At 67.6% G+C, this 113315-nt stretch carries 103 protein-coding genes (2 of these 103 only partly in view); 55 read left to right on the top strand and 48 right to left on the bottom strand.

The window, feature by feature from the left end:
• The 11 genes from EJP67_RS07640 to EJP67_RS07590 form a co-directional block, all read left to right on the top strand.
• Positions 1 to 210, top strand: the end of a protein-coding gene (locus EJP67_RS07640) for a basic amino acid ABC transporter substrate-binding protein (RefSeq protein ID WP_126021097.1). 555 nt of this gene lie to the left of the window's left edge; only the last 210 of its 765 coding nucleotides appear in the window; the start codon falls outside the window, past its left edge; the stop codon is at positions 208 to 210.
• A gap of 80 nt (positions 211 to 290) precedes the next feature.
• Positions 291 to 1061, top strand: a complete 771-nt coding sequence (locus tag EJP67_RS07635) for an amino acid ABC transporter permease (RefSeq protein WP_126021096.1) — start codon at positions 291 to 293, stop codon at positions 1059 to 1061.
• Between the two features lie 29 nt (positions 1062 to 1090).
• Entirely contained in the window at positions 1091 to 2716 is a 1626-nt protein-coding gene (locus EJP67_RS07630) for an MFS transporter (RefSeq protein WP_126021095.1), read from the top strand.
• A 178-nt stretch (positions 2717 to 2894) separates the two neighbouring features.
• Positions 2895 to 3716, top strand: coding sequence for a creatininase family protein (locus EJP67_RS07625; protein WP_126021094.1), 822 nt, complete (start codon positions 2895 to 2897; stop codon positions 3714 to 3716).
• Positions 3713 to 4528, top strand: a complete 816-nt coding sequence (locus EJP67_RS07620) for an ABC transporter ATP-binding protein (RefSeq protein ID WP_126021093.1) — start codon at positions 3713 to 3715, stop codon at positions 4526 to 4528. The genes EJP67_RS07625 and EJP67_RS07620 overlap by 4 nt, the downstream gene beginning before the upstream one ends.
• Positions 4506 to 5396 carry an ABC transporter permease gene (locus EJP67_RS07615; protein ID WP_184639415.1) on the top strand — a complete coding sequence of 297 codons (891 nt, stop codon included), beginning with the start codon at positions 4506 to 4508 and terminating at the stop codon, positions 5394 to 5396. The genes EJP67_RS07620 and EJP67_RS07615 overlap by 23 nt, the downstream gene beginning before the upstream one ends.
• Positions 5386 to 6771, top strand: coding sequence for an FAD-binding oxidoreductase (locus EJP67_RS07610; protein WP_126021092.1), 1386 nt, complete (start codon positions 5386 to 5388; stop codon positions 6769 to 6771). Before EJP67_RS07615 ends, EJP67_RS07610 begins: the two co-directional genes overlap by 11 nt.
• 59 nt (positions 6772 to 6830) lie before the next feature.
• A complete protein-coding gene (locus tag EJP67_RS07605) occupies positions 6831 to 7859 on the top strand; it encodes an ABC transporter substrate-binding protein (protein WP_126021091.1) in 1029 nt (342 codons plus the stop codon).
• A 156-nt stretch (positions 7860 to 8015) separates the two neighbouring features.
• Positions 8016 to 8606: an NAD(P)H-dependent oxidoreductase gene (locus tag EJP67_RS07600; protein WP_126021090.1), complete on the top strand. Its 591-nt coding sequence runs from the start codon at positions 8016 to 8018 to the stop codon at positions 8604 to 8606.
• A 31-nt stretch (positions 8607 to 8637) separates the two neighbouring features.
• The gene (locus EJP67_RS07595) at positions 8638 to 9606 is read left to right on the top strand and encodes a PDR/VanB family oxidoreductase (RefSeq protein ID WP_126021089.1); all 969 of its coding nucleotides are present in this window, start codon (positions 8638 to 8640) and stop codon (positions 9604 to 9606) included.
• Positions 9603 to 10268, top strand: a complete 666-nt coding sequence (locus EJP67_RS07590; RefSeq protein WP_126021088.1) for a TetR family transcriptional regulator C-terminal domain-containing protein — start codon at positions 9603 to 9605, stop codon at positions 10266 to 10268. The genes EJP67_RS07595 and EJP67_RS07590 overlap by 4 nt, the downstream gene beginning before the upstream one ends.
• On the opposite strand, the gene EJP67_RS07585 is transcribed toward EJP67_RS07590, so the two are convergent.
• The 10 genes from EJP67_RS07585 to mdeB all read right to left on the bottom strand — a co-directional run bounded on the left by EJP67_RS07585 (position 10261) and on the right by mdeB (position 21821).
• Positions 10261 to 10746: a RidA family protein gene (locus tag EJP67_RS07585; RefSeq protein WP_126021087.1), complete on the bottom strand. Its 486-nt coding sequence runs from the start codon at positions 10744 to 10746 to the stop codon at positions 10261 to 10263. The two genes, EJP67_RS07590 and EJP67_RS07585, sit on opposite strands and share 8 nt — an antisense overlap.
• Positions 10743 to 11939 (bottom strand): amidohydrolase family protein, encoded by a 1197-nt coding sequence (locus EJP67_RS07580; RefSeq protein ID WP_126021086.1) that lies wholly within the window; start codon positions 11937 to 11939, stop codon positions 10743 to 10745. The genes EJP67_RS07585 and EJP67_RS07580 overlap by 4 nt, the downstream gene beginning before the upstream one ends.
• Complete coding sequence (gene otnI / locus EJP67_RS07575) at positions 11936 to 12757, bottom strand: 2-oxo-tetronate isomerase (protein ID WP_126021085.1); 822 nt, start codon at positions 12755 to 12757, stop codon at positions 11936 to 11938. The genes EJP67_RS07580 and otnI overlap by 4 nt, the downstream gene beginning before the upstream one ends.
• A gap of 12 nt (positions 12758 to 12769) precedes the next feature.
• Positions 12770 to 13438 (bottom strand): class II aldolase/adducin family protein, encoded by a 669-nt coding sequence (locus tag EJP67_RS07570; RefSeq protein WP_126021084.1) that lies wholly within the window; start codon positions 13436 to 13438, stop codon positions 12770 to 12772.
• Between the two features lie 8 nt (positions 13439 to 13446).
• A complete protein-coding gene (gene otnK, locus EJP67_RS07565; RefSeq protein WP_126021083.1) occupies positions 13447 to 14718 on the bottom strand; it encodes a 3-oxo-tetronate kinase in 1272 nt (423 codons plus the stop codon).
• Between the two features lie 5 nt (positions 14719 to 14723).
• Complete coding sequence (denD, locus tag EJP67_RS07560) at positions 14724 to 15740, bottom strand: D-erythronate dehydrogenase (RefSeq protein WP_126021082.1); 1017 nt, start codon at positions 15738 to 15740, stop codon at positions 14724 to 14726.
• 20 nt (positions 15741 to 15760) lie between these two features.
• Positions 15761 to 16705, bottom strand: coding sequence for an L-threonate dehydrogenase (gene ltnD / locus EJP67_RS07555; RefSeq protein WP_126021081.1), 945 nt, complete (start codon positions 16703 to 16705; stop codon positions 15761 to 15763).
• A gap of 159 nt (positions 16706 to 16864) precedes the next feature.
• On the bottom strand, positions 16865 to 18190 hold the full coding sequence (locus EJP67_RS07550) for an MFS transporter (protein ID WP_126021080.1): 1326 nt from the start codon (positions 18188 to 18190) through the stop codon (positions 16865 to 16867).
• A 130-nt stretch (positions 18191 to 18320) separates the two neighbouring features.
• Complete coding sequence (locus EJP67_RS07545) at positions 18321 to 19097, bottom strand: FadR/GntR family transcriptional regulator (RefSeq protein WP_126021079.1); 777 nt, start codon at positions 19095 to 19097, stop codon at positions 18321 to 18323.
• A 66-nt stretch (positions 19098 to 19163) separates the two neighbouring features.
• Positions 19164 to 21821 carry an alpha-ketoglutarate dehydrogenase gene (mdeB, locus tag EJP67_RS07540; RefSeq protein WP_126021078.1) on the bottom strand — a complete coding sequence of 886 codons (2658 nt, stop codon included), beginning with the start codon at positions 21819 to 21821 and terminating at the stop codon, positions 19164 to 19166.
• Positions 21822 to 21926: 105 nt separating this feature from the next.
• On the opposite strand from mdeB, the gene EJP67_RS07535 reads away from it, so the two are divergent.
• On the top strand, positions 21927 to 22394 hold the full coding sequence (locus EJP67_RS07535; RefSeq protein ID WP_126021077.1) for an Lrp/AsnC family transcriptional regulator: 468 nt from the start codon (positions 21927 to 21929) through the stop codon (positions 22392 to 22394).
• A gap of 120 nt (positions 22395 to 22514) precedes the next feature.
• On the opposite strand, the gene EJP67_RS07530 is transcribed toward EJP67_RS07535, so the two are convergent.
• Together EJP67_RS07530 and mltA are read right to left on the bottom strand one after the other, a co-directional pair.
• Positions 22515 to 24779, bottom strand: coding sequence for a PhoX family protein (locus EJP67_RS07530; RefSeq protein WP_126021076.1), 2265 nt, complete (start codon positions 24777 to 24779; stop codon positions 22515 to 22517).
• A 158-nt stretch (positions 24780 to 24937) separates the two neighbouring features.
• Complete coding sequence (mltA, locus tag EJP67_RS07525; protein ID WP_126021075.1) at positions 24938 to 26086, bottom strand: murein transglycosylase A; 1149 nt, start codon at positions 26084 to 26086, stop codon at positions 24938 to 24940.
• On the opposite strand from mltA, the gene EJP67_RS33560 reads away from it, so the two are divergent.
• The 3 genes from EJP67_RS33560 (at position 26085) to EJP67_RS07515 (ending at position 27756) form a co-directional block, all read left to right on the top strand.
• Positions 26085 to 26249 carry a hypothetical protein gene (locus tag EJP67_RS33560; protein ID WP_165909574.1) on the top strand — a complete coding sequence of 55 codons (165 nt, stop codon included), beginning with the start codon at positions 26085 to 26087 and terminating at the stop codon, positions 26247 to 26249. The two genes, mltA and EJP67_RS33560, sit on opposite strands and share 2 nt — an antisense overlap.
• A 195-nt stretch (positions 26250 to 26444) precedes the next feature.
• A complete protein-coding gene (locus EJP67_RS07520; RefSeq protein ID WP_126021074.1) occupies positions 26445 to 27104 on the top strand; it encodes a YiaD family glycine zipper/OmpA-like lipoprotein in 660 nt (219 codons plus the stop codon).
• 88 nt (positions 27105 to 27192) lie between these two features.
• Positions 27193 to 27756, top strand: a complete 564-nt coding sequence (locus tag EJP67_RS07515) for an OmpA family protein (RefSeq protein WP_126021073.1) — start codon at positions 27193 to 27195, stop codon at positions 27754 to 27756.
• Between the two features lie 106 nt (positions 27757 to 27862).
• Here the strand turns inward: EJP67_RS07515 and EJP67_RS07505 are convergent, their stop codons facing one another.
• The 4 genes from EJP67_RS07505 to EJP67_RS07490 form a co-directional block, all read right to left on the bottom strand.
• A complete protein-coding gene (locus EJP67_RS07505; protein WP_126021072.1) occupies positions 27863 to 28489 on the bottom strand; it encodes a response regulator transcription factor in 627 nt (208 codons plus the stop codon).
• A 43-nt stretch (positions 28490 to 28532) separates the two neighbouring features.
• Positions 28533 to 30578, bottom strand: coding sequence for a PAS domain S-box protein (locus EJP67_RS07500; RefSeq protein ID WP_126021071.1), 2046 nt, complete (start codon positions 30576 to 30578; stop codon positions 28533 to 28535).
• 135 nt (positions 30579 to 30713) lie between these two features.
• Positions 30714 to 31529 (bottom strand): carbon-nitrogen hydrolase family protein, encoded by an 816-nt coding sequence (locus EJP67_RS07495; RefSeq protein WP_126021070.1) that lies wholly within the window; start codon positions 31527 to 31529, stop codon positions 30714 to 30716.
• Entirely contained in the window at positions 31526 to 35725 is a 4200-nt protein-coding gene (locus EJP67_RS07490; RefSeq protein WP_126021069.1) for a YhdP family protein, read from the bottom strand. The genes EJP67_RS07495 and EJP67_RS07490 overlap by 4 nt, the downstream gene beginning before the upstream one ends.
• 25 nt (positions 35726 to 35750) lie before the next feature.
• Here EJP67_RS07490 and glnE point away from each other — a divergent pair, with 25 nt between their 5' ends.
• Positions 35751 to 38564 carry a bifunctional [glutamate--ammonia ligase]-adenylyl-L-tyrosine phosphorylase/[glutamate--ammonia-ligase] adenylyltransferase gene (glnE, locus tag EJP67_RS07485; RefSeq protein WP_126021068.1) on the top strand — a complete coding sequence of 938 codons (2814 nt, stop codon included), beginning with the start codon at positions 35751 to 35753 and terminating at the stop codon, positions 38562 to 38564.
• Positions 38557 to 39732 carry a septal ring lytic transglycosylase RlpA family protein gene (locus EJP67_RS07480; RefSeq protein WP_126021067.1) on the top strand — a complete coding sequence of 392 codons (1176 nt, stop codon included), beginning with the start codon at positions 38557 to 38559 and terminating at the stop codon, positions 39730 to 39732. The genes glnE and EJP67_RS07480 overlap by 8 nt, the downstream gene beginning before the upstream one ends.
• Before the next feature lie 3 nt (positions 39733 to 39735).
• Here the strand turns inward: EJP67_RS07480 and EJP67_RS07475 are convergent, their stop codons facing one another.
• From EJP67_RS07475 to EJP67_RS07465, 3 genes are all read right to left on the bottom strand, one after another.
• Positions 39736 to 40197, bottom strand: coding sequence for a carboxymuconolactone decarboxylase family protein (locus EJP67_RS07475; protein ID WP_126021066.1), 462 nt, complete (start codon positions 40195 to 40197; stop codon positions 39736 to 39738).
• A 90-nt stretch (positions 40198 to 40287) separates the two neighbouring features.
• The gene (locus EJP67_RS07470; RefSeq protein WP_126021065.1) at positions 40288 to 41178 is read right to left on the bottom strand and encodes an RNA polymerase sigma-70 factor; all 891 of its coding nucleotides are present in this window, start codon (positions 41176 to 41178) and stop codon (positions 40288 to 40290) included.
• A gap of 93 nt (positions 41179 to 41271) precedes the next feature.
• Positions 41272 to 42129, bottom strand: coding sequence for a ferritin family protein (locus tag EJP67_RS07465; protein WP_093195975.1), 858 nt, complete (start codon positions 42127 to 42129; stop codon positions 41272 to 41274).
• A gap of 129 nt (positions 42130 to 42258) precedes the next feature.
• On the opposite strand from EJP67_RS07465, the gene EJP67_RS07460 reads away from it, so the two are divergent.
• The gene (locus tag EJP67_RS07460) at positions 42259 to 42873 is read left to right on the top strand and encodes a glutathione peroxidase (protein WP_126021064.1); all 615 of its coding nucleotides are present in this window, start codon (positions 42259 to 42261) and stop codon (positions 42871 to 42873) included.
• Between the two features lie 519 nt (positions 42874 to 43392).
• On the opposite strand, the gene EJP67_RS07455 is transcribed toward EJP67_RS07460, so the two are convergent.
• Positions 43393 to 44004 (bottom strand): glutathione S-transferase N-terminal domain-containing protein, encoded by a 612-nt coding sequence (locus EJP67_RS07455; protein WP_126021063.1) that lies wholly within the window; start codon positions 44002 to 44004, stop codon positions 43393 to 43395.
• Positions 44005 to 44134: 130 nt separating this feature from the next.
• Here EJP67_RS07455 and purB point away from each other — a divergent pair, with 130 nt between their 5' ends.
• The 4 genes from purB (at position 44135) to EJP67_RS07435 (ending at position 49644) form a co-directional block, all read left to right on the top strand.
• On the top strand, positions 44135 to 45514 hold the full coding sequence (gene purB, locus EJP67_RS07450) for an adenylosuccinate lyase (protein WP_126021062.1): 1380 nt from the start codon (positions 44135 to 44137) through the stop codon (positions 45512 to 45514).
• A gap of 131 nt (positions 45515 to 45645) precedes the next feature.
• On the top strand, positions 45646 to 46794 hold the full coding sequence (locus EJP67_RS07445) for a PepSY-associated TM helix domain-containing protein (RefSeq protein ID WP_126021061.1): 1149 nt from the start codon (positions 45646 to 45648) through the stop codon (positions 46792 to 46794).
• 97 nt (positions 46795 to 46891) lie between these two features.
• The gene (locus EJP67_RS07440; RefSeq protein ID WP_126021276.1) at positions 46892 to 49033 is read left to right on the top strand and encodes a TonB-dependent receptor family protein; all 2142 of its coding nucleotides are present in this window, start codon (positions 46892 to 46894) and stop codon (positions 49031 to 49033) included.
• Between the two features lie 50 nt (positions 49034 to 49083).
• A complete protein-coding gene (locus tag EJP67_RS07435; protein WP_126021060.1) occupies positions 49084 to 49644 on the top strand; it encodes a YaeQ family protein in 561 nt (186 codons plus the stop codon).
• 12 nt (positions 49645 to 49656) lie between these two features.
• Here the strand turns inward: EJP67_RS07435 and EJP67_RS07430 are convergent, their stop codons facing one another.
• On the bottom strand, positions 49657 to 49962 hold the full coding sequence (locus EJP67_RS07430; RefSeq protein ID WP_126021059.1) for a putative signal transducing protein: 306 nt from the start codon (positions 49960 to 49962) through the stop codon (positions 49657 to 49659).
• Positions 49963 to 49964: 2 nt separating this feature from the next.
• Entirely contained in the window at positions 49965 to 50447 is a 483-nt protein-coding gene (locus EJP67_RS07425) for a DUF3717 domain-containing protein (RefSeq protein WP_126021058.1), read from the bottom strand.
• A 499-nt stretch (positions 50448 to 50946) separates the two neighbouring features.
• Between EJP67_RS07425 and EJP67_RS07420 the strand changes: the two genes are divergently transcribed.
• The 3 genes from EJP67_RS07420 (at position 50947) to EJP67_RS07410 (ending at position 52697) form a co-directional block, all read left to right on the top strand.
• Complete coding sequence (locus EJP67_RS07420; protein WP_126021057.1) at positions 50947 to 51696, top strand: TerC family protein; 750 nt, start codon at positions 50947 to 50949, stop codon at positions 51694 to 51696.
• A gap of 85 nt (positions 51697 to 51781) precedes the next feature.
• Entirely contained in the window at positions 51782 to 52246 is a 465-nt protein-coding gene (locus tag EJP67_RS07415) for a hypothetical protein (RefSeq protein WP_126021056.1), read from the top strand.
• Between the two features lie 97 nt (positions 52247 to 52343).
• The gene (locus EJP67_RS07410) at positions 52344 to 52697 is read left to right on the top strand and encodes a phage holin family protein (protein WP_126021055.1); all 354 of its coding nucleotides are present in this window, start codon (positions 52344 to 52346) and stop codon (positions 52695 to 52697) included.
• A gap of 19 nt (positions 52698 to 52716) precedes the next feature.
• On the opposite strand, the gene EJP67_RS07405 is transcribed toward EJP67_RS07410, so the two are convergent.
• Positions 52717 to 54282: a M48 family metalloprotease gene (locus EJP67_RS07405; protein WP_126021054.1), complete on the bottom strand. Its 1566-nt coding sequence runs from the start codon at positions 54280 to 54282 to the stop codon at positions 52717 to 52719.
• A 54-nt stretch (positions 54283 to 54336) separates the two neighbouring features.
• On the opposite strand from EJP67_RS07405, the gene moaC reads away from it, so the two are divergent.
• From moaC to EJP67_RS07370, 7 genes are all read left to right on the top strand, one after another.
• Positions 54337 to 54828 (top strand): cyclic pyranopterin monophosphate synthase MoaC, encoded by a 492-nt coding sequence (gene moaC / locus EJP67_RS07400; protein WP_126021053.1) that lies wholly within the window; start codon positions 54337 to 54339, stop codon positions 54826 to 54828.
• Between the two features lie 459 nt (positions 54829 to 55287).
• Positions 55288 to 55884, top strand: a complete 597-nt coding sequence (gene pilV / locus EJP67_RS07395) for a type IV pilus modification protein PilV (RefSeq protein WP_126021052.1) — start codon at positions 55288 to 55290, stop codon at positions 55882 to 55884.
• Entirely contained in the window at positions 55881 to 56909 is a 1029-nt protein-coding gene (locus tag EJP67_RS07390) for a PilW family protein (RefSeq protein ID WP_240650552.1), read from the top strand. The genes pilV (EJP67_RS07395) and EJP67_RS07390 overlap by 4 nt, the downstream gene beginning before the upstream one ends.
• A complete protein-coding gene (locus EJP67_RS07385; protein ID WP_126021051.1) occupies positions 56910 to 57524 on the top strand; it encodes a pilus assembly PilX family protein in 615 nt (204 codons plus the stop codon).
• A 15-nt stretch (positions 57525 to 57539) separates the two neighbouring features.
• On the top strand, positions 57540 to 61913 hold the full coding sequence (locus EJP67_RS07380; RefSeq protein ID WP_240650551.1) for a pilus assembly protein: 4374 nt from the start codon (positions 57540 to 57542) through the stop codon (positions 61911 to 61913).
• A 2-nt stretch (positions 61914 to 61915) separates the two neighbouring features.
• Positions 61916 to 62395: a type IV pilin protein gene (locus tag EJP67_RS07375; protein WP_126021050.1), complete on the top strand. Its 480-nt coding sequence runs from the start codon at positions 61916 to 61918 to the stop codon at positions 62393 to 62395.
• On the top strand, positions 62392 to 62970 hold the full coding sequence (locus EJP67_RS07370) for a GspH/FimT family pseudopilin (RefSeq protein ID WP_240650549.1): 579 nt from the start codon (positions 62392 to 62394) through the stop codon (positions 62968 to 62970). Before EJP67_RS07375 ends, EJP67_RS07370 begins: the two co-directional genes overlap by 4 nt.
• 59 nt (positions 62971 to 63029) lie before the next feature.
• On the opposite strand, the gene EJP67_RS07365 is transcribed toward EJP67_RS07370, so the two are convergent.
• The gene (locus EJP67_RS07365) at positions 63030 to 64733 is read right to left on the bottom strand and encodes a PglL family O-oligosaccharyltransferase (protein WP_240650548.1); all 1704 of its coding nucleotides are present in this window, start codon (positions 64731 to 64733) and stop codon (positions 63030 to 63032) included.
• Between the two features lie 159 nt (positions 64734 to 64892).
• On the opposite strand from EJP67_RS07365, the gene EJP67_RS07360 reads away from it, so the two are divergent.
• The 6 genes from EJP67_RS07360 to EJP67_RS07335 are packed head-to-tail and all read left to right on the top strand — an operon-like array spanning position 64893 to position 72387.
• On the top strand, positions 64893 to 65393 hold the full coding sequence (locus EJP67_RS07360; RefSeq protein WP_126021049.1) for a type IV pilin protein: 501 nt from the start codon (positions 64893 to 64895) through the stop codon (positions 65391 to 65393).
• The gene (locus EJP67_RS07355) at positions 65378 to 66031 is read left to right on the top strand and encodes a pilus assembly FimT family protein (protein ID WP_126021048.1); all 654 of its coding nucleotides are present in this window, start codon (positions 65378 to 65380) and stop codon (positions 66029 to 66031) included. Before EJP67_RS07360 ends, EJP67_RS07355 begins: the two co-directional genes overlap by 16 nt.
• A complete protein-coding gene (gene pilV / locus EJP67_RS07350) occupies positions 66028 to 66438 on the top strand; it encodes a type IV pilus modification protein PilV (RefSeq protein ID WP_126021047.1) in 411 nt (136 codons plus the stop codon). Before EJP67_RS07355 ends, pilV (EJP67_RS07350) begins: the two co-directional genes overlap by 4 nt.
• Entirely contained in the window at positions 66435 to 67616 is a 1182-nt protein-coding gene (locus tag EJP67_RS07345) for a PilW family protein (protein WP_126021046.1), read from the top strand. The genes pilV (EJP67_RS07350) and EJP67_RS07345 overlap by 4 nt, the downstream gene beginning before the upstream one ends.
• Positions 67613 to 68209, top strand: a complete 597-nt coding sequence (locus EJP67_RS07340) for a pilus assembly PilX family protein (RefSeq protein WP_126021045.1) — start codon at positions 67613 to 67615, stop codon at positions 68207 to 68209. The genes EJP67_RS07345 and EJP67_RS07340 overlap by 4 nt, the downstream gene beginning before the upstream one ends.
• 17 nt (positions 68210 to 68226) lie before the next feature.
• The gene (locus EJP67_RS07335) at positions 68227 to 72387 is read left to right on the top strand and encodes a PilC/PilY family type IV pilus protein (protein ID WP_126021044.1); all 4161 of its coding nucleotides are present in this window, start codon (positions 68227 to 68229) and stop codon (positions 72385 to 72387) included.
• 509 nt (positions 72388 to 72896) lie between these two features.
• On the opposite strand, the gene EJP67_RS07330 is transcribed toward EJP67_RS07335, so the two are convergent.
• From EJP67_RS07330 to sucC, 10 genes are all read right to left on the bottom strand, one after another.
• The gene (locus tag EJP67_RS07330) at positions 72897 to 73394 is read right to left on the bottom strand and encodes a pilin (RefSeq protein ID WP_126021043.1); all 498 of its coding nucleotides are present in this window, start codon (positions 73392 to 73394) and stop codon (positions 72897 to 72899) included.
• Between the two features lie 344 nt (positions 73395 to 73738).
• On the bottom strand, positions 73739 to 74866 hold the full coding sequence (locus tag EJP67_RS07325) for a serine hydrolase domain-containing protein (protein ID WP_165909573.1): 1128 nt from the start codon (positions 74864 to 74866) through the stop codon (positions 73739 to 73741).
• Positions 74867 to 74968: 102 nt separating this feature from the next.
• On the bottom strand, positions 74969 to 75505 hold the full coding sequence (locus EJP67_RS07320; protein ID WP_126021041.1) for a pilin: 537 nt from the start codon (positions 75503 to 75505) through the stop codon (positions 74969 to 74971).
• A gap of 213 nt (positions 75506 to 75718) precedes the next feature.
• Entirely contained in the window at positions 75719 to 76522 is an 804-nt protein-coding gene (locus tag EJP67_RS07315) for a 3',5'-cyclic-nucleotide phosphodiesterase (protein ID WP_126021040.1), read from the bottom strand.
• A gap of 29 nt (positions 76523 to 76551) precedes the next feature.
• On the bottom strand, positions 76552 to 78810 hold the full coding sequence (locus EJP67_RS07310; RefSeq protein ID WP_126021039.1) for a CHASE2 domain-containing protein: 2259 nt from the start codon (positions 78808 to 78810) through the stop codon (positions 76552 to 76554).
• 51 nt (positions 78811 to 78861) lie between these two features.
• On the bottom strand, positions 78862 to 79515 hold the full coding sequence (locus EJP67_RS07305; RefSeq protein WP_126021038.1) for an FHA domain-containing protein: 654 nt from the start codon (positions 79513 to 79515) through the stop codon (positions 78862 to 78864).
• A gap of 72 nt (positions 79516 to 79587) precedes the next feature.
• On the bottom strand, positions 79588 to 80397 hold the full coding sequence (locus EJP67_RS07300; protein ID WP_126021037.1) for a Stp1/IreP family PP2C-type Ser/Thr phosphatase: 810 nt from the start codon (positions 80395 to 80397) through the stop codon (positions 79588 to 79590).
• Between the two features lie 28 nt (positions 80398 to 80425).
• The gene (locus EJP67_RS07295) at positions 80426 to 81112 is read right to left on the bottom strand and encodes a TerC family protein (protein ID WP_126021036.1); all 687 of its coding nucleotides are present in this window, start codon (positions 81110 to 81112) and stop codon (positions 80426 to 80428) included.
• A 120-nt stretch (positions 81113 to 81232) separates the two neighbouring features.
• Complete coding sequence (sucD, locus tag EJP67_RS07290) at positions 81233 to 82126, bottom strand: succinate--CoA ligase subunit alpha (protein ID WP_126021035.1); 894 nt, start codon at positions 82124 to 82126, stop codon at positions 81233 to 81235.
• 10 nt (positions 82127 to 82136) lie between these two features.
• The gene (gene sucC / locus EJP67_RS07285) at positions 82137 to 83303 is read right to left on the bottom strand and encodes an ADP-forming succinate--CoA ligase subunit beta (protein WP_019653821.1); all 1167 of its coding nucleotides are present in this window, start codon (positions 83301 to 83303) and stop codon (positions 82137 to 82139) included.
• A 217-nt stretch (positions 83304 to 83520) separates the two neighbouring features.
• Here sucC and argC point away from each other — a divergent pair, with 217 nt between their 5' ends.
• On the top strand, positions 83521 to 84444 hold the full coding sequence (gene argC / locus EJP67_RS07280; RefSeq protein ID WP_126021034.1) for an N-acetyl-gamma-glutamyl-phosphate reductase: 924 nt from the start codon (positions 83521 to 83523) through the stop codon (positions 84442 to 84444).
• Positions 84445 to 84475: 31 nt separating this feature from the next.
• Here the strand turns inward: argC and EJP67_RS07275 are convergent, their stop codons facing one another.
• Positions 84476 to 85219 (bottom strand): hypothetical protein, encoded by a 744-nt coding sequence (locus tag EJP67_RS07275; RefSeq protein ID WP_126021033.1) that lies wholly within the window; start codon positions 85217 to 85219, stop codon positions 84476 to 84478.
• Positions 85220 to 85360: 141 nt separating this feature from the next.
• Between EJP67_RS07275 and yiaA the strand changes: the two genes are divergently transcribed.
• A complete protein-coding gene (gene yiaA / locus EJP67_RS07270) occupies positions 85361 to 85801 on the top strand; it encodes an inner membrane protein YiaA (protein WP_126021032.1) in 441 nt (146 codons plus the stop codon).
• Between the two features lie 7 nt (positions 85802 to 85808).
• Here the strand turns inward: yiaA and EJP67_RS07265 are convergent, their stop codons facing one another.
• Both EJP67_RS07265 and EJP67_RS07260 read right to left on the bottom strand, forming a co-directional pair.
• Positions 85809 to 86675, bottom strand: a complete 867-nt coding sequence (locus EJP67_RS07265; protein ID WP_126021031.1) for an IclR family transcriptional regulator — start codon at positions 86673 to 86675, stop codon at positions 85809 to 85811.
• A gap of 10 nt (positions 86676 to 86685) precedes the next feature.
• Positions 86686 to 87456: an SDR family oxidoreductase gene (locus tag EJP67_RS07260; RefSeq protein WP_126021030.1), complete on the bottom strand. Its 771-nt coding sequence runs from the start codon at positions 87454 to 87456 to the stop codon at positions 86686 to 86688.
• A gap of 229 nt (positions 87457 to 87685) precedes the next feature.
• Here EJP67_RS07260 and EJP67_RS07255 point away from each other — a divergent pair, with 229 nt between their 5' ends.
• Entirely contained in the window at positions 87686 to 88357 is a 672-nt protein-coding gene (locus EJP67_RS07255) for an RraA family protein (RefSeq protein ID WP_126021029.1), read from the top strand.
• 33 nt (positions 88358 to 88390) lie between these two features.
• Here EJP67_RS07255 and EJP67_RS07250 read toward each other — a convergent pair whose 3' ends face one another.
• Genes EJP67_RS07250 through recA form a run of 3 tightly spaced genes read right to left on the bottom strand, consistent with a single transcriptional unit; the run spans position 88391 to position 90414 of the window.
• A complete protein-coding gene (locus EJP67_RS07250; protein WP_126021028.1) occupies positions 88391 to 88825 on the bottom strand; it encodes an SRPBCC family protein in 435 nt (144 codons plus the stop codon).
• Positions 88803 to 89267: a recombination regulator RecX gene (gene recX / locus EJP67_RS07245; protein WP_126021027.1), complete on the bottom strand. Its 465-nt coding sequence runs from the start codon at positions 89265 to 89267 to the stop codon at positions 88803 to 88805. The genes EJP67_RS07250 and recX overlap by 23 nt, the downstream gene beginning before the upstream one ends.
• A gap of 43 nt (positions 89268 to 89310) precedes the next feature.
• Positions 89311 to 90414 carry a recombinase RecA gene (gene recA / locus EJP67_RS07240; protein ID WP_126021026.1) on the bottom strand — a complete coding sequence of 368 codons (1104 nt, stop codon included), beginning with the start codon at positions 90412 to 90414 and terminating at the stop codon, positions 89311 to 89313.
• Between the two features lie 146 nt (positions 90415 to 90560).
• Here recA and EJP67_RS07235 point away from each other — a divergent pair, with 146 nt between their 5' ends.
• The 3 genes from EJP67_RS07235 (at position 90561) to EJP67_RS07225 (ending at position 93288) form a co-directional block, all read left to right on the top strand.
• The gene (locus EJP67_RS07235; protein ID WP_126021025.1) at positions 90561 to 91046 is read left to right on the top strand and encodes a MarR family winged helix-turn-helix transcriptional regulator; all 486 of its coding nucleotides are present in this window, start codon (positions 90561 to 90563) and stop codon (positions 91044 to 91046) included.
• A gap of 72 nt (positions 91047 to 91118) precedes the next feature.
• On the top strand, positions 91119 to 91790 hold the full coding sequence (locus tag EJP67_RS07230; RefSeq protein WP_126021024.1) for a response regulator transcription factor: 672 nt from the start codon (positions 91119 to 91121) through the stop codon (positions 91788 to 91790).
• A 55-nt stretch (positions 91791 to 91845) separates the two neighbouring features.
• Entirely contained in the window at positions 91846 to 93288 is a 1443-nt protein-coding gene (locus EJP67_RS07225) for a sensor histidine kinase (protein ID WP_126021023.1), read from the top strand.
• Between the two features lie 18 nt (positions 93289 to 93306).
• Here the strand turns inward: EJP67_RS07225 and EJP67_RS07220 are convergent, their stop codons facing one another.
• The 3 genes from EJP67_RS07220 to EJP67_RS07210 are packed head-to-tail and all read right to left on the bottom strand — an operon-like array spanning position 93307 to position 95032.
• Positions 93307 to 93507 (bottom strand): sporulation protein, encoded by a 201-nt coding sequence (locus tag EJP67_RS07220; RefSeq protein WP_126021022.1) that lies wholly within the window; start codon positions 93505 to 93507, stop codon positions 93307 to 93309.
• 8 nt (positions 93508 to 93515) lie between these two features.
• Positions 93516 to 94331 (bottom strand): biotin--[acetyl-CoA-carboxylase] ligase, encoded by an 816-nt coding sequence (locus EJP67_RS07215; RefSeq protein ID WP_126021021.1) that lies wholly within the window; start codon positions 94329 to 94331, stop codon positions 93516 to 93518.
• Positions 94332 to 94333: 2 nt separating this feature from the next.
• The gene (locus EJP67_RS07210; protein WP_375792091.1) at positions 94334 to 95032 is read right to left on the bottom strand and encodes an SET domain-containing protein; all 699 of its coding nucleotides are present in this window, start codon (positions 95030 to 95032) and stop codon (positions 94334 to 94336) included.
• Between the two features lie 177 nt (positions 95033 to 95209).
• Between EJP67_RS07210 and EJP67_RS07205 the strand changes: the two genes are divergently transcribed.
• The 3 genes from EJP67_RS07205 to EJP67_RS07195 all read left to right on the top strand — a co-directional run bounded on the left by EJP67_RS07205 (position 95210) and on the right by EJP67_RS07195 (position 99466).
• The gene (locus EJP67_RS07205; RefSeq protein WP_126021020.1) at positions 95210 to 98161 is read left to right on the top strand and encodes a DNA topoisomerase III; all 2952 of its coding nucleotides are present in this window, start codon (positions 95210 to 95212) and stop codon (positions 98159 to 98161) included.
• A gap of 2 nt (positions 98162 to 98163) precedes the next feature.
• Positions 98164 to 99147 (top strand): tripartite tricarboxylate transporter substrate binding protein, encoded by a 984-nt coding sequence (locus EJP67_RS07200; RefSeq protein ID WP_126021019.1) that lies wholly within the window; start codon positions 98164 to 98166, stop codon positions 99145 to 99147.
• Positions 99148 to 99274: 127 nt separating this feature from the next.
• Positions 99275 to 99466, top strand: a complete 192-nt coding sequence (locus EJP67_RS07195; protein WP_126021018.1) for a hypothetical protein — start codon at positions 99275 to 99277, stop codon at positions 99464 to 99466.
• Positions 99467 to 99473: 7 nt separating this feature from the next.
• Here EJP67_RS07195 and EJP67_RS07190 read toward each other — a convergent pair whose 3' ends face one another.
• Positions 99474 to 100103, bottom strand: a complete 630-nt coding sequence (locus EJP67_RS07190; protein ID WP_165909572.1) for a TetR/AcrR family transcriptional regulator — start codon at positions 100101 to 100103, stop codon at positions 99474 to 99476.
• Between the two features lie 75 nt (positions 100104 to 100178).
• Between EJP67_RS07190 and EJP67_RS07185 the strand changes: the two genes are divergently transcribed.
• From EJP67_RS07185 to EJP67_RS07175, 3 genes are all read left to right on the top strand, one after another.
• On the top strand, positions 100179 to 101015 hold the full coding sequence (locus EJP67_RS07185; RefSeq protein WP_126021017.1) for a thioesterase family protein: 837 nt from the start codon (positions 100179 to 100181) through the stop codon (positions 101013 to 101015).
• Positions 101016 to 101050: 35 nt separating this feature from the next.
• A complete protein-coding gene (locus EJP67_RS07180; RefSeq protein ID WP_126021016.1) occupies positions 101051 to 102691 on the top strand; it encodes an acyl-CoA dehydrogenase family protein in 1641 nt (546 codons plus the stop codon).
• Between the two features lie 105 nt (positions 102692 to 102796).
• Positions 102797 to 103363, top strand: a complete 567-nt coding sequence (locus tag EJP67_RS07175) for a hypothetical protein (protein ID WP_126021015.1) — start codon at positions 102797 to 102799, stop codon at positions 103361 to 103363.
• 42 nt (positions 103364 to 103405) lie between these two features.
• Here the strand turns inward: EJP67_RS07175 and EJP67_RS07170 are convergent, their stop codons facing one another.
• A complete protein-coding gene (locus EJP67_RS07170) occupies positions 103406 to 104293 on the bottom strand; it encodes a gamma-glutamyl-gamma-aminobutyrate hydrolase family protein (protein WP_126021269.1) in 888 nt (295 codons plus the stop codon).
• Between the two features lie 140 nt (positions 104294 to 104433).
• On the opposite strand from EJP67_RS07170, the gene EJP67_RS07165 reads away from it, so the two are divergent.
• Complete coding sequence (locus EJP67_RS07165; protein WP_126021014.1) at positions 104434 to 105489, top strand: sugar phosphate isomerase/epimerase family protein; 1056 nt, start codon at positions 104434 to 104436, stop codon at positions 105487 to 105489.
• Between the two features lie 6 nt (positions 105490 to 105495).
• Here EJP67_RS07165 and EJP67_RS07160 read toward each other — a convergent pair whose 3' ends face one another.
• Entirely contained in the window at positions 105496 to 106794 is a 1299-nt protein-coding gene (locus EJP67_RS07160; protein ID WP_126021013.1) for an aspartate aminotransferase family protein, read from the bottom strand.
• A gap of 119 nt (positions 106795 to 106913) precedes the next feature.
• On the opposite strand from EJP67_RS07160, the gene EJP67_RS07155 reads away from it, so the two are divergent.
• The gene (locus tag EJP67_RS07155; protein WP_126021012.1) at positions 106914 to 107396 is read left to right on the top strand and encodes an Lrp/AsnC family transcriptional regulator; all 483 of its coding nucleotides are present in this window, start codon (positions 106914 to 106916) and stop codon (positions 107394 to 107396) included.
• Here the strand turns inward: EJP67_RS07155 and pdxR are convergent, their stop codons facing one another.
• Positions 107397 to 108857 (bottom strand): MocR-like pyridoxine biosynthesis transcription factor PdxR, encoded by a 1461-nt coding sequence (gene pdxR / locus EJP67_RS07150; protein WP_126021011.1) that lies wholly within the window; start codon positions 108855 to 108857, stop codon positions 107397 to 107399.
• 86 nt (positions 108858 to 108943) lie between these two features.
• Between pdxR and EJP67_RS07145 the strand changes: the two genes are divergently transcribed.
• The 3 genes from EJP67_RS07145 (at position 108944) to dbpA (ending at position 112349) form a co-directional block, all read left to right on the top strand.
• The gene (locus tag EJP67_RS07145) at positions 108944 to 110197 is read left to right on the top strand and encodes an MFS transporter (RefSeq protein ID WP_126021010.1); all 1254 of its coding nucleotides are present in this window, start codon (positions 108944 to 108946) and stop codon (positions 110195 to 110197) included.
• 357 nt (positions 110198 to 110554) lie between these two features.
• Positions 110555 to 110833 carry a translation initiation factor IF-1 gene (gene infA / locus EJP67_RS07140; RefSeq protein ID WP_126021009.1) on the top strand — a complete coding sequence of 93 codons (279 nt, stop codon included), beginning with the start codon at positions 110555 to 110557 and terminating at the stop codon, positions 110831 to 110833.
• Positions 110834 to 110918: 85 nt separating this feature from the next.
• Positions 110919 to 112349: an ATP-dependent RNA helicase DbpA gene (gene dbpA, locus EJP67_RS07135; RefSeq protein WP_126021008.1), complete on the top strand. Its 1431-nt coding sequence runs from the start codon at positions 110919 to 110921 to the stop codon at positions 112347 to 112349.
• Here dbpA and EJP67_RS07130 read toward each other — a convergent pair.
• Positions 112324 to 113315 carry the 3' portion of an MATE family efflux transporter gene (locus EJP67_RS07130; RefSeq protein WP_126021007.1) on the bottom strand. 445 nt of this gene lie beyond the right edge of the window, so the window shows 992 of its 1437 coding nt (coding positions 446–1437); the start codon falls outside the window, past its right edge — the gene reads right to left on this strand; its stop codon occupies positions 112324 to 112326. The genes dbpA and EJP67_RS07130 overlap by 26 nt on opposite strands.

The raw sequence follows: 113315 nt of genomic DNA, 5'->3' as shown, positions 1-113315 counted from the left end.
GGCGTGATCGCCTACCGCGTGGCGCAGAACCCCGAGCTGAAGACGCTGGACGACAAGTCCTTTCCCGAAGAAGGCTTCGGCATCGTCGTGAAGAAGGGCGACAAGGCCCTGCTCGACAAGCTCACGGCCGGCCTCGCCGCCATCCGCGCCGACGGCAGCTACGTGGCGATCTACAAGAAGTGGTTCAACAAGGACCCGAACGTGCGCTGAGCCGCACGGCATTTCATTGAATACGGCCGCCCTCCAGCGGCCGTTTCGTTTTCAGTTGACCGAGAGTTGAGGACGCAGGCATGGAACAACCAGTGCTGCTTTTTGGATGGTTCCGATGGGACATCCTCGTGGAATACAAGGACCTGTTCTGGCAGGGCGCATGGATGACGCTGCGCATGACGGTGGTCTGCGTGCTGCTGGGCGCGAGCTGGGGGCTGTGCCTCGCGCTCGCGCGGCTGGCGCACCCGCGCCACGCGCCGTGGACCTGGGTGGCGCGCTTCTTCCTGCGCTGGCCGGCCACGGTGTACGTGAGCTTCTTCCGGGGCACGCCGCTGTTCGTTCAGATCCTGCTGATCCACTTTGCGGTGATGCCGGTGTTCATCCACCCGACCTCGGGCATCCTGATCGACGGCGAGCTCGCGCGCACGCTCAAGCAGGAGCACGGCGCCCTCATCTCGGGCGTGGTGGCGCTCACGCTCAACTCGGCCGCCTACATCTCGGAAGTGTTCCGCGCCGGCATCCAGTCGATCTCGCGCGGCCAGTTCGACGCGGGCCGTTCGCTGGGCTTCTCGCCCGCGCAGGTGATGCGCTACGTGGTGCTGCCGCAGGCCTTCCGCCGCATGCTGCCGCCGCTGGGCAACAACGCGATCGCGCTGCTGAAAGATACGTCGCTGGTCTCCGCCATCGGCCTGGCCGAACTGGCGTATGCCGCGCGCACCGTGGCCGGTGCGTATGCGCGCTACTGGGAGCCTTACCTCGCGATCTCGGTCATCTACTGGGTGATGACGCTGATCCTCACCACCCTGCTGCGCCGCCTCGAGCACCGCCTGGCCCGAAGCGACAGGGGCTGACGACGGCGGCCGCGCCAAAATAGCGCCACATGCCGCCCATATCCCCCGAAGAGACGCCCATCCCGCCCGCGAGGCCGCAGCCGACGAAGTTCGCGGCCCTCGTGCCCCTCCAGCTCCCCGTGTTCCGCATGCTGTGGAGCACCTGGCTCGTCGCCAACATCTGCATGTGGATGAACGACGTGGCGGCAGCGTGGATGATGACCACGCTCACTTCCTCGCCGATCTGGGTGGCGCTGGTGCAGTCGGCCTCCACGCTGCCGGTGTTCCTGCTGGGCCTGCCCAGCGGCGCGCTGGCAGACATCCTCGACCGCAGGCGCTGGCTGGTCGCCACGCAGTTCTGGCTGGCCGGCACCGCCATCGTGCTGTGCGCCGCGCTGGCGCTCGACCTGATGACCGCGCCGCTGCTGCTGGCGCTGACTTTCGCCAACGGCATCGGGCTGGCGCTGCGCTGGCCGGTGTTCGCGGCCATCGTGCCCGAGCTGGTGCCGCGCACGCAGCTGCCGGCCGCGCTGGGGCTGAACGGCATCGCCATGAACGCTTCGCGCATCGTGGGCCCGCTCACCGCCGGCATGCTGATCGCGAGCGCGGGCAGCATCTGGGTGTTCGCGCTGAACGCGGTGCTGTCTGTGGCCTCGGGCTTCGTGGTGCTGCGCTGGCGGCGCGAGCACACGCCCAACCCGCTGGGCCGCGAGAAGCTCGTCAGCGCGATGCGCGTGGGCGTGCAGTTCGTGCGGCAGTCGCAGCGCATGCGCGCGGTGCTCACGCGCATCTCGATCTTCTTCTTCCACTCGACCGCGCTGCTGGCGCTGCTGCCGCTGCTGGCGCGCAACCTCCAGGGCGGCGGCGCGGGCACTTTCACGCTGCTGCTGGCGGCCATGGGCGCGGGCGCGATCGTCGCGGTGCTGTTTTTGCCGCGGCTGCGCCAGGCGATGGGACGCGACCAGCTGGTGCTGCGCGGCACGCTGCTGCAGTCGGGCGCCACGGCGGTGATGGCCTTCGCGCCCAACGCATGGGTCGCGGTGCCGGCGATGTTCTTCGGCGGCATGGCGTGGATCACGGTGGCCAACTCGCTGTCGGTATCGGCCCAGCTCGCGCTGCCCGACTGGGTGCGCGCGCGCGGCATGTCGATGTACCAGATGGCGATCATGGGCGCGAGCGCGATCGGCGCGGCCATCTGGGGGCAGGTGGCCACCGTCAGCTCGCTGGTCGCGAGCCTGTGCGTGGCGGCCGCGAGCGGCACGCTGCTGATGCTCGCGGCGCTGCGCTGGGTGACCGACCTAAGCGGCGAGGACGACACCAGCCCCGCGCAGGCCGGCTGGGCCGTCGGTCCGCCCGCGGAAGCGCCCGAGGAAAGCGGCCGCGTGGTGATCACCGTCGAGTACCTGATCGATCCGGCGCGCGCCGCCGCCTTCCACCTCGTGATGCAGCAGACGCGCCGCGCGCGCCTGAGCCAGGGCGCCGTCGGCTGGGAGCTGCTGCACGACATCGCGCAGCCCGAGCGCTACGTGGAGCAGATCGTCGACGAATCGTGGACCGACCACCTGCGCCGCTTCAACCGTGCGACGGCCAGCGACATGGCGCTGCGCGAACGCAGGCTCGCCTTCCACATCGGCGAGTCGGGGCCGGTCGTCACGCGCTACATCGTGCGGCGCTGAGCCGGCGCCGCAGGGTGGGCGGAGCCGTGCGGACAGCTATTTCATACCATCTGGGCAAATTTGATGGCACGACGCTTGCATGGCGAAATTTGCCGGGTATCCACCGATAGCCCTCCTTTTTTGACCGTATGGATAATTTAAGCCACCGCCACGCCCGGCGGCACGAGGTACACCCACGATGAATCCGCCGCCCCTGCGCAGCCGCTTCTGGTCCGACCTGACCAGCGAAGAGTTCTCCCGCCTCGACCGCGAACGGCTCATCGCCGTGCTGCCGGTGGGCGCCACCGAGCAGCACGGCCCACATCTGCCGATGTCGACCGACACCGCCACCATCGACGGCATGGTGCGCGCCACGCTGCCGCACCTGCCCGCCGACCTGCCGGTGCTGTTCCTGCCCACCGTGCCCTACGGCAAGAGCAACGAGCACTCGCGCTACCCCGGCACGCTCACCGTGTCGGCGAACACGCTGATCTCGATGTGGAAGGACATCGGCGCCTGTGTCGCGAAGGCCGGCGTGCGCAAGCTGGTGCTCTACAACAGCCACGGCGGCCAGATGAGCGTGATGGACATCGTCGCGCGCGACCTGCGCGAGGAGCACGACATGATGGTCGTGGCCGCCAACTGGTACACGCTGGGCCTGCCCGAGGGCCTGTTCACGGCGCATGAAGGCAGGCACGGCATCCATGCCGGCGACCTCGAAAGCTCGGTGATGCTGCACCTCACGCCCGACTACGTGCGCAAAGACCAGTTCCAGAACTTCAGTTCCATGACCGAGCGGCTGGCCGAGGAGAACAAGTTTCTCTCGATCACGCCCAGCGGCAAGCTCGGCTGGCAGATGCACGACATCAACCCCGCGGGCGCCGCCGGCGACGCAACGCGCGCCACCGCCGAGAAGGGCGCCGCCGTGCTCGACCACGTGGGCCGCCGCTTCGTCGAGCTGCTGCAGGAGGTCGACCGCTTCCCGCTCTCGCGCCTGGCCAACCAGCCCGCCTGGAAATGAGCGCCGACGCCACCACCGCCGCCGGCACGCCGCTGGTCGGCCTGCGCAACGTCAGCAAGCGTTTCGCCAACGGCACGCTCGCGCTGCAGGGCATGTCGCTGGACATCGGCGAGCACGACTTCATCAGCTTCCTCGGCCCCTCGGGCTGCGGCAAGAGCACGGCGCTGCGCCTCATCGCGGGGCTCACGCGCCTGAGTTCGGGCGATATGCACTGGAGCGGCGCCGCCGCCGGCACAACGAAGGGCGGCAAGACCGACCGCGACCTGGGCTTCGTGTTCCAGGAGCCCACGCTCATGCCCTGGGCCAAGGTGTTCGACAACGTCTGGCTGCCGCTGAAGCTCGCCGGCACCAGCCGAGACGCCGCCGCGCCGGTGGTGAAGCAGGCGCTGGAGATGGTTGGCCTCTCGCGCTTCGCCGACGTGTATCCGCGCGAGCTTTCCGGCGGCATGAAGATGCGCGTGTCGATCGCGCGCGCGCTGGTCACGCACCCGCGCCTCCTGCTGATGGACGAGCCCTTCGCCGCGCTCGACGAGATGACGCGCATCAAGCTCAACAACGACCTGCTGGCCATCTGGCGCGAGCACCGCTTCTCGGTGGTGTTCGTCACGCACAGCGTGTACGAGTCGGTGTATCTCTCGAACCGCATCGTGGTGATGGCCGCGCGGCCCGGCCGCGTGATCGACGAGATCCGCATCGACGAGCCCTATCCGCGCGGCGAAGACTTCCGCACATCCAGCCGTTACAACGCGCACTGCACCGCCGTGTCGCAATCCCTGCATGGAGCCCTGCATGGCGTCGACATCGATCACTGAGCCCGCCGTCGCCGTACCCGCTTCCGAAGCGGACGCCGCGCCTTCCGAGGCCGCGCTGCGCGCGCACGAGGACCGGCTGCGCCGGCGCGAGTCGATGCTGCGCATCGTGGTGCCCGCGGCCATCGTCGCGCTGCTGCTGCTGGCGTGGGAATGGACGGTTCGCGCCAACAACATCCCGCACTACATCCTGCCCGCGCCCTCGCTCATCATCCGCACGCTGTTCGACAACTGGGAGTCGCTCTCCAGCGCGCTGTGGTTCACCGTCAAGCTCACGCTGCTGGCGCTGGTCGCGGCCATCGTGGGCGGCGTGCTGCTGGCCATTGCCTTCGCGCTGTTCAAGTGGGTGGAGATCGGCCTGTTCCCCATCGCGGTGATCCTGCAGGTGACGCCGATCATCGCGATCGCGCCGCTGATCCTGATCTACGTGTCGAGCACCACGGCCGCGCTCTTGCTGTGCGCATGGATCGTGGCCTTCTTCCCGATCTTGTCGAACACGGTCATCGGCCTGAAGAGCGCCGACAGCAACCTGCGCGACCTGTTCCAGCTCTACAAGGCCTCGCCCTGGCAGACCTTCCGCTACCTGCTCGCGCCGAGCGCGCTGCCCTACTTCATGGCGGGCCTGAAGATCGCGGGCGGGCTGAGCCTGATCGGCGCGGTGGTGGCCGAGTTCACCGCCGGCACGGCGGGCAAGGAGACGGGGCTGGCCTCGCGCATCCTCGAATCGAGCTTCCGCACCGAGATCCCGATGATGTTCGCGGCGCTGCTGCTGGTGTCCCTGCTGGGCATCGTGATCTTCATCGTGTTCGCGGCACTGTCGCGCCTGGTGTTGGGCCACTGGCACGAAAGCGAGATGCGCCGTGAACGCTAGGACGCCCACCCCTGCGCCGGCAGTCGACTGGGACGCCGTGCGCGCGGACCTGCGCGGCCTCAACGTGATCACCGCGCCGGGCCAGCGCAAGCAGCTGTCGAAGGACTTCTACTGGTACAGCCCCATCCTCACCGCGCAGCTCGCGGGCTGCGTGGCCGACCTGGTGGTGAAGGTCGGCACCGAGGACGACGTGCGCCAGGCCGCGGGCGTGGCCGCGAAGTGGAAGCTGCCGCTCACCGTGCGCGCGGGCGGCACCGGCAACTACGGCCAGTGCGTGCCGCTGGAAGGCGGCATCGTGCTCGACGTGACGCAGATGTGCCGCGTGCTCGACATCCAGCCCGGCAGCATCCGCGTGGAGGCCGGCGCGCGCATGCACGACATCGACCTCGCCGCGCGCGAGACCGGGCAGGCGCTGCGCATGTGGCCCTCGACCTGGCACGTGGCCTCCATCGGCGGCTTCATCGCGGGCGGCTTCGGCGGCATCGGCTCGTTCCGCCACGGCATCCTGCGCGACCCCGGCAACCTGCTGCGCGCGCGCGTGATGACGGTGGAGCGCGAGCCGCGCGTCATCGAGCTGCACGGCGACGAGATCCAGCAGGTGCACCATGCCTACGGCACCAACGGCGTGATCCTCGACGTGGAAGTGGCGCTGAGCCCGGCCGTCGACTGGGTGCACTGCACGGTGCTCTTCGAAAGCTACCGCGGCGCGCTCGACTTCGGCATCGCCGCGCAGGCGCCCTCGCTCGACATCTTCCTGCTCTCGACGGTGGAGGCGCGCTTCTCGCCCTACTACACCGCCATGCGCGACCGCTTCCCCGCCGACCGGCACGCGGTGTTCGCGATGGTCTCGCCCGAGTCGATGGCCGACTTCCGCGCGCTCGCCGCGGCGCAGGGCGGCACCATCTCGGTGGCTGGCACCGAGGCCGAGCTGCTCGCCGAAGGACTGCCGCCGGCCTACGAGTGCGCCTTCAACCACACCACGCTGCAGGCGCTGAAGGCCGACCGCGGCTGGACCTACCTGCAGGTGGCCTACGCGCAGCCCTTCGATCCGTCGGTGGTCGAGCGGCACCTTCAAATCTTCGGCGACGACGTGCTGCAGCACCAGGACTTCGCGCGCGCCAACGGCGAGTGCGGCACCTTCGGCATCCTGCTGGTGCGCTGGAAGGGCGAGGCGCACCAGTACGAGGTGATCCGCGAGATCGAGTCGCAGGGCGGCTGCGTGATCTTCAACCCGCACGTCGTCACCATCGAGGACGGCGGCATGAAGACCATCGACACGCAGCAGATCGAGTTCAAGAAGCGCAGCGACCCCATGGGCCTGATGAACCCCGGAAAAACACGCGGATGGCGTGCCGACATGGCCGTCGGGCGCTGAAAAGCCTTAGTCTCCGCATCCCGTACTTTTCAACGAAACCTCCACAGGAGCACGTTCCCATGCGCATTCCCGCCTTCGCCCTCCGTCCGCTCGTTCTCGGCCTCGCCCTCGCGGGCGCCGCCTTCGCCGCGCAGGCGCAGGAAAAAGTGGTGTTCGCCACCAACTGGAAGGCGCAGGCCGGCCACGGCGGCTTCTACCAGGCGCTGGTGGACGGCACCTACAAGAAGTACGGCCTCGACGTCGACATCCAGCAGGGCGGCCCGATGGTCAACAACCGGCCGATGCTGCCGGCCGGCAAGGTCGACTTCCTGATGACCGGCAACCTGCTGCAGTCCTTCGACAACGTGAAGAACGGCGTGCCCACCGTGGTGGTTGCGGCCTTCTTCCAGAAAGACCCGCAGGCCATGTTCGCGCACCCCGGCCAGGGCTTCGACACCTTCAAGGACATGACCAAGGCGCCGGTGGCCTTCATCGGCAAGGACGGCCAGTTCAGCTTCTGGCAGTGGATGAAGTCGGAGCACGGCTTCAAGGACTCGCAGCTCAAGCCCTACACCTTCAACGTGGGCCCCTTCCTGGCCGACAAGAAGTCCATTCAACAGGGCTACGCCATCTCGGAACCGCTGTCTATCAAGGCGCAGGCCGGTTTCGACCCGGTGGTGCAGCTGCTGGCCGACAACGGCTTCTCGACCTACTCCACCACCATCGAGACGCGCGCCGACCTGGTGAAGACCAAGCCCGAGACGGTGCGCAAGTTCATCGAGGCATCGATCATCGGCTGGAACAACTACCTCTACGGCGACAACAAGGCCGCCAACGAGATGATCGCCAGGATCAACCCCGACTCGCCCGTGGCCTCCTCGCAGGGCTCCATCGAGCTGATGAAGAAGATGGGCATCGTCGACAGCGGCGAGTCGCTCACCAAGGGCATCGGCGCGATGGACGAGGCCCGCGTGAAGGACTTCTACGACAAGATGGTCAAGGCCGGCCTGTACAAGCCCGGCGAGGTCGACCTGTCGAAGGTGGTCACCACGCAGTTCGTGAACAAGGGCGTCGGCATCGACGTGCGCAAGAAGCTCACGGGCAAGTAGGCACACCGGTTTTTTCCCGCGGGTCGCGCGGGGCTTGCGCCGGGGTCAGATGCCGGCGCCTGGGTTGCCATAAGGCACCGCGCGGCCTTTCACCCCCTGGGCTCTGACCCCGTCTCGCCGGCGGCCAACAACCGCCGGGCGAACCGGCCCTCAACCATGAAAACGCTCGTCGTCCATTGCCATCCGAATCCTGACAGCTTCAACCACGCGCTCTACCGCACCGCCCTCGAGGCGCTCCAGCCGCGACATCCCGTCAAGGCCATCGACCTGTACGCCGAGGGCTTCGACCCCACGCTGACATGCGAAGAGCGCATCGCCTACCTCGACAACCCCGACCTGATACGCGAACGTGTGAAACCCCACGTCGAAGCACTGCTGTGGGCCGAGCACCTGGTGTTCGTGTTTCCCACCTGGTTCCACGGGCCGCCGTCGATGCTCAAGGGCTGGCTCGAACGGGTGTGGCTGCCGGGCGTGGCTTTCCTGCCCGCGCAACGCAAGGGACAGCTCGCAAGGTCGGGCATGCGGCACATCAGGCGGCTCACGGTGGTGACCACCGGCGGCTCGCCGCGCTGGTTCGTGATGGTCATCGGCGACCCGGGCAGGCGGCTCTTCACGCGGGCGCTGCGCGCGCTGTTCGCGTGGCGCTGCAAGGTGACGTGGCTGCAGCTGCACGACATGAACGCCGTCACCGCGAGCGACCGCACCCATTTCATCGAACGCGTCTCGCGCAAGCTGGGCAGCATCTAGGCGGCAGAAACGACCGCAGGGAGACACATCCATGAGCCTCGAACGCACGCTCACCGTCCGCGTCGAACGCATCTCGCGCCAGACGCCGGAAATCCTGGCCTTCGAACTGGCCCACCCGTGGGGCCGGCCGCTGCCTTCCTACGAGGCCGGCGCGCACATCGACGTGCACATGCCGGGCGGCTTCTCGCGCCAGTACTCGCTGGCGCGCGCGCCATCGGCCGCCGGCGCGGGGCGCTACGTGATCGGCGTGAAGCGCGAGCTCGCGAGCCGCGGCGGCTCGGCCTCGATGCACGAGCGCGTGCGCGAGGGCGACCTGCTGCCGATCAGCGCGCCGCGCAACACCTTCCCGCTGCGCGAGGAGGCCGCTCACCACCTGCTGCTGGCCGGCGGCATCGGCATGACGCCGCTGCTGGCGATGGCGCAGGCGCTGGCCGCGCGCGGCGCCGCCTTCACGCTTTGCGTGTTCGCGCGCAGCGAGGAGCACCTGGCCTTTGCCGATGCGCTGCGCGCGCCGGCGCTGGCGCCGCACCTGCGGCTGCACCTGGACCAGGGCGATGCCTCTTCGCAGCGCATCGACCTGCGCTCGCTGCTGGCCGAGCGCGCGCCCGGCACGCACCTGTACGTGTGCGGCCCCGGCGGCTTCATGCAGGCGGTGCGCGACGCCGCCGCGCACTGGCCCGAGGATGCGCTGCACGCCGAGTACTTCGCCGCGCCAGCCGACGCGGGCGCCGTCACCGGCCTGCCCTTCACGCTGAAGCTCGCGCGGCGCGGCATCACGGTGCCGGTGGCGGCCGACCAGACCGCCGTCGACGCGCTGCACGAGGTCGGCATCGACATTCCGGTGTCGTGCCAGCAGGGGCTGTGCGGCACCTGCGTGGTCGAGGGCGACGGCGAGGGCGCCGAGCACCGCGACTTCTGCCTCACGGGCAGCGAGCGCCGCCACAAGGTGGCGCTGTGCTGCTCGCGCGCCAAGGGGCTGGAACTGGAACTGCAGCTGTGAACGCACGCGCCGCGATCACGGAAGAGAGCGAAAGCGAAGCCCCCGCCACGCGCGGCCGCTCGCGCAAGTACACGCAGGTGCTCGGCCTCATCAACCAGGCCGCCATCGAGGTGTTCGCGAGCGAGGGGCTGGCCGGCGCGTCGACCCAGGCCATCGCCGACAAGGCGGGACTCTCGAAGGCGCAGCTGCACTACTACATCGACAGCAAGGAGGCGCTGTACCGCCAGGTGCTGCAGGACATCCTCAACGACTGGATCGTGGTGTTCGGCTTCAGCGACGAGGCCTTCGGCCCGCGCAAGGTGCTGGGCGACCTGATCCGCCGCAAGATGATGTTCTCGTTCGAGCATCCGCTGCGCTCGCGCATCTTCACCGCCGAGATGCTGCGCGGCGCGCCCGTCATCAACGACATGATGGAGACGAGCAAACAGCGCACCGAGCAGGCCGCCGCCGTGATCCGCAACTGGATGAGCCAGGGCCTGATGGACGAGGCCGACCCGATGCTGGTGCTGTTCCACATCTGGGCCGTGACCCAGTTCTACGCCGACCACGCGACGCAGGCCGCCTACTTCCGCGACACCGCCCAGCAGGGTGAGGACAAGGACCGGCGCTACCTGATCGAGCAGGTGACCGAGTTCCTGCTCAAGGGCGCGGGCGTCAGGTAGACGAGGAAGACGACGAGAAGGAGGTCCGGGGCAGGTACATCGTCGCCTCGACTTCCACCAGCACCTCGTCGCCCGGCAGGAAGCGCGACACCTCCACCACCGTGCTCACCGGCGGCTCGCCCGGATAGAACAGGCCGCGCACGCGGTTGTAGAAGGCGTAGTGCGGCAGGTGGCGGAAGTACTGCACCAGCTTCACCACGTCTTCCATCGTGCCGCCGTGCTCGGCCGCGATCTGGCGGATGCGCTCCAGCACGAACCAGCTCTGCGCGACGATGGGCGCCTCGAACACGTCCACCGACATCTGGCCGGTGGCGTAGCCCACGCTCTGCAGCGCGGTGCGCGCCTCTTCGGGAATGGCGTCGTAGCCGGCGACCGCGCGGCGCGTGGCCGGGTCGACGGCGACCACGCCGCTCATGAAGACGAAATCGCCCACGCGCTTGGCGGCCGCGTAGTTGGCCATCGGCTTGCCCATGCTCATCGTTCGTTGCTCTCCAGTGGCTGGCCGGCGCGGATGACGGTGCGTTGCCGTCCGCGCGGGCCGATCAGTTCGTGTTCCCCGGTGGCCGACAGCACCAGCAGGTCGGCCGGGCAGCCCGGCGCGATGCGTCCGTCCCACGCGAGCCCCAGCGCCTTCGCGGGGCTCACGGTGATGGTGTCGAGCCAGTCGTCGGCCGGCGCAAGATGCGCCGCCTGCACGCCGAGGCCGAAGGTCTCCAGCAGGTCGTAGCTGCCGTAGGGATAGAAGGCGTCCTGCACGTTGTCGGTCGCCAGGCTCGCACGCAAGCCCCGTGCCGCCGCCTCGCGGATGCGCGTGATGCCGCGCTGCACCGGCGTGCGGTCCCACGCGCCCTGCAGGTAGAGGTTGGTGGTGGGCAGCGCGACGATGTGGATGCCCGCGCCCGCGCACAGCGCCAGCGTTTCGGCGGCCACGGCGTCTTCCTGCACCGAGAGCGAGCAGGCATGACCGCAGACAACGCCCTGCCTGAAGTCGCGCGCACGCACCAGCTGGGCGATGCTGCGCAGGCCGGTGGCCTCGACGTCCAGGCCTTCGTCGACGTGGAAGTCCAGCGCCAGTCCGTGCTGCTGCGCGAGGTCGAACACGCGGCCCAGCTTGTGGACGATGCCCTCGTTGCGATAGACGAAGGCGCCGAGCACGCCCCCCGCGCGCCTCACCTCGCGCGCGATGCGCTCGCCCGCCGCCATGTCGGCGAACAGGTCCAGCGGCGTGAGCGAGACGAACTGCAGCTCGATGCGCCCGCGCCATTCCTCGCGCAGCGCCTCGAACACCGCCAGCGCGGCCGGCGGCTCGGGCTGCACCCAGTCGAGGTGCGTGCGCAGCGCGCGCGTGCCCGACAGCCAGGCGTCGTGCAGCGCGCGCTCCATGCGCAGGCGCAGCGACTCGCCGGTCCAGCTCTCGCGGTGGCGGTTCATGCGCTCGATGGCGACGAACAGGTTGCCCTGCGCGGCGCCCACGTCCTGCACGGTGTAGTTCTTGTCGATGTGCGCATGCGCCTCGACCAGTGCGCTCAGCAGCGTGCCCTTGGCTTGCTGCTGCGCACTGGGCGTGATGGAGGCGACCTTGTCGCCCTCGATGGTGACGTCGAACAGCTGCGCCTCGCCCGCCGCGAAGCCACGCAGCGGCGCCGGAATGCGCAGCGCTTCGAGCTTCATGCGTGCCGCTGCCGCCACTCGCGCAGCCAGCCCAGCCCGGCCGAGGTGCCGCCGGGCTCCGTGCCGCGCTTCGGCCGGTACTCGCAGCCGACCCAGCCCTGCCAGCCGCACTGCGCCGACACCTCGTCGAGCACGTCGAAGAGGTACGGGTAGTTCTGCTCGCCGATGTCGGGCTCGTTGCGGTCGGGCACGCCGGCGATCTGGATGTGGCCGACGCGGCCGGTCGGCAGGTACTTGCGGATCTTCATCGCCACGTCGCCCTCGACGATCTGGCAGTGGTACAGGTCCATCTGCACCTTGAGGTTGGGCGCGCCCACGGTCTCGACGATCTCGTGCGCATGGTCCTGCCGGTTGATGAAGAAGCCCGGGATGTCGCGCGTGTTGATCGGCTCGATCAGCACGTCGCGGCCCGCCTTGGCGGCCTCGGCGGCGGCCCAGCGCAGGTTGTCGACGTACACCGGCTGCAGCGCATCGCGCTGCTGGCCTGCGGGCACGAGGCCTGCCATGACGTGGATGCGCGGGCAGTCGAGCGCCACAGCGTAGTCGATGGCCTTGGCGATGCCTTCGCGGAACTCGGCCTCGCGCCCCGGCAGGCAGGCCAGGCCGCGCTCGCCGCCGTTCCAGTCGCCCGGCGGCCCGTTGAACAGCACCTGCTGCAGGCCATTGTGCTTCAGCCGGGCGACGATTTCTTCCTTGGCGAAGTCGTAGGGGAAGAGGTACTCCACGGCCTTGAAGCCGTCCTTCGCGGCGGCGTCGAAGCGGTCGAGGAAGGCGAGCTCCGGGTAGAGCATCGAGAGGTTGGCTGCGAATTGGGGCATGGGGTGTTTTTACTACCAGCGCGCGCCGAAAGTGCGGCGCAGTTCATCGATCTGTCGGGCATCCAGCGGCTGGGGCCTTGCGGCCTGCGCGAGCTGCTGGAGCCTGGCGGTTTCCTCGAGTTCCTCGAGCACGGCCATGGCGGCACCCGGTGTGTCGTGCCACACGTTGGGACCCAGGCGCGTGAGCATCACGGCGCGGATCGGCGTGCCGGCCGCGCCGAAGCGCCCGATGGCCTGGGCCACCTGTTCGGCTGCTTCGGGCGCGCCCGGGCGGTGATACGGGATGACCGGCACATGGCCCACCTTCATCACGAAATAGGGCGTGAGCGCGGGCAGCAGTTCGTCGCCGGGCGACTGCAGCGTGAGCGCCACGCAGTGCGTGCTGTGGGTGTGGATCACGCAGGCGGTGTTCGCATCGAAGCTGCGCGCGGCGGCATAGATGCGCGTGTGCAGCGCGATGGTCTTGCTGGCGCGGTCGCCGCCGGTCTGCCGGCCCTGCGCGTCGAGCCGCGCGAGCCGCGCCGGATCGAGGAAGCCGAGGCAGGCATCGGTGGGCGTGATGAGGAAGCCGCCGTCGTCCAGCCGCACGCTGATGTTGCCGGCCGTGGCGTGCACGTAGCCGCGCTCGAACAGGCTGCGGCCGACGCGGCAGATTTCCTCGCGGGCTTCGTTCTCGTTCATGCTCTCGGTCATCCGAGCACTGTAAATGCCTTGGTGAAGAAATCGTCGCTGCCGAAGTTGCCGGACTTCAGCGCGATGTGCACGCCGGCCTCCGGCGCGGCTTCGGAACGCGCATGGCACCACGGTACGCCGGGGTCGATCTGCGGGCCGATCTGCATCTGCGCGATGCCCAGCGCCTGCACGCAGGCACCCGAAGTCTCGCCGCCGGCCACCACCAGCCGGTGCACGCCCCTCTCGACCAGCCCGCGCGCGATGGCGGCGATGGTGCGCTCGACCATCGCGCCGGCCTCTTCCACGCCGAGCCGGCCCTGCACCGACTTCACGGCGCCGGCCTCGGCGGTGGAGTAGACGAGCACCGGGCCCTTGTCGATCAGCGGCGTGGCCCAGGCCAGTGCTTCGGCCGCTACGTCCACGCCCGCCGCGATGCGCAGCGGATCGATGGCCAGCGCCGCGCCGCCGCGCTGGATGAAGTCGAGCACCTGCCGGTTGGTGGCAAGCGAGCAACTGCCCGAGACCACCGCCGACTTGCCGCCCGCCTTGGGCAATGCGCTGGCCTGCGACGAGGGCGCAAGGCCGAAGTTGGCCGGCAGGCCGATCGCCACGCCCGAGCCCGCGGTGACCAGCGGCATCTTCGCGAGCGCCGGGCCCATGCGCAGCAGGTCGTCGTTCGAGACCGCGTCGACGATGGCGATCGAAACACCCTCGGCCTTGAGCTGCGCGATGCGCTCCCCGATGGCGACGGCGCCGCGCGCGACCACCGCGTAGTCGACCAGCCCCACCTTGCGCTTGCACTGCGCCTGCAGCACGCGCACGAGGTTCGGGTCGGTCATGGGCGTGAGCGGGTGGTTCTGCATGCCGCTCTCGTTGAGCAGCACGTCGCCCGCGAACAGGTAGCCCTTGAACACCGTGCGCTTGTTGTCGGGGAAGGCGGGCGTGGCGATGGTGAAGTCACATCCCACCGCGTCCATCAGCGCCTCGGTCACGGGGCCGATGTTGCCTTTGGGCGTGCTGTCGAAGGTGGAGCAGTACTTGAAGTAGATCTGCTTCGCACCCTGCGACTGCAGCCAGCGCAATGCATCGAGCGACTGCACGATGGCCTCGGCCGGCGCGATGGTGCGCGACTTGAGGGCGACCACCACAGCATCCACGTCGGCATCCAGCGGGCCTTTCGGCACCCCGATGGCCTGCACCACGCGCATGCCGGCGCGCACGAGGTTGTTGGCGAGGTCGGTGGCACCGGTGAAATCGTCGGCGATGCAGCCGAGCACGAGCTTGGACATGGCGTTCAGTCCTTCGCGATGGGCAGTTTCACGGCCTGCGCGTTCTCGCGCACGTAGTCGCGCAGGATCGCGTCGAAGCTCGCGTCGGCCTTCAGGCCCAGCGCCTCGGCGCGCGCGGCGTGGATGCGGCTGGGCCAGCTGGTGACGATCTTCGCGATGGCGGCATCGGGCTCCCAGTCGATCAGGCCGGTGGCTTCCTTGCCGGCGATGCGTTCGAGCGCCTGCGCCATCTCGCGCACGGTGGTGGTCAGCGCGGGCAGGTTGATGGCGGTGCGAGCACCCCACTCGGCGGCGCTGGCGGTGGCCGCGCGCACGATGCCGGCGACGGTGTTGCCGGGCGAGGCCAGCGCGACGGGCGTGTCGGGCGACACCGGGCAGCGCGCACGCTCGCCGGCCAGCGGCTCGCGCAGCATGCCGCTCAGGAAGCTGGAGGCCGCGCCGTTGGGCCGGCCGGGGCGCACCGATACCGTCATCAGCCGCACGTTGCGGCCCTGCACGAAGCCCTTGCGCGTGAAGTCGGCCACCAGCTGCTCGCCGATGAACTTCTGGATGCCGTAGCTGTTCTGCGGCGTCGGCAGCGTGGTGTCTTCGATCACCGCGGGCAGGCGCTGCTCGGGCGAATCGCCGAACACCGCGACCGAGCTGGAGAACACGAACACCGGCGAGTGGCCCGCGCGGCGCGCGGCTTCGAGCAGGCCGCGCGTGGCGTCGAGATTGCTGCGCATGCCGAGGTCGAAGTCGGCCTCGCACTCGCCGCTCACGGCGGCGGCGAGGTGGAACACGAGCTGCGTGTCGGCGATGGGCAGCGCGCCGTTCGCGAGCTGCTCCAGCAGGTCGCCCTGCACGAACTGCACGCGCGCGTCGGAAGCCAGGTCGGCGGGCGGCGGCACGCGGTCGGCCAGGGTGATGCGCGAGACGGGCTGCGCGGCCGATCCGGCCAGCGCGAGGCTGCCGCCCGCGAGCAGCGTGCGTGCGAGGCGGGCGCCCAGGAAGCCGCAGCCGCCGGTGATGAGGATGTTCATGTGCGTGTCTCTTCTTTCTTTCAGTCTTCTTTCTTCGGACCCGGCACCTCGATGCCGGGGAAGATCTTGATTACCGCGCTGTCGTCCTCGCGAGCGTAGCCCGCCGTCGAGGCCTGCATGAACATCTGGTGCGCGGTGGACGACAGCGGCAGCGGAAACTTGCTCGCGCGCGCCACGTCGAGCACCAGGCCCAGGTCCTTCACGAAGATGTCCACGGCCGACAGCGGCGTGTAGTCGCCCGCGAGCACGTGCGCCATGCGGTTCTCGAACATCCAGCTGTTGCCCGCGCTGTGGGTGATGACCTCGTACAGCGCCGCCGGGTCGACGCCCTCGCGCAGGCCCAGCGCCATGGCCTCGGCCGCCACCGCGATGTGCACGCCGGCCAGCAGCTGGTTGATGATCTTCACCTTGCTGCCCGCGCCCGCCTTGTCGCCCAGCCGGTAGACCTTGGCGGCCATGGCGTCGAGCACCGCCCCGGCCTTCTCGTACGCGGCGGGCCTGGCGGCGGTCATCATCGTCATCTGGCCGCTCGCGGCCTTGGCGGCGCCGCCGGAGATCGGCGCGTCGATGTAGAGGATGCCCAGCTTCTCCAGGCGCGCCTCCAGCGCCACCGACCAGTTCGGATCGACGGTGGAGCACATCACGAAGACGCTGCCGGGCTTCATCGACGCGGCGCAGCCGGGCGTGGTGCCGTCGCCGAACAGCACCGACTCGGTCTGCGCGGCGTTCACCACCACGCTGACCACGATGTCGCATTGCGCGCCGAGCTCGGCCAGCGTGGCGCAGGCCGTGCCGCCTTCGCGCGCGAAGGCTTCGGCGGCCTCGCGGCGCACGTCGAACACATGCGGCGCATGGCCCGCGCGGCGCAGCGACTGCGCCATGCCGGCGCCCATGGCGCCCAGGCCCACGAGGCCGACGACGGGGGTGGCAGCGGAGATGGTGGAAGGGGTCTTTTCTTGGTTCATTGCGTTGCTTCCGTTCAGTTGCAAGGCCGGGCACCCGGTGCGACGCGCCCCGTTCGGGAAACACCGCGGAACCGGCTTTGCCGGGCCGCAGGTGTTGCCCCCCGGCGAGGGGGTTGGCGCAGCGACACGAAGTGCGCGAAGCCTGGGGGTGTACTTCATCTAACGGTTGACCAGTTGCTTGGGCGTGAACCACACGCCGATGGCGCCGAGCACCAGCGCGCCGGCCAGCACGTACATGCCGATCTGCGTGCTGCCCGTGAGGTCCTTCAGGTAGCCGATGAGGTAGGGGCTCACGAAGCCCGCGAGGTTGCCCACCGAGTTGATGGCGGCGATGCCCGCGGCGGCGGCGGTGCCCGTGAGGAAGGCGGTGGGCAGCGACCAGAACAGCGGTGCGCAGGTCAGCACGCCGGCCGCGGCGAGCGAGAGGAACGCCAGCGACACGGCCGTGTTCTGCGTGTACGAAGCGGCCACGGTGAAGCCCACGGCACCCATCATGGCCGGCACGATCAGGTGCCAGCGGCGCTCCTGGCGGCGGTCGGCGCTGCGGCCGAAGAGGTTCATCGCGACGATGGCGCAGAGGAACGGAATCGCGCTGAGCAGCCCGATGTTCAGGTTGCCCTGCACGCCCGTGGCCTTGACCAGCGTGGGCAGCCAGAAGGTGAGTGCGTACTGGCCCATGACGAAGGCGAAGTAGATGAACGCCATCCACCAGATGCGCGCATCGCGGAACACGCCGGCCACCGAGTGCGGGCCCTTGGCGCCGTGGGCGGCGTCGTTCGCCACCTCGCGCTGCAGCAGGGCCTTTTCCTCGGCGCTGAGCCAGCGCGCCTGGGCGATGCCGTTGTCCAGGTACAGCAGCACCATCACGCCGATGAGCACGGCGGGGATGGCTTCGATGAGGAACATCCACTGCCAGCCGCTCATGGCCGACACGCCGTGGAAGCTGTCCATGATCCAGCCCGACAGCGGGTTGCCGAAGATGCCCGCCACCGGAATGGCCGACATGAACACCGCGATGATCCGCGCGCGCCGGTGCGCCGGGTACCAGTGCGTGAGGTAGAGGATCACGCCCGGATAGAAGCCCGCCTCGGCCAGCCCGAGCAGGAAGCGCAGGATGTAGAAGCTCGTGGGCGTCTTCACGAACATGAAGCAGGCCGACAGCAGGCCCCAGGTGATCATGATCCGCGCGATCCAGATGCGCGCGCCCACGCGGTTGAGCAGCAGGTTGCTCGGCACCTCGAACAGGAAGTAGCCCAGGAAGAAGATGCCCGCGCCAAGACCGAACACGGTTTCGCTGAAACCCAGGTCCTGGCCCATCTGCAGCTTGGCGAAGCCGACGTTCACGCGGTCGAGGTACGCGATCACGTAGCAGAGCATGAGGAAGGGCACGAGGCGCCAGAACACCTTGGAGTAGGCGCGCTTTTCGAGCGCGGCATCGGCGGCGGCGGGCGACATGGCGCTGGCCTGGAGGGTCGAGGAAGTCATGAGGAAGCTGCGTCTCGGATTATTTGTCAGGTCATCATACAAATCTGGCTTTTGCTGGCCGACCCGGGTAAACCCTCGGAACGGCCGCCTTCCGGCGCCTTTCTGGTGACTTCGTGTATCGGCGCCGGGCTCAGCCGCCGACCGGCCAGCCTTCGACCAGCGGACGGGCGAGCTGCTCGCCCTCCTGCTGCCAGAACACCGGATCGGCCAGCTCGATGCGGCGGATCGCGTTGTCCATGTGGCTCTTGGCGGCTTCGCGCGCCCGCAGCGGATCGCCGGCCTCGATGGCCTCGACGATGCGCGCGTGCTCCTGCGCCACCTCGCGCGCGAAGTCGGCGCGGCGCGCCTCGTTGGCGCGCGTGACGCGAGTGGCGCCGTGCAGGAACTGCCGCAGGTACTGCAACGTGCCGATCAGGAAGGGGTTGCGCGCCGCCTCGGCGATGGCGCGGTGGAAGCGCACATCCTCGTCCGCGCCGTTGCCGCCCGCCTCGACCGCCGCGTGCAATGCGGCGATGGCGTCACGGATGCGCTGCACGTCTTCGTCCGTGCGGCGCTCGGCAGCCAGCGCGGCCACCTCGGCTTCGAGCGCGCGGCGCAGCTCGACCATCTGGATCACCGCTTCGCGCGAGGCCACATGCGGCATCTCGAAGCGCAGCGGCTCGACACCGGCGGCGCGCACATAGACGCCGCTGCCCTGGCGCGAATCGAGCAGCCCCAGCGACTTCAGCCGCGACACCGCCTCGCGCACCACGGTGCGGCTCACGCCGAACTGCTCGGCCAGCGCGGTCTCCGTGGGCAGCCGGTCCCCTTCGGACAAGCGCCCGCTGCGCACCTCGGCCGCAAGCGCATCGGCTACCTGGTCGGCCAGGCGGACGGCGGGGGCGATGGACTGGAAGCGGGCGGTCATGGGCGCGAAGGTGGTGGGCCTGCGACTCTAACGCAGGGCCCACCCCATCGCGGAACCCGCAGGAATTCAGCTCAGCGCGTGACGCGCGGCCTTCGCGATGCTCTGCGCATCGACGCCGAAGAAGCCGCGCAGCGCCGCACGCGTGTCGCTGCGGCCGAACCCGTCGGTGCCCAGCGTGATGTAGCGGCGGCCTTCGGGCAGGAAGGCGCGCACGCTCTCGGGCACGGCGCGCACGTAGTCGGTGGCGGCGATGATTGGAGCCTTTGCGGCACCGAGCTGCCGCGCGATGAATGGCGTGTCGGCCTTCTCGCCAGCCAAGGCGCGCTGCTCGCACGCCAGACCGTCGCGCGCAAGTTCGCTCCAGCTTGTCACGCTGAACACCTCGGCCTCGATGCCCTCGTCGGCCAGCAGCTGCGCGGCCTTGACGACCTCGGTGAGGATCGCGCCCGAGCCCATCAGCGTGACCTTCTTCTTCGCCTTGCCGCCCGATGCCGGCGCATAGGTGCCGAAGCGGTAGCAGCCACGCAGGATGTCGCCTTCCGCGCCGGCCGGCACGTCGGGCTGCGCGTAGTTCTCGTTCATGAGCGTGACGTAATAGAACACGTCCTGCTGCTCGACCATCATTTCGCGGATGCCCGCGTCGACGATCACCGCCATCTCGCCCGCGAAGGCCGGGTCGTAGGCCTTGCAGTTGGGGATGGTCGCGGCCACGAGGTGGCTGCTGCCGTCCTGGTGCTGCAGGCCCTCGCCGCCGAGCGTGGTGCGTCCCGAGGTGGCGCCCAGCAGGAAGCCACGCGCACGCTGGTCGGCCGCGGCCCAGATCGCGTCGCCCACCCGCTGGAAGCCGAACATCGAGTAGTAGATGTAGAACGGCAGCATCGCCAGGCCGTGCACGCTGTAGCTGGTGGCCGCGGCCGTCCAGCTCGCGATGGCGCCGGCCTCGCTGATGCCCTCTTCCAGGATCTGCCCATCGGTGGCCTCGCGGTAGCTCAGCACCGAGCCGATGTCCTCCGGCGCATAGCGCTGGCCCACGCTCGAATAGATGCCGACCTGCTTGAACAGGTTGGCCATGCCGAAGGTGCGCGCCTCGTCGGCCACGATGGGCACGATGCGCGGGCCCAGGGCCTTGTCCTTCATGAGGTTGCCCAGCATGCGCACGAAAGCCATGGTGGTGCTCATCTCCTTGCCGCCCGCGACGGTGGCGAACTGCGCGTAGCTAGCGATGTCGGGCTTGGCGACCACCTCGCAGGCGGTCTCGCGGCGCGGCATGGCGCCGCCGAGGGCCTCGCGGTGCTGGCGCAGGTAGCGCATCTCGGCGCTGTCCTCGGCGGGACGGTAGAAGTCCATCGCGGTGGCCTGCGCGTCGGTCAGCGGCAGGTTGAAGCGGTCGCGGAACTCGATGAGGTCCACGTCGCCCATCTTCTTGTGCGAGTGCGTGGTCATCTTGCCCTGCGCGGCGCTGCCCATGCCGTAGCCCTTCTTGGTGTGGGCGAGGATCACGGTGGGCTGGCCCCGGTGCGCTGCCGCGGCGGCATAGGCGGCGTGGATCTTCACAAGGTCGTGGCCGCCGCGCTTGAGGCGGTCGATCTGCTCGTCGGTCATGCCTTCGGCCAGGCGCGCGAGCTCGGGGTTCTGGCCGAAGAAGTTGTCGCGGTTGAAGCGGCCGTCCTTGGCGGCGAAGGTCTGCATCTGGCCGTCGACGGTGTTGGCGAAGACGCGCGCCAGCGCGCCGCTCGCGTCCTGTGCGAAGAGGCCGTCCCAGTCGCTGCCCCACACGAGCTTGATGACGTTCCAGCCCGCGCCCGCGAAGAGCTTCTCGAGCTCGTCGATGATGCGGCCGTTGCCGCGCACCGGGCCGTCCAGGCGCTGCAGGTTGCAGTTGACGACCCACACGAGGTTGTCGAGCTTCTCGCGCGCGGCCAGCGTCAATGCGCTCATCGACTCGGGCTCGTCCATCTCGCCGTCGCCGAACACGCCCCACACCTTGCGGCCTTCGCAGTTCAGCAGGTTGCGGTGCGTGAGGTAGCGCATGAAGCGTGCGTGGTAAATCGAGCTGATGGGGCCGATGCCCATCGAGCCGGTCGGGAACTGCCAGAAGTCCGGCATCAGGTACGGATGCGGATAGCTGCACAGGCCGCGCGCGCCGCTGCCGTCGGTGAAGGCGGGTGCGGTGAGCTCCTGGCGGTAGTGCTTCAGGTCTTCCTCGCTCAGGCGGCCTTCGAGGTACGCGCGGGCGTACACGCCCGGTGCGCTGTGCGGCTGGAAGAACACGAGGTCGCCGCGATGGTGCTCGCTGCGCGCATGGAAGAAGTGGTTGAAGCCGGTCTCGAACAGGTCGGCCGCGCTCGCGTAGCTTGCGATGTGGCCGCCGAGCTCGCCGTACGCCTGGTTGGCCTTGGCCACCATCGCGAGCGCGTTCCAGCGCATCAGCGAGGCGAGCTTCTCCTCGATGGCGAGATCGCCCGGGAACGGCGGCTGGTCTTCCACCGCGATGGTGTTGACGTACGGCGTCGCCAGCTCGGGCTGCCAGCCAATGCGCTGCTGCCGCGCGAGGCGGGCCAGTTCGGCCAGCATCTGCCTGGCGCGCTGCGGCCCCTGCGTTTGCGCCAGCGCCACGAAGGCGTCGCGCCACTCGGCGGTCTCGGCGGGGTCGGGGTCGTGCGAGAGCTGCGTTTCATCCAGCAGCAGGGCGCGCATCTGGTCGGGCGAAATCGGGGCGTTCATGACGGCACTTTAGGCCGCAGTGAGCAAAATTAGCTACCGGCAGCGCCAAGCCCATGCGGCCGTCGCAGCATAAAATTCCGTCAAATTCAATCCATACGGCATTTCATGCAACTCGACGCCATCGACCTGCGCATCCTGGACGAGCTTCAGCGCGACGGCGCGCTGTCGAACGTGGAGCTGGCGCGACGCGTGCACCTCTCGCCGTCGCCCTGCCTGTCGCGCGTGAAGGTGCTGGAGGCCAACGGCGTGATCGACCGCTACGTCGCCCTCGCCAGCGCCAAGGCACTGGGCCTGGGGCTCAACGTGTTCATCTCGATCAGCCTCACCACGCAGAGCAAGCAGTCGCTCGCCGACTTCGAGCAGCGCATCGCCGAGCACGACGAGGTGATGGAGTGCTACCTGATGACGGGCGACAGCGACTACCTGATCCGCATCGCGGTGGCGGACATGGCGGCGCTGGAGAAATTCATCCTGGAGCAACTCACGCCGATTCCGGGGATCGAGAAGATCCGCTCCAGCTTTGCGCTGAAGCAGGTGAGATACAAGACGGCGCTGCCGTTGCCGAGGGAGTAGGCACTCCCCCGGGGCTTCGCGCACTTCGTGTCGCTGCGCCCCCCTCGCCGGGGGCGACACCTGCGGCCCGGCGAAGCCGGTTCCGCGGTGTCTCCCGGAAGAGGCAGGTTGTTGCGCCGATCAGAGGCCGATCAGGCCGCCGTCGTTCTTCGTGATGACGATGGTCGCCGAGCGCGGGCGGGCGTTGCCGCCATCGGGCCAGTGGCTGAGGAACTTCGTCGGATCCGAGATGTTCGTGCTGGCCGTGTTCTCACCCGGGTGCTGGATGTTCACGAACAGCGCGCGGCCGTCGCCGGATTCGGCGATGCCGGTGATCTCGCAGTCGATGGGACCGACGAGGAAGCGGCGCAGGCCATCGGTTCCGGGGGCCTTGCCGATGAAGGTAGCCTGAGTTGCGGTGGTGGAACCGTCGACGTTGGTGATGGTCTTCGCGCCGCCGTCGCCGACCTTGCCCGGCAGGGCGGCCAGCAGCATGCAGTTGGTCACGTCGGTGTACGCGCCGTCGTCGGTCTCCAGCCACAGCAGGCCGGGAGCGGCCTGGCTGAACCACATGCCGTCGGGGCTGGAGAAGTCGTTGTCGGCGCCGAGGGCGGACAGGTTCACGTCGGCCGATGCAGTCGAACGAGCACCGAACAGGTACACGTCCCACTTGAAGGTCACCGCGGTCGGGTCGCCGTTGGTGTCGGCAAAGCGCACGATGTGGCCGTTCGGGTTGCCCTTCTGGTCCGCGCCGGTGGTCGTCTTGTCGTTGTAGAAGCGCGGGTTGGCGGCGTCGGTCTTGCCGATCGGGCGCGAGTTGGCGTTGGTGTTGGTCAGCGTGACGTAGACCTCGCCGGTCTTCGGGTTGACGGCCGTCCACTCGGGGCGGTCCATCTTGGTAGCGCCGGCGGCGTCGGCGGCGTGGCGCGCATTGACCACCACGTCGGCCGCGTCGGCGAAGGCATAGGCGGAGTAGCTCGCGGTGATGTTGTTGATGCCGAGCTTCAGTTCGAGCCAGTCACCCGTGCCGTCGGCTTTGAACTTGGCGACGTAGAGTTTGCCGTCGTCCATGTACTTGTCGCCAGCAGCCATGCCGCCGCCGATGTCGGCCGCGTCCCAGTTCTTCGTGGAGACGAACTTGTAGATGTACTCGTTGCGCGAATCGTCGCCCATGTACCAGACCAGCGGCTTGCCGACCACGACCGGGCCCAGGCAGGCACCTTCATGGCCGAAGCGGCCCAGCGCAGTGCGCTTCTTCGGCGTGCTCGACGGGGTGAACGGATCGATCTCGACCACCCAGCCGTAGGTGTTGGAGCCGTTGCGGTAGTCGTCGGCGGCGGTGGCGCCGAGGACTTCGGTGTTCCAGCGGGCGTGGATGTCGTCGCCACCGGCAACAGTGGCCCAGAGTTCGCGGCCGGTGCCGGTTTCCGCTCCCGTCTTGCTGTCTATCCCTCCGATGCCGTAGCGCTTGAAGGAAGCCAGCTCCTTGGCTGTGCGGTTGGTGTCATCAGTGCCCGTGATGCGACGGAAGTAGCCGGCCCAGTTCTCTTCGCAGGTCAGGTAGGTGCCCCAAGGCGTGGTGCCGTTGGCGCAGTTGTTGAGCGTGCCCCGGGTCTTGCTGCCGTCGGCCGAGTACTTGGTCTTCACGTAGTCGGTCTTGGCGGCCGGACCCGAAAGGGTCATTTCTGTGAGCGTGTGGACGCGGCGGTTGAAGCTCGAGTCCTGCTTGTAGCTCCAGGTGCTGCCGCTCTTGTTGACCTCGATCACGCTCACGCCATGCAGGTAGAACTCGCGCAGCACTTCGTCGGCCACGGTGCGCGCGCCGCTGACGATGGTCTGGCCGGCGGGATGCAGGAACAGCGGCGTGATGGCTTCGTGGTTCATCACGAGCAGGCCGCGCGATGCGCCGGTGGCGTCCCACTTGTTCGACGCGTTCATGCCGAAGTAGGTCATGCCGTCGTGGTGGTCGCCCGCGCGGCGGTCGTAGGTGTCGGCTGCGTCGGTGCCGTCGTTCCTGTAGGCGGCCACGCTTGTGGCGATCGGATCGCCCAGGCGGTACAGCACGCTGGCGGTGTAGCCGGCGGGCACGGTCACGACGTCGGCGAGGCTCTTGGCAACGGCATTGAAGCCGAGCTTCATCGGCGCGGGGCTGGGCGCCGGAGTGGGCGCGGGCGCCGGGGCAGGCGCCGGAGCCGGAGGAAGGACGGGGAAGGCAGTACCCCCGCCGCCACCGCCGCCGCATGCCTGGAGCAGCGCGGTGCCGGCGGTGCCGACGCCCAGGCCGAACAGGTGGCGACGGCTCAGGCGCGAGGCGATCAGGTCGGTGAAGGAGGGGTTCGACGTGGTGTTGGTGCCGATGTCTTCGATTTCGACCGGGCGATCGTCGGAGCGGGTGTTTGCGGTCATGCGCAATGTCTTTCTTCGTGGGTTGGGGAAAAACCAGCCCGCGAAGTTAGGCACTTCGTATGACGACTCCGTGAATTGATCAGCCTCCAGTCAGGTTAAATCAGGTCTTTTCAGAAACCCTTCATCGAAACCTGGTCCGGATCTGCCCGCCTGGCGATTCAGGGCGCAGGCAACTGCCGCGGCCACAGCGCCCACAGCCGCAGCGGCTGGTTCATGCTCGCCGCGAAGCGGCCGGCCTCGGCGCCGGTGCCCGCGAAGTAGTCGGCGCGCACCGCGCCGAGGATGGCGCTGCCGGTGTCCTGCGCCACCACCAGCTTCTGCAGCTGCGCCGCCGGTCCGCTGGAGGCCAGCCACACCGGCGTGCCGTAGGGAATGCTCTCGCGGTCCACCGCGATGGAGCGGCCGGCCGTGAGCGGCACGCCCTGCGCACCGCGCGGGCCGAATGCGGCATCGACCTCGCTCATCGTTTCCTCGCGGAAGAACACGTAGCGCGGGTTGCTCCACATCATCTGCGCCACGCGCTGCGGGTTCTGCGCGGCCCAGGCCTTGGTGTCGTCGGGCCACTTGCCGACCTTGGTCACGCCCTGGCTGACGAGCCACTGCTGCACGCTGCGGTAGGGCTGCTCGTTGGTGGCCGAGAAGGCCATGCGCACGGTGTGCTGCCAGCCGTTGGCCTCGGTGATGCGCAGCCGGCCGGAGCCCTGGATGTGCAGCATCAGCGCGTCGATCGGGTCGGCCATCCAGGCGATCTCGCGTCCGCGCAGCGCGGCCTGTGCCTCGGGCAGGGTCTCGATCTCCTGGCGCGTGTACCAGGGGCGGCGCGGCACGAGGCCGTCGGGCGCCTGGTAGATCGGCACGTTGAAGGTGGCGGTGGGCACGCGCGAGGCCTCGTACACCGGCTCGTAGTAGCTGGTGAGCTTGCCCTCGATCTGGCCATTGAGCGCCTCGACGCGATAGGGCTGCAGCCGCTCGGTCATCCACTGGCGCTGCTCTTCGGGGGTGGCGATGGCGAGCTGGCGCACGTCGCGGCACAGCGGCGCGAAGGCGGCGTTGGGGCGCGAGCAGTTCGCCAGCAGCGCGATCCACGCCTCGTGCAGCGGGTCTTCGCCGAAGCCGGGCAGCTCGCCCCAGCCGACAGGCACCCACCGGCTCTTGGGGTGTGCGAGCGAGCCTGTGAGCGGACCGAGGTCGCGTGGCTGGCTGACAGGGGGGCGGATAGGCGGCTCGGGGGTGCGCGGGCCGGTGGAACAGGCGGCGAGCGTTGCTACGATCACAAGCCCGACCAGCCACTGGAGTCCATTTCTCATGGGTTTGATTCTGCTTGAAGCCCTCGCCGCAGGACTCGTGTTCATCCTGATCATCTGGTGGACCATGTTTTCCGGGCGCAACAAGGGTGAATTGCACGATGACGGCGACGAGCCCGAAGCCGGCCGCGTTACCGAAGAAGGGAAGCGCCCGCCCGAAGCGTGAATTGCTCGTGCAGTCCCCTGCCGCTGCGCACTGTCGGACAACCACTCCATTGCTATTACTTTGGTAGCAATCATCGCAGCATTCATGCGCGATGACGAAACTTTTCTTATTTTCCGTAGGGCTTTGAGCCCGTACCATCACGCACTCCCCGAAGGCTAAGCTGTGCCGCCTGATCCAACCTTGAAAGGGAACGCCATGAAAAAGTTCGTACTCGCCACCACCGCCGCCGCGCTCGTCCTGTCCGGCTGCGCGGGCGGCATGACCGACACGCAGCGCAACACCGGCATCGGTGCCGGCATCGGTGCGCTTGGCGGCGCCGCGATCGGCTCGGCCACTGGCGGCAACCGCGGCGCCATCGGCACCGGTGCGGTGGTCGGCGCGGCAGCCGGCGCGCTGGGCGGCTACCTGTGGTCGCAGCGCATGGAAAACCAGAAGCGCCAGATGGAGGCCGCCACCCAGGGCACCGGCGTGGCCGTGACGCAGACGCAAAACAACGAGCTGAAGCTGCAGATTCCGAGCGACGTGTCCTTCGACGTGGGCCGCGCCAACATCAAGCCAAATTTCGCGCCGGTACTCGACCAGTTCGCCAGCGGCCTGCGCGGCAACCCGAACGCCGAGGTGCGCATCATCGGCCACACCGACAGCACCGGCTCGGACGCCATCAACAACCCGCTGTCGGTAGAACGCGCCGCCAGCACCCGCGACTACCTCGTGGCGCGCGGCGTGAACGCTGCGATCTTCCGCATCGAAGGCCGCGGTTCGCACGAACCGATCGCCGACAACAACAGCGACGCCGGCAGGGCACAGAACCGCCGCGTCGAAATCTACGTGGGCGAGCGCGCGCCGCGAGGCTGACGATCTCCAGCACACGAAGGGAAACCGGCCGCGCTGAAAGGCCGGTTCCCGCCATCACCGTTCCATTGGTCCATTAAGAGGGAATCTCATGAGGAAGTTTGTTGTTTCTGGCGCGGCCGCCGCCGCGTTGCTGTTCATCGCGGGCTGCGCATCGCAGTCGGCGCCGCCGCCGGCCCCCGCGCCCGCAGTTGCTCCGGCCGCACCGGCCAACAGCTGGACAGCCCGCCTGGCCGCCCTGAAGACAGACCTCGAGACCTCCACCAAGGGCACGGGCGTCGTGATCGAGCAGACCGCCGACAACCAGCTTCACCTTGTGATCCCGAACGAGCTGTCGTTCGATACCGGCCGCGCCAACGTCAAGCGCAACCTGGCGCAGGTGCTCGACAAGGTCGCCGAAGGCCTGAAGAGCGCCACCGCCGCCAGCGTGCGCGTGGTCGGCCACACCGACAGCACCGGCAGCGAGGAAGGCAACGAGCGCCTCTCGGTGAGCCGCGCCGACAGCGTGCGCAACCACCTCGTGAGCCGCGGCGTCTCGACCACCGTCATCACCACCGACGGTCGCGGCTCGCGCGAACCGCTGGCGGACAACGGCACGGCAGCCGGCCGCGCGCAGAACCGCCGCGTGGAAATCTTCGTGGCGGAAAAGGGCTGACCCCCAGGCTTCGCGCACTTCGTGTCGCTGCGCCAACCCCCTTGCAGGGGGCAACACCAGCGGCCCGGCGAAGCCGGTTCCGCGGTGTTCCGCGAAGAATCCGGCGCTAGAGTTCTCGTAGACGGTTGGCCAGTTCGACGGCCGACTTCACTTCCATCTTTTCGAACACGCGCGCGCGGTGGACCTCCACCGTGCGCACGCTGATCGCGAGCTGGTCGGCGATGAGCTTGTTGGGCAGGCCCTCGATCACCAGCCGCATCACGTCGCGCTCGCGCTCGGTCAGCTCGCTGACGCGCTCGGCAAGGCCCCGGCGCGCGCGCTGCACTTCCAGCGCCTGGAGCGACGCGTTCAGCGCGTGCTCGATGCGGTCGACCAGCGCGTTGTCCGAAAAAGGCTTCTCGCAGAAATCGAAGGCGCCGCGCTTGACCGCGTCGACGGCCGTGGGCACATCGGCGTGGCCCGTGAGAAAGATCACCGGCATCGCCGGCAGCAGGCCGCGCTCCACGATGCGGTCGAACAGCACCAGCCCGCTGGTGCCGGGCATGCGCACGTCCAGCAGCAGGCACAGCGGCTGCTGCGGCAGCGGGCCCTGGTCGAGAAACTGCTCGAACGCCTCCGCGCTCGCGAAGTGCTCGCTGGCCAGCCGCCGCGAGCGCAGCAGCCAGGCCAGCGCCTCGCGCACGCTGGCGTCGTCGTCCACGATGAAGATCAAGCCGTCGATCAGCGGTTGCATGCCATGAAGTCCAGCAAAAAGTTGTTTGTCGTCCGAAGCGAGCTCAAGCCGCCGCCGGAAGCGTGAACCTGAACACCGTGCCGCGCGGTTTGTTGGGCTCGTACACCAGCGCCCCGCCGTGCTGCTCCACCACCGTGCGGCACAGGCTCAGGCCGAGCCCCATGCCGTCGGCGCGCGTGGTGAAGAAGGGCGTGAAGAGCCGCTCGGCCACATCCTGGCCGATGCCGCTGCCGAGATCGGCCACCGAGAACTCCAGCCAGCGCCGGCCGTCTTCCTGCACCGCACCGCCCACCGTCGTGGCACGCGCCACGCGCAGCCGCAGCACGCGGCTGCCGACATTGTCGGGGCTGTCCATGGCCTGCATCGCGTTGCGCGCGAGGTTCAGCAGCACCTGCTCGACCAGGGTGCGGTCGCACATGGCCGCGGGCAGCCGGTCTTCCAGCACCACCTCGATGATCACGCCCAGCTTGCGCGCCTGCAGCCGCACCAGCGGCAGCACCGCGTCGATCAGCGCCTGCGGCGCCACGGCCTCGCGCGTGCGGTCGCGCCGGCGCACGAAGTCGTGCACGCTGCGGATCACCTGGCCGGCTCGGTCGGCCTGCTCGGCGATGCGCTTCACCGCCATCGCCACCTCGCCCTGGTCGCCCCTGGCGTCGGGGCCCAGCAGATTGAGCGAGCCGCTCGCGTAGCTGGCAATGGCGGCCAGCGGCTGGGTCAGCTCGTGGCTCAGCAGCGAGGCCATCTCGCCCACCGTGGCCAGCCGTGCGCTGGCCTGCAGGCGCTCCTGGCTGGCGCGCGAGAGCTCCTCGATGCGGCGCTGCTCGCTCACGTCGATGAACGCGCTCATCCAGCCGGTCTGCACCTTGTGCGCGTTGATCAGCGGCGCCTCGAAGATCAGCACCGGAAAGCGCGTGCCGTCCTTGCGCATGAAGACCGATTCGAAGCCCTCGCGCGGCGGCATGCCGCCCGCGAGCCGGCGCGCCTGCCGCTGCTGGTACTCGTGGGCCAGCTCGGTGGGCCAGTAGGGCGCCTCCGCGTTGTCCGCCATGAGTTCCTCGGGGCTGAAGCCCACCATCTCGCAGAAGGCCGGGTTCACGTAGGTGATGCGGCCCTGCAGGTCGCGCGCGCGCAGGCCGGTGATGACCGAGTCTTCCATCGCCTTGCGGAAGGCCAGCGCGTCGGCCAGGTCGCGCTCGGCGCGCAGGCGCCGGCGCGTGTCGCGCGCCAGCAGCACCAGCACCGACACCAGTGCGATGGAGATCGCCGTGACCAGCGCCGTCAGCATGTTCGGGAACAGGTCGGGCGCCGCACGCCAGCCGTCCACGCGCAGCATCAGCGAGGTGCCCGGCAGGTCGATGAGCTGCTGCGAGGTGAACACGCGCGTGCCGGTGCGCCGCGAGCTGCCAAGCGCCACCAGCCGCGTGCCGTCGGCCTCGGTGAAGGCCACTTCCTGGCCGCGCGTGAGCGTGGGGCCGACCAGCTCGATCAGCGCGTCGCGCAGCGAATAGCTCGCCACCAGATAGCCGCCTGCGTCGATCGGCACGCACAGTTCCATCACCTCGATGCCGCCGCCGCCCGCGATGGGCACGTAGTGGCTCGGCGAATAGGCCGACGCGCCGAGCTTGCGCGCCGCGGCGCAGGCCAGCGACACGTCGGACTGATCGGGGCCGCGCGTGTCCTCGTCGAGCACGCGCATGCGGTAGGGCGTATTGACGGCCTGAAGCGGGCGCAGCGCGGAGTCGCGCCATTCGAGCCGCAGCCATTCGCGGTGCTCGCGCAGCAATGCCGAGGCCACCTCCGACCACTTCGCGGCATCGGCGCCCGGCGCCTGCGTGGCGCGCAGGCTCTGCGCGTTGCGCTGGAAGCCGCTGCGAAGGTCGGAGACCGCGTCGGCGGTGTCGCGATCGAGCGCGGCCTGCACCTGCTCGACCTCGTGCCGGCCCGCGAGCCACACCACCGTGACCAGCAGCACCGACACCAGCACCGCCAGCAGCAGCCACAGGAACCAGCGCTGCCACAGCGAGCGCAGCCGCGCATAGGCCAGCAGCGCCCATCGCTGCGGTGCAACGGTCAGCAGCGCATCAGACATACCGGCAACACCGCCGCACGCAAGGTACGTGGCTTGTTCCAGGAACACCGCGGAACCGGCTTTGCCGGGCCGCAGGTGTTGCCCCCTGGAAGGGGGTTGGCGGCCACACGAAGTGGGCAAGCCTGGGGGTCATTCCTAGATCACGCTGTGCGAGAGCACGGGCAGTTGAGTGCGCGTGCTCTGCACCTTCGCGGCATCGATGTCGAACAGCACCACGCCTTCTTCGGTGGCCTGCTGCGCCACCACCGTGCCCCAGGGGTCGACGATCAGCGACTGGCCCCAGGTCTGGCGGCCGTTCTCGTGCGTGCCGCCCTGCGCGGGCGCGACCACCCAGGCCAGGTTCTCGATGGCGCGGGCGCGCAGCAGCACCTCCCAGTGCGCGGCGCCGGTGGTGCGGGTGAAGGCGCTGGGCACCAGCAGCAGGTCGGCGCCCTGTTTGGCGAGCGCGCGGTACAGCTCGGGAAAGCGCAGGTCGTAGCACACGCTCATGCCCACGCGCCAGCGGTGGCCGTCGCGCGAGGGCAGCTCGAACACCACCGGCTTCGCACCGGGCGCGATGACGCGGCGCTCGTCGTAGCGCTCGGTGCCGTTGTCGAAGAAGAAGAGATGGATCTTGTCGTAGCGCGCCACGCAGCGGCCGTCGGGCGAGAAGGCCAGCGAGCTGTTGAACACGTGCTCGGCATCGGTGCTCTCGATGGGCAGCGTGCCACCGACGATCCACAGCCCGAACTCGCGCGCCGCATCGGCCAGGAAGCCCTGCACCATGCCCGCGCCGGCGGTTTCGCGCAGGCCCAGCTTGTCGGTGTCGCGCGCGCCCATCATGCAGAAGTACTCGGGCAGCACCGCGAGCTCGGCACCGGCCGTGGCGGCCTGCGCGAGCAGGTCGTGGGCGCGCGCGAGGTTGGCTTCGCGGGCGATGGCCGACACCATCTGGATGGCTGCGACTTTCATTGCTTGTTCTCCGTTTTCTTGCCGTCGTCCGCGGTCTGCGAGGCGGGCGGCAGGCCGGGCGCGCCGGGAATGCTCTGCGGCAGCAGCTGCAGCGTGCGCGGCACCTTCGCTATTTTGGGGTCGGTCCAGGTGCCCTCGATGTGGAACTCCTGCGTGGCCGCGGCCGCGAGCGGCTTGCTCAGCACCCACTGCGCAAGAAAGGTGCCCAGGCCGATGGCAGGGTTGATGGCAGTGGCCACCAGCGCCGCGGTGCCGGCGTTGATCTCGGGCACCACCACCACGCGCAGGTTCTGCGTCTCGCGCACGATGTCGGCCGAGCCGTCCATCAGCGCGGCGGCGTTGACGCCCTTCATCTGCAGGTTGTTGGTGCTGGCGATGCCCTTGCTGATCTTCGCGTCGCCGCGGATGAAGTCGAAGGCGAAGCCTTCGCTGAACACGTCGCGGAAATCGAGCGTGAGCCGGCGCGGCAGCGCCTGCAGGCTCAGCACGCCCAGCAGCTTGGCCAGGCCGGGGTCGGCCTTGAGGAACTGGCCCTGCTCCACGTCGACCTGCAACTGCCCGCCCAGGCTCGGGTAGTCGAGCGAGAAGGGCGAGCCGCGCCAGTTGACGTCGCCCTCCATCCGCCCGCGCCCGCGCCGCAGCACGCCCGGCATGCCGAAGCGCGTGAGCAGCTCGCCGGCATCGGCGACGTCGAGCCTGAAGGTCATGGCGGTGCGGCGCTGGCCGGCCGGCGCGCCGGGCACCGCGGCCCAGGTGCCCTTGGCCGCGAAGCTGGCCTCGGGCATGGTGAAGGTCAGCTTGTTGAGCAGCCATTCGCGGCCCGCGCCGCCGCGGTTGACCGCGTCGATCTCGGCGCGGCCCAGGCGCTTGCCCAGCAGCTCGAAGTCGTCGATGACGATGTCCAGCGCCGGCAGGTTGCCGGGCTGCTCGTCGAGCAGGGTCTCGACCTGCGTGGCCTCGGAGGGCGCGATCTTCAGCCGCGCGAGCCGCGCGTAGAGGCGCCCGGCCTGCGCATGGCGGTACTCGGCATAGCCGCTGAGTTCGGTGGCGTCGACGTTGGCGCGCCAGACGCTGCCCTCGCGCGTGCCGCCGAGCACCACGTTGTGCAGCGTGCGGCCCGCGATGCCCAGCTGCTGCGCGCGCACCGCGATGCGCGTGGGCAGGTAGGCCATCGACGGATCGTCGGGGCGCTCGGGGGCATCCGCGCTCGTGCCGGTGGCCTCGCCCAGCAGGGCCTGCCAGGCCGCCATGTCGAGCTTGGCGACGTTGACGTTGGCGAACACACCCTTGTCGGGCAGGCTTGCCGTCTCGCCCTGCGCCAGCCCCACGCCGATGCTGCCGCGCAGCACGCGTGCCTCGTTGCCCACGAGGTCGCGTACGTACTGGATGGCGCCGACGCGGCCGAGGTCCAGCGAGAGCTGGTCCTGCGTGGCCACCGTCGCGCCGTGCTTCGTGGTCTCGCGCGCGAGCACCTTCTTCTCGATGCGCAGCGGCATCTGTTCCTCGGCCGTCTTCACCAGCGGCGGCGGCAGCTGCAGCGCCAGGCCCTGCAGGCTGCTGGTGAGGGAGAACTCGGGCGCGCCGTCGCGCACCGAGAAGGTGGCGGCATAGGGCGTGCTGCCGGTCGCCTTCTTCGCCAGGCGCGCGAGCCAGTCGACCTCGCGCGCGCCGCGCAGGCCGTCGGCGGTGGCCGTGCCCTGGGCCTTCAGCGCGACCTCGCGATTGGGGCCGCTGAAGCGGCCGCGGCCTTCGACGCGGATGTCTCCGCCCAACAGCCTGGCCTGCACGCCTGCCAGCGAGAAGCCGGTCTCGGTGAAGTTGACGGTGCCCTTCGTCTGCGTGAACGAAGGCGCCTGGGGCACCACCTGCAGCTCGTTGTCGGCCAGTGCCACGCTGGCCTGCACCTTGGCGTTGTCCATGGCTTCCAGCGGCAGCTCGAGGTGCAGCCTGTAGTCGGCCGAACCGGTGGCGCGCGCGGCCTGCATGATCTCGCCCACGCCGCCCGGCTCGAGGCCTGCCAGCGGCGCGCCCGCGCGCAGCACCTCGCCCAGCGGGCCCTTGGCCTGCACGTCGACGCGAAGCACCTGCGCGTGGTGCGACAGCTCCGGAATCAGCGCCTCGCCCTTGGTCACCTCGACGCCGTTGGTGCCGGCCAGGCGGCCGCGCGCGTTGCGCACCAGCATGCTGTCGCGCTCGAACACCAGCTCGCCCGACAGGCCCGTGAGCGCAGGCCAGACGCGAGAGGGCGTGCCGTTGCGCGAAGGCGCGGCGTTGGTGATGGAGGGCGGCGCGTAGGCGTAGTTGACGTCCGACACCTTGGCGACGATGCGGAAGTCGCCCTGCTTCGGGTCCTTAAACGGCATGTCGTGCAGGTCGCCGCGCACGCGGAAGTCGACGCTGCTCGCGACGCCCTTGGTGACGGCCTCGCGCACGTAGTCGCGCGTGTGCTGGGGAATGTCCATCGGCAGGTAGCGGAACACGCGCGTGCCGTCGGCGCGCGTGAGCTTGCCCTGCAGGTCGAGCACGCCCGGAAAGCGTGACTTGCTGCTCGAGGTGGCCGGATCGCTGGTACGCCAGCTGGCCTGGGCCTCGCCCTCGGCGTCGACGTTGGCGAAGCTGAGCTTGGACATCTGCAGCTGGGCGTTGCCATTGCCGCTGTCGAGCTTCCATTGCAGCTGCGTGGAGAGACGATCGACGGGAATGACCGGCTCCTCGAACACGCCGGGGAATTCGAGCGTGCCCTTCGCAATGGCGAGCGTGGCGGTGCCGCCGGTGTGGGTGGCGTCGAAGTCGACGGTGGCGCCGCTCAGGCCGGGGGTGCCGGTGTGGATCCTGTGCGGTGCCGTGGTGGTGGTGGCGGCGGTCGTCGTTGCCGTTGTTGCAGCGGGCGTCGCTGCATCGGCCGCCGCCGGCTGGGAAGCGATGCGCAGCCCGCTGACCCGGCCCTTGGCCTGGTAGCGGGTGGGCGCGCCCAGCGAGCCCTGCCAGTTCAGGTCGACGTGCTCGACCAGGCCGCGCGGCCCGTAGCTGTCGAGCAGGCGGTGCGTGGCGTCGCCCAGCGGCAGCCGGTCGGCGATGAGGGCGAGCGCGGCCAGGTCGAGCCGGTCGGCGCGCAGCGCGCCGTGCTCGGGGGTGCGGCCCCTGGCGGGCGTGTGCTGCAGCCAGAGGTTGCCGCCGGGCCAGCGCAGGCCGTCGGTGGTGTCGAACTGCAGCGCGGTGGTGGCGAACTCCAGCGTCTCCTCGGTGAGCTGGCCCGAGAGTCGGCCCGTGACGGCGCGCAGCACCAGCGGCTGCAGGCCCTTGTCGAGCGAGACGTCGACCTTGTCGAGCCCGAGGTCGGCCGCGCCGCCGACGACCTGGCCGTCGTCCACGTCGGCCCACAGTCGCAGCGCGCCGTTGCCTTCGCGGATGCGCGCGTCGAGCGAGACGTACTGGCCGAGCCGGGTGACGTCGATGTAGGGCAGGTCGACATAGATCTGGCCGTCCCAGGTCTGCCAGTGGCCGCTGCGGATGGACAGCAGAGGCTGGCGGAACTGGCCGCGCAGCGTGAAGCGCTCGCCCCAGCCGGCAGGCGGCGTGGCGTCCAGGCGCAGGCCGTGGCGCCGGGCGCTGTTGCGCGCGACGAAGCGCACGTCGGTCAGCAGCAGGGGCTCGGCCTGGCGCTGCTCGTCGGTCCAGCGCACGGTGCCGCCTTCGATGACCAGCTCGCGCTGCGCGAAAAACCAGTCGGCACCCCGGGTTTCTCCGGTCGTATCGGTGGCCATGTGCAAACCAGCCACATGGAGTTTTCCCTGAGAGTCGCGACGCACATCGAGCTGCGGGCGCTCGATGTAGAGCTGCTCGAAGTTGAGCCGCCAGAGCGAGCGCGGCGACACGCTGGCCACCACGCGCGCGAGGCGAAGGGCCTCGCGGTTGTCGGAATCCTGCAGCACCACGTCGCGCAGTTCGAAGGCCGGGAAAAGCCCTTCGGAGCGGGCGGTGATCGATCCGATGCGCACCGGCACGCCGATGGCCTTGCTAGCCTGCGCCTCCAGCGCGTCTCGGAAATCGCCGATTCGCGGCACAATCCACGCGTGTAGGACAACGACCGACAGCGCCAGCAGAAGCCATGCAGCGATCAACAGACCCAGCAGCCAGCGCGCCGTCACAGCGGTGATTTTGAGCAGACGTGAAGGGGAAGACGCCGTGTCGTTCATTGAGGATCGCGCTGTGTCCGGAATTATGACCGCCAGCTTTCAGACGGGTTCCACGGAAACCAGCATCGGTGTGAACCAGTTGCCAGACACCATTTCTCCCAATTCTTCGGCGCCGAAAGACGCCTTCTCTTCGTATTCGAGGTTCGTGCAGCGCCTGCGCCGCAGGTATGCAGCCGAGCTTTCATTGCTTCCCCCTGGCGCGCCGCGGCGCGAATCGATGACGGTGGCCTACGAGGCACTGCGCCAGCGCGGGGACGGCGTCGGCGACGCTCTGCGCATTGTGCGGCAGCTCGTGATGGAGCGGCTTGTAACTCTTGATTGCGACGAGCAGGCCCCGCTGGCCGTGGTGACCACCGCCGTCACCGAGCTGGCCGAGCTGGCGCTCGACATCGCGTGCCAGGAGGCCTGCCGCGAACTCGACGCGTCGCACGGCGCCCCGCTGGGCCCCGAAGGCCAGCGCGCGCAGCTGTGGATCGTGGGCATGGGCAAGCTCGGCGCACGCGAGCTCAACGTGTCGAGCGACATCGACCTGATCTACCTCTACGACGTCGACGGCGAAACCAGGGGCGACGCCGACGGGCGCGGCCGGCTGGCCAACCAGGAGTACTTCGCGCGCGCCGTGAAGCGCATCTACGCGCTGGTGGGCGACACCACCGAGCACGGCTTCGTGTTCCGCGTCGACCTGGCGCTGCGGCCCAACGGCAACTCGGGCCCGAGCGTGGTCTCGCTCGATGCGCTGGAAGAGTATTTCCAGGTGCAGGGACGCGAGTGGGAGCGCTTCGCCTGGATGAAGAGCCGCGTGGTCGCGCCGCGCGACATCGTGCTCGCAGGCCAGGCCCAGGCGCTGCGCGGCGCGGTGCTGCCCTTCGTGTTCCGCCGCTATCTCGACTACAGCGTGTTCGATTCGCTGCGGGTGCTGCACCGGCAGATCCGCGAGCAGTCGGCGCGCCGCAGCGCCGGACGCCCGGAGCGCGCCAACGACGTGAAGCTCTCGCGCGGCGGCATCCGCGAGATCGAGTTCACGGTGCAGTTGCTGCAGGTGGTCCGCGGCGGCCAGTTTCCGGAGCTGCGCACGCGGCCCACGCTCGACGCGCTGCAGCGCCTTGCGCGCGCCAACCTCATGCCGCAGGAAACGGCCGACGCGCTCGCCACGGCCTACGAGTTCCTGCGCCGCGTCGAGCACCGCATCCAGTACCTCGACGACCAGCAGACCCACGTGCTGCCGGTGTCCGACGACGACCTGCGCTGGATCGCCCAGAGCATGGGCTACCCCAGCTGCTGCCCCTTCCTCGAGCAGCTCGACACGCACCGCGAGTTCGTCGCGCAGGAGTTCGACAAGCTGCTGGGCGGCGAGAAGCCCTGCAACGGCAAGTGCAATGGCAAGAAGGCCGCCGCGCCCGCCGACCTGGCCGACCTCCTCGGCGACCTGCCCCCGATGTTCGCCGAGCGCATCCGCGACTGGTGCGAGCAGCCCCGCGTGCTGGCCCTGCGCGAGGAAACCCGCGCGCGCCTGCGCCAGCTGGTGCAGCGCACCGGCCAGTGGCTGAAGGAACCCGATGGCGACGGCGCGGGCCAGACCCCGCGCCATGTCGACGCTGCCATGCGCTGGGCCGACTGGATCGAGCCGCTGCTGCGCCGCGAGAGCTACCTGGCGCTGCTGGTCGAGCGCCCCGCCGTGCAGGAACGCCTGCTGCGCCTGCTGGGCGCCGCCAAGTGGCCCGCACGCTACCTGATGCAGCACCCCGGCGTGATCGACGAGCTCGCGAGCGACGAGATGCTCTCGGGCCGCTTCGTCGCGGCCGAGTTCGAGCGCGAACTCGACGCGCGCCACGCATCGCTCACCCGTACCGGCGAAGCCGACGAGGAGCGGCTGCTGAACCTGCTGCGCCACGCACACCACGCCGAGGTGTTCCGCACGCTGGCGCGCGACGTGGACGGCCGCCTCACCGTCGAGCAGGTGGCCGACGACCTCAGCGCGCTGGCCGACGCCACGCTGCGCGTGACCGCCCGCTGGTGCTGGCCGCACGTGCGCAACCGGCATCGCGAGGTGCCGCAGTTCGCGATCATCGGCTACGGCAAGCTGGGCGGAAAGGAGCTGGGCTACGGCAGCGACCTCGACATCGTGTTCGTCTACGACGACGACGACGAGCGCGCCGGCGAGGTCTATGCGGCCTACGTGCGCAAGCTCATCAACTGGCTCACGGTGAAGACCCGCGAGGGCGACCTCTTCGAGATCGACACCGCCCTGCGGCCCAACGGCAACTCCGGCCTGCTGACCACCAGCTTCGAGGCCTACGAGAAATACCAACTCGGCCGCGGCAGCAACACCGCGTGGACCTGGGAGCACCAGGCCATGACGCGCGCGCGCTTCGTGCTGGGCAGCGAGGACCACGGCGCCGAGTTGGGCGCGCGCTTCGACCAGGTGCGCGAGGCCGTGCTGGTGGCGCCGCGCGACCGCGAGGCGCTGAAGGCCGAGATCATCGCCATGCGCAACAAGCTGCGCGGCGCGCGGCCCGTGAAGGCCGACCGCTTCGACGTGAAGCACAGCCCCGGCGGCATGGTCGATGCCGAGTTCGCGGTGCAGTTCCTGGTGCTGTCGTCCTCGGGCGAGCATCCGGAGCTGATTCCGAACGTGGGCAACATCGCGCTGCTGCTGCGCGCCGAACTGGCCGGGCTGCTGCCCGAAGGCGTGGGCCGCAGCGCGGCGCGGGCCTATCGCGAGCTGCGCCGCGTGCAGCACCGCGCGCGACTCAACGAAGAGCCCACGCAGGTCACGCCGCCCGCGCTGGCAGCCGAGCGCGACGCCATGCTGGCGCTGTGGAAGGCCGTATTTGGCTGAGGGAACCCGTTCCCCGGCCACCACCGCGCTGGCGGCGTGCGCGGTAGCCGTCGCCGTTCTTCTTGCGGGCTGTGCCAGCGGTCCGCGCAGCGGCGGCGGCGTGGCCAGCGGCCGCGACGGCCCCGGCACCAACATTCCGCCCGACCTCGCCAGCGTGCCCGACGCCGAGCCCCGCGTCGAGCCCATCCGCAGCATGGGCGGCACCAGCAAGCCCTACACGGTGCTGGGCCGCGGCTATGTGCCGATCACCGACGACCGGCCGTTCCGCGAATCGGGGCTGGCCTCGTGGTACGGGCGCAAGTTCCACGCGGCGTCCACGTCCAGCGGCGAGCCCTACGACATGTACGCCATGACGGCCGCGCACAAGACGCTGCCGCTGCCGAGCTATGTTCGGGTGCGCAATCCGGCCAACGGGCGCGAGGTGATCGTGCGCGTCAACGACCGCGGGCCCTTCGTGGACGGACGCATCATCGACCTGAGCTACACGGCCGCGCTCAAGCTCGACCTGCTGCGCGGCGTAGCGCCGGTGGAGATCGAGCGGATCACGAACGACGACATCCGCACGGGCGCATGGCGGCGCGATTCGGGGACTGCGTATGCGGCGGCTCCGGTTCCGGCTGCTGTTCCTGCTGCCGTTCCTGCGCCCGTGCGTGTGCCGTCGGCGCGCGTGCCACAACAACCGGTGCAGGTGCCGGCCGAATGGACGGCGCCCGTCGCAGCAGCGGGCAACGATGCATCGCAGGTTTCGACGATGCCGGTGGCGCCGCAGACGCCGATGGCCGCTGCACTGCCGCCCGGGGCAGAGTCCGAATCGGCGCAGTCGCCGCCATCGATTCCGCCCTCTCGGCAGGCCATCGTGGTCAATGACCTGGCGCCGCTGCAGGCTGCGCCGGCGTCACCCTCTCCTAGCGCAGCGCAACCCTCGGCGGCGCTGCCGGGCTTCTGGGTTCAGCTCGGCGCTTTTCGCGAGCGGGATGGTGCACAGAGCCTGCTGACCCAGGCCGCGCGCGGCGTACCTTCGCTGGCGTCGCAGCTGCGCGTGTTCAGCGAGGCCGGAACGCATCGGCTGCAGGCGGGGCCCTTTGCCTCGCGCAACGCGGCGGGCGAAGTCATCGCCCAGCTGCGCGAGAGCCTGCACATCTCGCCGATGGTGGTGGAGCGCCGGTAGCAATCAGAGCAGCGGCTTGACCGCCACCGGCACGCCGCTGGCGACGTTGAGGCGGTTCCAGGTGTTGATCTGCGCGATCGCCACCGACAGCTCGGCAATTTCCAGGTCGCTGAAGTTGGCCTTGAGCGCCGCGAATTCGGCTTCGCGCGCGTCGTAGCGGTCGGCCAGCCGCGTGAGCGACTCGGCCCATGCCAGCGCGGCGCGTTCGCGCTCGTTGAAGAAGCTCACCTCGCGCCAGGTGGCGAGGCTGTTGATGCGCTGCCATTCCTCGCCCTGCTTGCGCAGGTCGCGCACGTGCATGTCGAGGCAGTAGGCGCAGCCGTTGATCTGCGAGACGCGGGCGTAGACGTAGTCGACCAGCACCTTGCCGAGCGTGCTCGACTCGATGGTGGCGTTGACGCCGAGGATGGCCTCGAAGGACTTCGGGACGAGCTTGAACCAGTTCAGGCGTGCGGTGGTGTTCATGGTTTGGTTTCTCCGGTGGGTTGCGATGGAATCGATCTGCTTACCTACCGAAGACGGGCGAGCCGGGCGCCCTGTGACACGCCGCGCGAATTATTTCGAGGAAAAGATCTGAGCGATGCGCGCGAGCTTGTCGGGGTTGCGCTGCGCGCGGATGCGCACGACGCGGTCGTTCTCGATCTCGAAGGTCTGGGCCGATTCGAGCTCGCCGTCCAGAAAGCGCAGCATGCCGGGCTCGCCGTTGATGTCGACGATCTCCATGCGCACCGCCGGGCCCATGCGGCGCCACAGCGAGTAGTAGAGCTGCGCGAGGCGCTGGCTGCCGCGCAGGATCTTGCTGAAGGTCTGCACCTTGCCGCCGCCGTCGCCGATGAGTTCGACGTCCTCGGACATCAGCGCCTTCAGCTCGTGCAGGCTGCCGCGCGCGGCAGCGTCGGCGAAGGCGCGCAGCAGGCGTTCGTGGGTCTCGCGCGGCACGGTGAAGCGCGGGCGCCCTTCCTGCACCTGGAGCTTGGCGCGGTGCACGATCTGGCGGCAGGCGGCCTCGGTCTTGCCGAGGGTGAGGGCGATCTCGCCGTAGTCGGCGTCGAACACCTCGCGCAGCAGGAAGGCGGCGCGTGCCTCGGGCGCAAGGCGCTCCAGCATGGCGAGAAAGGCGACGGAGATGTTGTCGGCGCGCTCGAGCAGCTGTTCGGGCGTGGCGGGCGAATCAGGCTGGCCGGTCAGCGTGGGCTCGGGCATCCAGGCGCCGATGTAGTGCTCGCGCTGGATCTTGGCGGCGCGCAGCCGGTCGATCGACAGGCGCGTGACCACGGTCACGAGCCAGGCTTCGGCGCTGTCGAGGGTGTCCCTGGCGGCTTCATGCCAGCGCAGCCAGGCGTCCTGCACGACCTCTTCCGCCTCGGCCATGGAGCCGAGCATGCGGTAGGCGATGCCCTGCAGGCGCGGGCGGTGGCGGTCGAAGGTGAGGGTTGCGTCGTCCATGCGGGAAAGACGGCCAGCGTCCCCGGTTTGTGACATGGATTCTGCAAAAAAAACGCCCCGGCGAGCGGGGCGTTCCTGTTTCTGTCTTTGCGCTTATGCGCCCTGGTATTCGGGCTTGGGGCCGAGGGTGGCGGCCAGTTCCTTGCGGTAGCGGTTCAGCTCCTGGACGGTCTTGAAGCTGCGGTTCATCAGCAGGCTCAGGTTGTGCAGGATCCGCTCGCCGACCTTGGTTTCCCAGACGGCGTCGAACTTGATCTGCTTGTCGAGCCAGTGCTCGAGCCAGTCGGGGTCGGGCATGCGGCTCTGCACGGTGTCGCGCGGGAAGTGCGCCTTGCTCACGTGCAGGTTGGTCGGGTGCAGGGCCTGGGCCGTGCGGCGGGCGCTGGCCATCAGGACGCCGACCTTGGTGAAGGCGGCACGGGCCTCGTCGCCGAACTTCTCCATGGCGCGCTTCATGTAGCGCAGGTAGGCGCCGCCGTGGCGGGCTTCGTCCTGGCTCAGCGTGGTGTAGATGTGCTTGATGACCGGCTCGGTGTGCCACTGGGCGGCACGGCGGTACCAGTGGTTGAGGCGGATCTCGCCGCAGAAGTGCAGCATGAGGGTTTCCAGCGGCGGGGCCGGGTCGAAGTCGAAGCGCACTTCGTGCAGCTCTTCCTCGGTGGGCGCGTGCTTGGGGCTGAAGCGCTTCAGGTACTCCATGAGCACCAGCGAGTGCTTCTGCTCCTCGAAGAACCAGATCGACATGAAAGCGGAAAAGTCGCTATCGTGGCGGTTGTCGCGCAGGAACATCTCGGTAGCCGGCAGTGCCGCCCACTCGGTGATGGCATTCATCTTGATGGTCTGCGCCTGCTCTTCCGACAGCAAGGAGGCGTCGAACGACTGCCAGGGAATGTCCTTGTCCATGTCCCAGCGGACGGATTCGAGTTGTCTGAAGAGTTCCGGATAGAGCATCTATATCTTTCTAAGGCCGTCGATTTTAATCGGCCCGTTTGGCGCGCCCATGACAGAAGCGCGATGATGCGGATACGCGCGCCGTCGCGGCACGGATGCGCATATCCCTTTTTGATTCAGGAGCCCGCCATGCGAACCCCCTTCCGATTGTCGATGCTGTGGCGCTGCGCCCCTGCGGTTTCCCTCGTGGCGAGCCTCGTTTCGACCGTTCCGGCCCACGCCCAGACGGTAGCCGCCGCGCCCGCTCCGGCAGAGGCCGCGGGATGCCCGGCGATCCTGCAACACACCTTCCCGCGGCTGCAGGATGAAAAACCCCAGTCCCTGTGCCAGTACTCCGGCAAGGTGGTCCTGGTGGTCAATACGGCCAGCTTCTGCGGCTTTACGCCGCAGTACAAGGGCCTGGAGTCGCTGGACATGAAGTACCGCTCGCGCGGCCTGGTGGTGCTGGGCTTCCCGTCGAACGATTTCGCCCAGGAATCGGGCTCCAACAAGGAAATCGCCGATTTCTGCGAAAGCACCTTCGGCGTGAAATTCCCGATGTTCGCCAAGTCTTCGGTGCGCGGCACCGACGCGAATCCGCTGTTCAAGCAGCTCGCGCAGGCCTCGGGCACCACGCCGAAGTGGAATTTCTACAAGTACCTGATCGGGCGCGACGGCAAGGTCGTGCAGGCGTGGTCGAGCATGACGGCGCCGGACGAGAACGGGTTCGTGAGCGTCATCGAGAAGCAACTCGGGCCGAACTGACCGCCAGCAGTTTTTACCGACCGGTCGATTTTTGCGCCACCCCAGTCGCCCATCGGGAACAAACGTTTACAAACCAGACGGGAACCGTGCCGCCGATGCCGCGCTCCTAAATCGCGTGGGCAGTGACTGACTTTCTGCCCCGTGGTTTTCATGTTGCGAGGTCTTCCGGGCGCTTGCCGTCTGGTCGAAATCCCGAGGCGATTCTTCTCCTCCTCCCTCCCTCCCTCCTTCGCGTCGGGGCGCCTCGCAGCATTTTTGTATTCGGGCCGGGCCAGGGTGGCGCGACAGCGCGAACCCGGTCCGCGCCCCCCTCTCTGCTCGTTCCCCTCTGAATCCGGTTCACGCCATTGCACGTAATCGGGTCATGGCCGAAACGACGATCTCCACTCGCTGGCACGACGAGCCCGAGGCGAAGCTCCCGGCTGGGACGTCCTGGGCCGACGCCGGGTTGATACACGCTGCGCGATCGCTGAAAGACAAAAAGGCGCCTCGCGGCGCCTTTCGTGGGGCCCTGCGAGCTCAGGGCTTGGTGTCGATGAAGCTGGGCCGCAGCATCAGCTTGTCGAAAAGCTTCGCGAGGTTGCCGTAGTCCTTGCGCCAGTCGATCTCGGGGAAGCGCAGGTCCAGCCAGCCCAGCGTGCAGCCCACGGCGATGTCCGACAGGCTCAGGTGGATGCCGCTGCAGAAGGGCTTGTCGCCCAGGCCCTTGGCCATGGCGGCGATGCCGTCCTCGACCTTGGCGCGCTGGCGCTCGATCCAGGCGGCGCTGCGCTCGCCGTCGCTGCGGCCGGCCCAGGTGGCTTCCAGGCGCCAGAGCACGCCGGCGTCCATGACGCCGTCGGCCAGCGCCTCCCAGGTCTTGACCTCTGCGCGCTCGCGGCCCTGCTGTGGAATCAGCTTGCCTACTGGCGACAGGGTGTCCAGGTATTCGACGATCACGCGGGAGTCGAACATCGCCTCTCCGCCTTCCATGATCAGGCAGGGGACCTTGCCCAGGGGGTTGGAGTTGGAGATGGTGGTGTCGGCAGCCCAGACGTCTTCGATCACGAACTGGTAATCGAGCCGCTTCTCGGCCAGCACCACGCGCACCTTGCGCACGTAGGGGCTGGCGGCGGATCCGATCAGTTTCATGAAGGCTCTCTCCCTATGTATTGATGACGTTTGTTAATAGTCATTTTAGGTGAACGGGAAAACCAGAGCCCGAATCGATCCCAAAGCGTCGCGCCGGCCCCACCGGGCGGCGGCCGCCTAAAATTGAGGCATGAGCTTTTCCACCGTTTCCGCCCTTTCCCCCCTTGACGGCCGCTACGCGGCCAAACTCGCGGCGCTGCGTCCGCTGATGAGCGAGCAGGGCTATATGCACCGGCGCGTGCAAGTCGAGGTGGCGTGGTTCATTGCGCTGTCCGACTGCGGCTTCGCCGAATTCAAGCCGCTGACCGGCGGCGCGCGCAAGTACCTGATGGGCCTGGTGTCCCATTTCTCCGAGGCCGACGCGCTGGCCATCAAGGAAATCGAGAAGACCACCAACCACGACGTGAAGGCGGTCGAGTACTGGATCAAGTCGAAGTTCGAGGCCCGTCCCGAGCTGCTCGCGGCCGCCGAGTTCGTGCACTTCGCCTGCACCAGCGAGGACATCAACAACACCAGCCACGCCCTGCAGATCCAGGCCGCGCGCGACAAGGTGGTGCTGCCGGCCATCGACGGCCTGATCGCCAAGCTGCGCGAGATGGCGCACCAGTTCGCCGGCGTGTCGATGCTCTCGCGCACGCACGGCCAGACCGCCAGCCCCACCACCGTGGGCAAGGAAATCGCCAACGTGACGGTGCGCCTGTCGAAGGCCCGCGAGCAGATCGCCGCCGTGAAGCTGCTGGGCAAGATGAACGGCGCGGTCGGCAACTACAACGCCCACCTGGCCGCCTGGCCCGACTTCGACTGGGAAGCCTTCAGCCGCAAGGTCGTGGAAACGCCCGCGCCGCTGGGCCTGGGCCTGAGCTTCCAGCCCTACAGCATCCAGATCGAGCCGCACGACTACATGGCCGAGCTGTTCGACGCGGTGGCCCGCGCCAACACGATCCTGATCGACTTCTCGCGCGACATCTGGGGCTACGTGAGCCTTGGCTACTTCAAGCAGCGCCTGAAGAAGGGCGAGATCGGCTCCTCGACGATGCCGCACAAGGTCAACCCGATCGACTTCGAGAACGCCGAGGGCAACCTGGGCCTGGCCAACGCGGTGCTGCGCCACCTGAGCGAGAAGCTGCCCATCAGCCGCTGGCAGCGCGACCTGACCGACAGCACGGTGCTGCGCAACATCGGCGTGGGCTTCGGGTACGCAACGCTGGCCTATGCGAGCCTCGCCACCGGCCTTGGCAAGCTCGAGCTGAACGATGAAGCGCTGGCCGCCGACCTCGACGCCTCGTGGGAAGTGCTGGCCGAGCCGATCCAGACGGTGATGCGCCGCTTCGGCGTGCAGGGCGCCTACGAGCAGCTCAAGGAAGTGACGCGCGGCAAGACCGTGACCGCCGAGGCGCTGCATGGGCTGATCCGCTCGCTGGACATCCCGGAAGCCGAAAAGGCCCGCCTGCTGGCGATGACTCCCGCCAGCTACGTGGGCAAGGCGGCGGAACTCGCCAGTAGAATTTAAGCGTCCTGTATCGATGCAACAGCCGCCTGAAGGCGGCTGTTTTGCGTCGGTGGTTATCCTTTTCCAGCCAACGCCCCGCCGGGCGCCAGCCAGCAACATTCTGCGAGGGGCCCGCCGCCCCTCTGTTGGTCATGCGCGCCCCTCTGAGACGCCTCTGGCTCAAGGTCCATCGCTGGATCGGCCTCACGCTCGGTCCGATCCTCGCACTCACCGCACTGCTCGGCGCCATGCTGGTGGTGGGGCTGCCGCTCGACCGCTGGGCACATCCCGATTTCTTCATCGCCCATTCGGCGCGTTCGACCCCGGCCGGCGACGCCACCAAGGCCGTGCTGCCGCTGGAGGCCCTGCGCCAGCGCCTCACGGCCGAGTTCGGAACCGACGCCGACTTCACGCTGCGCCCGCCGCGCAAGCCCACCGACACGCTGCAGGTGCGGGTGCGCGGCAAATGGGAAGGCACGCTCTACCTCGACCCCGCCACCGGCGCCGAGCAGGGACGCCGGAGCACGCACGAGGGCGCCTACAACATCCTCTTCGAGCTGCACAGCAGCCTGCTGCTGGACGACACCGGCAAGGGCGTGCTCGCCTTCGCCGCGCTGGCCTACCTGTTCCTGCTGGTCACGGGCATCGTGCTGTGGTGGCCGGTGCGCTGGCCGCCGTCGCTGCGCATCGTGCTCGACCGCGGGCTGCTGCGCGGATTGTTCGACCTGCACCGCACCGGCGGCGCGGTGCTCGGGCTGCTGATCGCGGTGTCGGTGGCCACGGGCGCGTACATGGCGTGGCGGCCGCTGGGCAACTTCATCTCCAGCGCGATGGGCCAGCAGCCCGTCAAGGCGCCGGTGATCCCCAAGGGTACGGCGGCCGGCCCGCTCCTGCCGCTGGACGAGCTCGTGGCGCGCGCACAGCAGGTCTACCCCGGCCAGCCCATCGGCTTCATACAAGTGCCTGCCAAGGCCGGCCGGCCGATGCGCGTGCGCTTGCGCCTGCCGGACGATCCGCATCCGAACGGCATCGGCTCGGTGTGGCTGAATCCGGTGACCGGCGAGGTGCTCGCCGCGCGCAAGTGGCAGGACCTCGACGCCGGCAACGGCGCGGTGGCGGTGATCTATCCGCTGCACACCGGCGAGCTCGGCGGGCCGCTGCACGAGGCGGTCACTGCCCTGCTCGGCCTCGCGCTCGGCGGCCTGGGCCTGAGCGGCGTCTGGCTCTGGTGGCGCCGACGCGCCATGGCGAGCGCCGCCCGCGGCGACGACACGCTTTCCCAAGGCACGACCGCACCCTGAGCGGCTCCACGCCGCGCACGACCTTGCTTCTTCATCATCAGAAAACCCGTAGGAGGGATCTCCCTTGTCGTTCACGCACAAACGCACAGCCATCGCGATGGCGCTGCTTCCCCTGAGCCTGCAGAGCTTCGCCGCCGAGGCCGAGCCAGCAGCAGCAGCAGCCGACGCGGCCAAGTCGCTGGAAACCATCACCGTCACCGGCGACTGGCTGGGCAGCCCCAGCGAAACCAAGGTGCTCGAGCACCCCGGCGCCCGCAGCATCATCGAGCGCAAGCAGATCCAGGAAAGCGGCTCGTCCAACGTGCGCGACGTGCTGCGGCAGATGCCCGGCGTGCAGGTACAGGAGAGCAACGGCACCGGCGGCAGCGACATCTCGCTGAACGTGGGCGTGCGCGGCCTGACCTCGCGCCTGTCGCCGCGCTCCACCGTGCTGCTGGACGGCGTGCCGCTGGCCTACGCGCCCTACGGCCAGCCGCAGCTGTCGCTGGCGCCGCTGTCGCTGGGCAACCTCGAAGCCGTCGACGTGGTGCGCGGCGCAGGCTCGGTGCGCTACGGCCCACAGAACGTGGGCGGCATCATCAACTTCGTGTCGCGCGCGATCCCGAAACGGTTCTCGGGCGAGGTGAGCGTGGGCGTCGAAAGCGCCGGCCACGGCGGCGGCACAAAGACCACGCCCAATCTCTTCATCGGCGGCACCAACGAGAACGGCCTGGGCCTGGCGCTGCTGTACTCGGGCACGCATGGCGACGGCTTCCGCCAGAGCAACGACCGCACCAGCATCGACGACCTGATGCTCAAGGGTGCCTACCGCATCTCGAAGACCGACGACGTCGCCATCACGCTGCACCACTTCGAGGGCAAGGGCCGCATGCCCGGCGGCCTGACGACGGCGCAGTTCGCGGCCAATCCCTTCCAGTCGGACCGCCCCTTCGACGAGTTCACCGGCCGCCGCACCGACGGCTCGGTGAAGTACACGCACAACGACGGCGTGAACAAGTTCGAGATGCTGACCTACTACACGGACTCGTACCGCAGCAGCTTCCTCGAGCAGGAAGGCACCGGCGCGAACAATGGCCGCCGGCGCCTCACCTCCGCGCCGCGCAACTACAAGACCTTCGCGGTCGAGCCGCGCTACTCGCGCCTGATCGATTCGGGCAGCGTGGTGCAGGAAGTCAGCGTCGGCTACCGCTACCTGAAGGAAGAGGCATCGGAAGTCGCGACGCGCAGCGCCTACTACCAGCCGCGCCCGGGCTTCAACGCCTTCGGCCTGGCCAACCCCGCCTACCAGACCAGCCAGGGCGGCACGACCGCGCATGCGTTCTACATCGACGACCGCATCGACTTCGGCAACTGGACGATCACGCCCGGCGTGCGGCACGAGTCGATACGCTCGTTCAACGACGTCTACACCATCACGAACGGCCGGGCCACCAGCGCGATTTATCCGAAGATCGATTCGGACGAATGGCTGCCCACGCTGTCGGTGCTCTACCGCGCGAGCGACCGCTGGTCGGTGTTCGCGAACGCGGGCGTGTCGTTCGGGCCGCAGCAGTACGCGCAGCTCGCGCAGTCGACCACCGGGCTGCATCCCGAGAAGGCCAAGACGTACGAGATCGGCACGCACTACAAGGGCGAGGCCTGGAGCAGCGAGCTCACGCTGTTCAACATCAACTTCGACAAGGAGCTGCTACTGGCGCGCTCCATCACCGGCGACGTCGGCCAGTGGACCGACCTGGGCGCGACGCGTCACCGCGGGCTGGAATCGGCGTTGCGCTACGACCTCGGCACGCTGAGCGAATCGCTCAAGGGGCTGTCGGTGTCGGGCACGTACACCTACACGCAGGCCATCTCGAAGGCCGGCGCCTTCGCCGGGCGCGACCTGCCCTTCTACTCGCGCCAGGTGGCGACGCTGGGCGCGCGCTACGAGCGCGGGCCGTGGACCTTCAACGCCGACATCTACGCGCAGTCGAAGCAGCGCTCGCCGGGCTCGCCTGACGACGGCGCAAGATACGTCACGCTGGAAGACGCCACCGGCCGGCTGGGCGACATTCCCGGCTATGCCACGATGAACCTGCGCGCGGCCTACGACTTCGGGCCGTCGATGAGCAACCTCAAGGTCGCGGTGGGCGTGAAGAACCTCTTCGACCGCCGCTACTTCAACCGCTCGGTGGACAACAACGGCGGCAAGTACGTGGGGCAGCCCCGCACGGTCTACCTGCAGGCCTCGGTGGCGTTCTGAGGCTTCGCCCGAGGGGTGCCGGCGGGCGCCGGGCCTAAACTCGCGCACCCATGGCCCTCAAATCCACCATCTTCAAGGCCACCCTCGCGGTGGCCGACATCGACCACGGCTACTACGCCGACCACGCGCTGACCCTGGCGCGCCACCCCAGCGAGACCGACGAGCGGATGATGATCCGGCTCGTCGCGCTCGCGCTCAACGCCCACCAGCTGCAGGACGTGTGCAACGGCGACGGCACGCTGGCCTTCGGCGCCGGCCTGTCGAACGTCGAGGAGCCCGACGTGTGGCTGCGCGACTTCACGGGCGAGGTCAAGCTCTGGATCGAGGTCGGCCAGCCCGAAGACAAGCCCATCATCAAGGCCTGCAACAAGGCCGACGAGGTGATCGTCTACGCCTTCAACCACGCGGCCGAGATCTGGTGGCGCGGCATCGAGAACAAGCTCACGCGGCCGCAGAACCTCAAGGTGTACCGCGTGCCGACCACTGCCTCGCAGGCGCTGGCCGCGCTCGCGCAGCGCAGCATGCAGCTGCAGGCGACCATCCAGGAAAACACGCTGACCTTGGGCGACGGCACCAACAGCGTCGACATCGAACCCTTGCGCTGGAAATAAGCCTCCGCGCTGCTAGGCGAGCGGCATCATCTGGCCGCACTGCCAGCACTGCTCGAAACCGCCTTCGACCTGCTCGCCGCACACGCAGCGCCAGCTGCGCTGCGGACGATGCTGCAACTCGTGCAGCAGTCGCTTGGCAAGATCGAACTGGTTCTCGTCGTCGATCCAGATCTCGGGCAGGCACTGATCCGGGGGGAGCTGGCCCATCACCGCGCCGAGGAATTCGCGCTGCACGGTGGCGGCCACGCCCTCCTCGCGCAAGGCATGCGCCCACACGGTCGCGATCGCGAGATTGGGAGCTTGCGCGAGGCGGCGCATGGTCAGGGGGCCCAGTTCTTCTCGTCGTCGGGATCGAACTCGGGCTCGTCGGCCGACGCAGACGAAGACGGATCGCGCTCCGCCTCGCGTGCGCGCTCGGCATAGCGGTTGAAGCGCCAGGCCGAGTCTTCCATGGTGATGCGGCGCCATGTGACGCGCTTCTCGACGGGCGACATGCCGGGCCAGAACTGCACTTCGTCGAAGCTGCGGCCGCAGCCCTTGCACTCGTCGTCGCCCTGGCTGGTGGAGCAGATGGCGATGCAGGGCGTGTCGGGCGTGCTGTCGTACCAGGCCATCCAGGCGGCCCAGGCCTTCTGCGGAAAGCCGACCTCGTCAACCTCGTCCTCGTGGTGGAAGACCATGAGCGCGTAGACCTCGGCCAGCGCCCGCAATTCGGGACCCAGCGTGACGCCGTCGGGCGAGGGCGTCCTGTCGCGCCAGTAGTTGATGGCGGCCTCGATGTCGGTGATGTGTATGGCGGCCATGGAGCGTGAAGAAGCAGCGGACGGCGATCATAGTCCGGCAATGTCCCGAAGCATCAAAGGGACATGATTGCTATGAAAACAAGAGCATCACACCTTGTATTCATGCGCACTTTGAAGCGGTTCTCTTTAAATTTCTGAAAACTTTCGATTGCGCCACCTGGAGCTTGGATGCTCTAATCCGCCGCACGAAGGGGAGTAGCTCCCGAGCGCTGTCGGCCACGACGGCGCGAATCGTCAGGTCGTCAATACGAAGCAAAACACTTCCGGCCTGCCGGGCAACGTACGCGCTCTATTTTTCGCGCGCACGCTGTCGAGCAAGACCTTCGATTTGAACCTGTGCAGGTTTGGTCGAAGCGTTCGCAAGTCCCCGGAATCACCCGGCCTTCATTCCTCGCTTTCGACCCGCCCCGCACGGGATGAATCGAAACGCATAGACATGCGCCTTCCGTCGTCACCCCTGAAGGGAGAGGCAGGGGCGCGAAGACAAAAGAGGAAAGCTATGGAAATGTTCATGACCCCGGAGTTCTGGGTCGCAGTCGGTCAGATCATCATGATCGACATCCTGCTGGGCGGCGACAACGCCGTGGTGATCGCGCTGGCCTGCCGCAAGCTCCCGCCGGCCCAGCGCACGCAAGGCATCCTGTGGGGTACCGCGGGTGCGATCGCGCTGCGCGTGATCCTGATCTTCTTCGCTCTGACCCTCCTGGCCATTCCGTTCCTGAAGCTGGTGGGCGCGATCCTGCTGCTGTGGATCGGCGTCAAGCTGCTGGCTCCCGAACACGACGACGCGCACGGCAACATCGCCGGCAGCGACAAGCTGTGGGGCGCCGTCAAGACCGTGATCGTGGCCGACCTCGTGATGAGCGTCGACAACGTGATCGCCATTGCTGGCGCCGCCCAGGGCGCCGGCGACAGCCACCAGATGCCGCTCGTGATCTTCGGCCTGCTCGTGAGCATCCCGATCATCGTCTGGGGCAGCCAGCTGGTCATCAAGCTGATGGACCGCTTCCCGATGATCATCACTGCCGGCGGCATGCTGCTCGGCTGGATCGCCGGCACGATGGCCGTATCCGACCCGGCCCTGGCGAACACCGCCGCCTGGACCTGGGTGCCGAAGGTGCCGCAGACCGACGTGATCAAGTACGCAGCCGGCGTCCTCGGTGCGCTGCTGGTGCTGGTGATCGGCAAGTGGGTGGCCGCGCGCCACGCCCGCAACAAGCACGAGGAACCGGCGGTGACGACCGGCTGAGCGCCGGTGGTCATTGCCCCCGACCGCGAACGAACTTCCTGTCCAACCCAGTCTCTGTCACTCTAACTACCTGAAGGAGCACGCCATGGAAAAGATCATTCTTTACGTCGACGACGCCACCTACGCCTGCGAGCAGTTCGCCGAACTGGCGCCGGATGCCAACAGCGTCGTGGCGCGCCATTGGGTGCTCGTGGCCTGCGCTCCGCGCATGACGCATCGCATCAGCAAGTGGGTGAGCCACAGCGCCCGCGAGAACTGGCGCGCCAAGTGGTTCAGCAAGGTGCAGGCGCAGATGACGCCGCTGCTGGAGCGCAACGGCGGGCAGGTGACGGCGGTGCTGGCCAAGGGCCCGCTGGCCGAACTCACGGCACAGCTCAAGCGCGAGCATTCGGCCACCCACGTGGTCGATGCGCGTCGTCCGAAGGTCGGCGTCGACCTGGAGCCGGTGACGCCGGACCAGACGCCGCCGCACCAGTCGGGCTGGGCATTTCCCGGCGCGGTGATGGGCATGGGCGCGCTGCTGGTGCTGGCGAACGAGCTGGCCGAGTAAGACCGCAGGAAGCAGCTTCCCAAATCGACGAGCCCCGGCGCGGCAACGCACCGGGGCTCGTTGTCTTTTGCGGGCCCTGGTGGGGTATCCTGCCGCCATGCGCATCATCCTCAAATGGCTGCTCAGCGCCGTGGCGCTGCTGGCGGTCGCCTATCTCTACAGCGGCGTCCAGGTCAACAGCTTCGGCTCCGCGCTGATCGCCGCGGCGGTCATCGGCCTGCTCAACATGATCGTGCGGCCCGTGCTGGTGATACTGACGCTGCCCGTCACCATCGTCACCCTGGGGCTCTTCCTTTTCGTCATCAACGCGCTGCTGTTCTGGGCCGCCTCCGGCCTGCTGGGCGGCTTCCACGTCAACGGCTTCCTGGCCGCGCTGATCGGCTCGCTGCTGTATTCGGTGCTGGGGCTGCTGATCGAGTCCGCGCTGGGCGGACTGCTCTCCAAACGCTGAGCGCCCGGGAGCGCTCGAGTCACTTGAGCGGCGGCTCCGCCGCCTGCTCCTTCACCAGCACCTCCACCGCACGAGCGCGGGTGTCGATGATCGACGCCTCGTAGTGATCGACCACCTTGGACTGGCGGACGATCTCCTGCGCGGCCTTGAAGCGGTCGCGCGCCGCGGGGTAGTCGAGGATCGCCACGTTCGCCTCGGCGTCGGCGCGCACCGCGCGCAGCGTGTCGTTCTGCGCGCCATAGAGGTTGCCGAGCGCGCGCCAGACCGTCGCGTCGCGCGGGTTGGCGGCGACCCAGTCGCGCAGCACGGGAATCATCGGCGCTGGCTGGCGCATCGCCGTAGCGGCCTCTGCCGACAGCAGCATCTCGGGCCGTTCCTTCGACCTGGCGTCCAGCAGCGCGGCCGCCTTGGGCGCCGCACCCGCGGCAAGCTCGATCTCCGCGCCGAGCCAGCGTGCCTGCTTTGCCGCGGCAGGGTCGTCCGCCACGCGCGCGGCAAGGCGCTCGGCCAGGGCGCGCGCGGTCTTGTAGTCGCGCATCTCCTTTGCCGACAGCGCCGCCGCGTACAGCGTGCCCGCCTGCTGCGCCGGCGAGCTCTTCGCGAATTCACCGCTGGAGGCCGAATCGATCCATAGCCGCAGCACGTCGACGCCGGGGCGGGTGAGCACGCGGGCGCGCGAGGCGATCATCGCGTGGTCCATGGCCAGCGGCTGCGGCGGCACCGTATCCATGTTGAACTGGAAGCGGCCCTGCATGTCGGAGATGCGCTCGGTCGTCAGCGGGTGGCTGCGCAGATAAGGATAGGAGCCGTTGTCGTTGAGGCGCGAGGCGTACTGCAGCTTCTCGAACATCGTGGCGGCGCCCTGCGGCGCGAAGCCGGCCTGCGTCATCACGCCGAAGCCGATGCGGTCGGCCTCGCGCTCCATGTCGCGCGAGAAGTTCAGCTGGTTCTGCGCGAACACGGCCTGGCTGCCCATGATCATGGCCTGCCCGGCATCGCCGTTGCGGCTCTTGCCGGCGGCGATCATCCCGAGGATCAGGCCGGCGATCATCAGCGGCATCTGCCGGCCCTGCTTCGTCATGATCCGCGAGATGTGGCGCTGCGTGACGTGCGAGAGCTCGTGCCCCAGCACCGTGGCCAGCTCGTCGCGGCTGCCGACCACCGCCACCAGCCCGAGGTTGAGCCCGAGGTAGCCGCCCGGCAGCGCGAAGGCATTGATGTTGCGGTCGCGGCCCAGCAGGATCGTCCAGGCGAAGCGCTCGTCGAGCTCCGGCGTGAGTTCGCCGCGCGCGCGGGCGGCGACCAGCAGGCGCTGCCAGATGTCCTGCACGTAGGCGGCGATCACCGGGTCGTCGATGTAGTCGGTGTCGCGGTAGAGCTCGCGGGCGATCTGGTCGCCCAGATGGCGCTCGGCGCTGGCGGTCATCTCGCCGCCGTCGCCCATGCCGGGGAGCACCTGCTGGATCTGCGCCAGCGCGGGCACCGGCAGCAGCACTTGGGATGCTATCAAAACGCTAGCACACAAGGCTTGCAGGGTGGGCCTCGGCAGGCTTCTGGAGTGGGGTTGGGGAGTCAAGCGCGGCATTCCTCGTCTGTGGCTCGGGCTCGTATGATGCACCTCCAACCTGATCGTTCACCCATGAGCACCCTCACCCATTTCGACGCCCAGGGCCAGGCCCACATGGTCGACGTCGCCGCCAAGCCCGCAACCCACCGCGTGGCCGTCGCCACGGGCCGCATCGAGATGCAGGCGGCGACGCTCGCGCTGATCGAGTCCGGCACGGCGAAGAAGGGCGACGTCCTGGGCATCGCGCGCATCGCGGGCATCCAGGCGGCGAAAAAGACCAGCGACCTGATTCCGCTGTGCCACCCGCTGGCGCTGACCCGCGTGGCCGTGGCCTTCGCGCTGGCCGATGCGGGAAGCGCACCCCAGGTGGTCTGCACGGCGACCGTCGAGACCGTGGGGCCGACGGGCGTGGAGATGGAGGCGCTGACGGCCGTGCAGGTGGCGCTCCTGACGATCTACGACATGTGCAAGGCGGTGGACCGCGGCATGCGGATCACCGACGTGCATGTGCTGGAGAAGCACGGGGGGAAGTCGGGGAGCTGGGTGGCGGGAGCCTCCGAGTAGCTCGACGAAGCCCCCTCGAAGCATTCCGTCCCGCGGCCAGGACACGTCGTCCTCGACCGGGTGGCATCGCGCCAGCCACAACAAATGACCGCCCCGGCCAAGCCGCACGTCTGCTGCGCTTGCGCCTGACCTGCCCGGGCAGGCAGAGGCCGCAAGTCGGCTGAAACGCCGATCGTCCCTGAGCCGCTGCACAGCATGTGCTGTGCAGCACGCCCCCTTCCCTTCATCCACTCGCGTTCGCGAGCAGGTATCAGCGATGCCTGCGGTACAGCGCCGCCCCCAAATCCGTCGAGCCCGACAACGGATCGACAACGAATGTCTCCTGACGGTTGCCATAGCCCGACGAGCGGCGCACCGATCACGACTCGCGTGCCGCATCATTCATAAACAATTTTAGACAAAATTAACAGCAGTTAACACGATGAAGATCTCTTTTGTTAACAAATCGCTTCCCGATCGATGAACTCCTTTTCCCGTCGAGCAAGAAATGCCGGCCGCGTTGCGGGTTTCACGCTGATCGAGGTGCTCGTGTCGATCGTCGTGCTGTCCTTCGGGCTGCTGGGCATGGTCGCGCTGCAGGCGGCGTCGCTGCAGGCCAATCGCGATGCCCGCCTGCAGTCGACGGCGGTGGTGCTGGCCCGCGAACTGGCGGAAATGATGCGGGGCAACAAGGACCAGGCGCTGCTCGCCACAAACAATCCTTATCTGACTGGCAAGTTGTCGAACCCGTTGGTGGCCCCGAGCGCGTCCTACTGCCTTTCAGTCGGAAGCTCGTGCAACACGCCGGAGAAAGTTGCGCAAGCCGAACTGACCGACTGGCTGGCACGGGTGGACGACGCACTGCCGGGCGCAAGCATCCGCATCTGCCGCGACGCCGCGCCCTTTGCATCGGACGGCACGGCGCAGTGGGGCTGCACCTCCTCCGACAGCAGCGATCCGATCCTGGTCAAGATCGGCTGGAGCCGGCCGTCCCTGAAGAGTGGCGACACGAACGTCTGGAAGGCGTCGGACCGGCCTTCCGTGGTGCTGGCGGTGACGCCGGGGAGCACGCTTTGATCGCCTCCTCCCTCCCCGCCTCCTCCTCGTCCCGCCGCGCCGTTCGCGGCCTCACGCTGGTCGAACTGCTCGTGGCCATGGCCGTGGGCCTGGTGGTCGTGCTGGCAGCGGTATCGGCGCTGTCGGTGGCGCAACGTGGATTCACCACGGTCGATGCGGCTTCGCAGTTGCGTGACAACGGGCGGTTCGCGGCGGACATGATCCAGCGCATCGGCGTGCAGGCCGGCTACAAGGATGTGTTCTTCGCGGCGACACGCCCGAAGTCCGCCGCGAGCAACCCGGCGCCCAGCGTCATGGGGTTCAACAACGCCAAGGTCGACCTCTCCGATCCGCTGGCCGCATCCAGCGAATGGCCGAGCAGGGAAGCCGGCGTGGGCAGCGACGTGCTCATCCTGCGCTACCAGGTGGCGCAGACCTTCGCGCTCACCGCGGACACCGGGGCCGACAAGTCCATGATCGACTGCGCCGGCAACGCGCCCTCGACGGCGCCGAACATCAGCGAGGCGGGTGCGCGGTACACGCGCATGGCCAGCATCTTCTCGGTGGGGCAGAGCCAGGGCGAGCCGTCGCTGCTTTGCACCTACTACGACGCGGCGACGAGTGCGTGGAAGTCCGCGCCCATCGTGCAAGGCGTCGAGAACTTCCAGGTGCTGTACGGCGTCGATGGCGTCACCGCAGGCCAGGCTCCTGCGAAGAATGCTGCGGTACCCGATGTTCCGAACGCCTATCTGCGGGCCGACCAGATGGAAGTCGATGGCGATGCCGCCGCAACCCTTGCGAATTGGCGCCGGGTGCGCAGCCTGCGCATCGGCATGGTGTTGCGCAGTGCCAAAGGTACCGCGCAGGACATGGAGACGCAGACCTTCCATCCGCTCGGCGTCGCAAAAGGCAGTGATAAAGGTCAACGCGGCAGCGCCTTCGCAGTCGGCGACGACGCCGGCACCACCTTCCAGCCGACGCCCGACGGACGGTTGCGCCAGGCCATGACCTTCACGATCCACCTGCGCAACGACCAGGGGCTCTGAATGAAGCATGCCCTCTTCAGCCGCCCTGGCCGCCCCAGTCGCCCCAACCGCCAGGCTGGCGCCTCGCTGATCGTCGTTCTGCTCCTGCTGGTGATCGTCTCCATCCTCGGCGCGGGCGCGGCGCAGATCGCCACCATGGGCGAGCGCAGCGCTCGCAACGACCGGGACATGCAGGTCGCCTGGCAGTCGGCCGAAGCGGCGCTGATGGATGCCGAGTTCGACATCCACGGCCCCGCTGCCTCCAGCCGGCGTGCTGTGTTCACCGACATGGCCAACGCCAACGCCTTCGTCGGCGGTTGCGGCAGCTCAGGCAACAGCAAGGGCCTGTGCGCGCTCGAAACGACCGGCAAGCCCGCCTGGCTGGCGGTGGACTTCACCGCGACCACCGGCGCCAAGACCACCGCCTACGGCGAGTTCACCGGCCGCAGCTTCCCCGCGGGCGACAACGGCATCCAGCCGGCCAAGGCGCCGCGCTATGTCATCGAACCGATCGAAGACCCGGCCAACCGCGACGCCTCAGGCGGTTCCGCCAGATACATCTTCCGCGTGACGGCCATGGGCTTCGGCCCCCGGGCCGACATCCATGGCGTCGTCCAGATCATCTATCGCGACTGACGCGAGCAGCCTTCCATGACAACGTTCTCTTCCCATCCAAGGCCCTGGTTCAAGCGGCCGCGCATGCTCGCGCAGCTTTCGCTCCCACTGGCGGCGGCGGCCTTGCTCGCGGTGTCGATCGCGGGCAGCCGCACGACGGCACCCGACATCAGGCCCATCGCGCTGGCGAGCGAGCCGCTGTATGCGACCACCTCGGGAGACAAGCCCGCCCTCACGCTGGCACTGTCGGTGGAGTTCCCGACCGTCGGCGCGCAGTACACGGCCGGCGGCACCTCCGACAACACGTACAGCAACCTGAACGAGTACATCGGCTACTACGACGCGAATGCCTGCTATGAGTACAACGACGCGCCGAACGAAACGCCTGCCGCGGGCCTCAAGGCCTCCGACTACAAGCGCTTCGACCGCATCCAGTCCAGCACGCGCACGGACCGCATGTGCGAGGACGGCTTCAGCGGCAACTTCCTGAACTGGGCCAGCAGCTCGGCCATCGACATGCTGCGCCTGGCCCTCTCGGGCGGCGACCGCTACATCGACACGAGCGACCTGACCATCCTGCAGCGCGCGGTGCTCCCCAACGGAGACCCCACCTGCATGTGGAACACGACCAACTTTCCCTCGAAGAAGCTGCTGCGCGACGGCGGTGGCAGTGGCAGTGGCAGGTACTGGGGCGCGGTGCCGCGGCGGATGATCGCCGCGGCCGGCGCCAGCGACATCTGGGTGGCGAACACCTTGAACCGCATCTACTTCGGTACCGCCCTGGGCGGCAGCTGCACTGCCACGGGCAGCTACAGCCTGAGCGCCAGCACGTCGACAGCGCCGTTTCCCTTCCACGGCGACAAGCCTCCCTACGTCGCGTCGTCCAGTTGCGCCAACGAGGACGCCAACTGCGACTTCTCCGACACCAGGGAAGTCTGGTACGGCGCCGGCAACACCTGGATGGTCGGCCGGTTCACGGGCGGCACCTCCTGCAGCAACGCCGTATTCACCGACCCCGCGCCGGGCGTTGCCAAAGCTTGCTACACGGCCCCCGCCGGCTCCACCGCGAGGCCGGCCCATGACCTCAACAGCGATGGCTTCTTCTACTCCCGCGTGAGGGTTTGCGAGAAGACCAGCGCCGGCGACCTGGCCGACGTGCGCGACTACGGCTTCTGCATCAGGTACCCGAGCGGCAACTACAAGCCGACCGGTACCGTGCAGAAGTACAGCGACAGATTGCGCCTGGCTGCCTTCGGCTACCTCATGGAGCAGACGTACAGCGCCAAAGGCGGACGATATGGCGGCGTGCTGCGCGCGCCCATGAAGTACGTCGGCGCCAAGACCTTCGACATCAACGGCATCGAGAACACGCCCAGCGGCGGCAACGCGGCAGCCGAATGGGACGCCACCACGGGCGTATTCGCGGCCAATCCGGACGGCAGAACGCTGTCGGGCACCAATGCCACCTTCGGCGTGAGCGGGGTCATCAACTACCTCAACAAGTTCGGTCGCACCGGGCCCGTGGCAGGCCGCTACAAGGTGTACGACCCGGTCAGCGAGCTTTACTACGAGTCACTCCGCTATTTGCAGGGGCTGCAGCCGAGCGACGAAGCCACCAGCAAGCTGACGACGGCTTTGTACGACGGCTACCCGGTATTCACCACCTGGAGCGACCCCTACGGAGATGGGCGCACCAGCTCCAGCAACTACGCCTGCCTCAAGAGCAACATCGTGGTCATCGGAGACATCAACACGCACGACGGCGACTATCGCTTTCCCAAACCCGATCCGGCACTGAACCATCCAAACGTCGACGACTGGACGAAGACGGTCATCGCCTTCGAGAAGGGAACGGCCAAGGAATACCTCGACGGGCAGGGCAAGAAACGAGAGACGAAAGGCAACCCTGCCCCCAACGCCGATGTACGCACCCACTCGATCATCGGGCACTCGTACTGGGCCCATACGCACGACATCCGCGGCACGGACTGGACTGCGCAACCCAGCATGCAGCGCCCCGGCCTGCGCGTGAAGAGCTTCTTCTTCGACGTGAACGAACACGGCAATCAGAAAGACGCCAATACCCGGCGCAACAGAAACCAGTTCTTCACTGCGGCGAAGTACGGTGGTTTCGAGTCGGACCCCTCCAACCCAGGCCGCAAGCCCTTCAACACCTTCGGCAACCCCTTCCAGCGCCAGGACGGCACGGCCGATGACAACGTCTGGCAGGACAGTGCCCGGCCCGGCGAGGCCAGCACCTACTATCTGCAAAGCAGTGCCCGCAGCGTGCTGAGCGCGTTCGACAGCATCTTCAGCCGCGCATCGACCTCCGCGCGAAGCATTGCCGGCAGCGCGGTGCAGTCGAAGTCGCTGCAGACGAGCAACGCCGTCTACCAGGGTGCGTTCGACACCAGCGACTGGAGCGGCGACCTGTTTTCGCAGGCGATCACGATCAGCGATGGCAAGGCCAGCATCTCGCCCACCCCGACGTGGTCGGCCTCGAGCCGCCTGGCTGCGCTCTCCGCGCCTGCAACTTCACGCAACATCGTGATCGGGCGTGCGGGCAATGCCGTGCCCAAGGCCAGTCCGTTCCTGTGGGACTCGCTGACCGACGCGCAAAGGGCCGACCTGGGCAAGCTCACGCCCTCGACCAGGGCCGACTCGCTGGGCTCCGACCGAGTGAGCTACCTGCGCGGAAGCAACGCCCTCGAAGGCTCGCAATTCCGCCGGCGCAACAGGAAGCTGCTGGGAGACATCATCAATTCGAGCGTGGTGTATTCGGGCGCACCCGCCAACAACATCAACTCGACCTCGTACGCCGCCTTCCGGACGGCAAACCTCGGCCGCACTCCTGCTGTCTTCGTGGGCGCCAACGACGGCATGCTGCACGCCTTCAACGCCGGCACCGGCGATGAACTGTTCGGCTACATCCCCAGCTGGATGTCGCCCAGGCTGGCCGCGCTGACCGACGTGAACTACGTGTCCCACCATCAGAGCTATGTGGACGGCCCGCCGGTGGTGGCCGAAGCGCAGGTGGGCTCCGCCGGCACTTCGGCCGACTGGAAGACGGTGCTGGTTTCCGGCACCGGTGCAGGCGGGCGCGGCGTCTTCGCACTGGACGTCACCGACCCGACGGCCTTCGACGCATCGAAGGTGATGTGGGAGTTCACGGCGGACGACGACGTCGACATGGGATTCGTCGTCGGGCAGCCGCAGATCCTGAAGATGCGCACCAGCGCACCGACGGCAACGACCGCCACCTACAAGTGGTTCGCGGTGGTCGCCAGCGGGGTGAACAACTACACCAAGGCCAACTCGGACAACAAATTCAGCACCGGCCATCCCGCCATCTTCCTGCTCGATCTGTCGAAGGCGCCGGAAACGGCCTGGGAACTCGGCACCAACTACTACAAGGTGGAACTGCCCTACGACGCTACGTTGGCCGTGACCAAGCCCACCGGCGTGCTCAACTTCAAGGCAGCCATCGCCACCGGCGGCAATCGCGAAGTGGCCCAGATCTTCGTGGGAGACCTGCACGGCAACATGTGGAAGCTCGACTTCCGCAGCCAAGGCACCTCCCGGTGGAACATGGCGAACCTGTCGGCCTTCAAGAAGGCCAGCGACAACGCCCCTTACCCGCTCTTCGTCGCCAAGGACAGCGAAGGCAAGGTGCAGCCCATCAGCATGGCGCCCACGCTGGTGACCGCGGCGAATGACCCCAGGGCCATTCTGGTGGCCTTCGGCACCGGCAAGTACCTCGAGATGGACGACCGCTCGTCGACGGCGCAGAACTCGTTCTACGTGATCTACGACGACGGCACGGCCACTCCCGATGCGACGCCGAACGGCTCCGGCGCCATCAGCGGGCGCGCCCGGCTGAGAGCGGCCACCATCGACTCCAAGGGCGCGATCACGGTGCCCGGCTTCACCTGGGGCCGCGCCACGAGCGACCTCACGACGGCGTCGAGCGTGAGCTCGGGCTGGTACATGGATTACGCGAGTTCCGAACGGCAGGTGAGCGCGGCGACGCTGCGCGGCGACACGCTCGTATTCGCCAGCCTGATCCCGGCGGCCGCGGGCGACTCGAGTTCCTGCGGCGCGAGTGGAGGCGGCGGCAACGCCTACATCGTCAACGTGGACACGGGGATCGGAACGCGGAGCGCATCGACGGTCGGCATCACGGGAGAGCCGCTGGTGATCGAGGTGGCCAGCACGGTCGCCTCCATCAGCAACGGCACGGGCCAGCGCGCGAGGCGGATCACGAGCCAGGCGATTTCGCAAGGCTCCGGCGGCATCGACAACGTCGGAGACGGCACCGACGGCAGCGGACAGGTGACGGTCACCCTCATCGGAGGGCGGCTGAGCTGGCGGCAGATCAACAACTACCTGGATCTGAAGCGCGGATCGTGAACATGAACCACACAACGAAGCGCGCCGCAGTGCGCGGATTCACGCTGATCGAACTGATGGTCGTCGTGGCCGTGATCGGGATCCTGGCGGCCATCGCCTATCCGTCGTACACGGAGGCGGTCCTGAAGGGCAGGCGGGCACAGGCGCGGACTGCGCTGCTGGAGCTGATGCAGCAGCAGGAGAGGTACATGACGCAGCGGAATGCCTACCTGGCGTTCAGCACCAATGTCGCGAGCGGCGCCACGACACCGGCCGGCGCCTCGAGCACGTTCAAGGTCCATTCGGGCGACAACTCCTCCGCCCCGGCCTACTGGCTTTCCGCTGACAAATGCGGCAGCCAGCCGATCACCGATTGCGTGCTGCTCACCGCCACGCCCACCGGCACGGACGCCGCAGCCGGTTCGCTGACCCTCAGCAGCACGGGCGCCAAGGGCTGCACGGGTACGGCCGCGAGCACGAACTTCCGGGTCTGCTGGCCATGAACGCCCGTAAGCTGCCTCCTCGGAAAAAGGGCTTCACCCTGATCGAATTGATGGTGACGATCGCCGTCGCCGCAATCCTGATGATGGTCGGCGTGCCGAGCTTCGTCGCCTTTCACCGCAACTCCCAGCTCACCTCGGCGGCGAACTCGTTCATCGCGGCCTTGAATGCGGCCAGGGGAGAGGCGATGAAGCGAGGCAGGCAGGCGGTCGTCGTGCCGCGCGCGGACAACGACTGGGCGACCGGCTGGACCGTCTTCGTCGACACCGACAACAACCGGAAGCTCGATGATTCGGACATCCTCATCACGCGGCAGGATGCGCTGCCTGCCTACTTCTCGGCGACAGGCCAGGGTACGGCGAAGAGCAGCCCCGCGTACATCATGTTCAACCCTTCGGGCTACACACAGACCAGCGATTCGACCTTCCAGCCCGCCACGCTGAAGATCGAACGCAACGACATCCCGGACGCGGCGAAGACCCGGCAGACCCGCATCGTGGTGATCGCAAAGACGGGGCGAGCAAGGGTGTGCCAACCCGCGACGGATACGACGTGCACGACGTCGGCGAGCGAGTGATCGATTGACGGCCGCGAGCGTGCGCGGCACCTCGATCGGGCCGGCTCGCCGGTCTTGCTCTATGGCGGCGGCGCCAGCTGTTGCGGACCGCGATCTGCTTCCTTCAGCCAGCGGGCAAACTCCTGTGGAAAAGCGTCGCTGAAACGCTCTGCCTGCGCCCTGGCTTCACTCTCGCGCCCCAGCAGCTCAGCGCTTTCGATCAGCTTGACGATGACGCGCGGCTCCGGCGAGAAATGAATCACCCGCTGCGCGAGCGAGTGCATCTCGGCGGCATTCGCGGGCGTCACGGTGGTCAGCGTCAGTTCCGCGAACTCGGCCTGGTGCCCGAAGAACCACGTGCCCCGCACCTTGGCGAGCGTGTCCTGCCTGTACGCGGAAAGCCGTTCGTCGGGTGGCAGGTAGATCTGGCTGACGCGGACGTAGTCCCAGCTGGCGAGCCCCACGCCCGCCAGCATGACGCCCGCCGCCAGGGATGACAGCGCAGGCCGGACCGCAACGCCGCCCGCGCCAGGCCAAAGAATGCCGAGGCACAGTCCGAACACCAGCTGGAACGGTCCATACCAGAGCGGATACTCGAGCAGGCTGTGCAGCACGATCGCACCCAGCATGCCCCAGGCCATCAGGCGCGCAGGGTCCCGCTCCCGCCAGGGCCGCGCGGCCAGCACCATCCAGAGAAAGCCGCCGCAGATCAGCACGGCGGCGGGAATGCCCAACTCCACCGCCAGGTGCAGCGGGAGGTTGTGCGCGTTGTCGAGGATCTCGACGAACCGGGCGCCGTCGTAATGGGTGCTGTAGTGGGCGAAGCTGAGCTCGCCCCATCCCCAGCCGGTCCAGGGGTGCTGGGCGATCAGCGCGAGCACGTTGCGCCACAGGATCAGGCGGCTGTGGTCCTGGGGGGCGCCGGTCTGCAGGCGTTGGAGCATGCTTTCGACGGGGCCGTCGCTGCCGGTGGCCAACTGGGGGAGGAGCCAGGCGATGGTGAAGTAGAGGGGGATGGTGGCGAGCAGCCACTTCGGATCCGGCAGGCGATAGGTGGTAGCGCTGCGTTGCGGCGCGCCTCGCCTTTCCCGCATGGCGATGAAAGTCGCCACGGCGATGATCGACAACAATTGCAGCAGACCGGTGCGCGAGGTCGACGCTGCCGCCGCGACCAGCAGGAGCCCGGCCGCCGCCATCAAACGCCGCCGGACGTGAATTGCATCGCTGGTGGCATATAGCCACAGGGCTGCGCACCAAGCCATGCTGATCAGGGTCGCGAACTGGTTGCGCTGTCGAAGGTTGCCGTAGGCCTGTCCCAGCGCCGGGGAAGTGGTCCAGGGGACGAGGGGGTCGGCAAGCCCGTAGTACTGGAGCAGGCCCAAGACGGCGCTGACGAGCCCCGCGGCCAGCGCGCCCCTGGCCAACGTCAGCGTAACGCCTTCCCTGTCGCGCGCCGACGCACTGCCCACGTTCGCGGCCGCAGCGATGCCGGCAATCGCGAGGCAGGCACCACCCCATGCCGTCGGCCCTCCCGATCCGGAAAGCGCCACGAGCAGACCACCCAGGCCCAACAACACCCAGATCCGCAAGGCAGGCGAGCCGACAGGCCCCGTCAACAACAGCCCCGCCATGCATGCCCAGGAAACAAGCAATTGCCAAGCACTGGCTGATGGCCCGCTGACCCAAGGACAAACAAAAGTTAACGCAACCAGAGCTGTGCGGGTCAAGCCAAGCATCTTGTAAACAGGCTGAACGGGGAGGGCGGGCACCGTACTGGTGGTCATCTTGCCCATTCTGCGGGGCGGCATTGCCGACGAGTGGTCATCGGCGGCAGATGAGAGGCTTTGTAAAAGTAAACATTTGAAGACACGATCTAACAAATATGTTCAATTGTTTCCAACCCGTTTCCGGTTCTGCCGAGCGGGGCTGAAAGGCGTCTTCTGATGAAACAGCAACCTGCTCGCGGCCGGATCGGCAGTTCCCGGGCGCACGGCTTCACGCTGATCGAAATCATGATCACGGTGGTGATCATTGGCGTGCTGGCGGCCATCGCCATCCCGAGCTATCAGGACTATGTGCGGCGCGGATACGTGGTGGATGCCACGAATGGGCTGGCGACCATGCGGGCGAACATGGAGAGGTACTTCCAGGACAACCGAACATACAAAAAAGTCGGATCGATTGTCCCGCCTTGCCAGAACACGGACGCGAAGACCCGCACCTTCGGCAACTTCGTGGTGAGTTGCGCCGGCGATACCGACACGGGTGACACCAGCTTCCTTCTCACCGCAACGGGAAGCGGTCCTGCCAAGGACGTTATCTTTACGATCGATCAAGCGAACACGCAAGGCACGACCAAGATGCCGACCGGCTGGTCGGGCTGGACGTCCTCGTGTAACTCCGCCTGGATCGTCAAAAAGGGGCAAGCATGCCCCTCGTCATGACCGATCGCCGTCGCTCGGCCCGACCCGAGGGCTTCACGCTGGTCGAGATGATCGTGGTGGTGGCGATCATGGCCCTGCTCGCCGCGCTTGCCACGCCATCCATGCTCGGCTGGGTGCGCAACAACAAGATCCGGACGGTCAGCGATTCGCTGCAGAACGCTCTGCGGCAGGCGCAGACTGAAGCCACCCGGCGCAATCGGCAAGTGGTTTTCGCCCTGACCGATGACACGCCCACCGTCAAGAGCGCCAGCTACACGGCGAAGGCCAGCGGACGCAACTGGGCCATCAGTACGGTCACACCGACCGATTCCGACCAAACTGGGGCGTTTGTGGAAGCCGGCATCCTCAGCGACGTCAGTTCCAATGTGGTGATCTCCGGCCCGAACATTTCAGGAACGGGAACCGTCCCGACGGCGATTTGCTTCAGTTCGATCGGCCGCGTCGTGCCGAATGCCGCGCCAGGCCCGTCCAAAGCAGACTGCGAGGCTGCCGCCGTCTGGTTCGACATCGCGATGAGCGACACCAAGACAGGCGACAGGCCACTTCGCGTCACCATCGCAGTGGGCGGACAAGTGCGCATGTGCGACCCGGCCAGAACCCTTTCTGCAACCCAGCCCGATGGCTGTGCTTCGCCATGAAAAAACTTCGCGAAAAAAATTACCTCCACCGCGGCGAGGCCGGTGTGGCATTGCTCGAAGTGCTTGTAGCGGTGCTGCTTTTTTCCTTGGGCCTGCTGGGCCTGATCGGTCTGCAGGCACGAGCCGTCAGCTTCTCGGTAGACGCCGAAGACCGCAATCGCGCAGCGATCCTGGCTAACGAGTTGGTCGCGACGATGTGGCTCAATCGGTCGACCACCTTGTCTGCAGATGCATTGAAAGCCTGGAACAAGCGCGTAGGTGACCCGCAGTCCGGCGGCTTGCCCGGCGGAAACGGCACCGTCAGCCCTGTGGGTACCGGCAATGCCGCCGATGTGACTATCACTTGGCAGGCGCCATCGAGCAGTACGAGCAGCACGCTCAAAACCCACGTGGAGTTGCCGCTATGAGCGTCCGTCTCGTCGGTTCTGCCGTGCGAGAGTGCGGCCTAACCCTTATCGAACTCCTCGTCGCCATGGTCATCGCCCTGGTGGTGACACTTGCGATCACGAGCGCCGTGATCTTCGGCGAGTCGACCAAGCGCACCACGACGTCCGTCAACGACATCAACCAATCGGGGTCGTACGCAGCCTATCTGTTGGACCGAGCGGGACGCAGTGCAGGCTCGGGCTTTACCCAGTCGGGGGATCTGGGCGTATTCGGGTGCAAGCTGCAGGCCAAGCGCAACAATTCCGTGATCCTGCCGAGGACCACCGTCTTTCCTGCCCCCTTCGAGAAATTCCTCGGTAGCGCGAGCAATGTTGCCGATCTGCGCGTCGCACCGCTGCTGATTGGCAAGGGGCAATCTTCGGACGGCAAATCCGACGTGCTGATGATGATGGGGGGCAATGCCGCAGCAGGCGACGTGCCGCGCCCGATCATCGCCGCGGGCGCGAGCGCGAACATCGTTCGCCTGGACAACACGGTTCAGATCAAGAAGAACGACATCGCGCTGGTCAGCCGAGTCGACCCGAGCGGCACCTCGGACTGCCTGCTCGAACAGGTCGACACTTCCTTCGTGGATAGTTCCAACAACGAGCTCCTCACGCTCAACGGCATGTACTACACCGCGGGCGTCGGCACGACACTGGCATCGCTGGCGGCCAGCGGCACAGCCTATCTCACGCCGCTGGGCAACTACACCGCCAACAATGTCCAGTTCCAACTCTTCGGCATCGGCCCGAACAACACGCTGGTCAGCTACGACCTGCTGCGCAATGACGGTACCGACTCGATCCAGACCTTGGCCGACGGCGTCATGGAGATGCATGCATTGTACGGGCTGGATACCAATGGGGACGGCATCATCAATTCATGGGTGGCGCCCGACGCCACCGGATACGACGTCCTAACCATGATGAAGAGCGCAAACCTCATCAAGCAGGTGGTTGCAGTGCGCGTGGGCCTGATCCTGCGCAGCGCCACGCTCGAACGCGAGGACGTCTCCATGACGATTCCTGCCATGTTCAGCGACACGGACCTGAAGCGCGATCCCGTCACGCTGACCGGCGACGACCGCCGGTATCGCTATCGCGTCGTCGAATTCACCATCCCCCTGCGCAACGCGCTGTTGCTGCTCAAATCATGACTACTTCCCTGCGCAGGCAGAGCCGCGAGCGCGGCGTCGTGCTGCTGATCTGCCTGATCGTTCTCGTCGTCCTGCTAGCAGGCGGGGTCGCCGTCGTGCGCTCGATGAACACGACCCTTTCGAGTGCCGGCAACCTGGCTTTCAAGCGCGATCTCGTCAATCGGGGCGAGCAGGCAGCAGTCAAGGCACTTGAGTTGTTCAGCACTGGAGCGCTGTCCACCATCGGAGCGGATTACGACGACGCTACGCAATACAACTACAGCGCGATGAGGCTCGACACCAATGATCGAGGCATTCCGCTAGCGTTGCTGAAGGACGAGCTCTATAAGGCAAAGGCTGCCAACACCATCGAGCAGACCGGCGATTTTGTGAAGATCCGCTACCTTATCGACCGGCTCTGCAATGCCAGCGGTGCGTCGAGCAAGAGCACATGTGTCTACGCCCCTGCGGCCACCGATGTACGCGGCGGCAGCGTACAGGAAGCGGGGCGGCCGCCTCCCGCCAAGACACTGGTCTATCGATTGACCGTGCGCGTCGACGGCCCCCGCGACACACAGGTCTTTCTGCAGTCCTCCTTCACGAAGCCCGAATAACGCATCGCGAAAGAACCATGAACAACATTTCGATATTCGCCAAGCGCGTGGCCGGCGCGGTCACGCTGGCCGGCGCATTCCTGGGCATTCACACGCCGGCCGATGCAGCCAGCCTCGCCGACCAGCCGGTCTTCGCCACCTCGAACGTGCCCGGCAACCTGGCGCTGACGCTGTCCGTGGAATGGCCGACGGCCTCGCGCACGGCGCACACCGCCGCCTATTCCAGCACCAGCACCTTCCTGGGTTACTTCGATCCCAACAAGTGCTATTCGTATGTTGTGGATACCACGCCCAACGAAACCAACACGGGCGACAAGAGCTTCTTCAACCCGACTGCCGTAGCCACCAGCCACAAGTGCGACGGCACGAAGTGGAGCGGCAACTTCCTGAACTGGGCGGCTACGGCAACCATCGACCCGTTCCGCTGGGCCATGACGGGGGGCAGGCGTGTAGTGGACATTCCGACCGACACCATCCTTGAAAAAGGCTATCACGCGGGGCAAGGCCTGTTCGACGACCGCAATCTTCCTCCTGCGGAGATCCCAGGTGCCACGCCATTCAGCACCTCGACGAGCCTCGGCATCTCGGTCAACGGTCGCAAGTACGCGATGCGCATCACCGCATCCGGCGCATCGCTGAAGGGCGAGTACTACAACAACGCCAACAAGACGCTCACCGGCACGCCCACCGTCACTGTGGCCCAGGACAACGTGGATCACGATTGGGGTAGCGGCTCTCCGGTGACGGGCATCGGCGCGGACAACTTCGCGGCGCGCTTCACAGGCACTTTCACTGCGCCCTCCGGGGGCAACTACACGTTCCGGGTGCGGGCGGACGATGGCGTGCGCCTGTGGATCGCCGGGCAGTTGGTCGTCGACAAATGGATCGACCAGGGCCCGACGAATTACGACGCCACGGTTTCCCTGACGGCAGGGCAAAGCTTCGACGTGAAGATCGAGTACTACGAGAACGGCGGCGGCGCCGTGATGCAGTTCCTCTGGAAGAAGCCCAAAGACAAGGACTTCAGTACCTTCACCAGCGACATCGGCGGGGCGGTCACCAACGACTACACGATGCGCAACAGGGTTTGCAACCCCAACGCACCCGGCGGCGTCGAAAGCAACTGCGTGCAATACGGGAACAACTGGAAGCCCGAGGGCTTGATCCAGCAGTACGCACGGCGCATGCGCTTCAGCGCCTTCGGTTATCTCAATGAAGACGGCAACGGCCGTGACGGCGGTGTGATGCGCGCGCGTCAGAAGTTCGTGGGCCCGATGAAGCCGGAGCCCGGTCTTCCTGATACCGCGAACGCAAACAAGGAATGGGACGAAAACACGGGCGTGTTCATTCAGAACCCCGACTCGAAAGATGCCAAAGCAACGAACGCAAACGGCGTGACCATTGCCGATAGCGGTGTGATCAACTACCTCAACAAGTTCGGCCAGGTCATTCCCGGCACCTACAAGTCAAACGACCCGGTGAGCGAGCTCTACTACGCGGCACTGCGTTACTACCGCAAATTGGGCAACGTGCCGGAGTGGAGCAACCTGAACACCACCGACACGGCCACCACGGCCAAGCGACTCGACGGCTTTCCAGTCATCACCGACTGGGACGACCCAATCCAGTATTCGTGCCAGCGCAACTTCGTCCTCGGCATCGGTGATATCTACACCCACGCCGACAAGAACGTCCCAGGCAACACCAACACCGCCAACGAACCGACGATACCCGCCCTGGTTAAGTCGGACACCACGGTCAATGCCGTGACGGCCACCAACAAGGTCGGCCAATTGCAGGGAATGGGAAACGATCTGGGTACGCGTACGAACATTTCCAACGGTTGCTGCAGCAACAACTCGGCACTCATGGCTGGCCTCGCCTACGACGCGAACACCAAGGACATCCGGCCTGACGACCCGAAGACGCCGAGCACTATCGGCAAGCAGACTGTCCAGACCTACTGGGTCGACGTGCTCGAACAGGCGTTTCAGGCGAACAACCAGTTCTACCTGGCCGCGAAGTTCGGTGGTCTCAAGATACCGACCAACATGCAAAGCACGTTCGACCCGTACACCTTCAATGACGCCATTCCACAAACATGGTGGTCCACGAGCGGCGACATGCTTACCGACAACCGCAACGGTGGCACCACCCAGCCGAGGCCGGACAACTACTTCACGGCGGGCCGGCCCGACTCGATGGTGGACGGCTTGACGAAGGCGTTCGCGAGCATCGCCAACGCGATCAAGTCGTTCACCACGTCATTCTCGCTGTCGAGCCCGCAGGTATCGGCCTCAGGCGCGGCCTCTTACGCATCGCAGTACGACTCTAACGGTTGGACCGGCGTGCTGTCCGGCAGCCAGCTCACCTTCCCCAAGGGCGTACCGACGCTCACGGAGATGTGGAACACCTCGAGCACACTGGAAAGCCAACTGGCCGGAACCGGCTGGGACACCGCGCGCCGGGTGCTCACATGGAACGGTACCGCCGGGGTGCCCTTCCGCAAGGCCAACCTGACATCAGCCCAATCCACTGCCCTCGACACGCCCTGGACAACAGGCGACGACAGTGGCGACTTCCTCAACTACCTGCGCGGCGACCGCAGCAAGGAAAAGACGACCACCGACGACACCAAGCCCTACCGCCGTCGCGCGCTGCTGCTTGGCGACATCGTGAACGCGAAGGTCACACCTGTAGGCCCACCGTCGAGCCAGTTCTCTAACACGGTCAACCCGGGCTATGCAAAGTTCAAGACGGACTACGCCTCGCGTCCAACCATCGTTTACGCGGGTGCCAACGACGGCATGCTGCACGCGTTCAACGGCGCCCTGTCCGGAACAGGGGCGGGCAAGGAACTGTTCGCCTACGTGCCAAGCATGCTGTTCTCCGGCCCCAGCAGCCCAGCCACGCCCACGCTCGATGGCCTGCGGCAGCTCGGCAACCCGGACTACCAGCATCACTACTACGTCGACGCGTCGCCCAAGGCTTTCGACATCGACTTCAACAGCGCGGGCGGTGTCTTCACGACCACCGCTACCGGCAACAACTCGGACTGGCGCACCGTTCTGATCGGCGGGCTCGGCAAGGGTGGCAAAGGCTTCTACGCCATCGACATCACCGATCCCGCGAGCATGACCAGCGAGGACACCATCAAGACCAAGGTACTGTGGGAGTTCTCCAGCGCAACTACCGGCGTGGGCAACACGCTGGGCTACAGCTTCGGCACGCCGGTGGTGTTGAAGACCAAGAAGTACGGATGGGTCGTGGTCTTCACTTCGGGCTACAACAATAGCGACGGATTCGGCTACGTGTACTTCGTGAATCCGAAGACCGGTGCACTGCTGGAGAAAGTACAGACCGGCACCTCGGCGGCAGGCCTGGCACAGCTGACCGCCTACATCACCGACTTCACGGACGGTACCGCCGATGCGCTCTATGCGGGCGACCTGAACGGGCAACTCTGGCGTTTCGACGTGACCGCGGCCAAGGGCAGCGCCGGCTCCTACCCTGCCCCGTTGAAGCTGGCCACCCTGGCCGATGCCAGCGGCGCACAGCCGATCACGACCCAGCCCCTGGTGGAGATCGACCCAAAGAGCAAGAAACGCTACGTGCTCTTCGGCACTGGCCAGCTGCTCGACACCGTGGACATCAATTCGAAGGCAGGCCAGTCGTTCTACGCCATCATCGACGGCGATGCCACGAGCTTCGACAAAGGTAGAACCGCTGCGATCACGCGCGACGACCTGGCAGCCCTGATCGAGGACAACCTCACGGGCAAAACGGCTTTCACCCTGGGGACGAAGCTGGGCTGGTACCTCGACCTGGGCAGCGACGCAACGTCGGGAACCACCTGGCGCGTGACGCTCGGCGCCACATCGTTCAATGGCGTCGTGGTGTTCTCCAGCCTGATGACGACCGGCGACGCCTGCAGCCCTTCGGGCCAGAGCCGGGTCTATGGGGTGAACTATGGGTCCGGCACGACAGCACTGACGACAGGAGCCGCCTATGTCGGCTACACCAGTGCGATCACGGACAGTGTGATCATCAACAACAACGGCAGGATGGAGAACATCGTCGGCAACGTGACTGGCGGGATGGACAAGCCGCCGATCGACTTCGGCAAGGGAACCAAGCCGCGGTTGTTGAATTGGCGAGAAGTGCCGACGATTGATTGAGGACAGCCCTTACGCTGGAGCGTTCACCACCCCGACGTAGCGTGAAGACAGTCCAAGAATGACCGCTTACTTCAGAGGGTGGTGCTCCTTAGGGGTAGGCGCCGCAGGCGCCACGAATAGACGCTCGCCTAACTTGCTTGACTGTGAGTTCGCTGCGAGCGTCTTCACGAGATCTGCCACGGGATCAAGTCGTCAGGGCGGGCGAGTGTTGGTCGTGCTCGGCATGGCGCCTCCTGTTCAGCGTTGAGTTGGCGATTTGGTCATCGTGTGAATAATGACGATTCGGATTTTGGTCCAGCGCCGCCCTACCAAGTGAGCAAGTATTGATCTTCAATGGACGCGTGGGTAAGCAATGCGCCAATCACTATCACGCACAGCGCTCGCCTGATACAGCGTCGCGAAACCGATGGGCCAAACGGCATCTGCCGGACTAGTGCACGGTAGATAAATATTCCCGGCTTGGGACACTTATTCCACTGGCAAGGTCAATTGGCCGCGAGTCGACGTGCCTATGAGCACTGTGCTGATTTGAAGTGAGCAGCAACGCTGCTGGTACAACTCCAGAAACCCATTGAATTGCGCTGCCAGGTGACCGTCTCACCTGCAAGCACCGTGCTTGCCGAATTACCAAAGGTTGCTTGTATCAGCGCCACTTGAGAACCAGTTGACGGAAATGAGACTGCAGGTACACCTGTGCCTGCAGGCAACCCGCTCAACGTCGGCGCAGCGCCGTTGAAGGCGGGCAGCGTCATGAGTGTAGAACCGGTTGCACCCGGATCGCACTGCAGCGATCCTGATCCTATCCCGGTCGTTCGACCATCAACGACACAATTCTCCACAGACGCCCGCAAGGCTGCAGTTTCCGCAATGACTCGCGTCACCTGCGAGCGCGATATGTACGTCTGATATTGAAGCAAGGCGATATTCGCCAGTATTCCGATGATCGCTATGACAACTATCAATTCAATCAATGTAAATCCTCTGCTTGCCTTTTGCGTGTCCTTCATGCGCTAGCTTCCTCAATCAAAAGTGGATCACAGCAGGCTGCGTGCCATCCGATTGGTTTTCATTTTTGTCATCGACCAACGACACACCTTCGAATGATGACTTCCCCGACCAGGGTGTCCTTCGATTAGTTTGAAATCTCGATCGAGTCGCCGTGTTGCAGGATCGGCGCGCCGACCTCTCGAAGGCGATTCATCATCGGTCTGCGACCTGGAAGCGATATCGCCTAGTGGTATCTGTAGGCAGACCTTTAGTTTGCGCCACCAAACCGCAACCCGCGATGCTGGCTTAGTGCAGTGCCCCAGCCAGTGGTCAAGACACTCGGCTTTAGGAGGACTTGAGCCCCCTAGTGCAGTGCCTTCAGGAAGCCTGCCTCGACATATTCGTATGCAAGCAGCGGGGGATTCATATCACCTGCCCCAAGCCAGATGAGGAAGTTACCCGTTGCGTCCATCAGAAACAAAGCCGACATGCCGTAAAGGTAGCCACGCTGCACCCATATCTGAGTGCTGCCTACGCGTCGTCGCTCCAAAAATCCGTCTTGGCAATTCTCCGGCTTCGTTTCATCACAGCGGATGGAGTTGTCGCGCATTTCACGAGCAAGATCCAGCAATGGACGATGGTCGATAACGAAGCGTGCAAGCCCTTGCGCATTTCCAGTCATGCCCATGGAAGCGCGCAACGCCGTCCAATCGAAATAGCGGACAAAGTCCGGGCCGTAGAACTCGTTATGCATGAAGTTATATTCGACCGGAGAATCGGCACGATCGAGATAATCGAGCCCATATCGAGAGATGTGCAGACCCTGCTCCAACGCATCCCATAGGCTATGACCAAATCGACGCTGGTACGCGACAGAAGCGAGGCAATAGTCTAAGTTGGCGTAGGCATAGCGCTCTCCGGGCGCGAACTGCAAAGGAATCTGCGCCAATTGACTGACATCCTCAGGACACCACGGCTTCTTGTTGCGGACAACCATGGGGTCCTCGGCTTGCAAGCGATCAAAACCTGCCGAGTGGTTGAGCAGTTGACGAATTCGTATCTGAGAGATCCGTTTGTCCTTGAATGGAGGTGATATCGATAACGCCTGAACGAGCGGCACGTCCAGCCACGCCGATCGCGGCTCTGCTTTTTCATGCGTCAAACCCATGAATGCCACCAGCTTCGAGAGGCTGGCAAGGCGGAATCGAGTGTCGTCCGTTACTCGGCCGCTAACCAGCGGCAAGCCTTTCCAACCGTTCACGCAGCTAGCCTGTTTACCAGTGCTATCCACAAAAACTAACTGATTGGCCGGAGAGTCCAACTGGGTCGGCAACCTGCGAGCCAACTCTTTGAGCCATGGGGCAGTCCGCGCATTGCAATCGGTCGACCAAGCTGCAAGATGCGCCCTGACCGGGTAAAGCCAACGGCGCACCATGTTGCGATCCTTTTCCCAAGCGAGCCAAGGCAAAAAGATCAGCGCGATCAGCAGCAAATATACAACGAGGCGTGCTCGGCCCATTTTTTAACTAGGAGCTATAAATAAAAAGGCGCCCCAAAGGGGGCGCCTCTTGTATATCCAATATCCTTATCTGGATTAACCGCCAGTGCCGCCAGTGCCGCCGGTACCGCCAGTGCTGCTAGAAGCGCTAGCGTCACAGCCGGCCGGCTTGTATTTTGCGTCAACGCTCGTAGAGCAAGACCAAGTACCCGTAGCAGCTGCACGCTTCCAAGTCAGAGTTTTTCCGGCGATGGTCGCTGCGGCATTGGTGCCAAAAGTGCCTTCGATCGATGCGTCGGTCGTGGCAGAACCGAGATCCACCTTAAGACCGGTGTTGACTTGCACTGCGGCGCCCAAGAGATTGCTCACGGTCGAGCCGAGATCGCATTGGGTCGCGGTGGGAGTGCTGCCCGACGCGATAGGGGTAAGTTTGCCATCCAGAATACAAGCTTCTGCGGCAGTACGGAGCGAGCCAGTTTCGGACATGACCCGAGCCACCTGTGACTTGGCAACATAGGTCTGATACTGCGGAATCGCAATAGCAGCCAAGATACCGATGATCGCCACAACGATCATCAATTCGATAAGGGTAAAGCCGGCCTGAGCGCGGCGGGCGAGAGTACGACGGTTCATTGAACTAACTCCAGGTAGGTTGGTTGTTACGCCCGGGAACCTGCCCGGAGCGAGGTACCTTCCGCAGCATCCGTGCCACCCGTCTCCAAGCCCTCCCACCGACCGAACACGTCACTTGGAGTCACTTTGGCGTTACACCACGTGACACAACTTGCCTCAATATGCGACACTTCGTGACAAATTTGTCATGCCAGTGCGTCCACTGACCGGCAGTCAGAAAGTCAGGACACCATCCACCTTCAGCCAGCGAATGTCCCGCTGCCCCATGCCTGCCGCCTGCTCGGTCACCAAGGCTTCGATCTGGCTCATGATCTCGTCGGTCTCGGCGGGCTTGGTGTGGGTGATGTAGATCGGGTACTGCTTGCCCGGCGCGATGTGGGCGAGTTCACCGGCCAGAACGGCGGGTGACAGGTGCAGGCTGCGCTCGGCCAGTGCCTGCTCGCGGCTGCTGAATGCCGTTTCGATCACGAGCATCGCCACGTCGAGCTCGTTCACGCGCTCCCAGAAGGGCGCGTTGCGCTCGGTGTCTCCGCTGAACACCCAGTGGGCGCCGCCCTCGGCCCTTCGCACGGCGAAGCCGCAGGCCGGCACGGTGTGGAACGCGGGCAGCACTTCGACCACCTTGGGCTCGCGGCTGCCCAGCGGCAGTTGCTGGCCCACCGCGATGTCGTGAAAGCTCACGAAGGGCGCCTCCTGGCTAGGAATGCTCTCGAAGTCCGGCCAGATGACGTTGTTGAACACGTGCGTGCGCAGCGCGTCGATGGTGTCCCGCAGCGCGTGCACGCGCAACGGCTGCGTGCGGCGGCTGCCGATGGCGTCGAGCATCAGGGGGAGCGCTGCGATGTGGTCGAGGTGGCTGTGCGTGAGCACGACGTCGTCGATGCAGGCCATTTCATCGAGCGTGAGATCTCCGACACCGGTGCCCGCATCGACGAGCAGGTCTGTGTCGACCAGGAACGAGGTGGTGCGGCAGTCTTTGGCGATGGCGCCCGAGCAACCCAGCACACGAACCTGCATTGTGAAAGACCCCTTTTATGTGTCTGTCGTCATTTGGTCTCGAACCGGGTCGCGCCGTCCCAGTTCGGGTCTTGCGGTCGCAACGCCATCGAGGCTAAACGCTGGGCGTAGAGCTGGTAAAGGACTTTTTTCGCATCCGCGGCGAGCAGGGGAGCCAGCAAGTTTCGGCCCATGGCCCAGTCCTGGCGACGATATGCAGCCAGCACTTCGCCCCAGCGTTCGAGCAGCTGCCGCGTCTGCTGCTGCGCTTCGGGCGTGCTTGCGGACAAGGGCGTAAAAACGGCAACGGCCTGTGCTTTTCCCTTGACCCGCACGCTGTCGAGCTCCTGCCAGACGAACCCCGGCGCCAGCTCGCGCGTCGCGCCGCTCGCGACCACTTCAACGCCGTAGTGTCCGCTCAGGCCCTCGAGGCGAGACGCGAGGTTGACCGCATCGCCGACCACGGTATAGCTGCGCCGCGCGGTCGATCCCATGTCGCCCACGCTCATCACGCCGCTGTTGATGCCGATGCCTACGCTGATCTCGGGCCGGCCGCTCGCGCGATGGATGCGGTTGATGTCGTGCACGGCATCGGCCATGTCGAGCGCGGCCCGCACGGCGAGCGTAGCGTGGTCGGGCGTATCGATGGGCGCGCCCCAGAAGGCCATGACGCAGTCGCCCATGTACTTGTCGACGGTGCCGCGGTGGGCGCTGATGACGTTGGTGAGCCGGCTGAAAACGGTGTTGAGAAAGGCCTGCAGCTCGGCCGGCGCCATCTGTTCCGACAGGCGCGTGAAGTCGCGCATGTCGCAGAACATCACGGTCATGGGCTTGCTCTCTGCGCGCATGCTGTAGCGGCCGGGGTGCTCCATCATTTCGTTGACGAGCTGGGGCGGCACGTAGGTGCCGAAGAGCCGCACCAGGCCGCGCCGCGCGCGCGATTCGACGAAGTAGCCCCAGCTCATGTTGAACGCGAAGGCCAGGGCCGCCATCGCCAGCACAGACGCCAGCGGCAGCACGAGGCTGGAGCCCACGTAGAGCCACACGTTCAGCCCGATCAGCGCCGCGATCGCGCCGGCGGCGAGCAGCAGGGCGCGCGGCGCTGACAGCAGAGACATCCCGAAGGCCAGCAGGAGGCCGGTCACGGCGACGAGCAGCACCTCGTAGCCCGGCGCGTAGTCGGGCACGCTCAGCAGGCGCCGGTCGAGCAGCGCGGAGACGATGTTCGCGTGCACTTCCACGCCCGGGAACGCGGCTTCGACCGGCGTGGCGCGCAGGTCCTGCAGCCCCGGCGCGGTGGCGCCCACGAGCACGATCCTGTCCTTCAGCTCGCCTGGCGCGAGTCTGCCTTCGAGCACGTCGGCGGCCGGCACGTAGCGGAACGATCCGCCGTCCGCGCCGCCCTGGCCGCGAAACGGCACCTGCATGCTGCCCGTCCCGTCGACCGGAATGCGCAGCCGCCCTACCCTCAGCGATTCGAGCTGCGGCGCATTGCCGCCGCCCGGCGCGAAGGCCGGCTGCACCGGCGGCGATCCGTTCGCGAGGCGGTAGACCGCAAGCCCCAGCGACTCGTAGTAGCCCGGCTGCGCCTTGTCTCCGTCGTAGCGGGCGATGAGCGGCACGCTGCGGATGACGCCATCGCCGTTGATGCCGACCAGCGTGTTCAGGAAGCCCGCGACCGGCGCCGCCTTCGCCAGCTCGGGCAGGCTGGCGCCGAAGCCGTTCCAGCCCGTGGCGTAGGTACCGCCCTGCGGGAAAGCACCGGCCGGCAGCAGGGGCGCCGCAGGCAGCTGCCCCTTGGCGCTCGGCGCTTCCGTTCGCGTGAAGTAGTAGCCCAGCGCCACGCGCCGGCCGCTCAGCGCGGCAGCGAGCGTGGCATCGTGATCGAGCGAGGGCGCCAGCCGCTCGACCTCGGCGGCCAGGCCGGGCACCTTGCCCAGCGGGCCACCCATGATTTCCCTCAGCCTGTCGAGGCCCGAGCTGCGGTCAGGCTCGAGGAACATGACGTCGAAGCCGAGCACGGCCGCCTGCTGGCGGGTCATCAGCTCGGTGGTCAGGCGGGCGATCTTGTCGCGGGCCCAGGGCCACTGGCCCTGCCGTGCGAGGCTGGCGTCGTCGACGTCGACGATCACCACCCGCGCATCGGGCGTGCCCGGCATGGTGGCACGCAGGCGGACGTCGTAGATCAGCTGGTCAAGACGTTCAAGAGCGGTCAGCCGCCAGGCGCCGGTGGCATGCGCCAGCGCCAGCAACACCGGCAGCAGCGTGATCGCAATGCGCGGCCAGTGCCGCCGCAGTTCTTCTCTCACGGCGCCCGGTCCGTGAAGGCGCGGCCGCGGCGAGCCAAGAGGGAAAGCGCCTCAGATGCGCACGAACTGCATGCGCGTGGCATCGCCCAGCTCGAGCACGTCGCGCTCCTGCAGCGCGACGGCCTCGGCCCCCAGCTGCAGGCCGTTGAGCGTGACGTTGCCTTCGACACCAGCCGCCACGTAGCCCTGGCGCCGGCGAGTGACCACCGCCACGGCAACGCCGGGCTTGCCGACGGTGGTGACCACCTTCTGCAAGCCCACGTCCTGCCCTTCGTTGGCGCCGGAGAGCACGCGCAGCACCGGAATGCCGAGCTCGACCAGCGCGCCGGATTCCGTGGGAGCCGAAGACAGCGGCATCGCGCCCGACGGGTATTCGCCCGAGGCGGTGCGGATCGAGCCGGCACCGGTGTCGAGGTTGCTGCGCGCGCGGAAATGGATGCGGCAGCCTCCGACCTCGATGACATCGTTGTCCTTGAGCGCCTGCCGCTGGACGGCGAGCGCGTTGACGTAGGTGCCGTTGGTGCTGTTGAGATCTTCAATTTCGACTTCGCCGCCAGTCATGTGCAGCACGGCGTGCTCGCCGCTGACCGCCAGATTGTCGATCACGATGTCGTTGTAGGCACGGCGTCCCAGCGTCGTGCGCTCCTTGGCGAGCGCAACCTGCCCGATGACAACGCCATCGACCGAAATGATCATCTTCGGCATTGCCGACTCCCCGAATCCAAAGCATGAATGACGACGGCAGGCAGGCCGCAGGGCCGCTGCCTGCGGAACCTGCTAGCTGCCCGAGCGCGGCGTTTCCGCAACGCTCGCGCTGGCCAGGACAACGGAGATGTTGTCCCGTCCGCCATTGTCATTGGCTGCCGCAACCAAAAGTGATGCTTTTTTCTGAAGCCCGACATCGTGTCCTAGAAGCGTGAAAAGCTGCTCATCCGAAACCATCTCGCTGAGCCCGTCGGAGCAAAGCATATAGAGATCGCCGGGTCTTGCGCTGTGTTCGTGCATTTCCAGCAAGACTTGGGCCTCCACGCCGACGGCGCGCGTGACGAGGTTGCGGGTGGGCGAATTCAGCGCCTCCTCGGCGGTGATGGCGCCGGCGTCGAGCTGCTGCTGGCGCAGGGAATGGTCGCGGGTGAGCAGTTCCAGCTTGCCGTTGCGCAGGCGATAGCAGCGCGAGTCGCCGATGTGGCCGACCACCACCCGCTGCGGCCGGAACGCCGCCAGCACCAGGGTCGTTCCCATGCCCTGCAGCTCGGGGTTGGTGGTGCCTTCATGCAGGATCGCGCCGTTGGCCTCGTCGGTGGCGGCCTGCAGCGCCCGCCGGACCACGCGGGCCGGTGCCTGCATGCCGGCGTGAGCGAACCAGCGCCCGAAGCTGCCGTGCAGCAGCGACACGGCCATGGCGCTGGCCACCTCGCCGCCCTTGTAGCCGCCCATGCCGTCGGCCAGCAGGGCCAGGCCGAGGGCGGGGTCGACGTGCACCGCGTCCTCGTTGTGGGAGCGCGTCCGCCCGACGTCTGTCAGGAAGGCGAATTCCCAGGTCAGCGGAGGGCGAGTGGAGAAAAGGGAGACGCCGACACTCGCCATGGTCTGTCAGCGCCGATCTCTCTTGGGCTCAGTGTTGTGCAGCGGCGTGCGCACGCCGTTGCAGGAGACGGCCGACGGCCACCACGAAAACGGCACCGGCAGCCGCGGCCGCGTAGTGCAGCCAGGGGTTGGCCGCCAGCGTGTCGCGCAGGATGGCGTCCTGCACGATGGTTTCGCCGCCGACCCAGCCGATCAGCGCGGCGCCCAGCATCACGATGATCGGGAAACGTTCCATGAGCTTGATCATGAGCGTGCTGCCGAAAATCACCAAGGGAATACTGATCGCCAGGCCAAGAATCAGCAACACCATGCTGCCTTGTGCCGCGGCCGCCACGGCGATCACGTTGTCCAGGCTCATCACCAGGTCGGCCAGCAGGATGGTGCGCACGGCGGCCATCATGCTGCCGTATTCCTTGGACTCGCCGTCGCCCTCGTCTTCCTCGCCCAGCAGCTGCAGGCCGATCCACAGCAGCAGCATGCCGCCGATGATCTGCAGGTAGGGCAGGGCGAGCAGCTTGGCCGCCACCACCGTGAGCACGATCCGCAGCACCACGGCCGCGCCCGAGCCGAAGAGCACGGCCTTTTTCTGTTGGGCGGGCGGCAGCGAGCGCGCCGCCATGGCGATCACCACCGCGTTGTCCCCCGACAGGATGATGTTGATCCAGATGATCTTGAGCAGACCTATCCAGAAATCTGTGCTTTGAAGAAATTCCATGTCTCTGATCCCACTGTGTTTTATTGAAAAAAGCGCCCGCAATCCAGTGCGGGCGCTTTTTTGTTTCTGCGTGGTCCTCTCATGACCCGGCTCTGCGGCCGGTGTCGCGGAGCCGTCTCTTTACAGCTTGGCCTTGAGCAGCTTGGCCAGTTCCGAGAAGTTGCGCGTCACGGTGAAGCCGCATTCTTCCATGATGGACAGCTTGGCCTCGGCCGTGTCGGCGCCGCCCGAGATCAGCGCGCCGGCGTGGCCCATGCGCTTGCCGGGAGGGGCGGTGACACCGGCGATGAAGCCGACGACCGGCTTCTTCATGTTGTCCTTGCACCAGCGGGCAGCGTCGGCCTCGTCGGGGCCGCCGATTTCGCCGATCATGATCACGGCGTCGGTGTCCGGATCGTCGTTGAAGGCCTTCATCACGTCGATGTGCTTCAGGCCGTTGATCGGGTCGCCGCCGATGCCGACAGCCGACGATTGGCCCAGGCCGATTTCCGTCAGCTGAGCCACTGCTTCGTAGGTCAGCGTGCCAGAGCGCGAGACCACGCCGATGCGGCCCTTGCGGTGGATGTGGCCGGGCATGATGCCGATCTTGATCTCGTCGGGCGTGATCAGGCCGGGGCAGTTGGGGCCCAGCAGCAGCGTCTTCTTGCCGCCGGCGGCTTCCTTGGCCTTCATCTTGTTGCGCACTTCGAGCATGTCGCGCACCGGAATGCCTTCGGTGATGCAGATCGCCATGTCGAGGTCGGCTTCCACCGCTTCCCAGATGGCGGCCGCGGCGCCTGCCGGCGGCACATAGATCACCGAGACGGTGGCGCCCGTCTGCTGGGCGGCTTCCTTGACCGAGCCGAAGATCGGGATGTTGAAGATCGACTCGCCGGCCTTCTTCGGGTTCACGCCGGCCACGAAGGCGTTCTTGCCGTTCGCGTATTCCTGGCACTTCTCGGTGTGGAACTGGCCGGTCTTGCCGGTGATGCCCTGCGTGATGACTTTGGTGTCTTTGTTGATGTAGATCGACATGACTTGTTCCTTAGGCCTTCTTGACTGCTGCCACGACCTTCTGGGCCGCTTCCGCCATGGTGTCGGCGCTGATGATCGGCAGGCCCGATTCGGCCAGCAGCTTCTTGCCTTCGACTTCGTTGGTGCCCTTCATGCGCACGACCAGCGGCACTTGCAGGTTCACGGCCTTGCAGGCTGCGATCACGCCGGTGGCGATGGTGTCGCACTTCATGATGCCGCCGAAGATGTTCACGAGGATGGCTTCCACGTTCTTGTTCTTCAGCATGATCTTGAAGGCTTCGGTGACCTTCTCGGGGGTGGCGCCGCCGCCCACGTCCAGGAAGTTGGCCGGCTCGCCGCCGAACAGCTTGATGGTGTCCATGGTGGCCATGGCCAGGCCGGCACCGTTCACCAGGCAGCCGATGTTGCCGTCCAGCGAGATGTAGGCGAGGTCGAACTTCGAGGCTTCCACTTCGGCCGCGTCTTCCTCGTCGAGGTCGCGCAGGGCAACGATCTCGGGGTGGCGGAACAGCGCGTTGCTGTCGAAGTTGAACTTGGCGTCCAGGGCGATGATGTTGCCCTTGCTGTCACGGTTGAGCGGGTTGATCTCGACCAGCGAGGCGTCCGTCTCCATGTAGCAGGTGTAGAGCTTCTTGAAGATGTCCACGGCCTGGGCGGTGGAGTCGGCCGGGATGCCGATGCCGTCGGCGATCTGCTTGGCCTGTTCGTCGGTCAGGCCCTGGGCCGGGTCGGCGAACACGGTGATGATCTTCTCGGGCGAGGAGTGGGCCACTTCCTCGATGTCCATGCCGCCTTCGCTCGAAGCGATGAAGGCCACCTTCTGGGTGGCGCGGTCGGTCACGGCCGAAACGTAGTATTCCTTCTGGATGTCGGCGCCGTCCTCGATGTACAGGCGGCGGACCTTCTGGCCTTCGGGGCCGGTCTGGTGGGTCTTGAGCTGCATGCCCAGGATCTCGCCGGCGAGCTTCTTGACGTCCTCGATGGACTTGGCGACCTTCACGCCGCCGCCCTTGCCGCGGCCACCCGCGTGGATCTGGGCCTTGACGACCCAGACCGGGCCTCCAAGCTTCTGGGCGGCTTCAACCGCCTCCTGGACCGTGTAGGCCGGGATGCCGCGCGGCACCGGCACGCCGAACTTAGCAAGGATTTCCTTGCCTTGGTACTCGTGAATCTTCATGAGGGATGTCTCTCGGAAGGAGGAAGTTGAGAAATCGGGAGATCTGGGCTGGAGAGGGTCTATGCTCTGTTGTCCGCGGGCGACGGCAGCCTGACGGCTGGGGGCGGCGAACAACCGCGGACTGTATCATGGTGCGCCGCACCAATACTGTGAGTGTGGTTGCGGGCAATACGTACCTACCGTACTTCTCTTTCAGCTACCCAGGGGCACTTCCACCATGGCCAAGGTTTTCATCGACGGCGAAGCCGGCACCACCGGCCTCCAGATCCGCGAACGTCTGCAGGCGATGCCGCAGGTCGAACTCGTGAGCATCGCCCCCGAGCTGCGAAAGGACACGGCCGCCAAGCGCGAACTGATGGCCGGCGTCGACCTGGTGGTTCTGTGCCTGCATGACGACGCCGCGCGCGAGTCGGTCGCGCTGATCGACCAGCTGCCCGGCGCCAAGCCCAAGATCATCGACGCCTCCACGGCGCACCGCATCGCCCCGGGCTGGGTTTTCGGCTTTCCCGAACTCACCGAAGGCCACTGGCAGGCCGTCGCCAAGGCCGAGCGCGTGGGCAACCCCGGCTGCTACGCCACCGGCGCTATCGCCATGGTGCGCCCGCTGGTCGACGCGGGCATCCTGCCGGCCGACTTCCCCATCTCGCTGCCTTCCGTGAGCGGCTACTCGGGCGGCGGCCGCACCATGATCGAGGCCTACGAGAAGGGCGAAGCCCCGGCCTTCGAGATCTACGCGCTGGGCCTGAAGCACAAGCACATCCCCGAAATCATGACCTACACCGGCCTCACGCGCCGGCCGGTCTTCATCCCGTCGGTGGGCAATTTCAAGCAGGGCATGCTGGTGCAGTTGCCGCTGCACCTCGACCTGCTGCCGAGCAAGCCCAAGGCCGGCGACCTGCAGGACGCGCTGGCCGCGCACTACGCGCGCAGCAACACGCCCGAGCAGTTCGTGAAGGTGCTGCCGCCTACCGAAGACGGCAAGCTCGAGGCGCTGGCGCTCAACGACACCAACAAGCTCGAGATCCGCGTGTTCCCGAACGAGGACCATCGCCATGCCGTGGTGATCGCCCGCCTCGACAACCTCGGCAAGGGCGCCAGCGGCGCCGCGGTGCAGAACCTGAAGCTGATGCTGGGGCTCTGAGCCCCACGCCTCGCACCGGCCTTCCGGCCGGTCAGCTCACCAGCCAGAGCCCCACGCCCAGCAGGGCCGCGTGCGCGCCCAGCGCGATGTACAGCGGCTTGCGCGAGGGCGCGGCCATGTCCTGAAGCGTCTCGTGGATGCGCCGCGTGAGCAGCGCGCGCAGTGCCGGGTCCTGCGGCGCCGAACCGCCCTCGCCCGCCACCAGTTCATTTCCGCTCTCCGCGCGGCTGCGCTGCCATTCGGCCAGCATCTCGCTCAGCGGCAGCCTGTCGATCACGAAAGCCACTACAGCCCGCACCGCCCTGCCTTCGCCCAGCACCGGGGCGAGCTGCTTGCTCAGCGCGTCGACCGACAACCAGTCGGCCACGCGATGCAAGGCGCCGTGCGCCTTCGGCATGGCCTCGATGCGGCTCGCAATCGCGCCGCCCAGCCGTTGCGACACAGCCTCGCCGCGTGCCGCCACCAGGTGCTGCATCGCACGAGCACGCCCTTGCTGCACACCCAGCGCCACGTAGACGACCACGAAGAACAGCAGCAGCAGCGCCACCAGCAGCGGCGGCGAAGTGACGAGAGCGAGCACTGCGCCGACTCCACCCGCGCGCGCGGCCACGTTGCCCGGCCCCTGCAGCTGGCTCAGGTAGAAGAAGAAAACACCGCCGCCCAGGAAGACGCCGAGCAGGCCGCCCTTGATCACTGAACCGGCGAAGGACAGCCCGGCCTTGGCACCGGTGCGCACGAGCGACTGCTGGGCCGCGGGGTCGGTCGACGACGACATATGGGAAGACTCCTCCATTGTTGTTGATGCTGACGGCCGCCTCGTGCGATCGCTTCTGCTGCGCAAACGCGGGCCCGGCGCGGATCATGCCACTGGCGCCGCTCCACCATAATCGCGCGCAAACCATACGAGGAGAATCCCATGGCCGTCAGATTCCAGAAACCGACCGCGGCATTCGTCGCCGCTTCCTGGGCTGCGCTTTTCATCGGCGCCGTCGTCTACCTGATCGGGCTGTGGAACGCCTCGATGCAGCTCAACGAGAAGGGCTACTACTTCACCGTGCTGATGTACGGCCTCTTCTCCGCCGTGTCGCTGCAGAAGACGGTGCGCGACCGCCTCGAAGGCATCTCCGTCACCGGCATCTACTACGGCCTGTGCTGGGTCTCGCTACTGCTGTCGGTGGCCCTGCTGGCCATCGGCCTCTTCAACGCCACGCTCGCTTCCAGCGAAAAAGGCTTCTACGCGATGGCCTTCCTGCTGAGCCTGTTCGGCGCGGTGGCGGTGCAGAAGAACGTGCGCGACATCGCCGCGCACAAGAGCGAGACGCCCTCCCCGCTCGACGAAGCTCCCGACCCGAACTGAGCCCCCGCTATTCGTTGTCGTTGTAGCCGCTGGCGCCCATCAGCGCCGAAAGGCGCGCGGCGATGTTGCCCACGATCTCGCGCACCTGCACGACGTCGGGCGCCGACTTCTGGTCGATGCGCTCGATGTAAGGCACGTTGATCGACGCGATCGCATGGTCGGCCGCGCCCATCACCGGAAACGCAATGTTGGTGATGCCGCGCGTCTGCTTGCTCGGCATGGCCGAGTAGCCGCGCTCGCGCACCTCCTGCAGGATGGAGAAGAGCTGGCCGGGGTCCATGTCGAGCTCGCCCTCCACGCCGATGTGGGCGCGCAGCATGCGGGCCCGGTCGATCTCGTCGCGAAAGGCCAGCAGCACGTGGCCCGAGGAAGTGTCGGTCAGCCCCATCACCACGCCCACCTTCAGCCCGAAGGACCAGCGCTCCGGGCTCTCGACCTGCGCGATGACCACCACGCGTCCGCCCTGGTACATGGCGAGGTGGCACGACTGCCGCGCCCGGTTGGCCAGCTCGCGCAGCAGCGGCAGCGCCGCGCTCACCAGGCTCTTGAGCGGCTGCTGGCGGTGCGCCAGCTCGAACATGCGCAGCGTGAGCGTGTAGCGGTCGTTCTCGTCGACCTGCACGAAGCCGCGGCGCTGCAGCGTCACCGCCATACGGAAGATCTCGCTGACCTTGCGCCCGACCTTCTGGGCGAGCTCGTTGAGCGTGTAGCCGGAGGGGCTGTCGGCCAGCGCCTCCAGGATGTCCAGCCCCTTCTCCAGGGCCGGTGCGGCGTAGCGCAGCGCGCCCTCGCCTTCCGTCACGGCCTCCTCGAGGCCGTCCTGCCCTTGCGGCCCTTGCTGCTCTTCTTCCGGCGCCGTTGCTGCTCGCTTCATCTTTCCCCGTTCAGTTCGACCATCCACCGTCGATCATATGGATCGCACCGGTGGTGAAGGCCGACTCGTCGGAAGCCAAATACACCACCAGCGCGGCGATCTCCTCCGGCTTGCCGACGCGCCCCAGCGGCTGGCGCGCCACGAAGGCGGCGCGCACCGCGGCCTCGTCGGTGCCGGCCTGCTCTGCCTGGGCCGCGATGCGGTCGCGCAGCGAGGGCGACTCGACAGTGCCCGGGCAGATGGCGTTGCAGCGCACGCCCTGCTGGATGAAGTCGGCCGCCACCGCCTTGGTCAGCCCGATGACCGCTGCCTTGGAGGCGCCGTAGACGAAGCGGTTGGGCACGCCCTTCACGCTGGAGGCAGCCGAGGCCATGTTGATGATCGAACCGCCGCGCTCCAGCATGGCGGGCAGGAAGGCGCGGATGGTGCGGTACATGGACTTCGCGTTGAGATCCATGCTGAAGTCCCAGTCCGCCTCCTCGCAGGCCAGGATGTTGCCGGCGTGTACGTAGCCGGCGCAGTTGAAGAGCACGTCCAGCCGCCCCGTGGCCTGGGCGAAGGCCTGCACCGCGGCGGTGTCGCGCACGTCGAGCGTGGCAGTCTTCAGGCTCGCCAGGCCCTCTTCGCGGGCCAGCTCGGCGAGCTCGGCCAGCGCCGCCGTGTCCACGTCGGTGGCCCACACGGTGCCGCCTTCGCGAGCCAGCGCCAGCGCGCTGGCGCGTCCGATGCCCTTGCCGGCTGCGGTAACGAGGATGTTCTTTCCTTGAACGCGTGAAGTCACTGGGAGGTCCTTTGGTTGGGAGTTGCTGCGTACATGTGAAATATGAATTTCACTAATGAAATCAAATATACGCGAGCCGGGTGCATCGCCGCCCCCGTCACAACCCCTATTCGCCGACTCCTGACTCAGTGGTTACCCGCGAACTCGCGCAAACCCCAGCCTTTACCAGTGGCCCGATCGTTAATCTCATTCGTGAAAAGTGTTTTTATAAAGAAAACAGGATTCACACATGGCCCAGACTCCCGACACGCCGCCGGCCTCCTTGCTCACCCGCCTGCGGGCCTGCTACACCGGCGTCCTTCATGACGTGATGCGCGCCGCAGGGCTGCGCGACTTCACGCTGCCGCCCACGCTGCGTCCGCTGATCCCCGGCCAGAAACTCTGCGGGCCGGCCTTCACGGTGAACGGCCGCGTCGACCCCGCGGCCGATCCGCACGAGACGCTGATGGCGTGGACCGGCTTTCTCTCGCGCGCCAGGCCGGGCCACATCGCGGTGATCCAGCCGAACGACTCGACCGTCTCGCACATGGGCGAACTCTCGGCCGAGACGCTGGGCCGCAAGGGCGTGCTGGGCGTGATCGCCGACGGCGGCGTGCGCGACGCCGAATTCATCATCCGGCAGGGCTTCCAGGTGTGGCACCGCTACTTCACGCCGCGCGACATCGTGGGCTACTGGCTGCCCGAGGCGATGGAGGTGCCGGTGCGCATCGGCGAGGTCACGGTGAACCCGGGCGACCTGCTGCTGGCCGACACCGATGGCGTGATCCGCCTGCCGCTCGCGCAGGCCGAGTCCATCATTGCCGAGGCCGAGCACATGATGGGCCGCGAGAACCTCGTGCGCACCGCCATCCTCGCGGGCACCGACCCGCAGGAGGCCTACCTGAAATACCGCAAGTTCTGAGCGCCGCCGGCCGCCGCGCCTGCGATCGGACAGTCAATCTGCCTCGAGCAGGTCGCGCAGGGTCCGCAGGTCGCGGGCGATCCACTGCGCGTCGCGCTCGAAGGCCGCGTCGTCCATGTGCGGCTGGCGCAGCAGCGTGAACTGCAGCTCGCAGGCATCCGGCGCGACGCCGATCACGCGCAACGGCAGGTAGACCTCGGGCACGCCTTCGGGCGCCACCCAGTGGTCGAGCACGCCGAAGTCATTGCGCGGCGCGAAGCGCATGCGGGCTTCGCCACTCTCGGGCGTGCGCACGATCCAGTGGTCGCCGTGCGGTACCAGCGCGCTTTTCGCGAGGCCACTGGCCCATTCGGGAAGCCGCCTCGGATCGGCCGCCAGCACATAGGCGCGGCGCCACTCGCAAGCGACGCGCTGCGTGATGACGCGGGACTGCGCCGCGCCCTCTTCACTGCTCTTGTGCTGCTTCATCGAAATCGCTCCTGAGCACCTTGGAGACGACGGCGCCGGAGAAGCCGCGCGCCATCAGGAATCGCATCTGCTTCGCGCGCTCCTTCGCATCGGCGGGCGGAGCGTCGAATCGGCGGCGCCAGACGGCCGTGGCGCGCTCGACCTCTGTTTCCTGCAGGCTGGCCACCGCCTCGGCGACGGCTTGGGGCGCGATGCCCCTGGCCTGCAGTTCCTGCCTCACCCGCAGCGCGCCCGAACTGGCCGCGCGCTGGTGCAGCACCGAAGCCACCACGCGCGGCTCGCTGATGAAGTCCTTGGCCTCCAGTTCATCGAGCGCCTTCGCCAGCGTGCCGGGCTCTTCCTCGTGCTTCGCCAGCTTGCGCTCCAGCTCTGCGCGCGAATGCTCGCGCTGGCTCAGCAGGCGCAGCGCGCGGCCTTTGAGGGATGGGGCGTCGAATGCCATGCGGGGTCGCCGGCGCGGCCCCGGAGAGCCGCGCCCTGACTGGTTACTCGCCCTTCTCTGCCTTGTCGGCCTTGGCCGCCTTCTGCGGCTTCTCGGCGACGTCGTCGGCATCGGCGGCCAGCAGCGGCACGCCCAGCGACTCGCGCACCTTGTTCTCGATCTCGCGCGACAGCGAGGGGTTCTCGCGCAGGAACTCGCGGGCGTTGTCGCGGCCCTGGCCGATCTTCTCGCCGTTGTAGGCGTACCAGGCGCCCGACTTGTCGATGATCTTGGCGTTCACGCCCATGTCGATGATCTCGCCCTCGCGGCTGATACCCTCGCCGAACAGGATGTCGAACTCGGCCGTCTTGAAGGGAGGCGAGACCTTGTTCTTCACCACCTTCACCTTGGTTTCGTTGCCGATGGCCTCGTCGCCCTTCTTGATGGTGCCGATGCGGCGGATGTCCAGGCGCACCGAGGCGTAGAACTTCAGCGCGTTGCCGCCGGTGGTGGTTTCGGGCGAGCCGAACATCACGCCGATCTTCATGCGGATCTGGTTGATGAAGATGACCATGCAGTTGGTCTTCTTGATCGTGGCGGTGAGCTTGCGCAGCGCCTGGCTCATCAGGCGGGCCTGAAGGCCGGGCAGCGAGTCGCCCATCTCGCCTTCGATTTCGGCCTTGGGCGTGAGCGCGGCGACCGAGTCGACCACGATCAGGTCGACGGCGCCGGAGCGCACCAGCGAATCGACGATCTCGAGCGCCTGCTCGCCGGTGTCGGGCTGGCTGATCAGCAGGTCCGACAGGTTCACGCCGAGCTTCTGGGCGTATTGCACGTCGAGGGCGTGTTCGGCGTCGACGAAGGCGCAGGTGCCGGCCTGCTTCTGCATGGCGGCGATGACCTGCAGCGTGAGGGTGGTCTTGCCCGAGGATTCAGGGCCGTAGATTTCGACGACGCGGCCGCGCGGCAGGCCGCCGACGCCCAGGGCGATGTCCAGGCCCAGCGAGCCGGTGGAGACCACCTGGATGTCTTCCAGCACCTCGCCCTCGCCCAGCCGCATGATGGTGCCCTTGCCGAACTGCTTTTCGATCTGGGCCAGCGCGGCCTGCAGGGCCTTGGCCTTCTCGCTGTTGGCGCCGATGTTCGAACCCTTGACTGCTGCGTCCATGTGAAAAACTCCTTGAAGATCAATGGCTTGTGTGTGACACCATCCATCTGCGTTTAACTACAGGCTGGATGCTTGAACAGTAGTGTAGGGGCTGATTCCTCGACGTAAACCTGTTTTTTGGTCAGTTTGCTTTACCATTCGGCGCCATGGCCGAAGCCCCCTTTCCCGCCGACCAGGACGCCTGGCGCCAGACCCACCTGGGCCGCCTGCTGGGCCACGCCATGCGCCGCTTCGACGAGCGCGTGCTGGAACTGATGGCGCACGACGTCGAAGTGCCGCTGGCCCTGTCGAACCTCGCGGCGCGCGCGCAGGTGAGCGCGGCGCACATCCACATCACGCGGCACCTGTCGCGCGAGGGCTCGCGCCTCACCGAACTGGCCGAGCGCGCCGGCATGACCAAGCAGGCGATGGGCGCACTGGTCGACCAGTGCGAGGCCTGGGGACTGGTCACGCGCGGGCCCGATCCGCTGGACGCGCGGGCGCGGCGCGTGCTCTTCACCGCCGACGGGCTCGCCTGGTTGGACGCCTTCCGCGGCGCGGTGACGCAGGCCGAGAAGGAGTTCAGGAGCAGCGTGGGCGACGAGATCGCCACCGTGGTAACCATCGGACTCGAAGCCTATACGGCGGGCTAGACTCCTGCGAAGAGACAACCGTGAACGGCGCCCCGAGGACGCCCGACACCTGAAACAGGCCGGAGGTGACGCATGCGGATTCTGATTGCCGAAGACGACCAGGTGCTGGCCGATGCCCTGCTGCGCAGCCTGCGCACCTCGGGCGCGGCGGTCGACCACGTGGCCAACGGCTCGCAGGCCGACACCGCGCTCATGACCCATGACGAATTCGACCTGCTGATCCTCGACCTCGGGCTGCCCAGCCTGCACGGCATCGAGATCCTCAAGCGGCTGCGCGCGCGCGGCTCGCAGCTGCCGGTGCTGGTGCTCACCGCCGCCGACAGCGTGGAGGAGCGCGTCAAGGGCCTCGACCACGGCGCCGACGACTACATGGCCAAGCCCTTCAGCCTGCAGGAGCTCGAGGCACGCGTGCGCGCCCTCACGCGGCGCGGCATGGGCGCCACCAGCAACACCATCCGCCACGGCCCGCTGGTGTACGACCAGGCCGGCCGCGTGGCCACCATCGACGGCAAGATGATCGAACTCTCGGCGCGCGAACTCGGCCTGCTCGAAGTGCTGCTGCAGCGCGCCGGCCGGCTGGTGAGCAAGGACCAGCTGGTCGACCGGCTGTGCGAATGGGGCGAGGAGGTGAGCCTCAACGCCATCGAGGTCTACATCCACCGGCTGCGCAAGAAGATCGAGAAGGGCCCGGTGCGCATCGCGACGGTGCGCGGGCTGGGCTACTGCCTCGAAAAGATCCAGTGACGACCACACGGCAGCCGCCACGCGCGGGCGGCGGCACGCCGGAGGAATCGGCGCGATGAAGTTGTTCCAGCGCGCGCAGCGCTCCCTGTTCGGCGAGATCCTCGACTGGATGCTCACGCCGCTGCTGCTGCTGGTGCCGGTGAGCATCGGCGTCACCTGGCTGGTGGCGCAGGGCATCGCCAACGCGCCCTACGACCGCGCGCTGGAGCACAACGTGAAGGCGCTGGCCGAGCTGGTGACGGTGAAGGAGGGACACGCGCAGTTCGTGCTCTCGCAGTCGGCGCGCGAGATCCTGCGCGCCGACGAGACCGGCCACGTCTACTACCAGCTGCTCGACGGTTACGACAACCTGCTCAGCGGCGAGCGCGACATCCCGCAGCCCGGCCTCGACGAGCCGCTGCCGCCCGGCCAGGTCTTCCTGCACAACAGCGACGTGCACGGCCAGCCGGTGCGCGTGGCCTCGATGTGGATCGCCAGCGGCACCGACGACGTGCCGCCCACGCTGCTGCAGCTGGCCGAGACGCGCGAGAAGCAGTCGGTGCTGGCGGCCGAGATCATCAAGGGCGTGCTGCTGCCGCAGTTCGCCATCCTGCCGCTGGCGGTGCTGCTGATCTGGCTGGCGCTGGTGCGCGGCATCAAGCCGCTGTCGGTGGTGGAGGCGCGCATCCGCGAGCGCCGCCCGGGCGACCTGAGCCCGCTGGACGAATCCTCGGTGCCGCTGGAAGTGGTGCCGCTGGTGTCCTCGGTGAACGAGCTGCTGGACAAGCTCAACGACTCCATCGGCACCCAGAAGCGCTTCCTGGCCGACGCGGCGCACCAGTTGAAGACGCCGCTGGCGGGGCTTCGCATGCAGGCCGACCTGGCGCAGCGCGAGGGCGCCAACGCCGACGAGCTGAAGCAGTCGCTCAAGCAGATCGGCCGCGCGAGCAAGCGCGCCACGCACACGGTGAACCAGCTGCTGTCGCTGGCGCGCGCCGAGGGCAACAGCGCCAACGCGCATCACCAGCCCTGCGACCTCGCGAAGCTGACCATCGAGGTGGTGCGCGAGGCGGTGCCGCGCGCCATCGAGAAGCGCATCGACCTGGGCTACGACGGCGTCGAGCCCGGCGCGCCGGGCGTGGTGTTCGACGGCAACGCCACGCTGCTGAAGGAGCTGGTGCGCAACCTGGTCGACAACGCCATCAACTACACGCCCTCGACGCCCGAGCGCCCCGGCCTGATCACCGTGCGCGTGCTGGCCGACCCCTTCGGCCACGTGCTGCTGCTGCAGGTGGAGGACAACGGCCCCGGCATCGCCGAGGCCGACCGCGAACTGGTGTTCGAGCCCTTCTACCGCGTGCTCGGCAACGAGGCCGACGGCTCGGGGCTGGGCCTGCCGATCGTGCTGGAGATCGCGAACCAGCACCGCGCGCAGGTGAAGCTGGAAGACGCGCATCCCGGCAAGCAGCCGCCGGGCGCGCTCTTCACGGTGCGATTCGAAGGCGAGCAGCCGTCCTGAGACGGCAGCGGGAGTTCGTCAGGGCGCCGGCGCGGCGGCCTTCGGCGCTTCCTTGCGGATCTGCAGCCACTCGGGGTGGATCTGCCGCGCCATGCGCTGCGGCTCGCGCTCCGCGAGGCTGGCCGGCGCAAGCCCGAAGCCCGCGAGATCGCCGCGCGCCCAGAGGAAGTAGCCGGCATTGGCCAGCAACAGGACGACGAGGAGCAGGCGCAGCTTCATCGTGACAGTCAGAAAGACATGCCGCGAGGGCGCACGCTCACTTCATCGCTGGAAATGAGCTGCAGGCCGGCGTCGGTGCGCACCTGCAGTTCGCCGCCCCAGGCCACGCCCTCGCACAGGCCTGCGGTGCCGTCGCTGAGCGCCACCTCGCGCCCGCGCAGCACGTCGCGCGCGGCAAAACGTTCGGCGAAAGGAGCAAAGCCGCGGGCCTCGAAGTCGAGCACCGTCCGCACCAGAGGCTCGGCCAGTTCGGCCAGCACCTCGGGAGCACTGGCTCCGGGACGCCACTGGTGCAGCCATGCCGGCGGCGTGCGCATGCCGTCGCCCTCGCGCGCGCCGATGTTGATGCCGATGCCGATCACCACATAGCGCGACGCATCCGGGCCGCCGTCGGAGGGCAGGGCGGTTTCGATGAGGATGCCGACCAGCTTGCGGTCGTCGACCCACACGTCGTTGGGCCACTTGAGGCCGATCTTGTGCGCGCCCGAGGGGTCGAGCCCCTCGGCCACCGCCACGCCGACGGCCAGCGACAGGCCCGACCAGTCGGCGGGTGCGAGCGGCATGCCCAGCGAGAAGGTCAGCGAGACAGCCGCATCCTGCTGCGCACCGCTCTGCCAGGGGCGCCCGAGCCGGCCGCGCCCGGCCGTCTGGCGCTCGGCCACGAGCAGCACGGGCTCGACGCGGCCGGCGCGCGCGCGGCGCATCAGCTCGGTGTTGGTGGAATCTATTTCCGCCACCGCCTCGACCGCGAAGCCGGGCACCAGCGGCGCGACCGACGCGGCGATCCGGTCCTGGAACCAGTCGGCGGTGCTGCTGTTGCTCATGGTCAGTCCTTTGCGGACTTGTCTTTCTTCGCGGATTTCTTTTCCGCTTTCGCCTCAGCCTTCTTTTCGGCCTTTTTGGCTTCCTTTTTCTTCGCTTCTTTTTTCTCGGCCTTTTTCTTTTCGGCTTTTTTCTTTGCCTTCTTCTTCTTTTTCTTTTCCTCGTCCTCATCCTTGGGTGTCAGCAGCGTGCCGCGGCACTGCTCCGAGCCGCACCAGCAGGGAAATTCGGAAAGCAGCTTGGGCGTGTACGGCTCGTCGATGATCAGGCCGTAGTCGTAGTTGAGCTCCTCGCCGGCGGCGATGTTGCGCAGCGCCTTGATATAAACGCGCCCATCGACTTCGTCGGCTTCGCAGTTCGGCTCGCACGAGTGGTTGATCCATCGTGCATCGTTGCCCTTGACGTTGCCGTCGATCACGCGGCCGTCGTCGATGTGGAAGTAGAAAGTGTGGTTCGGCTGGGTCGGGTCGTGCGGATGGCGGCGCAGCGCCTCCTTCCAGCTGATGACTTCGCCCTTGTATTCGATCAGCGTCTCGCCTTCGGCCAGGTCCTGCACGGCGAACACGCCGTTGCCGTGGACATCGGAGCGCCGCATCTGGATGCGGCGGCCGCCGGAACGATCCTTGCCGGGCTGCGCGTCCGCCTCGGGGAGCGCGGTGGCCTGCGTATCACGACCGGCCGGAAGTGGGGATTTGGAAGGCATCGCCGAAGTCTGTTAGTTTGAATATGCACACACATGCGCGTGTGCGCGTGCGCACGCGGAAGCCGCAGATTGTATGTGGCCCCCACGCTCCTGCACTGCGTGTCGTCGCTGCCCCCCGAGGGGGCCGCAGGCCGCCTTGGGGCGGCCCGGCGCCGGCCTGAATTTTTTTAGGAACTGTTGATGAAGACGTTGGTAATCGCAGAAAAGCCGTCGGTGGCGCAGGACATCGTCCGCGCTCTCACGCCGGTCGCAGGGAAATTCGACAAACACGACGAGCATTTCGAGAACGACAGCTATGTCGTGACCAGCGCGGTCGGTCACCTGGTCGAAATCCAGGCGCCCGAGGAATTCGACGTCAAGCGCGGCAAGTGGAGCTTCGCCAACCTGCCGGTGATTCCGCCGCACTTCGACCTGAAGCCCGTCGACAAGACCAAGACGCGCCTGAACGCGGTGGTCAAGCAGGCCAAGCGCAAGGACGTGACGCAGCTCATCAACGCATGCGACGCGGGGCGCGAGGGCGAGCTGATCTTCCGCCTGATCGAGCAGTACGCGGGCGGCAAGTCGGGGCTGAACAAGCCGGTCAAGCGCCTCTGGCTGCAGTCGATGACGCCGCAGGCCATCCGCGAGGGCTTCGACGCGCTGCGCACCGAGAAGCAGATGCAGGGCCTGGCCGATGCCGCGCGCTCGCGCTCGGAGGCCGACTGGCTGGTGGGCATCAACGGCACGCGTGCCATGACCGCCTTCAATTCGCGCGACGGCGGCTTCTTCCTCACAACCGTGGGGCGCGTGCAGACGCCTACGCTGTCGGTGGTGGTGGAGCGCGAGGAGCAGATCCGCAAGTTCGTCTCGCGCGACTACTGGGAAATCCACGGCACCTTCGCGGCCGAGGCCGGCGAGTACCCGGGCAAGTGGTTCAACCCCGACTGGAAGAAGGCGAACGCACCGCTCTTGCCCAACGGCGAGCCCGACCCCGAGCAGCGCGCCGACCGCGTCTGGAACGAGCAGGAAGCCCGCGCCATCGCCGACGCCGCGCGCGGCAAGCCGGCCACCGTCACCGAAGAGAGCAAGCCCACCACGCAGGCCTCGCCGCTGCTGTTCGACCTGACCTCGCTGCAGCGCGAGGCCAACAGCCGCTTCGGCTTCAGCGCCAAGACCACGCTGGCGCTGGCGCAGAGCCTGTACGAGCGCCACAAGGCGCTGACCTACCCGCGTACCGATTCGCGCGCGCTGCCCGAGGACTACCTGCCGGTGGTCAAGCAGACCATGGGCATGCTGGCCAACAGCGGCATGAAGCACCTTGCGCCCTTCGCCCAGCAGGCGGTGGACGGCAACTACGTGAAGCCCAACAAGCGCATCTTCGACAACGCGAAGGTGTCGGACCACTTCGCCATCATCCCGACGCTGCAGGCGCCCAGCGGCCTGAGCGAGGCCGAACAGAAGCTCTACGACTTCGTCGTGCGGCGCTTTCTCTCGGTGTTCTTCCCGAGCGCCGAATACCAGGTCACCACGCGCATCAGCACGGTGGAGCAGGGCGGCAAAAAGTACCCGTTCCGCACCGACGGCAAGGTGCTGGTGAAGCCGGGCTGGCTCGCCATCTACGGCAAGGAAGCGCAGGACGACGAGAAGGAAGACGACAAGGACGGCAAGCGCCTCGTGCCGGTGAAGCCGGGCGAGATCGTGAAGGCCGAGTCGGTCGACACCAAGGGCCTGAAGACGCGCCCGCCGGCACGCTACTCCGAAGCCACGCTGCTGGGCGCCATGGAAGGCGCGGGCAAGACCATCGACGACGACGAGCTGCGCGAGGCCATGCAGGAGAAGGGCCTTGGCACGCCGGCCACGCGCGCGGCCACCATCGAAGGACTGATCGCCGAGAAGTACATCCTGCGCGAGGGCCGCGAGCTGATCCCGACGGCCAAGGCCTTCCAGCTCATGACGCTGCTGCGCGGCCTGGGCGTGGAGGAACTCTCCAAGGCCGAGCTGACCGGCGAGTGGGAATACAAGCTCGCGCAGATGGAGAAGGGCGCGCTCAGCCGCGACGCCTTCATGCGCGAGATCGCCGAGATGACGCAGCACATCGTCAAGAAGGCCAAGGAATACGACCGCGACACCGTGCCGGGCGACTACGCCACGCTGCGCACGCCATGCCCCAACTGCGGCGGCGTCGTGAAGGAAAACTACCGCCGCTATGCCTGCAACGGCAAGAGCGGCACGGGCGAGGACGCCTGCGGCTTCTCGTTCGGCAAGTCGCCGGCCGGTCGCACTTTCGAAGTGGAAGAGGCCGAGGCGCTGCTGCGCGACAAGCACATCGGCCCGCTGGAGGGCTTCCGCTCCAAGGCCGGCTGGCCGTTCACCTCCGAGATCGTCATCAAGTTCGACGAGGAGGCGAAGAACTGGAAGCTGGAGTTCGACTTCGGCGACGACAAGAACGAGGAAAGCGGCGAGATCGTCGACTTCAGCGAGCAGGACACCGTCGGCCCCTGCCCGGTGTGCGGCGCGCCGGTGTTCGAGCACGGCAGCAACTACGTCTGCGAGAAGTCGGTGCCCACCAATTCGCAGCCTACGCCGAGCTGCACCTTCAAGACCGGCAAGATCATCCTGCAGCAGCCCGTGGAGCGCGCGCAGATGGAGAAGCTGCTGGCCACCGGCAAGACCGACCTGCTCGACAAGTTCGTGAGCATGCGCACGCGCCGCCCCTTCAAGGCATTCCTGACCTGGAACGCGGAAGAGGGCAAGGTGACCTTCGAGTTCGCGCCGCGCGAGGGGGGCAGCAAGTTCCCGCCGCGCAAGACCTTCGCCGGCAAGACCGCCGCCGCCAAGAAGACGGCAGCGGCGAAGAAGACGCCCGCGGCCAAGAAGGCACCGGCCGCGAAGAAGGCCGCCGCGCCGCGCAAGACCGGCGCGGGCCTCAAGCCCAGCGACGCACTCGCGGCGGTGATCGGCAACGAGCCGGTCGCGCGCACCGAGGTCGTGAAGAAGCTCTGGGACTACATCAAGGCCAACGGCCTGCAGGACGCCAAGGACAAGCGCTCGATCAACGCCGACGCCAAGCTCAAGCCGGTGTTCGGCAAGGACCAGGTGACGATGTTCGAGCTCGCGGGCATCGTGGGCAAGCACCTCTCGGCGCCCTGAGCATGCTGCGCAGACACTTCGCCACGAGCGTGGCACTGTCCCTCGCGGTGCTCGGCGGCATGGGCGCGGCGCACGCCGCCGCCTGGCCCGACAAGCCGGTCAAGCTGGTGGTGCCGTTCCCGCCAGGGCAAGCCACCGACATCTTCGCCCGCGCCCTGGCCGAGCAGCTCGGCAAGCGGCTGGGCCAGCCGGTGATGGTCGACAACAAGGCCGGCGCCGGCAGCAACATCGGCACCGAGTTCGTGGTGCGCTCGCAGCCCGACGGCTACACGCTGGTGGTGGCGGGCAGCGCGATGGCGGTGAACCAGACGCTCTACGCCAAGCCGGGCTTCGACCCGCGCAAGGACCTGGTCGGCATCTCGCTCGTCGCCAAGGTGCCGCTCGTCTTCCTGGCCACGCCCGAGAGCGGCATCCGCACGCTGGCCGAGCTCACCGCGCGCGCCAAGGCCGAGCCCGGCCGGCTGAGCTACGCGAGCGCCGGCATCGGCGGCACGCAGCATCTGTCGGGCGAGATGTACAAGGCGGCGGCGCATGTGTTCGTCACGCACATTCCGTACCGGGGCAGCGGCCCGGCGCAGTCGGACTTCCTGGGCAACCAGGTGCCGCTGATGATCGACTCGGTGACGGCCGCGCTGCCGCACATCAAGTCGGGCCGGGCGGTGCCGCTGGCCGTGACCTCGGCCACGCGCTCCTCGCAGCTGCCCGACGTGCCCACGGTGCGCGAAAGCGGCGTGGCGGGCACCAAGAACTTCGAGGCGGTCGGCTGGCTCGGCCTGATGGCGCCGCGCGGCACGCCGGGCGAGATCGTCGAGCGCCTGAACCGCGAGGTGACCGACATCCTCAAGAGCGAGCAGATGGCGCGCTTCATCCGCGAGCGCGGCGCCGAGCCCGCACCGACGACACCGGCCGAATTCGACCGCTTCGTGGCGAGCGAGATCGGCGTGTGGGGCGCTGCGGTGAAGGCTTCGGGCGCCAAGCCCGAATAGGGCACCGGGCAGGACGCCGGGCAGGGCGGCGCCGTCAACAACCCTGTCGGCGCCGGGTCTGTTTGTTACAGGCCGTCCCGGCCGCCGGGCCTATAGTGGCCCAGACCCCACCATCCAGGAGATTCCGTTGAAGTCGTCTTTCATCGCCGCCGCATTCGCGATCGCAATGGGCGTGCTGGCCACGGGCTGCGCCGGCACGGGTTCCGCCGGCACCCCCGGTTCCTCGGCCGCGACGCCAACCAGCGGCAGCGGCGTCACGGTGTTCGGCACCATCGACGCCAGCGTCAGCGGCTACAAGAACAGCAGCAGCCCGCGCTGACCCTCGTTCAGGCCACGCCCTTCAGGTAGCCATGCAGCGCGGCACGCAGCTGCCGTGACAGCGCCTGCAGGTCGGGCCGCCCGCCCGTGCCGATGTGCAGGTGCGCGAACAGGCCGTAGATGATGGTCTGGCACACGCGGGCGACTTCCTTCTTCTGGCAGTCCGGCGACAGGTCGATGGCCGCGTCGAGCACGCCCACCCACTCGGCCACGAAGCGGTCGTACATCTTGCGGTAGGCCTCGGGGCCCGAGAGGTGCCGCTCCAGCAGGTAGTGCGCGCCCCAGGCCAGGGGCTGCGCGCGGTGCGCCTCCAGCTGCGCGTCGATCACCGCGTCCACGATCTGCACGAGCGGCCGGCCCGCGTGCGCGGCGACGGCCGCGCGCATGTCCAGCAGCAGCGCCTTGGAGCGCAGGTGCAGGCACACGCGCGCCAGGTCTTCCTTGCTCGCGAAGTATTCGTAGAAGCTGCCGAGCCCCGTGCCGGCCACCGACACGATCTCGCGGATGGTGATGGCGGCGTAGCCCTTCTCGACCAGAAGCCGAACAAAGGCTTCCTGCAGCGCCTGCGAAGTGGCGCGCGCGCGGGACTGGCGCGGCTTGCGCCTCGGGGCGGCGGCCGGAGCGCGGGCGGTCGCCATCAGCGCGGCGGAACCCGAACACCTCGCGGGCGGGTTGTTCCTAGAATTTTTGGACCCATCGAACGGCATTCTGCAATGGCCCACGCCCCCGACGACTCCGACGAATCCCGCCCCGCCGTCTACACCTCGCAAGGCGAGGACGCATGGCTTCCCAGCGAACACTCGCGCGGCCCCTGGGACCCGCGCGCGCAGCATGGCGGCGCGCCCGCCGCGCTGCTGGTGCACGTGGCCGAGCGCGCCGCGCCGGGGCCGGGCTGGCAGCTGGCGCGGCTCACGCTCGAGCTGGTGAAGCCGGTGCCGCTGGCGCCGCTCGTCACGCGCACGCAGGTGCAGTCCTCGCGCTCCACGGTGCGCGTGGGCATCGACCTGCTGGCAGGCGAGGTACTGGTGGCGCGGGCGCACGCGCTGCTGCTGGCGGGACAGTCGCTGGCGCTGCCGCCCGGCCTGCCGGGCTGGCCGCAGGAGCCGCTGCGGCCGCTGCCGCGCGACTGCACCGAGCGCGTGCGCATTCCGGGCCTGCCACAGGGCACGTCGTTCTACGGCACGGCCATGGAGACGCGCGTCGCCGAGGGCGATTCGACCCGGCCGGGCCCTTGCTCCGCATGGTTCCGCCTCGCGGTGCCGCTCTTGCACGGCGCGGCCACCTCGCCCGCCATGCGCGCCGCGGCGGCGGCCGACTTCGGCAACGGCCTGAGCTGGGTTCTGCCGGCCGAGCGCTACCTGTTCACCAACGCCGACCTGAGCCTGAACCTGTTCCGCGTGCCGCAGGGCGAGTGGATCGGCCTGCGCTCGGCCACCGAGGTGCATGGCGGCGGCGCGGGCCTGGTCTCGTCCTACCTTTACGACGAGCAGGGGCCCATCGGCCTCGCCACCCAGACGCTGGTGCTGCGCGAACGAAGCCCCGCTGCCTGACCCGCCCCGCAACGATCAACCGGAGAGAGACAAGCATGACCACCACCGGCATCCACCCCGACAACCAGGTCCCCGAACTCAAGGACTACAACGTCTACACCAGCGACCCCACGCTGCGCGCCTCGGTGGCGCGCGGCGGTGCCGCATGGCGCGACGAGGAACTGGCGCGCCAGGGCGCGGAGTACGGCGCAGAGGCCACGCTGCGCGCCGCGGAAGACGCCAACCGCCACGAGCCCGAGCTGCACACCCACTCGCGCACCGGCGAGCGCATCGACCAGGTGAGCTTCCACCCCGCCTGGCACACGATGATGGGCATCGCCCGGCGCAACGGCATCGCCAACCTGCCGTTCTTCGACGAGCGGCCCTCGGCCTGGGTGGGCTACGGCGCGTCGCTGTACATGCACAGCCAGATCGAATCGGGCTCGACCTGCCCGACCACCATGACCAAGGCCTGCATCCCGGTGGTGCGGCGCAACGCGGCGCTGTATGCCGCGCTGCGCGACAAGCTGGCGTCGAACGAGCACGACGCGCGCGACATTCCGCTCGGGGGCAAGACCTCGATCACCGTCGGCATGGGCATGACCGAGAAGCAGGGCGGCAGCGACGTGCGCACGAACACCACGCGCGCCGCACCTGCCGGCAGCGGCCCCTGGGGCGAGGAATTCCTCATCACCGGCCACAAATGGTTCTTCTCCGCGCCGATGTGCGACGGCCACCTGGTGCTGGCCAAGACCGACGAGCACGGCTCCTCCTGCTTCTTCGTGCCGCGCTGGCGGCCCGACGGCGGCAAGAACGCGGTGCACATCCAGCGGCTGAAGGACAAGGTCGGCAACCGCTCCAACTCCAGCAGCGAGGTCGAGTTCAAGGACGCCTGGGGCGTGCTCGTGGGCGACGAAGGCCGGGGCATCCCGACCATCATCGAGATGGCGACCGTGACCCGGCTCGATTGCGCGCTGGCCAGCGCCGGCTTCATGCGCCAGGGCTTCGCGCAGGCGCTGCACTACGCGCGCAACCGCCATGCCTTCGGCAAGGCCCTGGCCGACCAGCCGGTGATGACCGCGCTGCTGGCCGACATGGCGCTCGAGTCGCAGGCCGCCACGCTGCTGGCGATGGGCCTGGCCTCGCGCTTCGGCTCGACGGCGCCGCTGGACACGGCCTGGCGCCGGCTGCTCACGCCGGCGGCCAAGTTCTGGAACTGCAAGCGCGCGGTGGCCTTCACCGGCGAGGCGATGGAAGTGTTCGGCGGCAATGGCTACGTGGAAGAGGGCCCGATGGGCCGGCTCTTCCGCGAGGCGCCCGTCAACTCGATCTGGGAAGGCTCGGGCAACGTGATGTGCCTGGACGTGCTGCGCGCCGTCTCGCGCAATCCCGACGACGTGCACCTCGTGCTCGACCAGCTGCATGAAGTCGCCACCGGCGAGCCCCGCGTGCAGGACGCGCTGCAGGCCGTGCGCAAGATGACGCAGCTGCTGCCGCAGGAGCTGGAGCCGCAGGCCCGCCGCTTCACGCAGCGCCTGGTGCTGGCCGCGCAGGCCTGCCTGATGCTGGAGCACGCAAGCGCAGAAGAATCGGCCGCTTTCCTGTCGAGCCGGTTCGATCCCGACTGGGGGCCGGTGACTGGCATCAGCGCCGGCACCTCCGACCCTGCCGCGCTGCTGCACGCCGCCTGGCGCTGAAGAAAAGAAGGTCACGGCCGCCACGAGGCGACACAAGCCCGAGAATCGCCCGCATGACCACTGCGCGGCGGGACTCGAGCGACGCCCCGCCTGTCTGGAGCCGATGTGACTGTGCTGGACCGATCGTATTTCGACCTCGTCGTCGTTCGCGCCCCCCTGAGCGAGGTGGCGCGCGCCTTCGACGACTATCCCTCCATGAGGGTGAAGGTGTCCGCCACGCCATTTGTCTTTCCGTCCCAGTCGTACAGCGGAGAAGGCTCCACCATGCTGCTCTGGACGCCGGAAGCCGCGCCGCACCTCACGGCGTTCATGCCGCACGCCGCTTCGAGCGACTACTTCTTTCGCTCGTACTGCGCCCAGTTCCTGTTCGAGGTTGCCGAGGTGCGAAGCACCTCACAGCAGGCGGAGGACCAGATCAACTCCTTCGAAGTTGATGCGGACGGCAAGCCGAGGCGCATGGTGCGGGCGATGAAGGACGAGCGTTGGGAATTCCTTCAGGAGGGCAGCCCGCTGGCATTCGAGCAGATGGAACGCTATGCATCGAGGCTGGTCAGGGATCGTCTGACGCGGGACATGGTGCTGGACTACCTGGAGGCCTGGGGCACGCCTGTACGTGACGAGGCTTTCTGGAGAGCGGGCATGCCGGCTGCGACCTTCGTAGCCCGGCCTTAGCCTTCGAACCTCGTCGAGCTGCCCGAAGAGAGGGCTGCAGCGTCAGCGCCGCAGCAGCGCCTGCCGCAGCACCCGCGCGGCGCGGTCGCGGATCTTGCCGGGGCCGGAGCGCGGCGTGGTCTTGGGCGCGACCTTGGCGGTGGCGCAGGCCCAGAGGAAGTCGTGCAGGATCGGCGTGTCGTCCACCGTCTCGGTGCTGCCGTACTTGTGGAACTCGGGGTGCCACTGGGTGGCCGAGATGTAGCTGCGGCCCTTCTCGGGGCGGCGGCGGATGGCCTCGGGCACGCGGTCGGGCAGGCTCCAGGCCTCGATCTCGAAGCCCGGCGCGAGCCCCTTGATGCCCTGGTGATGGATGCTGTTGACGCGCGCCGTGCGTACGTGCGGATAAAGCTTGGAAAGCCGCGTGCCCTCGACGATCTCGATGTCGTGGAAGTTCTGGTCGTAGGTCACGGGGTCGCGATGCTTCAGCGTCTGGGGGTGCCCGTGCTGCTCCTCGATGTCCTGGTAGAGCGTGCCGCCGAAGGCCACGTTGATGAGCTGCAGCCCGCGGCACACGCCGAAGATTGGCTTGCCGGCCTGCTCGAAGGCTTCGACCAGCGCCAGGTCGTAGAGGTCGCGGATGCGGTCGCCGATCCAGGCGTCCTTCAGTGGCACCTCGCCGTAGCTGCCGGGCCAGACGTCGGCGCCGCCGTGCATCACCACGCCGTCGAGCCACTCGGCGTAGTGCGACAGCTTGGTGTCGCCGCGCGCGGTCTCGCCGGTGGGGCAGGGCACCATCACGACCATGGCGCCAGCGGACATGAGCCAGTGCGCGATCGACTGCTCGACGTACTGCAGGGTCTTGTTGGTGAAGAGCGAGCGGGCCGGGTCGGCATGCGAGAAGCAGGCGGACAGGCCGATCTTGAGCCTGGCGGAAACAGGTTGTGTCATCGCTGGACTGTCGTCGGTGGCAACCGGACGGGTGATGCGGAAAGGAAAGTCCATTTTGGCTCGTTGGCCTCTCGCGCGGGGTCGGACGACACGCCAAGTATGCTTTCAACGCTGCCCCAACGTACAAGGAAGACAAGCCGATGAAAACCATCAAGGGCCCAGCCATATTCCTGGCCCAGTTCGCGGGAGACGCCGCCCCCTTCAACACCCTCGACGGCATTGCCGGCTGGGCCGCCGGCCTGGGCTACAAGGGCGTGCAGATCCCGAGCTGGGACGCCCGCCTGTTCGACCTCGAGAAGGCGGCCGAAAGCAAGACCTACTGCGACGAGGTGAAGGGCACGCTGGCGGGCCACGGCCTGCAGATCACCGAACTCTCGACCCACCTGCAGGGCCAGCTGGTGGCGGTGCACCCGGCCTACGACGCGGGCTTCGACGGCTTCGCGGCGCCCGAGGTGCGCGGCGACCCGGTGCGGCGCCAGCAGTGGGCCGTCGAGCAGCTGCACTTCGCGGCGAAGGCCTCGGCCAACCTCGGGCTCACGGCGCACGCGACCTTCTCGGGCGCGCTGGCCTGGCCCTACCTCTATTCGTGGCCGCCGCGCCCGCCGGGACTGATCGAGGAAGCCTTCGACGAGCTCGCGCGCCGCTGGCGCCCCATCCTCGACGCCTTCGACGCCGTGGGCGTGGACGTGGGCTACGAGATCCACCCCGGCGAAGACCTGCACGACGGCGTGAGCTACGAGATGTTCCTGGAGCGCGTGAACAACCACCCGCGCGCCTGCCTGCTGTACGACCCGAGCCACTTCATGCTGCAGCAGCTCGACTACCTGGCCTACATCGACCACTACCACGAGCGCATCAAGATCTTCCACGTGAAGGATGCCGAGTTCAATCCGACCGGCAAGCAGGGCGTGTACGGCGGCTTCCAGAGCTGGATCAACCGGGCAGGACGCTTCCGCTCGCTGGGCGACGGACAGGTCGACTTCAAGGCCATCTTCTCGAAGATGGCGCAGCACGACTTCCCGGGCTGGGCGGTGCTGGAGTGGGAGTGCTGCATCAAGCACCCCGAGGACGGCGCGCGCGAGGGCGCGAAGTTCATCGCCGACCACATCATCCGCGTGGCCGACCGCGCCTTCGACGACTTCGCCGCTGGCGGAGTGGACGTGGCGGCGAACAAGCGGATGCTGGGGATCGGCTAGAGGCGGCTAGGAAGTCGACCGGATCGCGTCGTCGAGTATTTCGAGGCCGCGGTCGAGCTCGGCTTCGCTCACGTTCAGCGGCGGCGCGATGCGCCACACCGCCGCCATGCCGCCGACGGACACGATGTTCATGCTCAGGCCGCGCTCCATGCAGGCGTCGGTGATGGCCCGGCCGCGCTCGGCGTCGGGCTCGCGGGTCTCGCGGTCCTTCACGAGTTCGACGCCCTGCAGCAGGCCGTGGCCGCGCACGTCGCCGATCACCTCGTGGCGAGCCTTCAGCGTCTCCAGGCCCTGGCGCAGGCGCCGGCCCATTTCGGCCGCGCGGCGGGCGAGGGCTTCTTCCTCCAGCACATCGAGCACGGCCAGCGCGACTTCGGCCGGCAGCGGGTCGGACACGTGCGAGGTGACATGCACGAAGCCCTTGTCGTGGCAGTCCTGCTCGATGGCCTCGCTGGTGATGGCCGCGCCGATGGCGACACCGCCGCCCAGCGTCTTCGACACGGTGAGGATGTCGGGCACCACATCGGCCTGCTCGAAGGCGAAGTTGGCGCCCATGCGGCCGAAGGCGGTCTGCGCCTCGTCGAGGATCAGCAGCATGCCGCGCTCGCGGCACTTCTCCTTGAGCTTGGGAAAGTAGCCCCCGGGCGGCACGATCACGCCGCCCGAACTGAGCACCGGCTCTGCGATGAAGGCGGCGAGCGAGCCGCTGGATTGCGCGTCGACCATGTCGAAGCCGACGTCGAGGCAGGTGGTGTCGCAGGCATCGCGGCAGTGGCGCACCGGACAGCGGTAGCAGTTGGGCGCCGGAATGGACATGGTGCCGGGCTTGCGCGGCCCGTAGTCCACGTGATGCCTGCCGGCGAAGGTGAGCGAGGCGATGCCGCCGGTCACGCCGTGCCAGCCGCCGTTGAGGCCCACGATCTCGTAGCGGCCGGTGGCCAGCCGCGCCATGCGCACCGCCGCCTCGTTGGCCTCGCCGCCGGTGGAAAGAAAAAGCGACTTCGACAGCGACGGCGGCAGCATCGACGCCAGCCGCCCGGCCAGCGCCGGCACCGCCGGCCCGACGAAGCCGCTGTAGAGGTGCAGCGCGCCCTCGCAGGCCTTCTGGATGGCCGCGACGATGCGCGGATGGTTGTGGCCGATGGTGGCGCACATCTGGCCGGAGGTGAAGTCGAGGATCTCGCGGCCGTGCTGGTCCCACAGCGTGGCGCCGCGCGCCTTGACGATCACGTGCGGGCTCAGGCCCATGCCGTAGCGCACGAGGTGCCTGGCGGCCGCCGGGTCGTAGGTTGCGCCTTCTGCCATCGGATGCTCCTTTTCGTGGGGATGGGGGCAGCGTATCCAGCGGCCGGAGAATCCGGTGTCGTTGTGCAGGCCCCAAAGCGCATCCGATTGCACGGGCGTTGCGCCACACTGGCGGCACCATGAAGACCGGCACCCTCGATCTCGATCGCATCGACCAGAGCATCCTCGCCGAGCTGCAGGCCGACGCGGGCCTGCAGAACCAGACGCTGGCCGAGCGCGTGAACCTCTCGCCCTCGGCGTGCCTCAAGCGCGTGCAGCGGCTGCGGCGCGCGGGCGTGATCCGCGAGGAGGTGGCGATCCTCGACGCCGCGCGCGTGGGCTTTCCGGTGCTGGTGATCTCGCGCGTGTCGCTGCGCAGCACCACGCGCGAGGCGATACAGGCCTTCGAACGCAAGGTGCACGCGCTGCCGCAGGTGCTGCAGTGCCACTGCGTGGCGGGCGACACCGACTTCGTGCTCGTGATCTGCGCGCGCTCGCTGCCCGAATACCAGGCCTTCGCGCAGGAGCAGTTGGGCGACGCGCTGGAGCTGGAGAACTATTCGAGCGACGTGGTGCTGTCGACCACCAAGTTCACCACGCAACTGCCGCTGGACCGGGCCTAGCTACAGCAGCCCCGCAAGCCGCCGGATCGCACCGTCGATCTGCGCCTCGCCGATCAGCCCGTAGCCGAAGGCCAGCCCGTTAGGCGTGCCGGGCGCCAGCGGATCGAGCGCGAAGCGCGACAGCGGCGGCAGCGTGATGCCGGCCGCCGCGGCGCGCTCGACCACGGTGAAGTCGCGCGTGTCGCCATGCAGCCGTGCCGACAGATGCAGGCCGGCGCTCGACGGAATCGTCTCGAGCCGGCCCGCGCCGTGGCGCGCCAATGCCTCCAGCAGGGCGGTGCGCCGCGCGCCGTAGAGCTTGCGCATCTTGCGGATGTGGCGCGCGAGATGCCCCTCGGCGATGAAGGCCGCGAGCGCCTCCTGCCCGAGCACGGGGCCGTGCCAGTCGGCCAGTTCGCGCGATCGCACCAGCGCCGCGCGGGCCCAGGGCGGCGCGACCACGAAGCCCAGCCGCAGCGCGGGGAACAGGCTCTTGGAAAAGGTGCCGACGTAGAAGACCGACTCGGCGCGGTCCAGCGTCTGCAGCGCGTCGAGCGGGCGGCCGGCGAAGCGGAATTCGCTGTCGTAGTCGTCCTCGACGATCACCGCGTTGCGCTCGCGTGCGAAAGCCAGCAGCGCGGCGCGGCGCTGCGGCGACATCGCGACGCCGGTGGGGAACTGGTGCGAGGGCGTCACGCAGACCACGCGCGCCTCGGGCGGAATGCGCTCCACGCACAGGCCCTCGGCGTCGGTGGGCACCGTCACCACCCGCGCGCCCGCCGCCAGCATCGCTTCGCGCAGCGAGGGATAGAAAAGCTGCTCCACCGCGACCACGGTGCGCCCCGGCACGACCAGGATGCGCGCGAGCAGCCCGAAGGCCTGCTGGGCGCCGGCCGTGACCACGATGTCGTCGGCGGTGCAACCGACCGCGCGGGTGAACGACACATGCCCGGCGATGGCTTCGCGCAGCGCGGGCTGGCCTTGCGGGTCGGCGTAGTCGGCCGTCTGGCGCGCGACGCGGCGCAGGGCGCGGTCGCTCAGGCGGCGCCAGATGTCGAAGGGGAAGAGGCTCACGTCGGGCAGGCCGACGCGGAAGTCGTCGCGCGCGGGCGGCGGCTGCAGGGTGGGAGCGAGGTCGGCGCCGGGGACGCTCGCCGGTACGAGGCGGGGATCGCGGCCGGCGGCCAGCGCTCTTTTGGGAGCGGCGCGCCGCCGGGACACCGGCAGCGTGTCGGCCACGTAGGTGCCGGCACCGGGCCGCGCGAGCAGGTAGCCCTCGCCCAGCAGCAGGTCGTAGGCCGCCAGCATGGTGTTGCGCGACACGCCCAGCCGCTGCGCCAGCGCCCGCGTGGCGGGCAGGCGCGCGCCGGGCTGCAGCCGGCCGTCGAGGATGGCGCCGCGCAGCTGGCGGTGCAGCTCGCGCAGCAGGTCGCGCGAGCCGGCGGCCGGCAGGCGGATGGCGAGTTCGAAAAGTGGCTCCATGAAATTCGCCGATTGTGGTTCTTTTGAAGAGCCACTTGCAAACCTATTCTGGAGGCACTGAACACACTTTCCACGGAGTCATCGTCATGAACAACACGGCTCTTTCCTCTTCCTCCTCCGCGCCGCAACCGGCCGAGCGCCTGCCGCTGAGCCTGGGCTGGCTCGCGCTGGGCGCCTTCGCCATCGGCACCGAGAGCTTCATGGTCGCGGGGCTGCTGCCGGTGCTGGCAGCCGACCTGCAGATCAGCGCCGCGCGCGCCGGGCAGTTGGTGCTGCTGTTCGCGCTGAGCTATGCGATCGGCTCGCCGCTGATGGCCGCGCTGCTGGCGCGCTTCGGCCGCCGCCGGCTGCTGGTTGTCAGCCTCGCGGCCTTCTCTGGGCTGACGCTGGCGGCCTCGATGGCGCACGGCTTCGTACAGCTGGCGCTGGCGCGCGTCGCGCTGGGGCTGGTGGCCGGCGTGTTCCTGCCGACGGCGAGCGCAGTGGCGGCGGCGATGGTGTCGCCCGCGCTGCGCGGCCGGGCGCTGGCCATCGTGACCGGCGGCGGCACGGTGGCGGTGGCGCTCGGCGTGCCACTGGGCGCGTGGATCGCGGGCTGGGGCGGCTGGCGCACGGCCTACCTGCTGATCGCGGCGGTGGCGGCGCTCGCCACCTGGGGCCTCGCGCTGGGGCTGCCGCGCGAACTGGCGCAGGCACCGGTCGCCGAAAAGCGCGCACCGGCCTTCGCCATCGCCCGCGAACCGGGCGTGCTGCCAGGGCTGCTGGTCAGCCTGCTGTGGGCCACGGGCGGCTTCAGCTTCTACACCTACATCGCGCTTTTCCTCTCGCACACGCTGGGCTTCGGCGCGGAAGGCACGGGCGCGGTGTTCTTCGCCATCGGCTTGGCGGCGGCCATCGGCACGGCGGCCGGGGGCTGGGCCACCGACCGCTTCGGCGCCGACCGCATGGCGCAGGGCTTCGCGCTGATGCTGGTGCTGATCCTGGGCGGGCTGTCGTTCGCCGCGCAGATGCTGCCGCGCGGGCTGGCGCTGCCGGCGATCGTGGGCCTGTCGGCGCTCTGGGGCTTCGCGGGCTGGGGTTTCGGGCCGGCGCAGGCGGTGCGGCTGATCCGGCTGGCGCCGGAGCGCGCGCCGATGACGCTGTCGCTCAACGCCTCGGCGATCTACCTGGGCATCGCGGCGGGTTCGGGGCTGGGCGGAGTGGCGATCGGGCTGTTCGGCGTCGGCACGGTGGGCTGGGTGGGCGCGGCCTGCCAGTTCGCCGGCCTGATGCTGCTGCTGCGCGCCGCACGCCGGGCGCGCGCGGCTGGCGCCACTCCTGCGAAGCTATGCTTTCGATAGCAAATAGCGCTTGCACAACGGCCCTTCGGGGCCTTTTTCTTTTGGGCGTTGTTTTAAGACAAGCAACTGTCATGCCCCGCAAGCTATAATGTCGGGTTCGTTTCGATACCACGACGAAGAATTTCGTCAATCCCGCCTGCAAGCTGCGCTGCTCCCGGACTCTCCGGCCTCCCGCTCGGCAAGCCGGCATTCACAGTGTGTTGGAGCGCCAGACCGGCGCCCATGATGGCCACCACTGCCGTCGTTCCTGTTGAAGCGAATCGCGCGTCCGTCTCGCGCTCCCGTGCGCGGGCTGAAACAATCACACCAATTCAATCTCCAACACACATCGAACGAACGATTCAGAGGTAAGCACAGATGCCAAAGGAAGAACTGATCGAAATGAACGGCGCGGTGACCGAAGTCCTGCCGGACTCGCGCTACCGCGTCACGCTGGACAACGGCCATCAGCTGATCGCCTACAGCGGCGGCAAGATGCGCAAGCACCACATCCGTATCCTGGCCGGCGACAAGGTGTCGCTCGAACTCTCGCCCTACGACCTGACCAAGGGCCGCATCACCTTCCGCCACCTGGAGCGCCGCGGCCCACCGCCGACGAACTCCGGCTCCGGCAACAACAACGCACCCCGCCGCTGATACGCCACCGACCGAAGGCCTTGCGACGCCCGCCATGGGTGCCGCAAGGCCTTTGTCATTCGTGCGTCCCGCCGGCCATCGAACCATGACCACCCCCGATTCCACGGCCGGCAACGGCGACAAGAACAACGGCTTCTCCGCGCTGGCGCTCTCGCCGCAGATGCTGGCCAACCTCACGCAGCTCGGCTACACGCAGATGACGCCGATCCAGGCGGCCGCGCTGCCGCCGGCGCTGCTCGGCAAGGACCTGATCGCGCAGGCCAAGACCGGCAGCGGCAAGACCGCCGCCTTCGCCCTCGCACTGCTGGCCAACCTGAACCCGCGCCGCTTCGCGGTGCAGGCGCTGGTGCTGTGCCCGACGCGCGAACTGGCAGACCAGGTCACGACCGAGATCCGCCGCCTCGCGCGCGCCGAGGAGAACATCAAGGTGGTCACGCTCTGCGGCGGCGTCGCGCTGCGCGGGCAGGTGGCCAGCCTGGAGCACGGCGCGCACATCGTGGTGGGCACGCCGGGGCGCATCATGGACCACCTCGAGCGCGGGAACCTGGACCTCGAAGCGCTCAACACCCTGGTGCTCGACGAGGCCGACCGCATGCTCGACATGGGCTTCTTCGACGACATCGTGAAGGTGGCGCGCCAGTGCCCATCGGCGCGCCAGACGCTGCTGTTCTCGGCCACGTACCCCGAAGGCATCGCGAAGCTCGCGCAGCAGTTCATGAAGAGCCCCGAGCAGATCGCGGTGCAGTCGCAGCACGAAGGCAGCAAGATCCGCCAGCGCTGGTACGAGGTGGCAGACCACGAGCGCCTGCACGCCGTGAGCCTGCTGCTCGACCACTTCCGCCCCGTGAGCACGCTGGCTTTCTGCAACACCAAGCAGCAGTGCCGCGACCTCGTCGAGGTGCTGCGCGGCCAGGGCTTCAGCGCGCTGGCCCTCTTCGGCGAGCTGGAGCAGCGCGAGCGCGACCAGGTGCTGGTGCAGTTCGCCAACCGCAGCTGCTCGGTGCTGGTGGCCACCGACGTGGCGGCGCGCGGGCTCGACATCGCACAGCTCGAAGCCGTGATCAACGTCGACGTGACGCCCGATGCCGAAGTGCACATCCACCGCGTCGGCCGCACCGGCCGCGTGGGGCAGCAGGGCGCCTCGGAAGGCCTGGCGCTGAACCTGGCGAGCATGGACGAGATGGGCAGCGTCGGAAAGATCGAGCAGCTGCAGGGCCGCGAATCCGAATGGCACCCGCTGACGGAACTCACGCCGGGCAAGGGCGCGCCGCTGCAGCCGCCGATGGCCACGCTGCAGATCGTGGGCGGGCGCAAGGAGAAGATCCGCGCCGGCGACGTGCTAGGCGCGCTGACCGGCGAATGCGGCTATGCCAAGGAGCAGGTCGGCAAGATCAACGTCAACGAGTTCTCGACCTACGTAGCGGTGGACCGCGCCATCGCGGCGGAAGCAGTGCGCAAGCTCTCCAGCGGCCGCGTGAAGGGCAAGTCGGTCAAGGTGCGGCTGCTGGAGCAGTAGCCGCCTGCGGCGAGGTCGGCGCCACCGGCGCGTCGAGCGCCGGGGCCGCGCCTGCCGGCACCTCCTGCCGCGCCAGCTTCGCAGCCAGCCGGAACGCGACGATCACCGCCAGCAGCCCGAAGATCGACGAGCCCACGGCCTGGCCGATCAGCACCCCGGCCGCGCCATAGTGCGAGCCCCACCAGGCGAACGGAATGGTGCCCAGCGTGGCGCGCCCCCAGTTGAACGCGGTCGACAGCAGCGGATGCCCGAGGTTGTTGAACGAGGCGTTCGCCACGAACAACCCGCCCGCGAAGAAGAAGCTCGCGGCCAGCCAGCTGCAGAAGAGCGAGATCAGCTGCGCCGCCTGCCCGTCGGCCGAGAACGCGCGGATGATCACGCCCTGCCCGAGCGCCAGCACCAGCCACGCCACGGCCACCGACACCACCATGAAGAGCAGGCTGTCGCGCAGGCCCTCCTGCACGCGGCGGTACTGCCCCGCGCCCAGGTTCTGCGCGAGGATCGGCCCGACCGCGCCGCTGAGCGCATAGACCAGCCCGAAGGCCACGGGCGTCAGCCGGTCGATGGTGGCCGCGCCCGCCACGGCCGAGGGGCCGAACTGCGCGACCGAATGCGTGACGAAGGCCGCGCCCACCGGGGTCGCGAGATTCGTCAGCACCGCCGGCGCCGCCACCGTGCCGAGCGCGCGCGCATCGTCGGTGAGCCTGTGCGGCTCGAAGCGCCCGAGCATGCGGTGCCGCACGATCACGCCGTGCAGGCCGACGGCCGCGAGCACGATGCGCGAGACCACCGCGCTGATGGCCGCGCCGTCGAGCCCCAGGCCGAAGCCGAAGATCAGGATCGGGTCGAGCACCGCCGTCACGAAGGCACCGCCGAGCGTCACCGTCATCGCGCGGCGCGCATCGCCGATGGAGCGCAGCAGCGCCGAAGTCGCCATGCCGATGCCCAGCAGCGGCAGCGTGTGCA

Origin of the sequence: Variovorax guangxiensis (genome assembly GCF_003952165.1) — a bacterium.
Lineage (GTDB): Bacteria > Pseudomonadota > Gammaproteobacteria > Burkholderiales > Burkholderiaceae_C > Variovorax > Variovorax guangxiensis.
The sequence above is the reverse complement of the archived record's forward strand: the minus strand, read 5'-3'. Positions and strand labels throughout refer to the sequence as shown.

Coding starts and splice junctions, on each gene's coding strand:
- EJP67_RS07635 (WP_126021096.1), top strand. CDS start 291: ATGGAACAACCAGTGCTGCTTTTTGGATGGTTCCGATGGGACATCCTC.
- EJP67_RS07630 (WP_126021095.1), top strand. CDS start 1,091: ATGCCGCCCATATCCCCCGAAGAGACGCCCATCCCGCCCGCGAGGCCG.
- EJP67_RS07625 (WP_126021094.1), top strand. CDS start 2,895: ATGAATCCGCCGCCCCTGCGCAGCCGCTTCTGGTCCGACCTGACCAGC.
- EJP67_RS07620 (WP_126021093.1), top strand. CDS start 3,713: ATGAGCGCCGACGCCACCACCGCCGCCGGCACGCCGCTGGTCGGCCTG.
- EJP67_RS07615 (WP_184639415.1), top strand. CDS start 4,506: ATGGCGTCGACATCGATCACTGAGCCCGCCGTCGCCGTACCCGCTTCC.
- EJP67_RS07605 (WP_126021091.1), top strand. CDS start 6,831: ATGCGCATTCCCGCCTTCGCCCTCCGTCCGCTCGTTCTCGGCCTCGCC.
- EJP67_RS07600 (WP_126021090.1), top strand. CDS start 8,016: ATGAAAACGCTCGTCGTCCATTGCCATCCGAATCCTGACAGCTTCAAC.
- EJP67_RS07595 (WP_126021089.1), top strand. CDS start 8,638: ATGAGCCTCGAACGCACGCTCACCGTCCGCGTCGAACGCATCTCGCGC.
- EJP67_RS07585 (WP_126021087.1), bottom strand. CDS start 10,746: ATGAGCATGGGCAAGCCGATGGCCAACTACGCGGCCGCCAAGCGCGTG.
- EJP67_RS07580 (WP_126021086.1), bottom strand. CDS start 11,939: ATGAAGCTCGAAGCGCTGCGCATTCCGGCGCCGCTGCGTGGCTTCGCG.
- otnI (WP_126021085.1), bottom strand. CDS start 12,757: ATGCCCCAATTCGCAGCCAACCTCTCGATGCTCTACCCGGAGCTCGCC.
- EJP67_RS07570 (WP_126021084.1), bottom strand. CDS start 13,438: ATGAACGAGAACGAAGCCCGCGAGGAAATCTGCCGCGTCGGCCGCAGC.
- otnK (WP_126021083.1), bottom strand. CDS start 14,718: ATGTCCAAGCTCGTGCTCGGCTGCATCGCCGACGATTTCACCGGTGCC.
- denD (WP_126021082.1), bottom strand. CDS start 15,740: ATGAACATCCTCATCACCGGCGGCTGCGGCTTCCTGGGCGCCCGCCTC.
- ltnD (WP_126021081.1), bottom strand. CDS start 16,705: ATGAACCAAGAAAAGACCCCTTCCACCATCTCCGCTGCCACCCCCGTC.
- EJP67_RS07550 (WP_126021080.1), bottom strand. CDS start 18,190: ATGACTTCCTCGACCCTCCAGGCCAGCGCCATGTCGCCCGCCGCCGCC.
- EJP67_RS07545 (WP_126021079.1), bottom strand. CDS start 19,097: ATGACCGCCCGCTTCCAGTCCATCGCCCCCGCCGTCCGCCTGGCCGAC.
- mdeB (WP_126021078.1), bottom strand. CDS start 21,821: ATGAACGCCCCGATTTCGCCCGACCAGATGCGCGCCCTGCTGCTGGAT.
- EJP67_RS07535 (WP_126021077.1), top strand. CDS start 21,927: ATGCAACTCGACGCCATCGACCTGCGCATCCTGGACGAGCTTCAGCGC.
- EJP67_RS07530 (WP_126021076.1), bottom strand. CDS start 24,779: ATGACCGCAAACACCCGCTCCGACGATCGCCCGGTCGAAATCGAAGAC.
- EJP67_RS33560 (WP_165909574.1), top strand. CDS start 26,085: ATGGGTTTGATTCTGCTTGAAGCCCTCGCCGCAGGACTCGTGTTCATC.
- mltA (WP_126021075.1), bottom strand. CDS start 26,086: ATGAGAAATGGACTCCAGTGGCTGGTCGGGCTTGTGATCGTAGCAACG.
- EJP67_RS07520 (WP_126021074.1), top strand. CDS start 26,445: ATGAAAAAGTTCGTACTCGCCACCACCGCCGCCGCGCTCGTCCTGTCC.
- EJP67_RS07515 (WP_126021073.1), top strand. CDS start 27,193: ATGAGGAAGTTTGTTGTTTCTGGCGCGGCCGCCGCCGCGTTGCTGTTC.
- EJP67_RS07505 (WP_126021072.1), bottom strand. CDS start 28,489: ATGCAACCGCTGATCGACGGCTTGATCTTCATCGTGGACGACGACGCC.
- EJP67_RS07500 (WP_126021071.1), bottom strand. CDS start 30,578: ATGTCTGATGCGCTGCTGACCGTTGCACCGCAGCGATGGGCGCTGCTG.
- EJP67_RS07495 (WP_126021070.1), bottom strand. CDS start 31,529: ATGAAAGTCGCAGCCATCCAGATGGTGTCGGCCATCGCCCGCGAAGCC.
- EJP67_RS07490 (WP_126021069.1), bottom strand. CDS start 35,725: ATGAACGACACGGCGTCTTCCCCTTCACGTCTGCTCAAAATCACCGCT.
- glnE (WP_126021068.1), top strand. CDS start 35,751: ATGACCGCCAGCTTTCAGACGGGTTCCACGGAAACCAGCATCGGTGTG.
- EJP67_RS07475 (WP_126021066.1), bottom strand. CDS start 40,197: ATGAACACCACCGCACGCCTGAACTGGTTCAAGCTCGTCCCGAAGTCC.
- EJP67_RS07470 (WP_126021065.1), bottom strand. CDS start 41,178: ATGGACGACGCAACCCTCACCTTCGACCGCCACCGCCCGCGCCTGCAG.
- EJP67_RS07465 (WP_093195975.1), bottom strand. CDS start 42,129: ATGCTCTATCCGGAACTCTTCAGACAACTCGAATCCGTCCGCTGGGAC.
- EJP67_RS07460 (WP_126021064.1), top strand. CDS start 42,259: ATGCGAACCCCCTTCCGATTGTCGATGCTGTGGCGCTGCGCCCCTGCG.
- EJP67_RS07455 (WP_126021063.1), bottom strand. CDS start 44,004: ATGAAACTGATCGGATCCGCCGCCAGCCCCTACGTGCGCAAGGTGCGC.
- purB (WP_126021062.1), top strand. CDS start 44,135: ATGAGCTTTTCCACCGTTTCCGCCCTTTCCCCCCTTGACGGCCGCTAC.
- EJP67_RS07445 (WP_126021061.1), top strand. CDS start 45,646: ATGCGCGCCCCTCTGAGACGCCTCTGGCTCAAGGTCCATCGCTGGATC.
- EJP67_RS07440 (WP_126021276.1), top strand. CDS start 46,892: ATGGCGCTGCTTCCCCTGAGCCTGCAGAGCTTCGCCGCCGAGGCCGAG.
- EJP67_RS07435 (WP_126021060.1), top strand. CDS start 49,084: ATGGCCCTCAAATCCACCATCTTCAAGGCCACCCTCGCGGTGGCCGAC.
- EJP67_RS07430 (WP_126021059.1), bottom strand. CDS start 49,962: ATGCGCCGCCTCGCGCAAGCTCCCAATCTCGCGATCGCGACCGTGTGG.
- EJP67_RS07425 (WP_126021058.1), bottom strand. CDS start 50,447: ATGGCCGCCATACACATCACCGACATCGAGGCCGCCATCAACTACTGG.
- EJP67_RS07420 (WP_126021057.1), top strand. CDS start 50,947: ATGGAAATGTTCATGACCCCGGAGTTCTGGGTCGCAGTCGGTCAGATC.
- EJP67_RS07415 (WP_126021056.1), top strand. CDS start 51,782: ATGGAAAAGATCATTCTTTACGTCGACGACGCCACCTACGCCTGCGAG.
- EJP67_RS07410 (WP_126021055.1), top strand. CDS start 52,344: ATGCGCATCATCCTCAAATGGCTGCTCAGCGCCGTGGCGCTGCTGGCG.
- EJP67_RS07405 (WP_126021054.1), bottom strand. CDS start 54,282: ATGCCGCGCTTGACTCCCCAACCCCACTCCAGAAGCCTGCCGAGGCCC.
- moaC (WP_126021053.1), top strand. CDS start 54,337: ATGAGCACCCTCACCCATTTCGACGCCCAGGGCCAGGCCCACATGGTC.
- pilV (WP_126021052.1), top strand. CDS start 55,288: ATGAACTCCTTTTCCCGTCGAGCAAGAAATGCCGGCCGCGTTGCGGGT.
- EJP67_RS07385 (WP_126021051.1), top strand. CDS start 56,910: ATGAAGCATGCCCTCTTCAGCCGCCCTGGCCGCCCCAGTCGCCCCAAC.
- EJP67_RS07380 (WP_240650551.1), top strand. CDS start 57,540: ATGACAACGTTCTCTTCCCATCCAAGGCCCTGGTTCAAGCGGCCGCGC.
- EJP67_RS07375 (WP_126021050.1), top strand. CDS start 61,916: ATGAACCACACAACGAAGCGCGCCGCAGTGCGCGGATTCACGCTGATC.
- EJP67_RS07370 (WP_240650549.1), top strand. CDS start 62,392: ATGAACGCCCGTAAGCTGCCTCCTCGGAAAAAGGGCTTCACCCTGATC.
- EJP67_RS07365 (WP_240650548.1), bottom strand. CDS start 64,733: ATGACCACCAGTACGGTGCCCGCCCTCCCCGTTCAGCCTGTTTACAAG.
- EJP67_RS07360 (WP_126021049.1), top strand. CDS start 64,893: ATGAAACAGCAACCTGCTCGCGGCCGGATCGGCAGTTCCCGGGCGCAC.
- EJP67_RS07355 (WP_126021048.1), top strand. CDS start 65,378: ATGCCCCTCGTCATGACCGATCGCCGTCGCTCGGCCCGACCCGAGGGC.
- pilV (WP_126021047.1), top strand. CDS start 66,028: ATGAAAAAACTTCGCGAAAAAAATTACCTCCACCGCGGCGAGGCCGGT.
- EJP67_RS07345 (WP_126021046.1), top strand. CDS start 66,435: ATGAGCGTCCGTCTCGTCGGTTCTGCCGTGCGAGAGTGCGGCCTAACC.
- EJP67_RS07340 (WP_126021045.1), top strand. CDS start 67,613: ATGACTACTTCCCTGCGCAGGCAGAGCCGCGAGCGCGGCGTCGTGCTG.
- EJP67_RS07335 (WP_126021044.1), top strand. CDS start 68,227: ATGAACAACATTTCGATATTCGCCAAGCGCGTGGCCGGCGCGGTCACG.
- EJP67_RS07330 (WP_126021043.1), bottom strand. CDS start 73,394: ATGAAGGACACGCAAAAGGCAAGCAGAGGATTTACATTGATTGAATTG.
- EJP67_RS07320 (WP_126021041.1), bottom strand. CDS start 75,505: ATGAACCGTCGTACTCTCGCCCGCCGCGCTCAGGCCGGCTTTACCCTT.
- EJP67_RS07315 (WP_126021040.1), bottom strand. CDS start 76,522: ATGCAGGTTCGTGTGCTGGGTTGCTCGGGCGCCATCGCCAAAGACTGC.
- EJP67_RS07305 (WP_126021038.1), bottom strand. CDS start 79,515: ATGCCGAAGATGATCATTTCGGTCGATGGCGTTGTCATCGGGCAGGTT.
- EJP67_RS07300 (WP_126021037.1), bottom strand. CDS start 80,397: ATGGCGAGTGTCGGCGTCTCCCTTTTCTCCACTCGCCCTCCGCTGACC.
- EJP67_RS07295 (WP_126021036.1), bottom strand. CDS start 81,112: ATGGAATTTCTTCAAAGCACAGATTTCTGGATAGGTCTGCTCAAGATC.
- sucD (WP_126021035.1), bottom strand. CDS start 82,126: ATGTCGATCTACATCAACAAAGACACCAAAGTCATCACGCAGGGCATC.
- sucC (WP_019653821.1), bottom strand. CDS start 83,303: ATGAAGATTCACGAGTACCAAGGCAAGGAAATCCTTGCTAAGTTCGGC.
- argC (WP_126021034.1), top strand. CDS start 83,521: ATGGCCAAGGTTTTCATCGACGGCGAAGCCGGCACCACCGGCCTCCAG.
- EJP67_RS07275 (WP_126021033.1), bottom strand. CDS start 85,219: ATGTCGTCGTCGACCGACCCCGCGGCCCAGCAGTCGCTCGTGCGCACC.
- yiaA (WP_126021032.1), top strand. CDS start 85,361: ATGGCCGTCAGATTCCAGAAACCGACCGCGGCATTCGTCGCCGCTTCC.
- EJP67_RS07265 (WP_126021031.1), bottom strand. CDS start 86,675: ATGAAGCGAGCAGCAACGGCGCCGGAAGAAGAGCAGCAAGGGCCGCAA.
- EJP67_RS07255 (WP_126021029.1), top strand. CDS start 87,686: ATGGCCCAGACTCCCGACACGCCGCCGGCCTCCTTGCTCACCCGCCTG.
- EJP67_RS07250 (WP_126021028.1), bottom strand. CDS start 88,825: ATGAAGCAGCACAAGAGCAGTGAAGAGGGCGCGGCGCAGTCCCGCGTC.
- recX (WP_126021027.1), bottom strand. CDS start 89,267: ATGGCATTCGACGCCCCATCCCTCAAAGGCCGCGCGCTGCGCCTGCTG.
- recA (WP_126021026.1), bottom strand. CDS start 90,414: ATGGACGCAGCAGTCAAGGGTTCGAACATCGGCGCCAACAGCGAGAAG.
- EJP67_RS07235 (WP_126021025.1), top strand. CDS start 90,561: ATGGCCGAAGCCCCCTTTCCCGCCGACCAGGACGCCTGGCGCCAGACC.
- EJP67_RS07230 (WP_126021024.1), top strand. CDS start 91,119: ATGCGGATTCTGATTGCCGAAGACGACCAGGTGCTGGCCGATGCCCTG.
- EJP67_RS07225 (WP_126021023.1), top strand. CDS start 91,846: ATGAAGTTGTTCCAGCGCGCGCAGCGCTCCCTGTTCGGCGAGATCCTC.
- EJP67_RS07220 (WP_126021022.1), bottom strand. CDS start 93,507: ATGAAGCTGCGCCTGCTCCTCGTCGTCCTGTTGCTGGCCAATGCCGGC.
- EJP67_RS07215 (WP_126021021.1), bottom strand. CDS start 94,331: ATGAGCAACAGCAGCACCGCCGACTGGTTCCAGGACCGGATCGCCGCG.
- EJP67_RS07210 (WP_375792091.1), bottom strand. CDS start 95,032: ATGCCTTCCAAATCCCCACTTCCGGCCGGTCGTGATACGCAGGCCACC.
- EJP67_RS07200 (WP_126021019.1), top strand. CDS start 98,164: ATGCTGCGCAGACACTTCGCCACGAGCGTGGCACTGTCCCTCGCGGTG.
- EJP67_RS07190 (WP_165909572.1), bottom strand. CDS start 100,103: ATGGCGACCGCCCGCGCTCCGGCCGCCGCCCCGAGGCGCAAGCCGCGC.
- EJP67_RS07185 (WP_126021017.1), top strand. CDS start 100,179: ATGGCCCACGCCCCCGACGACTCCGACGAATCCCGCCCCGCCGTCTAC.
- EJP67_RS07180 (WP_126021016.1), top strand. CDS start 101,051: ATGACCACCACCGGCATCCACCCCGACAACCAGGTCCCCGAACTCAAG.
- EJP67_RS07170 (WP_126021269.1), bottom strand. CDS start 104,293: ATGACACAACCTGTTTCCGCCAGGCTCAAGATCGGCCTGTCCGCCTGC.
- EJP67_RS07165 (WP_126021014.1), top strand. CDS start 104,434: ATGAAAACCATCAAGGGCCCAGCCATATTCCTGGCCCAGTTCGCGGGA.
- EJP67_RS07160 (WP_126021013.1), bottom strand. CDS start 106,794: ATGGCAGAAGGCGCAACCTACGACCCGGCGGCCGCCAGGCACCTCGTG.
- EJP67_RS07155 (WP_126021012.1), top strand. CDS start 106,914: ATGAAGACCGGCACCCTCGATCTCGATCGCATCGACCAGAGCATCCTC.
- pdxR (WP_126021011.1), bottom strand. CDS start 108,857: ATGGAGCCACTTTTCGAACTCGCCATCCGCCTGCCGGCCGCCGGCTCG.
- EJP67_RS07145 (WP_126021010.1), top strand. CDS start 108,944: ATGAACAACACGGCTCTTTCCTCTTCCTCCTCCGCGCCGCAACCGGCC.
- infA (WP_126021009.1), top strand. CDS start 110,555: ATGCCAAAGGAAGAACTGATCGAAATGAACGGCGCGGTGACCGAAGTC.
- dbpA (WP_126021008.1), top strand. CDS start 110,919: ATGACCACCCCCGATTCCACGGCCGGCAACGGCGACAAGAACAACGGC.